General features: G+C 53.5%; 100 protein-coding genes, 3 tRNA genes and 1 riboswitch (1 of these 104 running past the window's edge). Of the genes, 60 read left to right on the top strand and 43 right to left on the bottom strand.

The annotated features are described in order from the left end of the window. The 3 genes from B5D23_RS14925 to B5D23_RS10035 form a co-directional block, all read left to right on the top strand. On the top strand, positions 1-121 hold the 3' portion of the coding sequence (locus B5D23_RS14925) for a hypothetical protein (protein ID WP_144012603.1). Its footprint begins 80 nt before the window's first position; the window shows 121 of its 201 coding nt (coding positions 81-201); its start codon lies off the left edge, out of view; it ends in the stop codon at positions 119-121. A gap of 83 nt (positions 122-204) precedes the next feature. Further along, positions 205-699: a septal ring lytic transglycosylase RlpA family protein gene (locus B5D23_RS10040; RefSeq protein ID WP_078685305.1), complete on the top strand. Its 495-nt coding sequence runs from the start codon at positions 205-207 to the stop codon at positions 697-699. A gap of 134 nt (positions 700-833) precedes the next feature. After that, the gene (locus B5D23_RS10035) at positions 834-1,616 is read left to right on the top strand and encodes a septal ring lytic transglycosylase RlpA family protein (protein ID WP_078685304.1); all 783 of its coding nucleotides are present in this window, start codon (positions 834-836) and stop codon (positions 1,614-1,616) included. Positions 1,617-1,721: 105 nt separating this feature from the next. On the opposite strand, the gene B5D23_RS10030 is transcribed toward B5D23_RS10035, so the two are convergent. Continuing rightward, positions 1,722-2,009, bottom strand: coding sequence for an integration host factor subunit alpha (locus B5D23_RS10030; protein ID WP_078685303.1), 288 nt, complete (start codon positions 2,007-2,009; stop codon positions 1,722-1,724). 407 nt (positions 2,010-2,416) lie between these two features. Between B5D23_RS10030 and B5D23_RS10025 the strand changes: the two genes are divergently transcribed. Together B5D23_RS10025 and B5D23_RS10020 are read left to right on the top strand one after the other, a co-directional pair. Continuing rightward, the gene (locus B5D23_RS10025) at positions 2,417-3,460 is read left to right on the top strand and encodes an elongator complex protein 3 (RefSeq protein WP_078685302.1); all 1,044 of its coding nucleotides are present in this window, start codon (positions 2,417-2,419) and stop codon (positions 3,458-3,460) included. Positions 3,461-3,783: 323 nt separating this feature from the next. Continuing rightward, positions 3,784-4,164, top strand: a complete 381-nt coding sequence (locus tag B5D23_RS10020) for a rhodanese-like domain-containing protein (protein WP_078685301.1) — start codon at positions 3,784-3,786, stop codon at positions 4,162-4,164. Here the strand turns inward: B5D23_RS10020 and B5D23_RS15065 are convergent. After that, the gene (locus B5D23_RS15065) at positions 4,161-4,331 is read right to left on the bottom strand and encodes a hypothetical protein (protein ID WP_159445975.1); all 171 of its coding nucleotides are present in this window, start codon (positions 4,329-4,331) and stop codon (positions 4,161-4,163) included. The genes B5D23_RS10020 and B5D23_RS15065 overlap by 4 nt on opposite strands. A 304-nt stretch (positions 4,332-4,635) precedes the next feature. Between B5D23_RS15065 and B5D23_RS10015 the strand changes: the two genes are divergently transcribed. The 15 genes from B5D23_RS10015 (at position 4,636) to B5D23_RS09940 (ending at position 21,847) form a co-directional block, all read left to right on the top strand. Then, positions 4,636-4,923, top strand: coding sequence for an FmdB family zinc ribbon protein (locus tag B5D23_RS10015; RefSeq protein ID WP_078685300.1), 288 nt, complete (start codon positions 4,636-4,638; stop codon positions 4,921-4,923). 92 nt (positions 4,924-5,015) lie between these two features. Continuing rightward, positions 5,016-6,311 (top strand): adenylosuccinate lyase, encoded by a 1,296-nt coding sequence (gene purB, locus B5D23_RS10010; RefSeq protein WP_078685299.1) that lies wholly within the window; start codon positions 5,016-5,018, stop codon positions 6,309-6,311. Between the two features lie 2 nt (positions 6,312-6,313). After that, positions 6,314-6,874, top strand: a complete 561-nt coding sequence (pyrE, locus tag B5D23_RS10005) for an orotate phosphoribosyltransferase (RefSeq protein ID WP_078685298.1) — start codon at positions 6,314-6,316, stop codon at positions 6,872-6,874. Further along, positions 6,855-7,469, top strand: coding sequence for a hypothetical protein (locus tag B5D23_RS10000; RefSeq protein ID WP_078685297.1), 615 nt, complete (start codon positions 6,855-6,857; stop codon positions 7,467-7,469). The genes pyrE and B5D23_RS10000 overlap by 20 nt, the downstream gene beginning before the upstream one ends. Positions 7,470-7,476: 7 nt before the next feature. Further along, complete coding sequence (locus B5D23_RS09995; RefSeq protein ID WP_159445974.1) at positions 7,477-8,748, top strand: L,D-transpeptidase family protein; 1,272 nt, start codon at positions 7,477-7,479, stop codon at positions 8,746-8,748. Further along, a complete protein-coding gene (locus B5D23_RS09990; RefSeq protein ID WP_078685295.1) occupies positions 8,748-9,458 on the top strand; it encodes a hypothetical protein in 711 nt (236 codons plus the stop codon). The genes B5D23_RS09995 and B5D23_RS09990 overlap by 1 nt, the downstream gene beginning before the upstream one ends. After that, positions 9,424-11,181, top strand: a complete 1,758-nt coding sequence (locus tag B5D23_RS09985) for a M99 family carboxypeptidase catalytic domain-containing protein (RefSeq protein WP_078685294.1) — start codon at positions 9,424-9,426, stop codon at positions 11,179-11,181. The genes B5D23_RS09990 and B5D23_RS09985 overlap by 35 nt, the downstream gene beginning before the upstream one ends. Before the next feature lie 598 nt (positions 11,182-11,779). After that, positions 11,780-13,441 (top strand): dihydroxy-acid dehydratase, encoded by a 1,662-nt coding sequence (gene ilvD, locus B5D23_RS09980; RefSeq protein ID WP_078685293.1) that lies wholly within the window; start codon positions 11,780-11,782, stop codon positions 13,439-13,441. A 227-nt stretch (positions 13,442-13,668) separates the two neighbouring features. Continuing rightward, on the top strand, positions 13,669-14,412 hold the full coding sequence (locus B5D23_RS09975) for a class I SAM-dependent methyltransferase (RefSeq protein ID WP_078685292.1): 744 nt from the start codon (positions 13,669-13,671) through the stop codon (positions 14,410-14,412). A gap of 447 nt (positions 14,413-14,859) precedes the next feature. Beyond that, a complete protein-coding gene (gene hisS / locus B5D23_RS09965) occupies positions 14,860-16,110 on the top strand; it encodes a histidine--tRNA ligase (protein WP_078685290.1) in 1,251 nt (416 codons plus the stop codon). Positions 16,111-16,194: 84 nt separating this feature from the next. Then, on the top strand, positions 16,195-18,015 hold the full coding sequence (gene aspS, locus B5D23_RS09960) for an aspartate--tRNA ligase (RefSeq protein ID WP_078685289.1): 1,821 nt from the start codon (positions 16,195-16,197) through the stop codon (positions 18,013-18,015). Between the two features lie 75 nt (positions 18,016-18,090). Then, a complete protein-coding gene (gene def / locus B5D23_RS09955) occupies positions 18,091-18,609 on the top strand; it encodes a peptide deformylase (protein WP_078685288.1) in 519 nt (172 codons plus the stop codon). Beyond that, entirely contained in the window at positions 18,576-19,553 is a 978-nt protein-coding gene (gene fmt / locus B5D23_RS09950) for a methionyl-tRNA formyltransferase (protein ID WP_078685287.1), read from the top strand. The genes def and fmt overlap by 34 nt, the downstream gene beginning before the upstream one ends. Positions 19,554-19,649: 96 nt before the next feature. Then, positions 19,650-20,519 carry a DUF116 domain-containing protein gene (locus B5D23_RS09945; protein WP_078685286.1) on the top strand — a complete coding sequence of 290 codons (870 nt, stop codon included), beginning with the start codon at positions 19,650-19,652 and terminating at the stop codon, positions 20,517-20,519. Then, a complete protein-coding gene (locus B5D23_RS09940) occupies positions 20,516-21,847 on the top strand; it encodes an RsmB/NOP family class I SAM-dependent RNA methyltransferase (RefSeq protein WP_078685285.1) in 1,332 nt (443 codons plus the stop codon). Before B5D23_RS09945 ends, B5D23_RS09940 begins: the two co-directional genes overlap by 4 nt. Before the next feature lie 129 nt (positions 21,848-21,976). Here B5D23_RS09940 and B5D23_RS09935 read toward each other — a convergent pair whose 3' ends face one another. From B5D23_RS09935 to treS, 4 genes are all read right to left on the bottom strand, one after another. Continuing rightward, positions 21,977-23,347 carry a response regulator gene (locus B5D23_RS09935; protein ID WP_144012602.1) on the bottom strand — a complete coding sequence of 457 codons (1,371 nt, stop codon included), beginning with the start codon at positions 23,345-23,347 and terminating at the stop codon, positions 21,977-21,979. Between the two features lie 80 nt (positions 23,348-23,427). Then, positions 23,428-23,931, bottom strand: a complete 504-nt coding sequence (gene tpx / locus B5D23_RS09930; protein ID WP_078685283.1) for a thiol peroxidase — start codon at positions 23,929-23,931, stop codon at positions 23,428-23,430. A gap of 19 nt (positions 23,932-23,950) precedes the next feature. After that, positions 23,951-25,495 carry a 4-alpha-glucanotransferase gene (gene malQ, locus B5D23_RS09925; protein ID WP_078685282.1) on the bottom strand — a complete coding sequence of 515 codons (1,545 nt, stop codon included), beginning with the start codon at positions 25,493-25,495 and terminating at the stop codon, positions 23,951-23,953. 9 nt (positions 25,496-25,504) lie between these two features. Further along, complete coding sequence (gene treS / locus B5D23_RS09920) at positions 25,505-28,876, bottom strand: maltose alpha-D-glucosyltransferase (protein WP_078685281.1); 3,372 nt, start codon at positions 28,874-28,876, stop codon at positions 25,505-25,507. Between the two features lie 244 nt (positions 28,877-29,120). On the opposite strand from treS, the gene B5D23_RS09910 reads away from it, so the two are divergent. Continuing rightward, positions 29,121-29,381 (top strand): hypothetical protein, encoded by a 261-nt coding sequence (locus tag B5D23_RS09910; protein ID WP_078685279.1) that lies wholly within the window; start codon positions 29,121-29,123, stop codon positions 29,379-29,381. A gap of 56 nt (positions 29,382-29,437) precedes the next feature. Next, complete coding sequence (locus tag B5D23_RS09905) at positions 29,438-31,951, top strand: heavy metal translocating P-type ATPase (RefSeq protein ID WP_078685278.1); 2,514 nt, start codon at positions 29,438-29,440, stop codon at positions 31,949-31,951. Positions 31,952-32,022: 71 nt separating this feature from the next. On the opposite strand, the gene B5D23_RS09900 is transcribed toward B5D23_RS09905, so the two are convergent. Genes B5D23_RS09900 through B5D23_RS09890 form a run of 3 tightly spaced genes read right to left on the bottom strand, consistent with a single transcriptional unit; the run spans position 32,023 to position 35,983 of the window. Further along, on the bottom strand, positions 32,023-33,396 hold the full coding sequence (locus B5D23_RS09900) for a deoxyribodipyrimidine photo-lyase (RefSeq protein WP_078685277.1): 1,374 nt from the start codon (positions 33,394-33,396) through the stop codon (positions 32,023-32,025). Further along, positions 33,397-34,995, bottom strand: a complete 1,599-nt coding sequence (locus B5D23_RS09895) for an SDR family oxidoreductase (RefSeq protein WP_078685276.1) — start codon at positions 34,993-34,995, stop codon at positions 33,397-33,399. Then, on the bottom strand, positions 34,988-35,983 hold the full coding sequence (locus B5D23_RS09890) for a YbgA family protein (RefSeq protein WP_078685275.1): 996 nt from the start codon (positions 35,981-35,983) through the stop codon (positions 34,988-34,990). The genes B5D23_RS09895 and B5D23_RS09890 overlap by 8 nt, the downstream gene beginning before the upstream one ends. A gap of 94 nt (positions 35,984-36,077) precedes the next feature. Here B5D23_RS09890 and B5D23_RS09885 point away from each other — a divergent pair, with 94 nt between their 5' ends. After that, a complete protein-coding gene (locus B5D23_RS09885) occupies positions 36,078-37,202 on the top strand; it encodes an NAD(P)/FAD-dependent oxidoreductase (protein ID WP_159445973.1) in 1,125 nt (374 codons plus the stop codon). Between the two features lie 877 nt (positions 37,203-38,079). Continuing rightward, complete coding sequence (locus tag B5D23_RS15230; RefSeq protein WP_234985086.1) at positions 38,080-41,106, top strand: DEAD/DEAH box helicase; 3,027 nt, start codon at positions 38,080-38,082, stop codon at positions 41,104-41,106. 82 nt (positions 41,107-41,188) lie between these two features. Here B5D23_RS15230 and B5D23_RS09870 read toward each other — a convergent pair whose 3' ends face one another. Beyond that, entirely contained in the window at positions 41,189-42,076 is an 888-nt protein-coding gene (locus tag B5D23_RS09870; protein ID WP_078685272.1) for a LysR family transcriptional regulator, read from the bottom strand. Between the two features lie 106 nt (positions 42,077-42,182). Between B5D23_RS09870 and B5D23_RS09865 the strand changes: the two genes are divergently transcribed. The 4 genes from B5D23_RS09865 to B5D23_RS09850 all read left to right on the top strand — a co-directional run bounded on the left by B5D23_RS09865 (position 42,183) and on the right by B5D23_RS09850 (position 46,826). Further along, the gene (locus B5D23_RS09865) at positions 42,183-42,587 is read left to right on the top strand and encodes a CidA/LrgA family protein (protein ID WP_078685271.1); all 405 of its coding nucleotides are present in this window, start codon (positions 42,183-42,185) and stop codon (positions 42,585-42,587) included. Further along, on the top strand, positions 42,577-43,287 hold the full coding sequence (locus B5D23_RS09860; protein WP_078685270.1) for an LrgB family protein: 711 nt from the start codon (positions 42,577-42,579) through the stop codon (positions 43,285-43,287). Before B5D23_RS09865 ends, B5D23_RS09860 begins: the two co-directional genes overlap by 11 nt. Positions 43,288-43,748: 461 nt before the next feature. Beyond that, complete coding sequence (locus tag B5D23_RS09855) at positions 43,749-45,896, top strand: methyl-accepting chemotaxis protein (RefSeq protein WP_078685269.1); 2,148 nt, start codon at positions 43,749-43,751, stop codon at positions 45,894-45,896. Positions 45,897-46,277: 381 nt separating this feature from the next. Continuing rightward, positions 46,278-46,826 (top strand): nitroreductase family protein, encoded by a 549-nt coding sequence (locus B5D23_RS09850; RefSeq protein WP_078685268.1) that lies wholly within the window; start codon positions 46,278-46,280, stop codon positions 46,824-46,826. Positions 46,827-47,132: 306 nt separating this feature from the next. Here B5D23_RS09850 and B5D23_RS09845 read toward each other — a convergent pair whose 3' ends face one another. Continuing rightward, positions 47,133-47,813: a Crp/Fnr family transcriptional regulator gene (locus tag B5D23_RS09845; RefSeq protein ID WP_078685267.1), complete on the bottom strand. Its 681-nt coding sequence runs from the start codon at positions 47,811-47,813 to the stop codon at positions 47,133-47,135. A 132-nt stretch (positions 47,814-47,945) separates the two neighbouring features. On the opposite strand from B5D23_RS09845, the gene B5D23_RS09840 reads away from it, so the two are divergent. The 7 genes from B5D23_RS09840 to sigZ all read left to right on the top strand — a co-directional run bounded on the left by B5D23_RS09840 (position 47,946) and on the right by sigZ (position 55,186). Next, positions 47,946-49,484 carry a hypothetical protein gene (locus tag B5D23_RS09840; protein WP_078685266.1) on the top strand — a complete coding sequence of 513 codons (1,539 nt, stop codon included), beginning with the start codon at positions 47,946-47,948 and terminating at the stop codon, positions 49,482-49,484. A gap of 9 nt (positions 49,485-49,493) precedes the next feature. Beyond that, positions 49,494-50,420: an NAD(P)/FAD-dependent oxidoreductase gene (locus B5D23_RS09835; protein ID WP_144012601.1), complete on the top strand. Its 927-nt coding sequence runs from the start codon at positions 49,494-49,496 to the stop codon at positions 50,418-50,420. A 15-nt stretch (positions 50,421-50,435) separates the two neighbouring features. Further along, entirely contained in the window at positions 50,436-50,747 is a 312-nt protein-coding gene (locus B5D23_RS09830) for a thioredoxin family protein (protein WP_078685264.1), read from the top strand. Between the two features lie 11 nt (positions 50,748-50,758). Then, on the top strand, positions 50,759-52,633 hold the full coding sequence (locus tag B5D23_RS09825) for an aryl-sulfate sulfotransferase (RefSeq protein WP_200803652.1): 1,875 nt from the start codon (positions 50,759-50,761) through the stop codon (positions 52,631-52,633). Between the two features lie 61 nt (positions 52,634-52,694). Further along, positions 52,695-53,447 (top strand): SDR family NAD(P)-dependent oxidoreductase, encoded by a 753-nt coding sequence (locus tag B5D23_RS09820; protein ID WP_078685263.1) that lies wholly within the window; start codon positions 52,695-52,697, stop codon positions 53,445-53,447. Between the two features lie 759 nt (positions 53,448-54,206). Beyond that, positions 54,207-54,551: a 2Fe-2S iron-sulfur cluster-binding protein gene (locus B5D23_RS15355; RefSeq protein ID WP_078685261.1), complete on the top strand. Its 345-nt coding sequence runs from the start codon at positions 54,207-54,209 to the stop codon at positions 54,549-54,551. Positions 54,552-54,571: 20 nt separating this feature from the next. Further along, positions 54,572-55,186, top strand: a complete 615-nt coding sequence (gene sigZ, locus B5D23_RS09805; RefSeq protein WP_078685260.1) for an RNA polymerase sigma factor SigZ — start codon at positions 54,572-54,574, stop codon at positions 55,184-55,186. A gap of 68 nt (positions 55,187-55,254) precedes the next feature. On the opposite strand, the gene B5D23_RS09800 is transcribed toward sigZ, so the two are convergent. The 4 genes from B5D23_RS09800 to B5D23_RS09785 form a co-directional block, all read right to left on the bottom strand. After that, a tRNA-Glu gene (locus B5D23_RS09800) sits at positions 55,255-55,332 on the bottom strand. Between the two features lie 23 nt (positions 55,333-55,355). After that, a tRNA-Gln gene (locus B5D23_RS09795) sits at positions 55,356-55,430 on the bottom strand. A gap of 72 nt (positions 55,431-55,502) precedes the next feature. Next, positions 55,503-55,832, bottom strand: a complete 330-nt coding sequence (locus B5D23_RS09790; protein WP_078685259.1) for a guided entry of tail-anchored proteins factor 1 — start codon at positions 55,830-55,832, stop codon at positions 55,503-55,505. Continuing rightward, a complete protein-coding gene (locus tag B5D23_RS09785; RefSeq protein ID WP_078685258.1) occupies positions 55,829-56,338 on the bottom strand; it encodes a DciA family protein in 510 nt (169 codons plus the stop codon). The genes B5D23_RS09790 and B5D23_RS09785 overlap by 4 nt, the downstream gene beginning before the upstream one ends. 229 nt (positions 56,339-56,567) lie before the next feature. Here B5D23_RS09785 and fliJ point away from each other — a divergent pair, with 229 nt between their 5' ends. The 9 genes from fliJ (at position 56,568) to B5D23_RS09740 (ending at position 66,102) form a co-directional block, all read left to right on the top strand. Next, positions 56,568-57,011, top strand: coding sequence for a flagellar export protein FliJ (fliJ, locus tag B5D23_RS09780; protein ID WP_078685257.1), 444 nt, complete (start codon positions 56,568-56,570; stop codon positions 57,009-57,011). Continuing rightward, a complete protein-coding gene (locus B5D23_RS09775) occupies positions 56,971-57,627 on the top strand; it encodes a MotE family protein (protein ID WP_144012600.1) in 657 nt (218 codons plus the stop codon). Before fliJ ends, B5D23_RS09775 begins: the two co-directional genes overlap by 41 nt. Before the next feature lie 3 nt (positions 57,628-57,630). Beyond that, complete coding sequence (gene truA / locus B5D23_RS09770) at positions 57,631-58,401, top strand: tRNA pseudouridine(38-40) synthase TruA (protein WP_078685255.1); 771 nt, start codon at positions 57,631-57,633, stop codon at positions 58,399-58,401. 142 nt (positions 58,402-58,543) lie between these two features. Continuing rightward, entirely contained in the window at positions 58,544-60,946 is a 2,403-nt protein-coding gene (locus tag B5D23_RS09765; RefSeq protein ID WP_078685254.1) for a Lon protease family protein, read from the top strand. A 154-nt stretch (positions 60,947-61,100) separates the two neighbouring features. Further along, complete coding sequence (locus B5D23_RS09760; protein ID WP_078685253.1) at positions 61,101-62,024, top strand: ArsR/SmtB family transcription factor; 924 nt, start codon at positions 61,101-61,103, stop codon at positions 62,022-62,024. A 17-nt stretch (positions 62,025-62,041) separates the two neighbouring features. Then, positions 62,042-63,469, top strand: a complete 1,428-nt coding sequence (gene ahcY / locus B5D23_RS09755; RefSeq protein ID WP_078685252.1) for an adenosylhomocysteinase — start codon at positions 62,042-62,044, stop codon at positions 63,467-63,469. A gap of 215 nt (positions 63,470-63,684) precedes the next feature. Continuing rightward, complete coding sequence (locus B5D23_RS09750) at positions 63,685-64,536, top strand: YitT family protein (protein ID WP_233813404.1); 852 nt, start codon at positions 63,685-63,687, stop codon at positions 64,534-64,536. A gap of 1 nt (position 64,537) precedes the next feature. Further along, a complete protein-coding gene (locus tag B5D23_RS09745; RefSeq protein ID WP_234985085.1) occupies positions 64,538-65,341 on the top strand; it encodes an SAM hydrolase/SAM-dependent halogenase family protein in 804 nt (267 codons plus the stop codon). Further along, positions 65,338-66,102 (top strand): adenosylcobinamide-GDP ribazoletransferase, encoded by a 765-nt coding sequence (locus B5D23_RS09740; RefSeq protein WP_078685250.1) that lies wholly within the window; start codon positions 65,338-65,340, stop codon positions 66,100-66,102. The genes B5D23_RS09745 and B5D23_RS09740 overlap by 4 nt, the downstream gene beginning before the upstream one ends. A gap of 490 nt (positions 66,103-66,592) precedes the next feature. Here B5D23_RS09740 and B5D23_RS09730 read toward each other — a convergent pair whose 3' ends face one another. The 9 genes from B5D23_RS09730 to B5D23_RS09695 form a co-directional block, all read right to left on the bottom strand. After that, on the bottom strand, positions 66,593-67,390 hold the full coding sequence (locus B5D23_RS09730) for a sulfite exporter TauE/SafE family protein (protein ID WP_078685248.1): 798 nt from the start codon (positions 67,388-67,390) through the stop codon (positions 66,593-66,595). 60 nt (positions 67,391-67,450) lie between these two features. Then, a complete protein-coding gene (locus tag B5D23_RS09725; RefSeq protein ID WP_078685392.1) occupies positions 67,451-68,479 on the bottom strand; it encodes an alpha-hydroxy-acid oxidizing protein in 1,029 nt (342 codons plus the stop codon). A gap of 34 nt (positions 68,480-68,513) precedes the next feature. Beyond that, positions 68,514-69,248, bottom strand: coding sequence for a FadR/GntR family transcriptional regulator (locus B5D23_RS09720; protein ID WP_078685247.1), 735 nt, complete (start codon positions 69,246-69,248; stop codon positions 68,514-68,516). A 405-nt stretch (positions 69,249-69,653) separates the two neighbouring features. Continuing rightward, a complete protein-coding gene (locus B5D23_RS15055; RefSeq protein ID WP_159445971.1) occupies positions 69,654-69,830 on the bottom strand; it encodes a hypothetical protein in 177 nt (58 codons plus the stop codon). Between the two features lie 233 nt (positions 69,831-70,063). Beyond that, entirely contained in the window at positions 70,064-70,912 is an 849-nt protein-coding gene (locus tag B5D23_RS09715; RefSeq protein WP_234985084.1) for a HesA/MoeB/ThiF family protein, read from the bottom strand. A 1-nt stretch (position 70,913) separates the two neighbouring features. Beyond that, positions 70,914-71,141 (bottom strand): MoaD/ThiS family protein, encoded by a 228-nt coding sequence (locus B5D23_RS09710; RefSeq protein ID WP_078685246.1) that lies wholly within the window; start codon positions 71,139-71,141, stop codon positions 70,914-70,916. Between the two features lie 77 nt (positions 71,142-71,218). Then, positions 71,219-73,165 carry a molybdopterin biosynthesis protein gene (locus B5D23_RS09705; protein ID WP_078685245.1) on the bottom strand — a complete coding sequence of 649 codons (1,947 nt, stop codon included), beginning with the start codon at positions 73,163-73,165 and terminating at the stop codon, positions 71,219-71,221. A gap of 54 nt (positions 73,166-73,219) precedes the next feature. Continuing rightward, positions 73,220-74,464, bottom strand: a complete 1,245-nt coding sequence (locus B5D23_RS09700; protein WP_078685244.1) for a molybdopterin molybdotransferase MoeA — start codon at positions 74,462-74,464, stop codon at positions 73,220-73,222. A 117-nt stretch (positions 74,465-74,581) separates the two neighbouring features. Then, positions 74,582-75,214 (bottom strand): hypothetical protein, encoded by a 633-nt coding sequence (locus tag B5D23_RS09695; RefSeq protein WP_078685243.1) that lies wholly within the window; start codon positions 75,212-75,214, stop codon positions 74,582-74,584. A 216-nt stretch (positions 75,215-75,430) separates the two neighbouring features. Here B5D23_RS09695 and B5D23_RS09690 point away from each other — a divergent pair, with 216 nt between their 5' ends. The 4 genes from B5D23_RS09690 to B5D23_RS09675 all read left to right on the top strand — a co-directional run bounded on the left by B5D23_RS09690 (position 75,431) and on the right by B5D23_RS09675 (position 80,704). Further along, positions 75,431-77,155 (top strand): aldehyde ferredoxin oxidoreductase family protein, encoded by a 1,725-nt coding sequence (locus B5D23_RS09690; protein ID WP_078685242.1) that lies wholly within the window; start codon positions 75,431-75,433, stop codon positions 77,153-77,155. Positions 77,156-77,299: 144 nt separating this feature from the next. Then, positions 77,300-77,842: a MarR family winged helix-turn-helix transcriptional regulator gene (locus B5D23_RS09685; protein WP_078685241.1), complete on the top strand. Its 543-nt coding sequence runs from the start codon at positions 77,300-77,302 to the stop codon at positions 77,840-77,842. Continuing rightward, positions 77,843-79,255 carry an MFS transporter gene (locus tag B5D23_RS09680; protein ID WP_078685240.1) on the top strand — a complete coding sequence of 471 codons (1,413 nt, stop codon included), beginning with the start codon at positions 77,843-77,845 and terminating at the stop codon, positions 79,253-79,255. 54 nt (positions 79,256-79,309) lie between these two features. Continuing rightward, positions 79,310-80,704: an MFS transporter gene (locus B5D23_RS09675; protein WP_144012599.1), complete on the top strand. Its 1,395-nt coding sequence runs from the start codon at positions 79,310-79,312 to the stop codon at positions 80,702-80,704. Positions 80,705-80,768: 64 nt separating this feature from the next. Here the strand turns inward: B5D23_RS09675 and B5D23_RS09670 are convergent, their stop codons facing one another. The 15 genes from B5D23_RS09670 to B5D23_RS09600 all read right to left on the bottom strand — a co-directional run bounded on the left by B5D23_RS09670 (position 80,769) and on the right by B5D23_RS09600 (position 101,508). Continuing rightward, the gene (locus tag B5D23_RS09670) at positions 80,769-81,932 is read right to left on the bottom strand and encodes a glycosyltransferase family 4 protein (protein WP_078685239.1); all 1,164 of its coding nucleotides are present in this window, start codon (positions 81,930-81,932) and stop codon (positions 80,769-80,771) included. Positions 81,933-82,183: 251 nt separating this feature from the next. Then, positions 82,184-83,356: a methionine adenosyltransferase gene (gene metK / locus B5D23_RS09665; RefSeq protein WP_078685238.1), complete on the bottom strand. Its 1,173-nt coding sequence runs from the start codon at positions 83,354-83,356 to the stop codon at positions 82,184-82,186. After that, positions 83,353-84,009, bottom strand: coding sequence for a DUF502 domain-containing protein (locus B5D23_RS09660; protein ID WP_200803651.1), 657 nt, complete (start codon positions 84,007-84,009; stop codon positions 83,353-83,355). The genes metK and B5D23_RS09660 overlap by 4 nt, the downstream gene beginning before the upstream one ends. 20 nt (positions 84,010-84,029) lie before the next feature. Continuing rightward, entirely contained in the window at positions 84,030-84,884 is an 855-nt protein-coding gene (gene panC, locus B5D23_RS09655; protein ID WP_078685388.1) for a pantoate--beta-alanine ligase, read from the bottom strand. An 83-nt stretch (positions 84,885-84,967) separates the two neighbouring features. Beyond that, positions 84,968-85,072: riboswitch (SAM riboswitch) on the bottom strand. 775 nt (positions 85,073-85,847) lie between these two features. Next, on the bottom strand, positions 85,848-86,357 hold the full coding sequence (locus tag B5D23_RS09650; RefSeq protein WP_348980890.1) for a 3'-5' exonuclease: 510 nt from the start codon (positions 86,355-86,357) through the stop codon (positions 85,848-85,850). 158 nt (positions 86,358-86,515) lie between these two features. After that, positions 86,516-88,114 carry a peptide chain release factor 3 gene (locus tag B5D23_RS09645; RefSeq protein WP_078685236.1) on the bottom strand — a complete coding sequence of 533 codons (1,599 nt, stop codon included), beginning with the start codon at positions 88,112-88,114 and terminating at the stop codon, positions 86,516-86,518. A gap of 411 nt (positions 88,115-88,525) precedes the next feature. Continuing rightward, positions 88,526-89,551 carry an ABC transporter ATP-binding protein gene (locus B5D23_RS09640; RefSeq protein WP_078685235.1) on the bottom strand — a complete coding sequence of 342 codons (1,026 nt, stop codon included), beginning with the start codon at positions 89,549-89,551 and terminating at the stop codon, positions 88,526-88,528. 15 nt (positions 89,552-89,566) lie between these two features. Continuing rightward, on the bottom strand, positions 89,567-90,550 hold the full coding sequence (locus B5D23_RS09635) for an ABC transporter ATP-binding protein (protein WP_431830568.1): 984 nt from the start codon (positions 90,548-90,550) through the stop codon (positions 89,567-89,569). A 14-nt stretch (positions 90,551-90,564) separates the two neighbouring features. Next, positions 90,565-91,482, bottom strand: a complete 918-nt coding sequence (locus B5D23_RS09630) for an ABC transporter permease (RefSeq protein WP_078685233.1) — start codon at positions 91,480-91,482, stop codon at positions 90,565-90,567. Then, positions 91,483-92,463, bottom strand: coding sequence for an ABC transporter permease (locus tag B5D23_RS09625; RefSeq protein ID WP_078685232.1), 981 nt, complete (start codon positions 92,461-92,463; stop codon positions 91,483-91,485). Between the two features lie 188 nt (positions 92,464-92,651). Next, a complete protein-coding gene (locus B5D23_RS09620; protein ID WP_078685231.1) occupies positions 92,652-94,208 on the bottom strand; it encodes an ABC transporter substrate-binding protein in 1,557 nt (518 codons plus the stop codon). 331 nt (positions 94,209-94,539) lie between these two features. Next, positions 94,540-98,124, bottom strand: a complete 3,585-nt coding sequence (locus B5D23_RS09615) for an EAL domain-containing protein (protein ID WP_159445970.1) — start codon at positions 98,122-98,124, stop codon at positions 94,540-94,542. A 615-nt stretch (positions 98,125-98,739) separates the two neighbouring features. After that, positions 98,740-99,021: a hypothetical protein gene (locus B5D23_RS09610; protein WP_200803650.1), complete on the bottom strand. Its 282-nt coding sequence runs from the start codon at positions 99,019-99,021 to the stop codon at positions 98,740-98,742. 106 nt (positions 99,022-99,127) lie between these two features. Further along, positions 99,128-100,318 (bottom strand): hypothetical protein, encoded by a 1,191-nt coding sequence (locus B5D23_RS09605; RefSeq protein ID WP_078685229.1) that lies wholly within the window; start codon positions 100,316-100,318, stop codon positions 99,128-99,130. Positions 100,319-100,326: 8 nt separating this feature from the next. Continuing rightward, positions 100,327-101,508 (bottom strand): MBOAT family O-acyltransferase, encoded by a 1,182-nt coding sequence (locus B5D23_RS09600; protein WP_348980889.1) that lies wholly within the window; start codon positions 101,506-101,508, stop codon positions 100,327-100,329. Between the two features lie 656 nt (positions 101,509-102,164). Between B5D23_RS09600 and B5D23_RS09595 the strand changes: the two genes are divergently transcribed. The 6 genes from B5D23_RS09595 to pheS all read left to right on the top strand — a co-directional run bounded on the left by B5D23_RS09595 (position 102,165) and on the right by pheS (position 106,659). Beyond that, a tRNA-Val gene (locus tag B5D23_RS09595) sits at positions 102,165-102,239 on the top strand. 144 nt (positions 102,240-102,383) lie between these two features. After that, on the top strand, positions 102,384-104,333 hold the full coding sequence (thrS, locus tag B5D23_RS09590) for a threonine--tRNA ligase (RefSeq protein ID WP_078685227.1): 1,950 nt from the start codon (positions 102,384-102,386) through the stop codon (positions 104,331-104,333). Next, complete coding sequence (gene infC, locus B5D23_RS09585) at positions 104,302-104,829, top strand: translation initiation factor IF-3 (protein WP_078685226.1); 528 nt, start codon at positions 104,302-104,304, stop codon at positions 104,827-104,829. The genes thrS and infC overlap by 32 nt, the downstream gene beginning before the upstream one ends. A 133-nt stretch (positions 104,830-104,962) precedes the next feature. Next, positions 104,963-105,166 (top strand): 50S ribosomal protein L35, encoded by a 204-nt coding sequence (gene rpmI, locus B5D23_RS09580; protein ID WP_078685225.1) that lies wholly within the window; start codon positions 104,963-104,965, stop codon positions 105,164-105,166. A gap of 80 nt (positions 105,167-105,246) precedes the next feature. Beyond that, positions 105,247-105,600 carry a 50S ribosomal protein L20 gene (rplT, locus tag B5D23_RS09575; RefSeq protein ID WP_078685224.1) on the top strand — a complete coding sequence of 118 codons (354 nt, stop codon included), beginning with the start codon at positions 105,247-105,249 and terminating at the stop codon, positions 105,598-105,600. 6 nt (positions 105,601-105,606) lie between these two features. Beyond that, positions 105,607-106,659: a phenylalanine--tRNA ligase subunit alpha gene (gene pheS, locus B5D23_RS09570; RefSeq protein WP_078685223.1), complete on the top strand. Its 1,053-nt coding sequence runs from the start codon at positions 105,607-105,609 to the stop codon at positions 106,657-106,659. A gap of 510 nt (positions 106,660-107,169) precedes the next feature. Here pheS and arfB read toward each other — a convergent pair. Then, entirely contained in the window at positions 107,170-107,589 is a 420-nt protein-coding gene (gene arfB, locus B5D23_RS09560) for an alternative ribosome rescue aminoacyl-tRNA hydrolase ArfB (RefSeq protein ID WP_078685221.1), read from the bottom strand. Between the two features lie 64 nt (positions 107,590-107,653). On the opposite strand from arfB, the gene B5D23_RS09555 reads away from it, so the two are divergent. From B5D23_RS09555 to B5D23_RS09540, 4 genes are all read left to right on the top strand, one after another. Next, the gene (locus B5D23_RS09555) at positions 107,654-108,070 is read left to right on the top strand and encodes a NifB/NifX family molybdenum-iron cluster-binding protein (protein ID WP_078685220.1); all 417 of its coding nucleotides are present in this window, start codon (positions 107,654-107,656) and stop codon (positions 108,068-108,070) included. Between the two features lie 3 nt (positions 108,071-108,073). Next, positions 108,074-108,367 carry a hypothetical protein gene (locus tag B5D23_RS09550; protein ID WP_078685219.1) on the top strand — a complete coding sequence of 98 codons (294 nt, stop codon included), beginning with the start codon at positions 108,074-108,076 and terminating at the stop codon, positions 108,365-108,367. 15 nt (positions 108,368-108,382) lie between these two features. Continuing rightward, positions 108,383-108,874: a YchJ family protein gene (locus tag B5D23_RS09545; RefSeq protein WP_078685218.1), complete on the top strand. Its 492-nt coding sequence runs from the start codon at positions 108,383-108,385 to the stop codon at positions 108,872-108,874. Between the two features lie 152 nt (positions 108,875-109,026). After that, entirely contained in the window at positions 109,027-109,758 is a 732-nt protein-coding gene (locus tag B5D23_RS09540) for an MgtC/SapB family protein (protein WP_078685217.1), read from the top strand. Between the two features lie 116 nt (positions 109,759-109,874). Here B5D23_RS09540 and B5D23_RS15050 read toward each other — a convergent pair whose 3' ends face one another. Both B5D23_RS15050 and B5D23_RS09535 read right to left on the bottom strand, forming a co-directional pair. After that, a complete protein-coding gene (locus B5D23_RS15050; protein WP_159445969.1) occupies positions 109,875-110,048 on the bottom strand; it encodes a hypothetical protein in 174 nt (57 codons plus the stop codon). Between the two features lie 234 nt (positions 110,049-110,282). After that, complete coding sequence (locus B5D23_RS09535) at positions 110,283-110,789, bottom strand: chemotaxis protein CheX (RefSeq protein ID WP_078685216.1); 507 nt, start codon at positions 110,787-110,789, stop codon at positions 110,283-110,285. 355 nt (positions 110,790-111,144) lie between these two features. On the opposite strand from B5D23_RS09535, the gene B5D23_RS09530 reads away from it, so the two are divergent. Beyond that, a complete protein-coding gene (locus B5D23_RS09530; RefSeq protein ID WP_078685215.1) occupies positions 111,145-112,560 on the top strand; it encodes a sensor histidine kinase in 1,416 nt (471 codons plus the stop codon). Positions 112,561-112,574: 14 nt separating this feature from the next. Further along, positions 112,575-113,999 carry a response regulator gene (locus tag B5D23_RS09525; RefSeq protein ID WP_078685214.1) on the top strand — a complete coding sequence of 475 codons (1,425 nt, stop codon included), beginning with the start codon at positions 112,575-112,577 and terminating at the stop codon, positions 113,997-113,999. Positions 114,000-114,035: 36 nt separating this feature from the next. Here the strand turns inward: B5D23_RS09525 and ftsY are convergent. Continuing rightward, on the bottom strand, positions 114,036-115,343 hold a 1,308-nt coding region (ftsY, locus tag B5D23_RS09520), incomplete at its 5' end, for a signal recognition particle-docking protein FtsY (RefSeq protein WP_234985083.1).

Below are 115,343 nucleotides of genomic sequence, written 5' to 3'. Positions count from 1 at the left end.
TCGGTATGTGTACGATAACCAGCCTCATTATGAAAAGGGACACCGTCACCACAAGTATAAAAAGCACCATCACCACCGGCGGCATCACCATCCGCCGAGAGGGTCCGTGTACATCTACTAGCGCTATGCTGTGCAGAAGGGCAGGGGAGCCTGTCCTTCTGTGCTTTTTTTTATTCTGCCTGAAATGACATCTTCGGAGACCTGATGCCTCGCCGATACTCATCGTGTGTTTTGCTCTGTCTGGCCTTTGCGACGCTTTTGCTGCTTTCTGCCTGTGGCAGGCCGCATGTGCCCCCCTCTCCTTTTTCCAAGAAAAAAACAGCTGTGTCCTCCCGTGCGTCCAAAGGCACGCAGCGGCCGTATACCGTGCGGGGTGTGCGCTATTATCCGCTGCGAAGTGCTGCGGGCTTTTCCCAAAAGGGAAGGGCGTCGTGGTACGGGCGGCGTTTTCATGGACGTCGTACGGCCTGTGGCGAGCGATTTAACATGTACGCCATGACCTGCGCGCACAAGCGGCTTCCCATGAACAGCCGGGTTCGGGTTACGAACCTTCGCAACGGGAAGAGCGTTGTGGTTCGGGTGAACGACCGGGGACCCTTTGCGCGTGGCCGTGTCATTGACCTGTCCTATGCAGCAGCCAAAAAGCTTGGCTTTGTCCGGGCTGGCACGGCGCGGGTACGCATAACGGGACTTCGCTAGGCGCCACGCTTTTGAAAAAAACCGTGTCGTGATGCGAGTCTTGTTTCGACGAAACGCCTTTCTTTCGCTATAAAGAAAGACGGGTCACAGCGTTGAGACCTGCCTTTTGCTGAACTCTAATCCCCGGAGATCGGATGGCCCATCGATACCCGAGAACAGTCCTGACATGTCTGGCCCTTGTGGCTGTGATGCTGCTTGCTGCCTGCGGCAAAGAGCGTGTTCCAAGCTCGCCGCTGCCCAAAAGCGGAGGCTCGTACCATTCGCACAAAGCTGGGCCATCACCCAAGGCGACATTCCGCCCCTACACCGTGAACGGGGTCCGCTATTATCCGCTCAAAAGCGCGGATGGCTTTACCCAGAAGGGACGTGCGTCGTGGTATGGCAAGCCGTTCCATGGTCGCAAGACCTCGAATGGCGAGGTCTACAACATGTACAACATGACCTGCGCCCACAAAATTTTGCCCATGAACACCGTAGTTCGGGTCACGAACAGGAGTAATGGGAAAAGTGCGGTGCTCCGGGTAAATGACCGTGGTCCGTTTGTGGGGACCCGGGTGATTGACCTGTCCTATGCAGCGGCCAAGTCTCTTGGCGTGATTGGCCCGGGGACTGCGCCTGTCAAGGTCGAAGCCATTGGCATGGCCGGGCATCCGCCGTCACGAAGCATTGCGCGTGAAGTGGCAGGTGCGCCGTATTATATTCAGGTGGGAGCCTTTACTGAATGGGGGAATGCAGAACACGCCCGCGAAGCGCTTGTTCGGCAGGGATTCCGGCAGAGCCGGGTACGCCGTGCCGAAGTGGACGGACGGAGTTTTTACCGTGTTCAGGCGGGGCGTTTTGATGGTATGGACCGTGCCAGACGGGCACATGCCCTGCTCAAGTCCCGCTACCCGCAAAGCTTTGTGCTCCGCGACTAGCAAAAGAAACGCCCGGTGGTGTTGCCACTGGGCGGAGAAAACTTGAGGGCATGAAGCGGTGTTTTGCCTCATGCCCTCAGAAAGATCGGTATCCCGAAAAGCGGCTTAGGAATTAAGCTCGGAACGGAACTTCCGGGAAAGTCGAAACACGACGACCTTTCTTGGCGGAAGGATGATGGTTTCATCCGTCTGCGGATTGCGGCCCTTGCGAGCCTTTTTATCGTACGCCTCAAATTTTCCGAATCCGCTGATAAGCAGAGAATTGTCACGCTTGACAGCCTGCTTCATGATATCCAGCAGGGATTCGACATGGCCTTTGACTTCGGCGCGGTTTTTGTCGACTTTTTCATAAATGCTGTCGACAATGTCGGCTTTGGTCAGTGTTTTACTCATGTGGTCCTCCTCGTTCCCCCAGTAATAGGTTGCTACGTTCTGGGCCACGGCAACCAGCCGTTCCCTTCTTCCCGTTCTCTGAATGTGGTCCTGCTCTCGTTCACTCTGCCGGTCCTACTCCGGTCTTGACCGTTCAGATTGCACTCCATCTGGCTGCGCAGTATGCCCTTTGGGGTGGCAAAATCGCGTTGGGGGATTCAAATGGAGCAGGGTGTATACATCAATTCTGCACAATGCAGAGACCTGATTTCAGTACACAAGTGGAAGGCTGGCGCATAACAGACTGAAAAAAGAACCTTTTTGCCGGTATGATGAAGCTCTGTTGCAACTCGTGGAGACGAGGGTCAATCCTAGTTCATAAGAATACCTAAGTTTCATCAACCGTTCAAGCACATTTCAGAATAAACATGCATTCGCAAAAAAGAGACACTCTTGTATTTCAACATCCGGCACCGCCAGTCGAGCATAAGCGCGTCTGGCCTGTTTTCCTTCCCTTTGCCGGGTGTCCCTTTCGCTGTGTGTACTGTTCTCAGCCTGAGCTTACCGGACAAAATCCGAAGCCACTGCGTGCAGTATACTCTAATCTTGAACAAAGTCTCAACCTTGCAGTGAAAAAAAGCGTTCACTCACTTGGTCTTGCATTTTATGGCGGAACCTTTACGGCATTGCCCAATGCATGGCCTGAGCGCTTTCTTGAGTGCGTACAAGCGTTTAAGCAGTCGGGCTTTTTGACCCATATTCGCTGCTCCACGCGTCCGGACGCAATCACTGTTCCCATGCTCAAGCGGCTCAAAGCCCTTGGTCTGGACATGGTTGAGCTTGGCATTCAGAGTTTTGACGAGCATGCGCTGACCATTTCCGGTCGGGGCTACACCCGTCAGCAGGCCCTTGACGCCTGCGCTATGGTTCATGACGCAGGGCTGGAGCTTGGCATTCAGCTTATGCCGGGACTGCCGGGGCAGACTCCGGAGGCCTTTGCACAGGACATTCAGGCCGCGTGCGCTCAGCAGGCCAAGGTTGCCAGACTGTATCCGTGTGTTGTGTTGCGGGGCACTCCACTTGCCCGCATTCATGAACGTGGCGGATACACCCCGTGGGCACAGGACAGTGTTGTCCGTGAACTGGGGCAGGGCCTTTTGCAGCTGTGGAAGGCTGGCACGACGGTCATCCGGATTGGTCTGGCTCCTGAGCAGGATTTGCAGAACGCCATCATTGCGGGGCCGTGGCATCCGGCAATGGGGCAGCTTGTCCGCTCGCGGGCACTCTTCCTTGCCATCGCAGAAAAATGTCGCGAACTTGGCTCGACTCCACGAGAGCTGCATTGTCCTGAACGGTACCACAGTGATGTGCTGGGGCATAAAAAGACAATGCTGAGTGAGTACGAAAGCCTTGGCCTGTCTGCAAAACAACTCCGGTTCCATTCGTCATCCGATTTTGTTCTCTTACGTTAAGCTCAGAACTTTTGTAGCAGAATCTTCAAACAATTCATAGCATTGTACAACGAAACGCAATTTTGCCTCTGTGCGGAACTGCGTTTTTTTGTGTCTGACATCTTTTTTTCTCCCATGCAGCGCCCCGGATTTGAGTCCCTTGGTGTTCCATATGTTCGTAACTGCATTATCTGTTTGTTTATACAGTTCCTTTTATGAACATTTTGTGTTCCTTGTTGTGTGTGGCGCAGGAAAACTGTGTGGAAGTTTTTGACTCGGATTCTTGCCTAAATCTTGGAACAGTCGCATCTTTCCTGCAGATGAAAAACCGAGGAGGAATACACATGGATACGTTCGCTTCTGAACTTGAGAAAATGGATTTTGAATTTTTTGCAACAGGCCAGTACTCTTTTCATGTCGATGAGGCGGTGAATCTCATCACGAATCCGCACTTTCTGTTTTTGGACGTGCGCGCCCCGGAAGAGGTGAAATACGTTGAGTTTCCTTTTGCAAAGCACATCCCGCTGGATGAGCTGCCAAAGCGCCTCGACGAACTGCCGCGTGACAAGTTCATCGTTCCATTTTGTGCCAGCTCGTTCCGCGCTGCCTTGGCCTTTGGGTACCTGCTGAGTCAGGGCTATGATGAAGTCAAAGCTCTTGCAGAAGGCTCCGATGCCTTGGCCGGTGTGCTGAAACCCGGTCCGCTGTATTCTCTGGAAGGCTAGTACAGGCCAATTTCTGCCTGTTGCAAGAAGTGGAAAAAGACGTAAAGTACACTCTTGCCGTCGGAATACTGCACAATCGCAGATTCTTCCGGTGTGGCGGACTCGTGATGCTGCTGGTTCTGGCCCTGGCGGGGCTTTACAAACTGGCTGCTTTGCGGGTAAAGCATGCCACCTGTTTATACTGATTATAAAATGGAGGAATCCACAATGGCTCATAAAAAGCACGAGCGTAAAAAAGAACTGGATCGTCGCCGCAAGCGTAAAAAAGAGAGCATGAAGGCTCGCATCAAAGAAGCAAAGGCTGCTAAATAGCGAGTTTTTGCTGAGTGGTTGCCGGGTGGGGTTTCCACGGCCCGGACGCCCTGCCCCGCGCAACGCTCGCCAGAAGTTTTCCGACGGGCGCTTCTTGACAACCTTGGAATGCATGCCTAACTGGCGCACATAATCCAGAAGGATGCATGAGGTGAATCAATGCCTATCTATGAATATCGCTGTACAGAGTGCAATCAAGTTTTTGAAGAATGGCAAAAGAATTTTGACGAGAAGGACATGCCCTGTCCGAATTGTGGCGCTCCTTCCAAGCGTCTTATTTCTAATACCAGTTTTGTCCTGAAAGGCTCTGGCTGGTACGTGACGGATTACTGCAAGGGCGGAAGCCATGGCAGTGCAAAGTCTGACGTGGAAAATCGTACGCAGACAGCAAATCCTCCGAAGAAAGAGACCGCCAAGCCCGCGAAGACTTCTTCGCCGCAGGCCTAAGGTGCGGCGCAAGGCAGCAGTTGCTGCCTTTTTTTTTGCCGCAATCCCGGATTATCCGGGCTGACACTTTCACCTCCAAAACGGATTATACCATGATTGAACGCTACACCCGTCCCGAAATGGGGAGCCTTTGGTCCCTGGAAAACAAGTACAGGGTTTGGCTTGAAGTTGAATTGGCGGTTTGTGAAGCCTGGCTGAAGCTGGGTGTCATTCCCGAAGAGGACATGAAGACCATCAGAGAGAAGGCAGATTTCGAGCTGGAGCGAATTCTCGAAATCGAGACGAAGACAAAGCATGACGTCATCGCCTTCCTCACCGCAGTTGAAGAAAAAGTTGGCCCTTCGAGCCGCTTTATCCACCTCGGCTGCACCTCTTCTGATATTGTTGATACAGCTAACGGCGTCCTGCTTTCCCGTGCTGGCGCTCTCATTGCCAAAGACATTGAGAAGCTGCTCGATACCCTGAAGACCCTTGCACACACCCACAAGGGCCGCATCGTTATCGGCCGTACTCACGGAGTTCATGCTGAACCCACAAGCTTTGGCCTCAAGATGGCTGGCTTCTACGCTGAATTTAAGCGCCACCAGGAACGTTTCCTCCATGCATGGAAGAACGTGAGCGTTGGCAAAATTTCCGGCGCCGTTGGTACCTACGCACACCTGAATCCGGAAGTGGAAAAGACCACCTGCGAGATCCTCGGTCTCTCGGTTGATCCTATCTCCACCCAGATCATCCAGCGCGACCGCCATGCAGAGTTCTTTACCTCTCTGGCACTGCTCGCTGGCGGCATTGAGCGCCTTTGCGTTGAGCTGCGTCACCTCCAGCGCACCGAAGTGCTGGAAGTCGAAGAAGGCTTCTCCAAGGGCCAGAAGGGGTCTTCTGCCATGCCGCACAAAAAGAACCCCATCTCTGCCGAGAACATGACTGGCCTGTCCCGCCTGCTGCGGACCAATGCTATGGCCAGCCTTGAGAACATGGCGCTCTGGCATGAGCGTGACATCTCCCACTCTTCTGTGGAGCGTGTTATCATGCCTGACTGCACCATCATTGCGAACTACGTGCTGAACCGCCTTGCTGGTCTTCTGGCAAACCTGAAGATCAACCCCGAGAACATGGAGCGGAATCTGAACCTCTCCTACGGGTTGTTCTTCTCCCAGCGTGTGCTTTTGGCCCTGATTGAAACCGGTCTCCCGCGCCAGAAGGCATACGAGATGGTTCAGGCTGTGGCTATGCGCTGCTGGAACGAGCGCCTGCACTTCCCGGAAGAGGCACGCAAGGACGACGAAATTTCTTCCCGTCTTTCCGCTGAGAAGCTCGATGAACTCTTTGATTACGGATACTACCTTTCTCAGGAAGACTTCATCTTTAACCGTGTTTTTGGTGAGTAAGCATGACTGATCTCAGAAAGCGTCTTGCCCGCATCCTGCTGGACAAGTCCTACATGGAAGGCGAAGTCACCCTGACTTCTGGTAAAAAGAGCGACTATTACTTCGACTGCAAGCAGACTGCTCTGCATGCCGAAGGCTCATATCTCATCGGAAAGCTCTTTTTGGAATTGCTGAAAGATTATGATATTGACGGTGTTGGTGGTATGACTCTCGGCGCAGACCCCCTGGTCAGCTCCGTGACTGTTACGTCCTTCGCAGAAGGTCGGCCACTGCCCGGTTTTATCGTTCGTAAGAAGCCAAAAGGCCACGGCACCAACCAGTACCTCGAAGGTATGGCCAACTTTGAGCAGGGCGCAAAAGTTGTGCTGCTCGAAGACGTCGTGACCACTGGTGGAACCCTCATCAAGGCCTGTGAGCGCGTGCGCGACGCTGGTCTCGAAATCGCTGGTGTAGTCTGCGTGCTGGACCGCGAAGAGGGTGGTCGTGAGAACCTCAAGAATGCCGGGCTGGAACTTACATCCATCTTCACCCGGAGAGAACTTCTTGAAGAAGGTAAGGCGTAACGCCCTCATCCTCGCATGTTTTGCCTGTCTGGCTCTGGCTTCTTGTGCAAACCAGAGCCAGCAGGCTCTTGAGTTCATTTGGCCCGGTCTCATGGACCAGTATGTGGAAACAAGTGACGAGTGGACCCGGACCGAAACGCTGTATAACGGCATCGACCGGGAAGCCGAAGTGCGTGTTCTACTCAAAAGCGACGCATGGCGGCGCAGCTTCACGGACCACTGGGCTGATGTGTATGCTCTGGAGCCTGCGGCAAAGCAGAAATTCCTCGACGACCAGCTTGCTGCACACAAGGTCGGAACCGACTTTGTGGTCGCTGTGGAAAGCTCAAAAAAAGACCTGCGCAGTCTCGATACAAGAATGAGAAACTGGCGCGTGGTCGCCATCCAGAACGGAAAGGTCTTCCTGCCGGTTGACTTACGCCGCGTAAACTATGATGCTTGGCCCCCTGAAAAGCTTGCAGCTTTTTACCCGCACTACAACAGGTGGCAAAAGTATTTCCTTATCCGCTTCCAGCCCCTGAGCGAGGGGCCGGTACGCCTCCTTGTTTCAGGTCCAGCCGGGCGCTTGGCGTTCGACTGGGAGCATTACAAGTAGAGACCCCGTGAACGGACGCATATTTTTACACGCACTGGCGCTTGTGCTGCTCTTTGCACAGGCGTCTCTGGCAACAGAGTGGGACACGACTCTGTATAGTCATCCACGCCTGCCCTCTAAATTCCTTGCTGTAGACAAAGCTGCACAGGAATTCTCTATTCTTACCCAAAAAAGCCCGCTCAAAAGCGTTCGGGACATCCCGTGCACCACTGGCCAGCGTCTTGGTGACAAGCTGGTTCAGGGCGACAAAAAGACTCCCGAAGGTGTGTACTTTGTACAGCGCCATCTTCAGGGTGGCCTGAATTACACCTTATATGGGGATCAGGCCTTTACGCTGGATTTTCCCAATCCCATTGATCGTATCAAGGGCAAGACGGGCTACGGCATCTGGCTTCATGGTCGGGGCAAGCCGCTTGTTCCTCGCGATACGCAGGGCTGTGTCGCGCTCACTGCTGCGGATCTGAATTCCATCGAAACAGAAGTGTCTCCGGGCCTGCCCGTGGTCATTACGCACAGCATGGAGATTGGCGAAAAGCCTGCTTCCGGTGAGTATGCGTCGGATTTTGATGCTCTCGCTCTTGCCGTTGAGAACTGGGCGCAGCGTTGGGAAACCCGGTCCGGCAGTTTTTTTGACTGTTACGATCCCGTGAAGTTTTCCCTCTCGGATTCCGTTTCCTTTGAGGCGTTTAAGGCCCACAAAGAACGGCTCTTTCATCGCTATGACTGGATTCAGGTGCTTGTGGACGACATCCGCGTCCTTCCCGGTCCTGATTATTACGTGACGTATTTTACGCAGTACTATCGTGCTCCAAACTACGTGACACAGGGCATTAAGCGTCTATATTGGCAGAAAGATGCCTCTGGTGAATTTCGCATTGTTGGTCGTGGCTGGGAAAACTCACCCGTGACGCTTGATGCGCTCTATCTTGAGCGGTCTCAGGCAGAAATTGCCCCTGTTCTGGATGCATGGCGAAAGGCGTGGCTGGCACAGGACCTTGACGGATACGCAAGTTTTTACCAGAAAAAAGCTAAGCAAGACGGACGGATTGGCCGATATGCCATTCTGGACCACAAACGAAACTTGTGGAAACGTTCTGCACCACAGCGCGTTGGATTGGAAAAGGTTCACTACCGCATCGCATCAGATGGCATTGAGGTGTCCTTTATCCAGAACTACGAGGCCCGTAATGGCTATGCTGACCGAGGTAAAAAGAAGCTTGTATTTATTCCAGACCGTGATGGCTGGAAAATCCTAAGAGAGACCTGGAGCCGTATCTGATGAAAGAAACCAAATACACTGTGCTGATGATGAGGGATAACAGCCCGGTTCGACGCTTTCGGATGGGCGTGGGCTGGGTGCGTGGTGCGGTGTTACTTGGTCTGCTTCTCTGTCTTCTTGCTGGAGTTGGTTCGTGGTGGGGCGTCCGCTCGCAGCTTAAAATTTCTTCGCTTTCTGAGCAGCTTCGCGTTGAGCAGCGGCAGCTCCAAAACTCCAAGATGGAACTGGAGCGTTTGCACAACGTTGACAGAATTTTGAAATCCAACGATCCAGAAGAGCTTCAGACTCTGCTGAGTTCCGTGACTCCGGTTGTCCCCGAAGAAAAAAAGGAGCCAGAACCGGAGTTCGATCTGCGGGCACTCTTTACGCACGTGGATCTTGAGCAGGTGAAGATCTCCAACCTGCGCGCCAAAGAAAAAGGCGGCAATCTTGTCTGTCGTTTCAATCTGAACAACCTGCGCACGTCCAGCGGTATTGCTGGCAAGGTGAGTCTGGACCTGATTAACGCCAAAGCCGAGCTTGTGCCTCTTGGCCTTCCCACTGACGAAACCGACTTTAGCATCCAGCGTTTCAAAACCTTTTCGCTCAGTATTACGCTTCCAAAGGATTTGCCATTTGATTCCATTTTTGGCCTGCGGCTGAGCATCACCAATAGCTCTGGGCAGATTCTTTTCCGTGAAACGTATCCTTTGTCGAATATTTTGTCTTAGTCTCGCGCTTGGCTGTTTATGCGCCTCCACTGCGAGTGCCGCCGCCAGTGCCCCCGCTTCTTCTGCCTTCACCTTTTTTAAGGGAACGCAGTATCCTCTCACTGTTCACGTCCTCAAAGGTGAGAAACCCGGTCCCACGGTGATGGTGCAGGGTGGTATTCAGGGAGACGAGTCTTCCGGATTCATCACTGCGCAGATTCTCACTCGCGCAAAAGTCAAAAACGGCACGCTGTTCATTGTCCCCCGCGCCAACGTGCCTACGGTGAACGTGCGGCGGCGCCAGATTAACGTCGATCTGAACCGGCGTTTCGATCAGGACTACAGCAATTATTTTGAGGACAGCCTTGCCCGCGCCATTCGTTTTCTCCTCGACCGCTGTGACGGGCTGATTCATTTGCATGAAGGCTCTGGCTTTTATCGTCCTACCTACGAGGACGTGCTTCGCAATCCCAAGAAATATGGCCAGTCTATCATCATCGATACCCCTGTCTTCGAGAACAAGATTCACCTTGCCGACAAGGCAAATGCCGTTCTCAAGGATCTCAACAAGGGAATCCCTCACTCCTACCGGTTCACTCTGTTCAATACGAATACCTTTAAGCATGCCACGCATCACAAGGAGCAGCGCAAGTCGTTGACCTATTATGCGCTGACGCATCGCGGCATTCCGGCTCTCGCCATCGAAGTCAGCAAGGACATCATTCAGCTGGGCTGGAAGGTGAAGCAGCAGCTTCGCGCGACCAAGCTCATGCTTCATCAGTATGGCGTTGAGGTTGAGCTGCCCCGGGTGACAGAAAAAGAGATTGAGAGCTACGCCCGCAGTGGCAAGCTCGTCTCCATCAACGGGCAGGAATTCCCAACCACAGGCACAGCCACGCTTCGCGTTTCCTCCAACGGCCAGCTCCGTATTGAACCCGCAGGCATCAATCCCGACTGGGGAACGGTTCCCGCTGTCTTTGCCTCGGACCGGCCCGGTGTGAACATGCTCAGTATGCCGCGTCTCGCCCTGTCTGGCTTTCAGACTCTCGACCTTCGCGGTGACGGTCGGCGCATTGGAAAGGTTCGGCTGCACTGGGATGGCAAGAACAGCAGTATCCCAGAGCCAACCAAGCTTCCTCTTTTTGTCTGCTGGCTCAACAAGAAGCTCCATTTTATTCCCGTCAATGGTGTTCTCGATGCGGTCGAAGGTGACCAGCTCGTCATTGAAGGCATTTGGGGTGGTGGCGCCCGCGCTGGGCGTGAGGAAATTTTGAATCTCAAAGGCATTGTGTCTCAGGTCGGCGCGAACAGTGGGCAGGATGCCGGGTATGAGATCGTTCTCGACTCCAAGGCTTTCCTCCCCCGGTATGTCGACAAGGCTAACGGGCTTTGTGAGGCTCGCCTCGTTCGCGAGACCCCCGGATTTATTCGCCGCTCCTGTCTCGTTCGCATTCACCCCCGCGAAGTGAAAGCCCTTCAGCTCGCCTCTGTCGGTTCCGCCTCTTCTGTGAGTCCGCTTATTCAGTGGGAAGCAGGGGAGACCTCCTCCCTCCGCGCCGGGCAGTATCGCGTCTCAAGCGTCTGGAGCAACGGCGACACCAACAAGCTTATCTTTACCCTCGATGACTCGCTCATCCCGTGGGAAGGCGCTTTCTCCCTGACCAAAGGATCCCCCATTCGCCTCACCCTCCGCCAAGCAACGACCTTTCGCCCTCTCGGTACGATGAAGTTCATTGCCGAGTAGTTGAAAGGGCTCTGCTTTTGGTGGGTGGGAGAAAACTGGGGGCCTGCCCCAGCACGTTAGTGCTGGATGGGTGGGTGGGGGAAGATGGGGGCCAGCCCCCAAACCCCCGCGTAAGGGAATGATTCCCTTACGTATCCTCATCGAGTTTAAAAGCCGTTCAAGCTTCGCTTGGACGGTTTTTAAACTTGTTGGGGCTGCCTAAAGCGGCTTCTTTCTCTTTCCCGTGCGTTGCCACCATTTTCTTTCTGAACGCTTGCGTTCAGAAAGAAAATAAGTGCGGTTTGGAAAAGGCAAAAGAACACGCGTTAGGGAAACGCCCACTAGGCCAAAATTAAAGGGCCGGATGTAAGGGAAAGCCAACGGCTTTCACACATCCGGCCCTTTAATTTTGGGCGAAAGCGGGATTTCCAAGGGCCTCGTCCTTGGGCGGGGTCAAGGGGCGGCGCCCCTTGCAGAGGTGCGGGGACAGAGTCCCCGCCCACCCTCGCGCCCCTTGCAGGGTTTGGACAGCACCCCAATAAAACCACTTGAAGACGAAGGGGGGAGGGGGCTAGGGTAGAAATTCGCAACATACAACTTGATAGGAGTAGGGAACGCTATGCGTAGTAAGTCTATGACAGGGGGCCTTGGGAAGGCTCCACACCGGTCGCTTTTGTCGGCGATAGGTTTAACTCGCGAAGAGATGAATCGGCCACTGATTGGCATTGCAAATACCGCGAACGAGATTGTTCCGGGTCACATCCACCTCGACAAAGTTGCTGAGGCGGTGAAGGCAGGAGTCCGGATGGCGGGGGGTACGCCGCTGGAGTTCAACACAATTGCGGTGTGCGACGGGCTGGCGATGAATCATGAGGGGATGCGTTTTTCATTGCCGTCGCGTGAGCTTATTGCTGATTCAGTGGAAATCATGGCGCGAGCGCATCCGTTTGATGCACTGGTACTGATCCCGAACTGCGATAAGACGGTTCCGGCCATGCTGATGGCGGCACTTCGGTTGAATATTCCGGCGATAGTTGTTTCTGGTGGCCCGATGATGGCTGGCCCGGACTCGACGGACCTGATTACGGTCTTTGAGGGCGTGGGCAAACGACTTCGCGGCGAGATTTCGGAAGAAGAGCTGCTGCACCTGGAAGAGACGGCGTGCCCGGGCTGTGGCTCGTGCGCGGGCATGTTCACGGCGAATTCCATGAACTGCCTGTCTGAGGCCATTGGCCTTGCACTTCCGGGGAACGGAACGATTCCGGCTGTTTCTGGCGCACGAATGCGGCTTGCAAAGCAGGCAGGCATGCGTGTGATGGATTTGCTGGAGAAAAATATTTGCCCAAGAGACATTGTGACAGAGGCTGCGGTGGAAAACGCAGTGGCTTCCGACATGGCTCTGGGCTGCTCGTCAAACACTGTGCTGCACCTGCCTGCGGTATTCCGTGAGGCGGGGCTGAACCTTGATCTGGATATTTTTGATCGGGTGAGCCGCAAGACGCCTAACCTGTGCCGCCTCTCACCTGCTGGCGCAGACCATATTCAGGATCTGCATAGGGCTGGTGGCATTGCAGCGGTGCTGAGTGAGCTGAAAAAACGTGATTTGCTGAACCTTGATGTTTTGACCGTGACCGGAAAGACGCTGGGTGAAAATCTTGATGCGCTGAACGCGCGGGTGCTTGATGAGAGCGTCATCCACCCGGAGAGTGCTCCATACGCTGAACAGGGCGGCATTGCTATTCTGCGCGGAAACATTGCTCCTGACGGGGCAGTGGTGAAACAGTCTGCTGTTGCGCCTGAGATGATGCAGCGGACCGGTACTGCTCGCGTGTTTGAAAGCGAGACCGACGCAAATGACGCTATCCTTGGTGGCAAGATCACAAAGGGTGATGTCGTTGTGATTCGCTACGAAGGCCCGCGTGGTGGTCCGGGAATGCAGGAAATGCTGTCTCCGACCGCAAACATTACTGGCATGGGCCTTGGTGCTGATGTCGCACTGATTACAGACGGCAGATTCTCTGGCGGAACGCGTGGCGCAGCAATTGGTCATGTCTCGCCGGAGGCGGCAGATGGTGGCCCGATTGCGCTTGTGCGCGATGGTGACAAAATCCGCCTGGACATTCCGGCGCGTGAGCTGGAGCTTTTGGTCGATGAAGATGAGCTTTCGCGGCGACGTGCAGAGCTGAAGCCTTTTGAGAAGCGCTCTGATTCGCCGGTGCTTCGCCGATATTCGCGGCAGGTCTCTTCTGCTGCGTCGGGCGCTGTCTACGAAGACAAGTAACGTGAACCTGTATCCCCCTGTGCCTTGGTGCAGGGGGATTTTTGCTGGAATCGCGGATTGAAAGGCGTGGCCTCATCGTGGACGAGTGTGCTATATCCGAAAGAAGCACGTAGGAAAATTGGCACTGGCACGCAGTTTGGGGATGCTTTCTCCTGTGCTCCGGCGAGTGGGAGAATCTCTGGAACGCTCGCTTGAACGAATTCTGATTTTGGCCGAGGAGATTTCATATGTCCGCACGATTGAGCAGAGTACAGATGGAACGGTTGGAACGGTGGTTCAGTGGACAGCCAGGGGCTTTTGCTTTTTCACAGCAGCGAAGGCTTGTTGGCCGTCTGAGCATGATTTGGTCCCGTCGAGAGGGGCGGCTTCTTGATATAGGCTGCCGCAATGGACATTTTTTAGAGGCCTTTTGGGAGAGCGGCTTTGACGTTGATGGAGTTGATGCGGAACCCGAACTGCTGGCGCGTGCCCGCACCTGCATAGGTGAGCGCGCGGATTGTAACGTCGGAAGCCCGGAACATCTGGGTTTTGCTGATGGTGAATATGAATATACGACGGTGCTTCAGGTTCTTGATTTGTGCGAGAATCCGGAGGCGGTCATCAAGGAAGCGCTTCGGGTGGCAAAGCTGGGTGTGATTATTGGTTTCTGGAACAAGTGGAGCCTGACCCAGACCCTGCGCCGCTGCCGGGGGGCTGAAGCTGAATACCTGTCTGATATTCAGTGGCATAACCCGCTGGAAATGACGCGAATGGTGGAAAAGCTGGCAAACCGCAAGATTTCTCGCAAGGCTTCGGTACTTCCGGGGCCAGCATGCACATGGCGTCGGGACCGGCCTCTTGGTCGGGTGAACCGGCGGGTGTATCCATTTCCACTTGGAGCGTATTGCGCCATTCGGGTTGATTTTTTGGACGACAAGCTCGTCACACCGCTTATGTCGTTTTCGACGAGTCCGTGCGGAGGCAGTGTGTAGCCACCGCAGGACCGGGAGTCTTTGGGACCATATCCGTCCTGCTTCTCCTTCATAACGAGAATTCAAAAGATGCGCGCGGCACTGAGCTGCGCGTTTCTGACTGTTTTTTGAGCAGAAATGCTGCCGCAGATGCGTACAAAGCAGAGGACAGAAAAACCGGGTCGCGCAGTGTGCTCTGCATGATGCCTGTTTGTGTTTCTCCTGCATGGACTGTTTTGTGCGATGAATGGAAAAAAGACCTTGGGGCAAAAGTTGTGGACGTTTTTTTTACAAAAGAGACGCAGTGCACATTGCGAAAGGTCAAAAAGAGGCTGTACAAGCATTCTTGACAAGCCGTGACTTTTGACATTTGACGCCGTATGGACTAACTCCATTCGGCTTGGCCCGCGCACTTCTTGGGGGATGCGTGGACGTCGTAGAAATCCTGAACGTAGTGACCAGTATACAATGAGCAAAATTCAGAAAATAAAGGGTGTTGCGGATCTTTTCCCACCCGAGAGCAACAAGTTTAACTTCATGGAACGCACTGCCCGCGAGGTTTTCTCTCGCTATGGCTTTAAGAATGTGCGCATTCCGATCATGGAAAAAACAGAACTCTTTGCCCGCTCCATTGGCGAAGAGACTGACGTGGTTCAGAAAGAAATGTACACCTTTCCGGACCGAAAGGGTCGTTCTCTGACCCTGCGCCCAGAGGCAACTGCCGGACTGATGCGCGCATACATTGAAAACAAGCTGTATGCCGCAGAAAGCGTGTCCAAGCTGTTCACCTTTGGCCCCATGTTCCGGTACGAACGCCCGCAGAAGGGCCGCATGCGCCAGTTCCATCAGCTCGACGTTGAGGTGATTGGTGCCAAGGACGCACAGACTGATGCAGAGCTACTGCTGATGCTGTACTCCTTCCTGCGTGAGCTTGGTCTGAAAAAGCTTGCTTTTGAGATCAACTCCCTTGGCTGCCGCGAGTGTCGCCCCAAGCATCGTCAGGCTCTGAAAGAATTTTTTGAGTCCATCAACAAGGATGAACTCTGTGAAGACTGTCGCCGCCGTGTCGACAGCAATCCTTTGCGCGTGCTCGACTGCAAGCAGGAACGCTGCCGCGAGCTGACCAAGGATGCCCCCAAAATCACCGATTATCTGTGTGAAGACTGCCATAATTCTTTTGAAGAAATTAAGCGCATTCTCACAGAGATGAATGTTGAGTTTGTCCATAATCCGCGTCTGGTCCGCGGACTGGACTACTACGTGGGTCTGACCTTTGAGGTCACATCCTCCGACATCGGTGCTCAGACTGCTGTTGCTGGTGGTGGCCGTTATGATGGCCTCATCAAGCAGCTTGGCGGCCCGGACCTGCCTGCCATTGGCTTTGCCCTTGGCATGGAGCGCCTTGCTCTGCTTTTGCAGGATCTGGATAACGACGGCATTGATTTTTATGTGGCCGTGCTGGACGAGAAGGGTTCCACTCCGGCCCTTATGCTGGCGCAGGAGCTGCGTGCTGCTGGACTGTGTGGCGAAGCAGGCTACACCAAGGGCAGCATGAAGAGCCGTCTGCGTGCCGCAAACAAGGCCAAGGCAAGCTGGTGCCTCATGCTTGGCACTGACGAGCTGGAAGCTGGCGAAGTGACCGTGAAGAACCTCGAAAGCGGCGAGCAGGAACGCATGAAGTCCTCTGCCGTGTGCGAGTATCTGATCGCAAACCGCTAGACACCACATATTTAACGTCCATGACGTGGAAAAAGCTGCCGGCTCGTCCGGCAGCTCCATTTTTTCGATAAGAAGGGAAGTTCGATGGAAGAAACAACTGTAGATATTCAGCTTGAGCATCAGAAGTACATCCAGCCGCTTGGCGACTGGGTTCGCACTCACTCCTGCCAGGAGCTGACTGCACAGAATGTTGGCGAAGAGGTCGTGCTCATGGGTTGGGCACAGTTCCGCCGTGACCACGGTGGCCTGATTTTTATTGACCTTCGTGACCGCAATGGTCTGACTCAGGTCGTTTTCTCTCCTGATGAAAACGCCGAAGCTCACTCCACTGCACACATTCTGCGTACCGAGTACGTTCTGGCCATTAAGGGCCGCGTTCGCCCCCGTCCTGAGGGTATGGCAAACTCCAATCTCGTCACCGGTGAGATTGAAGTTGTTGTGACAGACTGGAAGCTGCTGAACACCAGCCGCACCACTCCGTTTGCCATTGAAGACCGTCTGGAAGCGACAGAGAACCTGCGCCTCAAGTATCGTTATCTCGATCTTCGCCGTCCCCGTCTCGCTCAGAACATGATCATCCGTCACCGCGCTGCACAGAGCGTGCGCCGCTTCCTTGACGAGAATGGTTTCCTCGAGATTGAGACGCCTTTCCTGACCAAGAGCACCCCTGAAGGCGCCCGTGACTTTCTGGTCCCGAGCCGCGTGAATCAGGGCCAGTTCTATGCACTGCCCCAGTCTCCCCAGCTCTTTAAGCAGCTGCTGATGGTTGCAGGCATGGACAGATATTTCCAGCTTGCCCGTTGCTTCCGCGACGAAGACCTCCGCGCTGACCGCCAGCCCGAATTCACGCAGATTGACTGCGAGATGAGCTTTGTGGATCAGGAGCAGGTCATGGCAGTGGGTGAAGGTCTTGCCCGGAAAATGTTCAAGGAAGTTATCGACAAGGAACTTCCCCAGCCCTTCCCTCGCATGACCTGGGACGAGGCAATGGACAAGTACGGCGTGGACAAGCCTGACACCCGTTTCGAAATGCTTCTGACCGACGTTTCTGACGTTGTGAAAGATTCCGAATTCCGCCTCTTTGCTACCGCAGAGCTGATTAAGGCTCTCCCGGTCAAGGGTGGAGCAGGCATGAGCCGCAAGGAAATTGACAACCTTACTGAGTTCGTCAAGATCTACGGCGCCAAGGGCCTTGCATGGATCAAGATCAAGGAAAACGAATGGCAGTCCCCGATTGCCAAGTTCCTCTCCGAGAAAGAGCGCGCTGGCCTGACCGAGCGCCTTGGTCTCGAAGTGGGCGACATCGTCTTCTTCCAGGCTGGTCCTGCAGACATGGTCAACGCTGCTCTTGGTAACCTGCGCCTGCGCATTGGTGAGAACATGGGCCTTATTGATCACAAGCAGATCAACGCCCTGTGGGTGACCGACTTCCCGCTGCTCGAGTGGGACGCCGAAGAAAAGCGCTTCAATGCGCTGCATCACCCCTTCACCGCTCCGCATCCGGAAGACGTTGAGCTGCTCAAGACCGATCCCGGCAAAGTGCGCTCCAACGCATACGACATGGTCATCAATGGCTATGAAGTGGGTGGCGGTTCCATCCGTATCCACAACAGCGAAGTGCAGAAAGACATGTTCAAGGCACTGAACATCGGCGAAGAAGAAGCCCGCGAGAAGTTTGGCTTCCTGCTCGACGCTCTCGAGTTTGGTGCTCCGCCGCACGGTGGTATTGCTTTTGGTCTGGACAGACTTATTATGATTCTCACGGGTGCAAAGTCTATCCGTGACGTCATTGCCTTCCCGAAGACGCAGCGGGCAACCTGTCTGATGACAGAAGCCCCAAGCACTGTGGCCAATACGCAGCTTCGAGAACTTGGCATCAAGCTTCGCGAAAAAACTACAAAATAACGGTGAACATGCTCCCGCTGCCGCTCATGGTGGCGGGAGTTTTCCCATGTAGCACCGAAATCAGGTATTGCGGCAATGAAAAGAGAAATTGTTACGTATCCCGATCCGGTTCTGGCTCAGACCGCAGAGGAAATTACCGAGCTGACTCCTGAGCTGAAACAGCTTGCCGAAGACATGGTCGAAACCATGTATGAAGGCGACGGCATTGGCCTTGCTGCTCCGCAGGTTGGCGAAAGCTGCCGTCTGGTCGTGATTGACATCACAGGCCCAGAAAAGCGCGAAGAGCTGCGCATTCTGGTTAACCCCTGCATTACGTCCAAAGAGGGCGAGGTGGACTCCGAAGAGGGCTGCCTGAGTGTTGTGGGCTACCGCGGCAAGGTGAAGCGTGCCGAGAAGGTGACAGTGGATGCCACTGACCTTGAAGGAAAGCCTGTGCATATTGAGGCTGACGGCCTGCTGGCTATCTGCCTTCAGCACGAGCTGGATCACCTCGATGGTGTGCTGTTCATCGACCATCTGAGCCGTCTGAAAAGAAATCTTTATGACAAGAAAGTGAGCAAATGGCTGCGCAGGACAAAAAAGCATTCAAAGTAGTGTTCATGGGCACGCCGGAGTTTTCCCGCGTGATTCTTGAAGCGCTCATTGCCCATGATGGCTGTGAGGTCATTGCTGCGTACTCCCAGCCCGACCGCCCTTGTGGTCGCGGTCAGGTCTGCAAGCCCACCGAGGTCAAAAAGTGCGCACTTGAGCACGGCATCCCGGTGCATCAGCCGCTGAATTTCAAGGAGCAGTCCGCCATTGATGAACTGGCTGCTCTTGAGCCTGACCTTTTGGTCGTTGCAGCCTATGGCCTGATTCTGCCGCAGGCTGTGCTGGACATTGCGCCCAGTGGGGCCATGAATGTCCACACATCGCTTTTGCCCAAATATCGTGGCGCAGCGCCTATTCAGCGTGCCATTCTGAATGGTGACGACTTTACGGGCGTGACCATCATGCAGATGGACAAGGGAATGGACACAGGAGACATCCTGCTTGCCCGTGCCCTGGCTATTGGCATGAATGACACCGCAGAGACGCTCCATGATGAACTTGCGGCTCTTGGTGGCCGGATGATTACCGAAGCCATTGAGCGCCTCAAGGAAGGCCGTCTGGCGCACATTGCTCAGGATGATGCTGAGGCAACGTACGCTGACAAGCTCAAGAAGAGCGAGGGCGAGCTGGACTGGAGCTGTTCCGCACAGGACGTGCACAATCGTGCCCGCGCCATGTTCCCGTGGCCCGGAGCCTATTTCTTCTGGCAGGGCGAAGGCCGAAGCAAAGCGCTTCGCATTTCCATTGTGCCGGGAGAGCTGGGACCAGCATGCAGTGAGTATGGCTCTCCTGAGCCGGGGACCATTGTGGGCGAAGTGGACGGAAAGCTGGCCATTGCCTGTGCTGACCGCCTGTACCTTGTTCCTTCGGTAAAACCCGCTGGCAAGAAAAGCATGGAGCCTCAGGCCTTTTTGTGTGGCTACATGCAGCGCTGTGCAACGAAATAGTACGTGGAAGGCAATGCCTTGACTTGAAGCCCGTCTGTGGTCAGAGTAAAGGCATTGAAATCCATCTCTTATAGACATTTTGATTTGTGGAAAAGCATGAAAGAGCATCAGGAAACCCTTTCCCAATTTGACGCGGCAGACCGGGAGGTCGTTTCAGAACGTAAACGCCTGTTTATCGGGCTGATTTCTGTTGCGTCCTTGCTGCTTTGTGCTTTTCTGGCGCTCTTGTGGTACGTGCCCTACATTGGACTGGAGTCTATTCACGCACTCGCTCCGTGGGTTCTGGGTGCGTTGATTCTTGTTGCAATGGGCGCCGTGTGCTGGGCTGCGCTGGGGTTGGTTCTCAACATTATTGTTGGGCATAGCCTGCCGTATACCCGACGGCTCAGAGGGCTGACCATCAAGCTCTTTTTGCCCCTGATGGTTATTCTGGGGCGTGTTCTTGGGATTTCGAAGCGCCGGGTCCGTGCCTCGTTCATCAAGGTGAACAATGAGCTGGTCCTCAATGAGGCTGGCCGCTATGACGCTTCTTCCATTCTGCTGCTTTTGCCCCACTGCCTGCAAAATTCGCACTGCAAGGTGCGCTTGACCTACGACATCAACAACTGCAAGCGCTGTGGCAAGTGCCCCATTAAAAAGCTTCTTGAAATTTCTGAACACTACGGCGTGAAAATGGCCATTGCCACGGGCGGGACCATTGCCCGGCGTATTGTTGTTCAGACTCGCCCGCGCCTGATTTTGGCTGTTGCGTGCGAACGTGATCTTTCCAGTGGTATTCAGGACACCTATCCAATCTCTGTGTATGGCGTGATGAATGAACGCCCGCATGGTCCGTGTCTGGATACGCAGGTCTCCACCGTTATGGTGGAAAAGGCCTTGCAGCGTTTTATGCAAAACCCTCCTGAACCCTTATCCGCCACAGAAGCCGGGTCCATAAAATCCGGTCCGGCGCACCCCCCATCATGAACAAGAAAAAGAAATATCGATCAGAATTGCCGCCAGCACGTCTGGCGGCCATAGACGCACTTTCTGCCTGCCTTTTCAAGGGGCAGGACATTCAGGCCGCTCTTGATGCGGCACTCACTTCCATCGCTTCCGGGCGTACTCCAGACCCGCGCGACGCAGGCCTTGCCACTGAGCTGGTCTATGGATACCTGCGGCTCAGGCTTCGGCTTGATTTTGTGCTGGATTCACAGCTCAAGGCTCCAAAGAAAACGCCAAAGCTTATGCGTTTGGCGCTGGGACTTGCTGCTTTTGAAATCCTGAATCTGGACCGGGTTCCCTCCTATGCCTCTGTTGACTGGTGCGTGGACTTTGTCAAACGTGACATCAATCCACGGCTGGCTGGCGTGAGCAACGCTGTTCTTCGCGGTGTTGACCGCCTTGGCGCAGAGGCCAATTCTCATGATTTTTACCGACAGGATGACGCGGACCGCGATACGTTCCTGAGCCGCTATTATGCCTGCCCTGCATGGCTCGTGAAGCTGTGGAGAAAGGCGTATGGCGAGCGTAAGACCGTTGCACTGCTTCGGGCTTCGACAAAGGCTCCGGCCCTTGGCCTGCGCTTTGATTTCCGCAAGGACGGTGCTCGCGAAAGCTATGATGCCCTGCGCGAGAATGAGTTGTGCAAAGAGTCTACACCCGTTGGACTGGCGTTTCAGGCGCCGTGTCCTGAGTGCCTTGAGGCCGAAGCCGCGGGCTTTGCCGTGCGCCAGAGTCTGGCCGGGCAGCAGGCTCTGTTTGAGCTTGGGGCAGAAGACTGGGCACGTCCGGTCTGGGATGCCTGTTCTGGTCGGGGTGGCAAAACGCTTTTGCTGCATGCCATTGGCGGAGGTCCCATCTATGCGAGTGACCCAAGCGAAAAGCGTTTGAGTGGTTTGCGTGCCCTGCTCGAAGCAAAAGGTATTTCTGACATCACAACGGCCGTTGCCTCAGCAGACGAGGGACAGGTCTTTGACCAGCGTTTCCCTTGTGTGCTTGTGGATGCGCCGTGCTCTGGGCTGGGTGTTTTGTCCCGCCGTCCAGATGCCAAAGCCCGCCGCAGCAAAAAAGACATCACAGAGTTGGCCAAACTTCAGGCCAAAATTCTGGATAATGCCTGGAATGCTCTGGAGCCGGGTGGTTCCCTGATTTACGTGACCTGCACCATTACGCCGCAGGAAAACGAAATGCAGGTTGACACCTTCCTGCGCCGCACCCCCGGTGCAAAGCTGCTGAGCCGTTTTCGGACTCCGGAAGACACACCGCTTGGTGAGTTCTTCTTTGGAGCGCGCTTTGAAAAAAGCGCCGGGTAGTGGAAAAATACGACAGAAGAGCATTGATCTGACGGGGAAAATACCCCGTCTGCGCAATTCGATACAACAGGCTCCGGAGCTGATTGCTCTGGAGCTTTTTTTTATGGCAAAACGATGAATCTGGAGCTGCTAGGACTGGGAGCGCCACGCCTTGAGAAAGGCGTCCACACACTCAGGACAGAGGTGGCTTCCCTTTTCTTCGAGAATGATGGCGATGGCTTTTTCGCGGGGCATTCCCTTTCTGTAGGGCCGGTCTGAGGTCAGGGCGTGATACACGTCGGCAACGGCGATGATGCGGCCAAAAAGCGGGATTTCCTGCCCCTTGAGTCCTTGCGGGTAGCCGGTGCCGTCCATGTGCTCGTGGTGGCTCAGGACTGCCGGAATCAGGTCGCTCATGGAGGGGATGGGCCGGAGAATGTCTGCACCAATGGTGGGGTGCTGTTTGATGATGGAAAATTCTTCGTCTGTGAGTTTGCCGGGCTTGAGCAGAATATGGTCAGGAATACCAATTTTCCCCAGATCATGCAGGCTTGCAGCGATGTTGAGTTTTTCTCTGGTATCGGCATCCAGTCCGAGCTCGTTGGCCATTTTACTCACGATTCTGGCAACTTCCGTGGAGTGACCCCGTGTGTAGTGATCCCGCGCTTCAAGCGCCTGAATCAGGCTGGTAATGGACCCAAGCAAAAGGTTTCGTTCGCCTTCGAGGCGCTCTTTTTCGCGCAGGAGCTGGAGAAACTGGTCAGACAGGAGCTTCTTGATGGTGTGAATGAGATGCGTGGAATTGAAGGGCTTGGCCAGATAGCTTGCGGCACCAGCCTGAAAAATGCGGTGAATCACGCGTTCTTCGGAGTTGGAGGTCATCACCAGAAAGGGGATGTTTTTGAGAAGTGCGCTGTGCTTTATGGCAATGAGGAAATCCAGCCCGTTCATGACTGGCATTTCAATATCACTCACAATGATATGAATCCGGGGCGCGTCTTTGCCGTGCAAAAATTCAAGTGCTTCCTGTCCGTTGGACGCGGTATACACTTCAAATCCTTCTGCCCGAAGCTCATCCTTGAGGGAATTTCGAATAAACAGGGCATCGTCAACAACCAGCACACGCTTGTTTTTGACGATGTTGGTGCGCTCCAGAATGTGCTGAACCTGCTGCAAAAAATCCGTGCGGCCATTGGTCTTGGGAATATAGCCGTCGGCTCCCGCCTTAAAGCCCATTTCGATGGCCTGTTCTGAGTCTCTGGAACTACAGATAACAATGGGAAGAGAGCTGGTGTCTGCTGATTCTTTGAGCTTTCTGCACAGGGTGAAGCCATCCATATGAGGCATGTCCACGTCGCTAATGACAAGATCAAGCGAGTGGGCGTGCTGGCAGGCATAGACAAAGCCTTGTTCACCGTCTTCGGCAAGGGCAACTTTGGCTCCTAGCCGTTCGAGTTCTCTCTGCATGGCTTTGCGCAGAAATTTAGAATCATCAACAACAAGGATGTGCGGCTGGTTCATCTGTCCGGTTTTATTGCGTTTTGTGCGCGTTGGCAATGCGCCAAAAAAGAAAAGGGAGGGAAAATCCCTCCCTGAGCGTGCTAGAGCGCGTTTTTTGCTGCTTTGAGCACGGCGTCATAGTCGGGTTCATCAGCAATTTCAGGGATAAGTTCTCGGTATCGCAGAGTCCCCTGGCGGTCAACAACCATGACGCACCGGGCAAGAAGACGTAACTCCGTGATGACCAGACCGTAATGTTCTCCAAAAGACAGGTCGCGGTGGTCCGAGAGGGTTTTGACCTGCTCCACGCCAGAGGCCCCGCACCAGCGCTTTTGGGCAAAGGGAAGGTCAACGGAAATAGTCAGAATGACGATGTCTTCACTCAGGCTTGCGGCTTCGGTATTGAAATGGCGGGTTTCCATGTCGCAGACTGGCGTGTCCAGAGAAGGAACGCTGCTGAGAATGACAACCTTGCCTGCATAGTCAGACAGGTGCACGGGCTGGAGTTCGGTGTCCAGCACTGTGAAGTCTGGGGCGTTGTCGCCGGGTTTGGGCTGCTGCCCGGAAAGCGTCAGGGGATTCCCCTGTAATGTGACCTGCGTCATTGTGTTCTCCTTGTGCTCGTTATGGCGTTGTGCCCTGCGAACTGGCCGGGCTGTGTGTTGTCGGACGTTCTGGACCGTGGCGCCCAGAGAGGACAGTCAGCTGGTGCAGGCGGGCTTCCAGCTCTGGAGTGAGAGCGGCAGGAAGCATGCGCCATGTCCAGTTACCACTGAGTGTCCCCGGACTGTTCATGCGGCGTGCCCCGTCCAGACTCAGGAGGTCCTGCATGGGGCTGATTGCCGTGTTGGCGTGGGAGAGCATGGCCAGACGAATCATCTCCCATGAGATGCTCTCTGCACTGGCCTCGTGCCCCAGATACGCTGCGAGACGTGTTTTGGTCTCGCTATCGGCTTCGTCTTCGAACCAGCCCCGTGTTGGGAGATTGTCGTGCGTCCCGGTGTACACAAGGGCATGGCGCGGGATGTTGTGGGGGGCGTAGAGGTTCTGCGGCAGGTCTGGCCCAAAGGCAAACTGGAGAATTTTCATGCCGGGAAGATCGTAGCGCTGCATGGCTTCGCGAACGTCTGGCGTGATGACTCCAAGGTCTTCGGCAACCAGAGGAAGCGAGCTTTGCCGGGAGTACAGACTGTCAAAAAGATCCTGAAATGGCGCTTCAACCCATTTGCCGTTGAGGGCAGTTTTTTCGCCTGCCGGAACGTCCCAGTAGGCAATAAGCCCCCGGAAGTGGTCAATGCGCAGGATGTCAAAAAGGTCCAGATTGCGGAAAATGCGCTTTTGCCACCACGCAAACCCGGTGTCTTTCATGGCGTCCCAGTCATAGAGAGGACTCTCCCAGAGCTGCCCTGTTTCACTAAAATAATCCGGCGGAACGCCTGCCATACCTGTTGGCTGGCGCTTTTCATCAAGTTGCCATTCGTCAGGCCTGCACCAGAGGTCCGCGCTGTTGTGGTCGACGTAGATAGGCATGTCCCCAAAAATCTGAATATTCCGCTCGTTGCAGAAACGTTTGAGCGCCCGCCACTGCTGGTCAAAAAGCCACTGGAGGAATTTCTCATAGGTAATGTTCTGCGCGAGTTCCTCGCGGGCATGTTCACATGCTGTGACATTTCGGTCCCGCAGGCCAGACGGCCACTCATACCACGGCGCCTTGAGTTCTTTTCCCAGAGCCGCGAAGAGCGCGAAATCATTTAGCCAGCCTGCATTGCGCGAGCAGAACAGGGCGTAGTCGGGATGTTCACGAGCTGTGAACCGGGAAAAGGCAGTGCGGAACAGTTCGCCTTTCCATGCGGTGACCGCCTCAAAGTCGACATGCTCTTTGGGAAAGTCGGGCATGGAGCTGAATTCTTCGCTGCTGAGCCAGCCGGAATTTTTGAGGCGTTCCGGGCTGATAAGCAGAGGATTGCCCGCAAAGGCACTGATGCTGTGGTATGGGTCATTCCACGAGTCTGTGGAGGTTGGCGTCAGGGGAAGCATCTGCCAGATGCGTTGCCCTGTTCGCTCCAGAAAACGGGCAAAGGCATAGGCTTCTGGGCCAAGGTCGCCAATGCCGCAGTCTGACGGGAGCGAGCTGATGTGAAGAAGTATTCCGCTGCTGCGAAGCTGCATATGCTCTCCTTATTCTTTGCTCATGGGGCAGGGGGTGCCGGTGATGATGCTGCGGATGGCAGCAAGGGGCACAAGCGCCCAGTCTGGGCGGCTGTCCAGATCTTCGGCCAGTTCCATAACCGCATGATCCAGCAGCAGAACGTCCAGCAGCATGAGGAAATTGTTGTGAGAACTGGGCACGGCTGGGTTGCCTTTCATGCCTTCTATGTAGGAGGCAAGGAAGGCTGAGCTACTCCAGTAGCGCCACTGCCGACCAAGGCAGAGCAGGGATTCGCGTTTGCTTTCGGGGCAGAGTCCCTGATCCATGTAGGTTTTGAGCGCGGCAAAGGCTGCGTAGTCCATTGAGCGGAGCAGGCTGGCAATGTCCCGAAGCGGCGAGCGTAGAATGCGGCGTTCGCCATAGGTCTTTCTGGGATCGCCCTCAAAGTCGATGATGGTAAAGCTTTGGTCCTGAAGCAGGATGTGCCCAAGGTGATAGTCCCCGTGGCAGCGAATGCGCTGTCCGTCTAGCCGGGTTTGGGTGAGCTGTTTGTAGAAGTTTTGGACATCGCTTTTGTGTGCAAGCACCCAGTCGGCCGTCTCCTGAGCCTGTGGACTCAGTTCGCTGTACTGTTTTTTGAGCCGTGGCCAGACGCGGCCCACCCGGCTTCTGGTGCCCTGATACAGGGAACGCTGGTAGAGGCGGGTAAAGTTTTCTGGCTGGAATGCGTTTTCGTCTGTTCGCTCCGGGTCAGGAGAAGAAAGCGCACTGTGGAGCTGTGCCGTGAGGCTGCCAAGTGTGGAAAAGCGCTCAATGGCTGGTCCAAACAGTTCCTGCACCAGTTCTGGCACGTGCGTGGTGAATTCGTGGCGGGACTGGGGCTGCTCTAGCTCGTCCAGTTCGCGCATTGTTCGGGCCTGATCAAAGGCCGAGCGCAGCATGTCCAGAATGTAGTGCCAGACTGTTCCCTGATTTGGGACATAGTGAAGCAGTACCGCCAGTGTTGCCGGGGACTGGTGGCGGTTTCTGCGGTACTCAATGGCTCCGGCAATGTCTGGAGACTGGGCAAAGTTTTTGCGTTTGAGATAGCGGCCGATTTCCAGCTCCAGACTTGTACCGCTGTCTATGCGGCGAAAGACCTTGAGTATAAAGGTATCGCTGAACTGCACCACTGTATTGTTCTGGTCCACGCGGGCAGATGGGGCGTGCAGGTTAAAGCTGCGGTCCTGCACCAGCGTGCGCAGGGCACGGGTGCTGCTGATGGTGATGGGACCGCGCCCCCGGCCAGAGCTGCTGCGGGGGACGTTTTCGAGCATGGCAAGGCAGAAGGTCCGGGACTCAAGGGCATCAAAGAGGAATCCCTTTTCGCCGCTTTTTTGGATGTGCAGGCTACTGACAAGAGCTTCTGGTTTTTCGCGCTTGAGTCGCTGGGCGCGGCTTCCTGTGGCAAAGCAGAGAGGCAGGGAATAGTTCTCCTCGTCGCCGTTGTTATATTCCAGATGGACAAGACAGATATACGCCTGCGGGCTCATGTTGGAGACGGTGAGCTGTTCCTGAATGCTCGCTTTGGCAATGCGCCCCTTTTGGCGGCAGAACCATGACTGCTTGCGGATGTGGCGCGGCAAAAGCTGCTCCAGTTCCGGCTTGAGCTTTGCCCCAAACACATCCTCCCAGCGCTCAGGACAAAGGAGCTGCGGGAGTGTGTCCTTGGCGCTGTGCTGCATTTCGTCGCTTTGGGCAGAAGCGAGGCTAAACCAGTAAAAGGCGTGCCCGCTCACTGTAATGGGATAGGGGCGGGAGCCAATCTGTGGGAATTCCGTGTTGCCAAAGAGTTCGACAGGCGTGAGCCCGGGATAGGCAGAAAGGTCCAGCTCCACGTACTGCACGTGCTTGGACAAATTGGCAATGACCAGAATGCTTTCCCCGTCATATTCGCGCACAAAGCAGAGCACCTTGCGGTTTTCCGGGGTCAGGAATTCGATGCTGCCCCGACCAAAAGCCTTGTGCCTGCGGCGCAGGGCAATGATGCGTCTGGTCCACCAGAGCAGGGAATGCGGGTTGGCAGACTGGGCTTCCACGTTCACGGTTTCATAGTGATAGCCGGGGTCAATGTTGACGGGCAGATAGAGCTGCTGCGGATTGGCTCGGCTGAATCCCGCGTTGCGGTCCGCACTCCACTGCATGGGCGTGCGCACGGCGTTGCGGTCGCCAAGGTAAATATTGTCTCCCATGCCTATTTCGTCGCCATAATAGAGCACCGGGGTTCCAGGGAGCGAGAGCAACAGGGCGTTCAGGAGTTCAATCATGCGCCGGTTATTGCTCATGAGTGGCGCAAGGCGGCGGCGAATACCCAGATTGACGCGCATCTGCGGGTCGCGGGCATAGACGCGGTACATCATGTCACGCTCTTCGTCGGTGACCATTTCGAGCGTCAGTTCGTCGTGGTTGCGCAGGAACAGTGCCCACTGGCTTTTGTCCGGGATGTCTGGGGTCTGTTCCAGAATGTCCAGAATGGGATAGCGGTCTTCCATGTAAACGGCCATGAAAAGTCGCGGCATGATTGGAAAATGAAAGGCCATGTGGCACATGTCGTCATCGCCAAAGTAGGCAACGGCGTCCTCGGGCCACTGGTTGGCCTCGGCCAGAAGCATTCTGTCGTCGAATTTTTCGTCAATGTGCGCCCGAAGCTGGCGCAGGTAGTCATAGGTTTCAGGAAGATTTTCGCAGTTGGTGCCGCTCCGTTCATAGAGGTAGGGCACGGCATCAAGGCGCAGACCGTCCACGCCCTGCCGGAACCAGTAATCCACGGTTTGCATCATGACTCGCCGTACCTGCGGATTGTCATAGTTCAGGTCTGGCTGGTGTGAGTAAAAGCGATGCCAGTAATAGGCCTCTGCGGTGTCGTCCCATGTCCAGTTGGAGTTTTCAAAGTCCTGAAAAATAATGCGCGCTTCTTCATAGAGCTTGTGGGTGTTGCTCCAGACATAGAAGTCTCTGGCGCTGCTGCCGGGTTTGGCGTGGCGGGCGCGCTGGAACCAGGGGTGCTGGTCCGAGGTGTGGTTGAGCACCAGCTCGGTGATGACCCGTAGCCCCCGGGCATGTGCTGCGCGCAAAAAGGCCCGAAAGTCTCGCATGGTTCCGTAGTGGGGGTGAATGTCGCGATAATCCGAGGTGTCATAGCCGTCATCTTTGAGTGGAGAAGGGAAAAATGGCAAAAGCCAGATAGCTGTGACTCCAAGCTCCTGCAAATATTCCAGCTTTTCCGTGAGTCCCCGAAAGTCTCCAATGCCGTCTCCATCGCTGTCATGAAAGGCACGGACATGCACCTCGTAAATGATGGCGTCCTTGTACCACTGCGGGTCGTCCTTCTGGGCTGCTGGAAGCGTTTTTTTGCGCGACATGCGTTCTCCTTGGCGTCTGGGGGGCTGGGCAAAGCAAAGAGTTCTTTTTAACATACAGGAGAACGAAGGGTGCGCCAAGTGGGGCGAGCCGAGTGCTGTGGGAAAAAATGAAAAAAAGAGTCAGGAATTTCCGGGTGTTTTTTTCTGTTCTATGCACGCCCCCTTGACCTGCTGGAGAACGCTCGTTAGTTATTGAAAACGAATTTCAGTTTCATAAATAACAAATAAGGCCTGAGGAGGGTCTATGACAAACTTTTGGGATATTGGAGCAGTTGTTTTTATTCTGCTCTTGGCTGTTATATATTTGTTCCGTCGCTACACGAAAAAAGGAGTAGCAGGCGGTTGTGGTTGTGGCTGCGACAGTGCTGGTGGATGCAGCGGGTGCAGTGGCGGATGCGGCATTGCCTCCAGCCCTGAGGACGAGTTGTCTGTGTATGATCCCGCAAGCAAGGAAACGACGCAGTCTTCCTGCGCCTGCGGCCAGTCTGGAGAGAAAAAACGTTAACCGCCCTGCGTGGCAGAGCCACGAAGTACGGAGTACGGCAAAAGGAATGAAAACTGATGTCGGATGAACAGTCGAAGAATCGCGAATTGACTCATCTTGTTGCTGGCGTGCAGGGCATGCACTGCGCAGCATGTTCTGCTCGTGTTGAAAAGGTTCTGAACAAGGTCGATGGCGTTGGACAGGCCGACGTAAGTCTTGCCGCGGAAACTGTGGACCTGCGTTTTGACCCCAAAGAGGTTTCGTTTGAAGACCTTGCCGGGCGGGTCAAAAAGCTTGGTTTTACCCTTGTGGAACCGGAAGACAGCGAGCACCGTACCATTCATTTGTCCATTACGGGCATGCACTGCGCTGCCTGCTCTGGGCGTATCGAAAAGGTCGTGGGCAAAATGGACGGCGTGGAAAAGGCCGAAGTGAGCCTTGCCGCCGAGTCCGGAACTTTTATTTTTGATTCGGAAAAGACCTCGCAGCGTCAGATTCGCGAGGCCATTAGCAAACTTGGCTTCAGTTCCGAGCCAGAAAGCGCTGGCGATGACCTGTTTGAACAAAACAGGCAGCGGGCACTTGGTGAGTTGAAAAAAGCCGGGCAGCAGCTTGTTCCGGCTTTTGCCTTTGCTTTGCCCCTGCTCATTTTGTCGATGGGCCACATGGCAGGCATGCCGCTTCCCGAATGGCTGGATCCAGCGACCTCTCCCAAGGCGTTTACTCTTGCCCAGCTTTTGCTGACGCTTCCTGTCGTCTGGTCAGGCCGACATTTTTACATCCGGGGCATTCCAAATCTTGTGCGCCGCAGTCCAGACATGGACTCGCTGGTGGCAATGGGAACAGGCGCAGCCCTGATCTACAGCCTGTGGAATACCTTTGAAATTTTTCTTGGCATAGACGTTCAGGCGCGGGTCATGGATCTGTATTTTGAGTCTGCGGCTGTGCTGATTGCCATGATTTCCCTTGGCAAATACTTTGAAGCCCGCTCCAGAATCAGAACCTCTGACGCGATTCGTTCGCTCATGCAGCTGACGCCAGACATGGCAACGCTGGTGGAGGCAGACGGAACGCAGCGACAGGTTCCTTCTTCCGAGCTTGAGCCGGGGGATGTGATTCTTGTGCGTCCGGGCGAGCGTGTGCCTGTGGACGGCGAAGTCGTTTCTGGCCGCTCTGGTGTGGATGAATCCATGCTGACTGGCGAGTCTTTGCCTGTGACCAAAGAGGAAGGCGATTCGCTTACTGGCGGCACCATGAATGGAACCGGCGCCCTGACCATGAAGGCCACCCGCGTTGGCAGTGACACAACACTCTCGCGCATCATTTCTCTGGTTCGCGAGGCGCAGGGGTCCAAGGCGCCTATTGCCAGTCTTGCGGATAAAATTAGCGCGATTTTTGTTCCAACCGTGATGAGCATTGCCATTGTTTCTGGCCTGCTCTGGTATTTTGCAGGCGCGGATTTTTCGTTTAGCCTGCGTATTTTTGTTGCCGTTATGGTGATTGCCTGTCCCTGCGCAATGGGCCTTGCAACGCCGACCTCCATCATGGTCGGGACGGGGCGTGGCGCACAGCTTGGCGTGTTGGTCAAAAACGGCACGGCGCTCCAGACTGTGGAAGGCATTCAGACCATTATTTTTGACAAGACAGGCACCCTGACCCACGGCACGCCAAAGCTTACAGACTGCGAGCTGATGCCAGAGGCTGGAGTTGATGCCGACACGCTCCTTGCAGCGGTCGCGGCAGCAGAATCCCAGTCCGAGCATCCGCTTGCTTTGGCAATGGTGGACGCAGCCAAGGAAAAGGGGCTGACTTTGCCCACTGTTGACGCCTTTACCGCGCATACAGGCCGAGGTCTGGAGGCGCAGGTTCTGGGTGAAACGCTGTTTGTGGGCAACCGTCTGCTTATGGAAGAGCACGCAGTGACCGGGCTTGAGACTGAAGAGGCACAGCGTACGATCAATGCGCTTGCCGAAGAAGCCCGAACAGTGCTTTTTGTGGCGAGCGGCGGGGCGCTTCGCGCCCTTTTGGGGGTTGCGGATACGCTGCGGGAAGAGGCTCCGGCAGTTGTTCAGGAGCTGACGCAGCGCGGTGTGCAGGTCGTTATGCTTACGGGTGACGCTGAGGCCACAGCCAAGGCTGTGGCTCGTCGTGCAGTCATTACAGAACTGCGGGCGCGCGTTTTGCCCGAAGACAAGGCCAAGGTGGTCAAAGAGTTTCAGGCGCAGGGAAAGAAAGTCGCAATGGTTGGCGATGGCGTAAATGACGCCCCGGCCCTTGCGCAGGCTGACTGCGGTATTGCTATGGGTTCAGGTATCGACGTTGCCGTCGAGTCTGGCGATGTGGTGCTGGTCCGCAGCTCGCTCCAGTCCGTGCTGACAGCGCTCAAGCTTTCGCATGCCGTGATGCAAAATATCCGGCAGAACCTGTTCTGGGCCTTTGCATTTAACTCCTTGGGTATTCCGGTTGCCGCTGGTGTCTTGCACATCTTTGGCGGCCCGACCCTGAACCCCATGATTGCGGGAACAGCAATGGCCTGCTCTTCGGTGACTGTCGTGAGTAATGCCTTGCGGCTGAGATTTTTCAAAGGATAAACTGGGATCAATGAGAGCCTTGTGGTCCTCAAAAAAAGCCCCCCGGCGCTGTGCTGGGGGGCTTTGCTTTTTTAGAGCAGGCTACATTGCTCCGGGCGGTTTCCATACTGCTTAATGTAGGTGTCCACCTTGAACTTGCGGCGGCAGCCGTTGGAATTCATGTAGCGGATGGAGCCATAAATATCGCGTTCGCGCCACGGTCTGTCGTGTACGCCTGTGATGGCCCAGAGCACGCCCACATAGCCGTTCGGGTCTCGTCCATCCAGTTCATAGCGATTATTCAGGTACAGGGCGATTTTCACGGCTTCCTCAGGGGAACTGGTCCATTCCAGAATTTTTTTGGCCCAGTACATACGCATGTAGTTGTGCATGTATCCGGTGTTGACCATCTGGAGCTGAGCCGCATTCCAGAGCGGAGAATGGGTCTTGGCCTGCTCCAGTTCCTCGCGGGAGTAGCTGTATTCCCGGTGGTCATCCTCATGCTTGAGCAGCGTCTCAAGGCCCCATTCCGGGCCACCATCAATGCTGTCGTACTGCGGGTTATGCAGGCAGAAGTTGTCAGTGAGTTCACGCCGGACAATGAGCTGTTCCAGAAAGGCTTCTTTCCCGGCTGCATTGCCGGGGTGCTCTGCGGTGTCCAGTGTCACCCGCTGCGGAGCTATTTGCCCAAAATGCAGATAGGGAGAAAGTCGGGATACGCCTTCCAGTGTTGGGTTGTTGCGCTCTGGCTCATAGACCGGAAGAGTTGCCGCCAGAAAATCATCGAGTCGTTCCTGGGCCGCAGCGCTTCCTGGGATGACGTCACAGACTGGAGCAACGCTCTCATCAACATCCACCCAGCGATGGAGTGCGGCAAAGTCGGGCGTGGGGAGAACCAGCCCACTGTGTGATGGCGGGACCAGTTTGGGAAATGGTTCCAGAAATTCATCCAGTTTTTTGTGGATTTTGGGGCGAATGGTGTACGCCGCATATTCCTGTTTGTCCGAGACGTTTCGACAGGGCACCACGTTGTGCCCATCCACTTCAAAAATGGGAATGCTGACTGCCGAGGCAATCTGCTTTTGCCATTCCTGCTTGATGCGCAGCGGGTCAAAGTCTGTCACCAGTGTGCAGACATCCAGTTCATTCAGGAATCCGGGGAGCACAGACGGCGCGTCCCCTTTGAGCACGGTAAAGGGAATGGACAGATTGTCTAGCTCCTGCGCTGTTTCTTCCAGACCGCGCAGCATGAAGTCATACTGACGGCGTGTTGCTTCCAGAAAACCCTTGGCAAGGCAGAAGACAACCCCAAGAGGTCGCTTGTGCTGTGCTGCAAGGCTGTGGGCATGAAACAGTGCCCAGTTGTCGTGAGCGCGCTGCTCGCGGCTCATCCAGTATATAACGGGACCTTTCCCGGTTTCGCCCTCGCGTATTGTCTCTACGCGGGCGTGGTGAACGTCGTACATTCAGCGTTCTCCTTTGAGAGGCTGGGTTTGAGGCTGTTCGTGTTGCTGGGTTTCTGGAACAAAAGGCAAAGTGCACATAGAGGCACTCTGGGTAAAGCTCTCGGGGCCGGACAGAATTTCGCAGCCTGTGAGTTCAGCAATTTTGCCAAGCATTCCGCTAAAAAGCCAGCCGTGAAGGGGATAGAGAGAATACCAGTAAATCATGCCCCAAAGTCCGCGCGGAAGAAAACGGGCAATCTGGGACAGCTCTGTATTGCCGTCAATCTGGGGAGTGATGGAAAACTGTAGCATGGCCTCGCCCGGAAGTTTCATTTCGGCAAGGAGCTGGAGCCGGGAATTTTCTTCCACCACCGTGACCCGCCAAAAGTCGAGGACATCGCCGGGAAGGAGATCTTCCGGGTCCCGGCGTCCACGCCTTAGCCCAACCCCACCTATGAGCCTGTCTGCAATTCCCCGGAGCTTCCAGAGAAATTCTCCGTAGTACCAGCCGCGCTCTCCGCCAATGCTCTTGACGGTTTTCCAGACGTTTTCTGGAGCACAGGCCAGCCGCACCCGGTGGTTACTCTCAAGGATAGTGCCGCCAGCATAGTGGGCATCACCGCAGGAAATCCATTCCGGGGGCTGGAGTTCTCCGGCATCCATCCAGCAGCTTTCGACTCGGTGCTGCCGGATGCGTTCCAGCGCAAAGTGGATGGCCTGCTGTACCGTCAAAAGCTGGCGCGGGAGCAGCTCGCGGATACGGTTATCCTCGCAGACAACAGTGGAGCGAAGCCCCTTGGCAAGGGGGCGGGCTAGGCTTGCCGGAACAGGCGTAATGATATGAATCCAGAGTGAGGAGAGCGTGGGTGAGAAAAAGGGGACAGGAATGATGAGCCGTTTGTGCAGGCCAGCTTCTTTGGCATAAATATGGAAAATTTCTTCGTAGCTCAGGACGTCAGGCCCGCCAATGTCATACGTCTGCCCTGTTGTTTCCGGACATTCCAGCGCGCCTTCGAGGTAGCCCAGAACGTCCCGGACCGCGATGGGCTGGCTGAGGGTTCGCACCCAGCTTGGAGTCAGCATGATGGGCAAACGGTCCACGAGGTAGCGCATGATTTCAAAGGACGCGCTTCCTGAACCAAGGATCATGGCAGCGCGGAAGCAGGTGACCGGAACCCGGCCCCGCTTGAGGATGTGTCCGGTTTCTATGCGCGAGCGCAGGTGGTGCGAAAGCTCTGGATCTGTTTCGTTGCCAAGACCGCCAAGATAGAGAATGCGCTCTAGTCCAAGCTCTTCGGCAAGTTCTGCCATGTTCTGCGCTGCACTTCGGTCTGCCTCGGCAAAGTCACTCTGGTCGGGCTGCATGGAGTGCACAAGATAATAGGCAACCCGGACGCCAGTCAGGGCTTTTTTGAGAGAGCTGCGGTCCAGAACATCTGCGGCCGCGATTTCCAGATTTTTGTGCTGGCCCCATGGGCGGCACTGGAGCTTGTAGGCAGAGCGGGCAATGGCCCGGACCCGGTAGCCTCGCTCCAGCAGGCGGGGGACAAGCCGTCCGCCAATGTATCCGGTCGCTCCCAGCACAGCCACGGTATAGGGATGATCTGCGTGTTCAGGCATGGAAAAGCAGCCTCAGTTCCAAAGGGTGAGGATGCAGGTAAAACTGCTCCATGAGGTAGTCGTTTTTATACTTGCGAACGTAGTGGTTTATGAGGGTCAGCGGAGCAACCCACGGAAGCATGCCACTGGAATACTGTTCAATCAGTTCCTTGAGTTCCTGCTTTTCTTCTGCGGAAAGCTCATCCTTGAAATGTCCCATCATGTGGAAGAGGACATTCACATGATTTTTGACGCTGGCCCGTTTGGAGAGCGCGGCCGTGAGCTGCTGGAGGTAGGTGCAAAAGAGTTCTTCGGGGTCCATCTCTTTGCCCTGCGCTACAAGTTGCCCCATTTCACGGTAGATTTCCTGATTATGGGACAGAATGAGCAGCTTGTGCTGGCTGTGAAACTTTACAAGATTTCCAAGGGTCTTGCCGTTAGCGAGCATGTCTCGCCAGCGCTTGAGGATAAAAATGCGTTTAATGAAGTTTTCCCGAAGGCCCATGTCATGCAGGCGGCCGTCGTCTTCAAAGGGCAGGAGCGGGAAATGTTTCATGACCATGTCGGCCCACATGCCAACGCCGGTATAGAGCGGCTGGCCATTGGCCTGAAAGACCTTGATGCGTTCCATGCCGCTTGATGGGGAGCGGGATTTGAAAATATAGCCACACAGCCCCTCTTTTTCCATTTCCCTGAGTCGCTCTTTGCCCCAGTTTTGCATTTGCTCGGTCCAGTCTTCACCGGAGTCGCGACCTACGAGATGCGGCTTTTGCGGGTCGCCAACAAGGCGGACAGCTTCGCGCGGGATGGGCATGCCGCATTCAACTTCTGGACAGACCGGGACGAATTCAACGAATTTTCCCAGAACATCGCGGAGGTAGCGGTCGAGCTTGTGCCCGCCGTCATAGCGCACAGGCTCACCAAGCAAACATTTGGCAATGCCGAGGCGAATGGTTTCTGTCTGTGTGTCGTCATAAAGGCCAGCATTATTGGCACATGCTTGTTGCATGAGGCGCTCCTTCTTTCACGTTGAACTCCCCTTTTTTGCAGGGTATATGTATAAGAGGATACACGCTTCTCTATTTTGTGGAAAGGAAAGGACCATGAGCAAACGCCTGATTCTTGCCGGAGCAGGGCACGCACATGTGGCTGTGCTGGCAAAACTGAAAATGTTTTTGTCGCACGATATTTCGGTCACAGTCGTCAGCCCGGATGAGCTGCACCCCTATTCTGGAATGGGACCGGGGGTGCTGAGCGGGCAGTATTCTCCAGCAGAGATAAGTTTTCCTGTGGCGCAGATGACACGGGATGCCGGGGCGGAGTTTATTGCAGACAAGGTCATTCGCATTGACCCTACGGCCCGTTCTGTTCACCTCTCGTCTGGTTCTATTTTGGGCTATGACGTGCTGAGCCTGAACGTGGGGAGTGAAATCCCCTGGCCCGGTGAAACTCCACCAGAAAAGATTCCAGATTTGTATCCGGTGAAACCGATCTCCAACCTGTATCGGGTTCGTGAGAGGCTGGAGCAGCTCATGCAGCGGGGCAAGGCAGAGGTGCTTGTGCTTGGCGGTGGCCCGGCTTCGCTCGAAATTGCGGGCAATCTGCATGGAGCTGCGCAGGAGATTTTTGCGCGAAAAGGCGGAAGCCTGCCGTGTATTCGGATTCTTGCCGGGCGGCGCTTTTTGTCTGAACTGTCGGGGCGGGCTCGCAAAAAAGCGCGGCATTCACTCAACAGGCGAGGAATCAAGGTTCATGAGTCCGGCTATGTGGCCGAGCTTGGACAGGGTGGCGTGACTCTGGAAAATGGGCGGGTTGTCTCTGGGCAGCTCATGGTGATGGCCCTTGGCGTACGTCCGCCAAAGCTCATGGAGTATTCTGGCCTTGCGGTTGGGCCGGATGGTGGTTTGCGGGTGAACAGATTTTTGCAAAGCGTTTCGAATCCAGATATTTTTGCAGGCGGTGACTGTCTGTATTTTGAACCGTTCCCGCTCAACAAAGTTGGGGTCTATGCGGTGCGTCAGCATGCGGTGCTTGTCAAAAATCTGTACGCTGCCCTGACGGGGGGAGAACTGGAAGAGTTCCGGCCGGGAGGAGACTATCTTTTGGTGTTTAATCTGGGAGATGGAACAGGCATTCTGCAAAAAGCTGGTCTTGTCCTTGGTGGAAAACTTGCGTTTCGCGTCAAAGATTTTATCGACCATCGTTTTATGCATCGCTTTGGGCGATAGATGCAGTGAGGCGGGGGCTTTTTTACGTGCGCCCCCTCATGTAGTAGCAGAAAAACGGAAAAGAAATGGTGACAAATTTCATTCAGTATGAGCTTGGAACTTGACAATATGCCCCGGAATGTATTCCTTCACCAGAGCCGTGCCGAGCAAGCCTCTCTGATTTTCTCTTTGGGCCTCTGAGCCTATGCTGTAGAGAACGTGTATTCTTGCCTTTGCCTGTGTCTTGGCCTCAAGTGCCTTTTTTTCGGTATGGCGTTCCAGCTTGCCAAACAAAGCTGGTCTATCAGTCTGAAAAAACTCAACAAGAGTCTCCTTTTCAGGTACACAGGCCCTCTGCTTTTTGAGAATTTATGACAAGCCAGCACCGTGCAGCACATTTTTGTGCGCGTTTTTTTGTGCCTTTTGCACCGGGAACGCAGGAAAAAATGTTTTGCCCAGTATTCCTGATTTCTGGAATGTGCTAGGCTTGCACCTTGCGGGAGGGAATTTTTTTCATTCGACCGCAAAAAAAGCACAGCAAAACAGCTCCCCGCAAACCAACCGGGATACCTTGCGGGTTTGGAAAGCCGGGTACAGGGCTTGGACGCTCCTATACCGCTCCTGAGCGTTTTGCTCCCGGGCTGCTGGCACATACTGAGATGCCGCAGGCCCGAAGACTGTCAACTGCCGGCATTGTGTGCGGGCAGGGTAGTAGAATAAGTTGACAGTCTGGACATCGCCCCTGTCCGTAACGACGTCCAGTAACAAGAGCTGCGGCCCCCGCGAAAAGAACGTGAGAGCAGGCCGTAATGCAGAAGCCCAGTCCCTGACAGACTGCTTCCTGAAGCCCGGCGGCGTACTGACCCGCCCGGCCCGAACATCCTGACCCGGAAATAGCGTGGGAAACGTTCGGTCAAACAATATTTCGCAGGAAGACCACAGAAGTGTACTGTCTGGTGCTCCACGGCTTCGCGATGACGACAACGTCTACGAGGAAACGTGTTTCATGAGTGAGACCTCAAGCATTTTTGGAATTGGCCCGGTAAAGCGCGGCGCTTCCAAAAAAAACGACAAGAAAAAAGAATCTCCCAAGAAGAAAGAGGAGCGATCCTCTTCCAAGAATGAGCAGAAGGAACAGGCCGAAAAGGTAGAGCAGAAGAAAAAGACTTCTGCAAAGCGCCGCCGTCCATCTCGCCCCGCCGCAGAAGCTGCTGACTCCGCAGATGCCGAGTCCCGCCCCCAGCGCCGTCGCCCCCAGCGTCGCCGCCGCAAAAATGTGAAAGATCCTGAAACCATTCAGGCCCAGACAGCAGAAAAGCGGAAAAAAGCGCAGGAAAAGGCTGAGGCTGAGGAAAAGTCCGAGGCATCGCGTCCTGCAAAGGCCGCCAAGAAGGACGGCGAAAGCGCCAAGACCCGAGGCCGGGCCAAGACGAACCGCCGGACTGCAAAAAGCAGCTCTCCTTCTCCGCAGAAGCCAAGCCAGCCCAAGAAGAGCCTGAGCAAAGGACCGCATGCAGGCGAAGGCCTTGATGAAGGCGTTGCCCATTATGATCCTGCTGCTCTTGGTTTAAATTTTGATGATGACACGCAGGATGAGCAGGAAGAGCGCGAATCCAAAACGCGTCGCCCGCGTCGTCGCCGTTCTCGCAAGACTGCTCCCGCCGCAGAAGGCGCCCAGTCCGCAGAACAGCGCGAAGCCGCTCAGCAGACTGACGAAGAAAAGCCTAAGAAAAAGCGCACCCGCCGTTCTCCGCGCAGGAGTAAAAAAGAGCAGGAGCGCCGCGCTGAAGCTCGCGTAGCACAGGACGCAGACGTTCAGGATGCTCCTGAATCGCAGTCTGAAGATTCCCGGGAAAGCTCTGAGCCAGTTTTGAATGAGCAGAAGAGTCTTGCTGCTGGTGAACGTGAAGAGCAGGCCGTTCTGGAAAGCCAGCCCGTGCCCGCACTCGAAGAGGAAAGCACCGCTTCTGAAGAAGCTGCTCCTTTTGAGACGAGCCTTGAGCGGAGTTTTGACCAGATGGCTGAAGCTGCTGAGACTGTGGGTGCTGAGCCGAAAGCTGAGGCTCCGGTTGAGCCAGAAGTTTCGACAGGTGAAGATTCTCAGGACGCAGCAGCTGAGTCTGCTCCAGAAGAGCACGCAGAAGCACCGCAGAGCGACGCTGTTTCAGAAGAAGAGGCAGCTCCAGAGGCTCCGGCCGCTGAGAACGCTCCCGCTCCAGAAAAAGAGCATTCGCACGAAGTCAAGGAAGTGCCCGAAGATGAAGCTCTGCCTGAGCTGAGTTTTGAAGAGCTTCCCGAAGACCTGCGCGAAGCCTGCCTGCGTGCTGGCTGGACAACCCTGATGCCCGTTCAGGCCAAGGCTATTCCGTATCTTTTGGCTGGTCGTGACCTGATGATTCAGTCTCGAACAGGAAGCGGCAAGACTGGCTGCTTTGCCCTGCCGATCATGCAGCGTATCGAGATTGAACGCGCTGAGTGCCAGGCTCTGGTGCTGGTTCCTACGCGTGAACTTGCCCAGCAGGTTGCCGAGCAGTTTGAACAGCTTTTTGGCGAGACTGGTGCTCGTGTTGTGGCCGTCTTTGGTGGCTCCAGCTACAAGGCGCAGATTGATTCTTTCCGCAAAGGCGCACACGTTGTGGTGGGAACACCCGGCCGTGTCCTCGATCACCTGCTGCGTGGCTCTCTGAACCTCAAGGGCATTGATACGCTGGTCTTTGATGAAGCTGACCGGATGCTGTCCATTGGCTTCTACCCAGACATGAAGGAAGTGCAGAGTTTCCTGCCCCGTCGGGACATCAGCATGCTCATGACGTCCGCCACCTATCCGCCGCATGTGCTGCGTCTGGCTGGTGAGTTCATGGACCGTCCGCAGATTCTGTCGCTGTCCAGCGAGCAGGTTCACCTGACGGAAACGCCACATGTCTATTACAGCTGCCCGGCCATGCAAAAAGATCGTGCCCTTGTGCGCATCATTGAGCTGGAGAATCCGGCAACTGGTTTTATTTTCTGTAACACCAAGCAGCACGTCCACTACCTGACTACGGTGCTCCAGCGCTTTGGTTACGATGCGGACGAACTCTCTGGTGACCTGACGCAGTCCAAGCGCGAGCGGGTGCTGACCCGTATGCGCAGTGGCAATCTTCGTTTCCTCGTGACCACAGACGTGGCCGCACGAGGCATCGACATTCCCGACATCTCGCACGTGTTTATGTACGAGCCGCCGGAAGACCATGAAGTCTATATTCACCGCGCAGGCCGCACTGGCCGAGCTGGTGCATCTGGCATGGTCATTTCTCTGGTCGACGTCATGGAGCGTCTGGCCCTTGGCCGCATTGCCAAAACCTATGGCATCAACCTTGAGCAGCACGAGCTGCCCACGGATGAAGATCTGGCTCTTGAGGTTGGCAACCGTGTGACAGCCATGCTGGAAGCCCGTTTCCGCGAGCTGGATAACGTGAAGCAGGAACGCCTGCGCCGCTTTGAGCCGCTTGTGGATTCCCTGAGCAAGCACGAAGACCTCGTGCCGCTTATGGCCATGCTTTTGGACGAGCTGTATCAGGAATCCCTGCACGGTACTCCGGCCCTGCCGCAGGTCGAGCAGGAAGAGGCTACGCCTCAGCCTGAGTCCCGCCGCTCCTCACAGGGCGGACAGCAGAAGCGCCGTTCTTCTGGAAATTCTCGCCGCCGCAAGCGCCGTCCTGAGTCCTCTGGTCAGGACCAGCGTCAGCGCCATGATGGTCGCCGCAAGCCGCAGGGTGAAAAGTCCTCTGATGATCGTTCAGATCAGCGGAAGGATCAGCGCTCTGATTCGCGGAAAGACCAGCGTCGGGAGCGTTCCGGTGATCGCCGCCAGAATGCGGACGGCGCAAAGCGCCGCCGTCCTCGCCGCCGTCGCAAAAAGAAGCCTGAGACTCCTCAGAACTAAGTTTGAATAACGACAAAAGGCCCTCCATATGGAGGGCCTTTTTTTATGTATTCCTCAGAAGAATAAACGCGAAAACAGGCGCTTACTCGTCCTCTGTGTGGATTGTCTGCACCAGTTCAAGCCATGCGCGGGCCGCATGTGGCAAATATCCGCCTTTTCGCCAGATAAGCCCAATGTGCCAGCTCAGCCCCGGTTCATTCAGCGGAACATAGGTCAGGCCGGAGCGCATTCTCTGGTCAGCCATGAGCTTTGGCAAAATTGCCAGCCCAAGTCCTGCCCTTGCCAGCCCCAGTATGAAATCAATTTGCCCGCTTCGGGCCGCAACTTTGGGCTTGAACCCGCGTCGTGCGCAACTCCGCATGATGACCTGATTGAGCGCAAAGTCTTCGGCAAAGAAAATAAATGGCTCATCATGTAAATCCAGAAGCTGAACCGCGTCATACCGGGCAAAAGGATGTGTCTCCTGCAAGAGCACAACAAGCTGTTCATTTCGAACATCCTGCCATTCAAATTCCGGTGACACCGGCATGAGTGATGCTGCGAGGTCAATTTCACCACGCATCAGCAGTTCCTCAAGGCGTTTGCTTCCATGCTCCACCAGCGTAATTTTGATACCCGGGTACAGGGTCCGAAACTGCGCAAAGGCAGGCGCAAAAAGCACACTACTCCCAAAGAGTGGCAGGCCGAGCCGCAGTATTCCTCGGCGCAGACCTCGAAGCTCGTCCAGTTCGCCCATCATATCCTCGCTGGAAGCAAGAATGTGCTGAGCACGGCGAAAAACAATTTCTCCAGCATCAGTCAGAGTGCTGGAGTGTCCGTTCCGGTCCAAAAGCGTGACCCCAAGCTCATCTTCGAGCTGGCGGACGGCCTTGCTCACATTGGACTGAGATGTGAACAAAACGCTGGCAGCAGCGGAAAAACCACCTTGCTGCACCACTTCCACAAGGGCGAGGAGATTACGAAATTCCATAACTATTCTTTTGAGGAATAGTTTAGATTCTGTCAATTCATTTTACACATCATCGAGAGGTGCATACAAGGATTGCTCACGCGCACATCAGCGCGAAGGAGTTATTATGCCATTTCGTAAAGAATCAGTCCTCGTCAGAAAGTTTACTCATCAGAGCCGCCTTGTGCAGGGTGCTCTTCTTATGGCTTTTTGGGGCTTGGGAGAAATTATGAGCAGCTCAGCTCAGCTCCCGGTTCCCGGCGGCGTTATTGGTCTGATTATTGTGCTCGCTCTGCTGGCAAGTGGCAGACTGAGCACCCTCTCGGTACGTCGTGGCGCCAACTGGCTCCTTGGGGACATGCTCCTCTTTTTTGTTCCGGCCGTGCTTGCCGTTCTCGACCATCAGGAGTTTTTGGGCATTATGGGCCTCAAACTCCTTGCCGCCGTGCTTGTCGGTACAATGATGGTTATGGCTGGAACCGCTCTCACCGTTGACCTGTGTTGCAGAATGAGTCGTCGTCATGCTGAATAGTTTCTTTTCACTGTCTCCCTTGCTCAAGGGAGCCTTCTGGTCCGTGGCGACGATTGTTTTGTACTGGTGTGCCCGCTGTGTATATCGCAGAAAGCCACGCTGGTGGACCTCTCCGCTAGCATCGGCCCCCTTTATGCTCATTGCGCTTGCCCTGGCGCTGGGCGTTGGCTATCGCGAATACATTGCAGGGACGCACTGGCTGGTCACCATGCTTGGCCCTGTGACCGTGGCATTTGCTCTGCCCATTTTTGAGCAGCGCAGCCTGATTCGTCGCTACTGGCTCATTTTGCTGGTTGGTGTTGTTATCGGTGATGCCATTGCCCTGGCCTCTGCATGGGGCCTCTCTCAGCTCCTTGGCCTTTCAGATGTTTTGAAACTGAGTTTGATGCCTCGGTCCATTAGTACGCCATTCGCCATGTCCGTGTCGGGCGATATTGGCGGCGCTCCAGATTTGACAGCCGTTTTTGTTGTGCTGACAGGTGTGTTTGGAGCAGCTCTTGGACAAATTATGCTGGCAGTCCTCCCTCTTCACTCCAGCCTTGCAAAAGGCGCACTCTTTGGAATGGGTGCGCATGGCGCAGGAGTGGCGCAGGCTCAGACCATTGGACATCAGGAAGGCGCCATTGCCAGCCTTGTGATGATTTTGGCCGGCCTGAGTAATGTACTTTTTGCCCCCGTACTTGCTCAGTGCCTTAGCTAGGTCCTCACACAGGATGGAATAAAAAAGCCCCCAAAATGGGGGCTTTTTTTGTGCAGTTGGACCAAAATAATTTTCTTGAGAAACATAAAAAATGTGAATACCCCCAAGGGTTAGACAAAAAAACTTCAATAAAAACACAAGGACCGCTAAGAAAATATTTTTTTCTGTCGATGAATATCGCCTAAACGAATGTGGGAAACGACATGCGTAAGACATATGCCCTAGAGCGGACCAGAAGAATGCTCGTGGGCATTTTTCATACTTTGTCGATTCGTTGAGGCAAAAGCCCGGTGTGTTTTCTGTAAAGGAGGGTAACTCGTATGAAACGTGCATAGTTCTGCGGCGGCAACCGCAGAAAGGACAGAGTGGTGAGTGATTTTGAAAGGCTTAATGGACATAGAAGATTTGCGTCAGTGAAGAGGGCCTCGGCTTGTGAGGTATGCTGATGCTGGAAGTATACGATGAGATTAGATTCAATAAAGGTGAGGATTACGGCGTTTTCTGGCCTGATTTTTCTCATTACAGTGGGAGCGTTAATTTTTCTTGCTGGCCGAAACCTTTGGAAAACGACTTCCGAGGCAACCATGCACAACGCGACGGCAATCGCGACGAATTTTTCGACCAGAGTGCAGGGTAATATGAACGAGGCAATGGCCATTTCTCGAACAATGGCCATTTCTCTTTCTGGTTTGAGGGATACTGGGAATCTGGACCGTACCGAAGTGAACACCATGCTCAAGAATGTTTTGAAAAATCATTCTTTTGTTTTTGCATGTTACTCCCTCTGGGAGACCAACGCTTTTGACGGCAAAGACTACGTATATGCCAACACAAAAGGCCATGATGAAACAGGTCGCTTCCTTCCATACTGGTTTCAGACCTCAGATGGAAGCATCCATGTAGAGCCTCTGGCCGGGTATGACACCGCAGAGTTTTATCAGCGCCCAAAGCGCACTGGCCGGGAAACCATGACCGAACCATATTATTATATGGCATCAGGTCAGCGCTATTACATTTCGTCAATGGTTGCCCCGATCCATGTTCACGGTGAATTTGTGGGTATGGCTGGTACCGACCTTGATATGACTTCCCTGCAAACTTTGGTCGAAGGCAAGCACACCGTTGATGGCTGTGGTGAGATGTACATTGTTTCCAACGGAGGAGAGGTTGTTGCCGCCTCCGAGGGAAAAAGCAGGACTGCGGTTTCTCTGGACACGATTTTCCCAGAGGATGCGGGGAAAATTGCGAATGCGATTAATCAGGGGCAGCGCGTGGCGCTCTTTGATGAAAGGACAGGGGCCCATCAAATCGTTGTTCCGTTTCGTGTAGGAAAGACAAGCCGTCCGTGGAGTGTCGTCGTTACCCTTCCGCAGAGCTACATCAACGAGCAGGCCTGGAGTGCCGTCACCATGATGAGTGGTGTTGCCCTGATTCTTTTGCTCCTTGGTTTGCTGGGCATGTGGTTTGTCGCTGCTCGTATTTCTAATCCCCTTATCGTCATGGCCAGAGCCGCCAGACGTATTGCAGATACCTCATTTGCAGACACCAGCACTCTGCCGTCCGACTCTGGTTATGCTGGTGAGGTCCTCGACATGCTGCACAGTTTGTCGAGCATGACAGATCAGGCCGTCGAAGCGTTGTCACAGGCCGAAAAAAATGCAGAGCAGGCCAAGGAAAAAGCTCGCATTGCCGAGGATGCTGTTCGTGAAAGTGAAGAGGCCAAGCGTGAGGGTGAGCGTGCTCTCAAGCGTGGCATTCTGGAAGCTGCTGGACGCATTGAAGGTGTTGCCGACCGCATTGCTGAGGACACTGAGCGTCTTTCTGCTCAAGTGAAGCAGTCTAGCACAGGTGCGACCGTGCAGCAGGGCCGCATGAGTGAGATTGTGACCGCCATGGAAGAGATGAACGCCACGGTTTTGGAAGTTGCGCGGAATGCCGCAGAAGCCGCGAAGAATGCCAACGATTCAAAGGATCGTGCATCTGAAGGTTCTGGTGTCGTCAACGATGCAATTTCTTCCATTGAAGAGATCAACACTCGTGTTAACGAGATGAAGCAGGGGCTGAATGAGCTTGGTGAGCAGGCCGAAGGCATTGGCCGCATCATGGACGTTATTTCTGACGTTGCAGATCAGACCAATCTTTTGGCTCTGAACGCTGCCATTGAAGCCGCTCGTGCCGGTGAAGCGGGGCGCGGTTTTGCCGTTGTTGCCGATGAGGTCCGCAAGCTTGCTGAGAAGACCATGGACGCCACCAGTGAAGTCGGCACTGCCATTTCTGCTATTCAGTCTGGCACTCGTCGGAACATCAAGAAGATGGAGGCCGTTGTCGACGTTGTTGAGCAGAGTACGGAGCAGGCCGAGCGTTCTGGAAAGTCGCTTTCAAACATCGTCAACATTGCCGACTCAACCGCAGATCAGGTTCGGGCCATTGCCACTGCCTCAGAGCAGCAGGCCACGACCTCGGACGAGATCAATCGGGCGACCGAAGAGGTGAGCCGGATTTCCATTGAAACAAACGAGTCCATGAACGAAGCCGCCAATGCACTCAGGGAGTTGTCATTGCAGGCCGAGGAACTCATGGATGTTCTTCACGAGATGCAGCGCCAGTAAGGCGTTTCTCGTCGTTGTTTTTGTGCCCCTCAGTGTTCTGGGGGGCTTTTTTTATGCTTTTGGGGCGGGGGGGATGAGATATGAGTGTTAGGGCGGTTGGCTGGTTTAGATGTGTGTTGTGCGGTTTGGTGTGGTGGATCGGCGCTTTTTTTACCTCCGGTGGGCAAGGGGATTGCCTCCCCCTGCACCCCGCAATGGGGGCGGTGGGCGGGATGAGATATGTATATTTTGAGGTAACTTTTAAGCGACTTCGTATGGAAAAGCTGCCTACGTGTTTTTCTTTTCCGCTCGTGGTATAAAGGGGATTCATGGAATTATGGCAGACTGCGGGAGCTTTTGGACGCAGGTCCCTGTAAAATCATAGCGTTGCAAGGAGTCATCATGGATGCAGTTGAGATGATCAAAGAACGGCGCAGTGTTCGCAAGTTTAAGGATCAGAAAGTAAGTCGAGATCTTATGCGTGAGATTATCGACATTGCCCGTTGGGCGCCCTCATGGGCGAATTATCAAGTCGCCCGGTATACTCTTGTGGATGATCCAAATCTCATCAAGAAGCTCGCCACGGATGGTGTGAATGATTTTGTTTACAACATCAACACGCTCAAGAATGCCAAGGGCGTGGCTGTGTTGAGTTTCGTCAAAGGCAAGAGCGGCAAGCTTGATGGCGGGGATTACGTCACGTCAAAGGCCAGTGTTTGGGAAGTTTTTGATGCTGGCATTGCCTGTCAGACTTTTTGTCTTGCCGCTCATGAGAAAGGCGTTGGCACCTGTATCATGGGTGTGATTAACGATAAATCCATTTCCGAGATTGTTCATCTTCCAGAGGATGAGACGGTCGCCGCCCTCATCGTGTATGGCCACGAAGAAGGTAAAGCCGCCGCGACTCCTCGCAAGGGCATTGATGAAATTATGCGTTTCGCCGACGCGTAGCTCTCGGAGCCTCTCAGCGTGTGCCCCTCAGTGTTCTGGGGGGCTTTTTTTATGCTTTTGGGCGGCGGGCGGGATGGGGTGTGCTGTTGGGACTGTTGGAGGGAAAAGAGATGTGTTTTTTAGGGCGGTTGGCTGGTTTAGATATGTGTGTTGTGCGGTTCGGTGTGGTGGATCGGCGCTTTTTTTACCTCCGGTGGGCAAGGGGATTGCATCCCCCTGCACCCCGCAATGGGGGCGGTGGGCGGGAAAAGATGTGCAGTTATGAATGTGGGTGGGATGAGGTGTGTTGTTAGGACTGTGGTGGAATTAGTAAACGAGTTCTTCCTCTTCGTGGGCAATAGCTCGCAGCCGTTCGGGGTTCAGGATTGTCCCCCCCTGTCCTCGTTTTGAGATGATGTGCTGGTCTTTCAGAGCTTTAAAGATTTTGGTCACGGTGATGACGTGCATAGAGAGGTGGAAGGCTATTTCGTTGTAGGTCAGGTAGCGAGGGAACTGGGGCGGGGTATCGTCGGACATGAAGTCGAGCAGCAGCTGGCACACTCGGCTTCCTGCGGGGCGAGAGACGATGCCTGTTGAAAGTGCGAGCAGGTTGATAAGGTTTTCCGTCACGGAGCGCAGCAGCAGTTTGTTCAGCTCTGGGTATTCTTCGGTGCATTTCATGAATTTTTCACCATCAATTCCGAGCAGAGTGCATTCCGTTTTGGTGCGAATGCAGTGATTGACGTTCAGGATTCGTTTGGTGGTGATTTCTGTACCGATTCCAACAGAGTGCACAATCGAGCGCAAAAAGTTCATCAGCGTCCCAGACTTGAAATACAAATAGGAACTCTCGTCCCCCTTTTCCGTGTGATATGTCAGCGCGCAGACGCCTCTTTTGAGATAATAGACGTTTTTCTGCGAAAGCTGTTTTCCCTTCGGAACAGTTATCTCTGTTCCCATATCTCTCAGAATTAATTCATATTCTTTGGCGTTTATCCCTACTGTCATGGGCTTTTTCCGTGCTTTTTTCTAATTATTTTTTTCACAACCTAGTCTGAGCTACTTTTTTTGCCCAGAACTCGCGGCATATATCCGAGAGTTGTGGCGCCGTTGTTTTACCTTTTTGGGCAAGGAATTCTCATGCAAGATAGACTTCGAAATGTCGATATGATGCGAGTCATCCATATTCTTATTGGATGCAGTATAATGTTCTTTGGACGTTTTCTGTCCGCTCCAACAATGGTTGTGCCTGCATCCGACAAGCTCATTTCGATGGGTTTCCCTCAGGTTGACGGTGGGGTGCTGCTTTCCATCTCTCCCATCGGTGTCACGGTCGTAACGCTTTTTATCGGCGTTATCTACCTTTGGACCTTTGTAGATACTTTATGGCCCGGATTTCTGGGCGTCATCATGCTTGGCATGAGTGACTACGCTGCAATGCCAAAGGTTTTGAGCATGTTCATGGGAAATCCCATGACTGTTATGATTTTCTTCTTATTTGCATTCGCAGCTATAATTATTGAAAGCAATCTTTCGGTTTACCTAGCACGATGGTTTATGACCCGTAAACTCATTCAGGGCAGGCCGTGGCTGTTTACTGCAACCATTCTTTTCGGCACCTATATTGTTGCCTTTCTGGAACAAACCACATCCTGCTTCCTGATGTGGCCCGCGCTGTACATCATCTTTAATTACGTAGGCTTTAAGAAAGGCGACTCCTATGTGTCCCTTATGATTGTCTATACCATGATGATGGCGCTGCTTTCTTTCGCGACCGATCCCATCAAAGGCGGTGCGTTTTATCTGCTGAGTAATATGCAGAACCTCGCCCATTCCGCACCAGAGCTGAATATCCAGCCTTTGAATCTCTCAATATATCTCCTCTTTGGATTTATTATTTCTCTCCTCTGCATTGGAGCGATGCTCTTCGCCATGCGTTTCATTTTCCGGGTGGATGTCTCCCCACTGAAAACGCTTGATGTCGAAATCTTGAAAAAAGACAAGCTTCCTCCTCTGACACTGAGGCACAAAATAATTGTTGGACTCTTTTTCTTCTATGCCCTGTGGCTGCTGCTGCCCGGCATTATTGGAAAAGATAATATGCTCGGAGCATTCCTGAGCGCAAATGCACTGTGCGGCACGCTGATCATTGTCTTCCTTGCGACGGCTATTCACCTGAAGGGTAAGCCCGTTGCAGACCTGACAAAGACCAACGCTGTGTTTCCATGGAAAACGTACTTCCTTGTGGCTGTAGCTTTCCTTCTGGGCGGAGCAATGACCTCAAAGGTGACCAACGTTTCGATTTTCATGGAGTATCTGCTGAGAGATTCTCTCTATGGCATGAGTTACACAACTCTGGGGATTGCAGTCATTGTGATTGGCATCGTTCTGACCAACTTCTTCAACTCTGTTGTGGCTGGCTTGGTCCTGTCTCCGGTTCTCCTCGCAATCTGTGATGCTTTTGGCTTTAGCTCTGGCCCCATTATGGCCTGCTTCTTCTACGTCGTGCTCATTGCAGCCGCGACGCCAGCTGCATCCCCATTTGCCGCAATTCTTTATGACAACAGTGAGTGGATTTCGACCAAGGACGTGGCAAAACACACCGTTATTGCCTCAGGAATCGTTGTTGCGGTCCTGATACTCGTCGGTCTTCCTCTCTCACAAATATTATTCAGCTAGGAGGATATCGTGAATTCATACGACGTAATTATCATCGGCGCTGGCCCTGCTGGCATGACCGCGGCAATTTACGCAGTTCGTGCAAACATGAAAGTTCTTATGCTGGACCGCCTCGCTCCCGGTGGTGCGATCATCAATACCAATGAGATCGAAAACTACACAGGACAGGGCGTCATTAGCGGTGCAGAACTCAGCATCAAGATGTTTGAGCACACCCAGCTTCTGGGCGTTGAGTTTGATTACAAGACTGTTCTTGAGATCGAAGATCGTGGCGAAAAGAAGATCGTGAAGTGCGAAGAGGACGGCACGGAATACGAAGCTTCTGCTGTGATTCTGGCAACCGGTACAGTTCCCCGCAAGCTCGGCGTTCCCGGCGAAGACCAGTTCACTGGTGCAGGCATTAGCTGGTGCGCAATTTGTGACGGCGCACAGTTCCGCGGCAAGGACGTTGTGGTTATCGGTGGCGGCAACTCCGCTGTTGAAGAGTCCATTTACCTCGCGGGTATCGTGAACAAGCTGACTGTTGTGACACTTTTTGATCTCACCGCAGATCCCAAGGCCTGTGACAAGCTCCGCGCTATGGAAAACGTCACGGTATATCCCTACCAGGATATCCTTGAATTTACTGGCGACACCAGCCTGAGTGGTGTGAAATTTAAGTCGACCAAGGAAGACGGCACAGAACGCTTTGTCGAGTGCGACGGTGTCTTCGAATACATTGGTCTCAAGCCATCTTCAGAGTCCTTTAGCGAGCTTGGTGTTTTGGACAAGTTCGGCTGCATCACCGTTGACGGTGAGATGAAGACCTCTGTGACCGGCGTGTTTGGTGCTGGCGACATTACGGCAAAACGCCTTCGCCAGGTCATTACCGCATGCTCTGATGGTGCTATCGCTGCAAACACCGCAGCTAAATATGTTGAAAGTCTCCGTGGATAGGAAGGGAAAAGAATCATGATTAAAGAACTGAACACCGCTGAATTTGATGCTCTGGACAAGACCGGCACCATGCTCGTGGAATTTTATTCCAAGACCTGTGGACCCTGTAAGATGCTTGCCTTTGTTCTGAAAGACATCGACAAGAACAATCCCGATTTTCCTATCTACACAATTGATTTTGATGAAAATCAGGAACTTAAAGAACGCTGTGGCGTCAAGGGCTTCCCGACTTTGCTGTTCATGAAGAATGGTGAAGAAGTCAGCCGCCTCGAAGGACTGAAGCAGAAACCCGCTATTGTTAAAGAAATCGAAAAGCTGAACGCATAGGGAGAAGTGAAATGACCAGAATGAACTATGTTTACGATGAGCATTTGGTAACCAAGCAGAACCGTGCAGAAAAGGCATTCCTTGCCGCTTTTGAAGCAGAAAAGCCTTGTTTGGCAAAAGCACACGTTATTGCCAATCCGTACCTGATTAACCCCCTGTGCGCTCTGATTCTCTTCAAGACTGAAGAAGAAGTCGAAGTGACCATGACCGTCCACGGCAAGCGCTACGAGCGTGAGAACCTGACTCACAGCTTCCCCAAGGGAACCAGCCACGCTATCCCGGTCATCGGCCTCTACGAAGATTTTGAAAACAAGGTGACTGTGGCGCTGTCCAACGGTGAGTCTCAGACCTTCTCCATCACCACTGGCGTGCTTCCCGAAGAAGTCTGCCGTTGCCTGAATGTCCACACTTCTCTGGACTACCTTGGCGACAACTTCATGTTCCTGTCTCCGGCTGGCAAAAATCTGCCTACCGCATACGACTACAAGGGCGACCTCCGCTGGATGCTGACCGTCAACACCATGTTTGACATCAAGCGCATTGCAAACGGCAACCTCCTGACTGGTTCTCACCGTTTCAGCAGAATGCCTTACAACTCTACAGGTCTGGTCGAGATCAACATGCTCGGCAAGATTCATAAAGAGTACCGTATGCCCGGCAACTATCACCACGATCAGTGGGAGATGGAAGACGGCAACATTCTGGCTCTCTCTCAGGACTTCACCACCGACACCGTCGAAGACATGCTGGTGCTTCTGGACAAGAACACCGGTGAAATCCTCAAGAGCTGGGATTACAAGAACTTCCTGCCTCAGGACGTTGCAGGCTCCGGTTCTCAGGACGCTCATGACTGGTTCCACAACAACGCAGTCTGCTACGACAAAAAGACCAACAGTCTTACGATTTCTGGCCGCCACCAGGACGCAATCGTTAACTTCGACTTTGATACCAGCGAACTGAACTGGATCATTGGCGATCCCGAAGGCTGGCCTCAGGAGATGGTCGACAAGTATTTCTTCACCCCGGTAGGCGATCTGGACAACTTTGACTGGCAGTACGAGCAGCACGCATGTGTTGTTTGCCCCAACGGTGACATCATGGCCTTTGATAATGGCCAGTACCGGTCCAAGAACAAAGAGAACTACATCGAAAACAGGGACAACTTCTCCCGGGGCGTCCGCTACCGCATTGATACTGACAAGATGGAGATCGAACAGATCTGGCAGTACGGCAAGGAACGCGGACAGGAGTTCTTCTCCCCATACATCAGTAATGTCGAATTCTATGAAGAAGGACATTACCTGATCCACTCTGGCGGTATCGGCTTTGAAGATGGCTATGCTGCAAAGGGTCTCGGCGCATTCCTTGATATGAAGGATCCTCGCGTTGAACTTCGTTCTGTAACCGTCGAAGAAAAAGATGGCGTTGTCCTGTACGAGCTGGAAGTTGAAGGGAACTTCTACCGTGCAGAAAAGCTGACTCCGTATCACGAAGGTGAAAACCTTGTGTTCGGCGAAGGCAAGCTGCTTGGCAACCTTGACGTTACTCCGACCTTTGACACGATTCCCGAACTTGACGAAGTCGCAGAGCTGCCCGCAGCAGAGCACGAGATTGAGCTGGAAGAAGACGAAGACCGTATGGTTTTCCACGGCAAGTTTGAAAAGGGCACTCTTGTCATGGTTCTTCTCGAAGGACCGGAAACCCACGGCTACTTTGTCAACACTGCTGCAGTGCACCACCTCGCAATGTGCTCCGGTGCCTTCCTCGAAGACGATAGCCGCGCTGTTAAGCTGAGCATCAGCAAAAATGGTCTTTGTGGAAAGTATGATGTCAAACTCATCATCAATGACCACAAGTACCCCACTGGTATTTCCATTTTCTGCTAGGTGATCAAACAAGAAGCACAGCAGGTCGCGTAGCCTGCTGTGCTCTATAAATGGAGTGAGTATGGAACTGAATTTATCTGGAAAAGTTGTCTTTGTGACTGGCGGCGGCAGAGGGATAGGTGAAGCTATTGCCCAGCAGTTCGTCAGGGAAGGCGCAACCGTTGTTATCGCGGACATTAATCCTGACCGCGCAAAGAGGACAATTGCAGCTCTTGGTCCCAACGCTTCATTTATAGAAATGGATGTGACCAGTGAAAGCTCTGTGACCTCTGCTGTAAACAAGGCTCTTCAGGATTTTGGAAAGATTGATGTGCTCGTTAACAACGCGGGCGTGAGCAATCGGGTCAAGCTGGAAGGCATGACATACGACGAGTTTGACCACGTGTTTAAGGTGAACATGTATGGCACCTTTTTGATGACCCGTGCAGTCATCAAGCACATGGCCGAGCGTAAGTCCGGCAAGATTGTGAACATTGCAGCCCAGTCTGGTGACAAGCCAATGCCCACGTATTCGCATTACAGCGCATCCAAGGCGGCAATCATCGCTTTTACCAGTGCTGTAGCGCAGGAGTACGCGGACTGCGATTTGAACATCAATTGCATTTGTCCTGGAGCCGTCGACACCAAGCTTTGGTCCAAGAACAATCTGGAGATCAATGGTGCCAAGGATGCGCTTTCGTTCCGCAAGGACATTGCGACTCGTTTCTCTCTTGGCCGTGCGCAGAAGCTTGAGGACATCGCCAACATGGCCTGTTATCTCGGCTCTGATCTCACCAAAAACATTTCTGGTCAGAAGTTTTTTGTAACAAGCTAGTCAGGTCTACGCGCCTTTAGTGCGTTTGGGCTGTGATTTTTTACCTCCGGTGAGCAAGGGGATTGCACTCCCCCCTGCACTCCGCATCGTGCGGGCGGGTATTTCTTGTTCACCATCCTGTCGTGCTCCATTCTGAGGAAGCTCCAACACCTTTAGAAAAAGCGCAGCAGTAAAGAAAAGAGGCAATGCAGAGTGATCTGTGTTGTCTCTTTTTTTGTGGGGTGCTGGGCGGGTCAAGATGTGTGTTTTCTGGGGCGGTGGGCGGGATAAGATGTCTGATTTTGAGGGCGGAGGGGAGGAAGAGAGGTATGTGTGATGTTGAGTGTGATGTGACGTGTGTCCCCTGGGGTGGTGGGGGGGATAAGATATATGGATGTGTGTTATGCGTCCCCGTGCGTTTGGCTGGGCTTTTTTACCTCCGGTGGGCAAGGGGATTGCATCCCCCTGCACCCTGCGTCGGGGGGAGAATTTGGGGTTGTGGGAAGAGGTGTGTGTCTACTGGGGGGGTGGGTGGGATAAGATGGATGTGTGTTATGCGTTCCCGTGCGTTTGGCTGGGCCTTTTTTACCTCCGGTGGGCAAGGGGATTGCATCCCCCTGCACCCTGCATCGGGGGAGGATTTGAGGGAGGAAGATGTGTGGGATAGGGAGGGTTATGTTTTTTGGGGGATCTTGCGTCTTTTTTTCTTTTTTTTCGTCTTAGAGGGAGAAACGTCTCTGTTCTCTACTGTCGTGGAGGACCAAAGAGGAGGAAAAAGAAATGTATGTTATGATTGATGGAAAGCGATTTGAGTTTATTGATTCTTCATTAAATATTGTGGAGGTTGCGAAGCAGGGAGGGCTTTCCTTGTTGGCCCCCTGTTACAGGGCCAAGAGGAAAAAAGGGTGTTGCAAGGCTTGTGTTGTCGAAATTAATGGTCAGCAGAGGTATGCCTGCGCCACCACTGCTGAGAATGGTATGGAGATTGTGGCAGACAGGCCTGATCTCCATGCTCTTCGACGAGAGCGTCTTGCTGAGTATAAAAAGAATCCTATGCAGGAGTGCACGGAGCATGGGGCGTGTAACTGTGTTTCGAGTGCGTGTTCAGATGGCTGCTGCTCATAGACGTGAGAAGGGAACCTGATATGCAAAAGAGGAAGAATATTTTCCCCTCAGTTCAAACAGAGGATGTCTGGGAGGAGTTTCGGGAGCGTCTTCTGATTTTTATCAAAAGACACGTGAGGGATGATGCCCTTGCTGAGGACATTTTGCACGATGTGTTCATAAAGATTCATAAGAATTTAGGCTCCGTGCGGGACGGCAAGGGGCTGAAAAGCTGGATGTATCAAATCACACGAAACACAATCATTGATTATTACCGGGGACGGGAGAAAGTCGCCGAACGACCACGTGAGTTTGTCGCAAAGGAATCTGGTTCTGATTCAGTGCTGGCGCTTCAGGATATTTCGCATTGTCTCCAGTCGCTTTTGGAGCATTTGCCTGAAAAGTATCGGGAAGCGGTTGTCGCGTGTGATGTCGAAGGCCGCTCCCAGAAAGCTTTTGCGGAACAGGCTGGCCTTTCTCTTTCTGGGGCAAAGTCGCGGGTTCAGCGTGGCCGGGCAATGCTCAAGGCATCACTTCAGCAGTGCTGTCAGTGCGAGAGCCTTGATCGAAAAGCGTTTTTGAGCTGTGCCTCGGATGTAGAGGAATGTGATTCCTGCTCCCCGAGCTGTGGAAAGCGTTTGCCTCGGTCTTCGTAGCGCGAAAGCAGGTAAAAAAAGCAACGAAAAAAGCCCTTACGACAGAGTCGTAAGGGCGTATTTTCTTATGGCGTCCCCAGGGGGATTTGAACCCCCGTCGCCTGCGTGAAAGGCAGGTGTCCTGGGCCGGGCTAGACGATGGGGACATCGTAAATGTCGTTGAGTCAATTGGCTGGCGAGCAAGGGATTGAACCTTGATTGCTGGGACCAGAATCCAGTGTCCTGCCAATTAGACGACTCGCCAACGCGGAAATGTGGATTTATGGTTTTCCCGCTTTCTTGTCAAGTCTCATAGAAAACTTTTTGAAATTTTTTTCTATGCAGAATGAGACAGTTTACGGGTGTTTTTCTTTAAGCGATTGATTTTACGACGGATTGTCTTTGCTTCGTGTGGAGAAACACTCAGCTTTTGTTCTCGCAGCTCCTGGATCTGTGCCTTAAGCTGGCGAATTTGTGGCTTATACGGATTAGCGTGTTCGCTTTCGGAGAGGCCCATCATGTCTTTGATTGTTCCAAGCAGAGTCTCTTTTTCCATTCCAGAGGCTCCGGTGATCTGAGGAAGCTCGTTAATTGCAAGCTCACGAAGTTCCTTCACGGTCATCTTTTCAAGTGGTTTCTTCAGCTGAATATTCAATTCTTCGCTCATTTTGAATCCTCCTTGTAATGATACCCTTGCGTCATAGAGCTGGCGCCACAGGATGAATCGTTTTCAGTTTTGAAGACGTTCACATATGCGTCGTAGCACTGGGCTATGGCCGACCCCGGCTCAAAGTTGGGGCGCTTGCTCCCCAGCGTCTGAGGCCGGACAGGCTTGATGCGCGGCGCAGGTGCGACCTTATTCTCAATTGTGTCTAAGGTCTTGCGATCTCTTATCAATTCGGCAATCACCTTGTCAAAAACAGGTTGACCAAGATACTCGTTGACTTGATAGAGAATAAGCGGACAGGAGTAGGTCACATTCTGCATGGCCATGGAGTCATCGACTCCAAGAATCAGAATGCGTTTCCGGTGACCTATGGGACGGGCAGTGAGCGCAATGTCTTCGTCGACAATGCGCGACCAGTTGCGCCAAAGCTTTCGAAATCGGCGCTGCATTCCGTCCGGGTCGTGTTTTTTTAGTAAGGCCCCGAGGGTTTGTCGCAAATCATGCATGGACCCTATACTCCTCTCGCAAAATTGCCGGTTTTCCAAAAAATACCGTATTTCTTTTTTTGGGGTGTAACTCGTGCGATACACCAGTCCGGCAACACTTCTTTCTCTAGCAGTTTTGCCCTGCTTTGCAAAACCTAAACCTCACCTGGGGATTTTCGGCCCGCTTATTGCTACTTTTCTGCTATCGTGAAAAAGTCTGTCGAAGCTTTGACAGATTCTGGAGGAAGCCATGCCGGGAAAATTCCGCTTTAAGCTTCAGCGGGTTCTGGACTACAGGCTTCAGCTCGAAGAGCAGGCCAAGATGGAGCTGGCAAAAGCGCTGGCTGCGCACAGGCAGAAATCAAGGCAGCTTGACGAGCTGCGAGACACGCTGTCCGCGCACTTGGCGTCTCTTGATGGCAAGGCACAGGTCGCCTCTGGTGAGCTGTGGCTCTGGAGGAACTACAAGCGTCGGCTGGAACAGGATATCTATCTGGCTGACCGAGAGCTGTTCCAGTGCGCAAAGCGGGTTAACCGCTGTCGTCAGGACCTTATTGGAAAGGCAAAAGAAAAGAAGTTGCTGGAACGTCTTCGCGAAACGCAAAAAAAGACCTTCCTGCACGAAGAAAATATGCGAGAACAGAGGGAATCTGATGAAATGGCCACGATTCGCTACACGTCTGGGACTTTGTAAAATACTCAAAGGCATCATGGCGCTTGCCTGCCTGAAAATCTGTTTGCTGGCTTTTTTAGGCTGGCAGGCGGTTCTCACTGGACCTGTGCATACAGATATGGCACCCAAGGCCACTCAGACGCTGGCACAACTGGCTGTTGATGGGCCTTCTGTTGCGCATGCTCAGGCCGAGAAGACTCCGGCTCAAGAGCCTGCCGCAGTTCCTGCCCCTGCCGCGCAAAAGAAAAAGGTGGAGAACACAACGCCTCTTGGGCGCGAAGCCCTCATGGACAAGCAGGAAGAGCTGAATCGCCGTGAGCGAGAGCTGAAAAAGCTGGAGCGAAAGATTTCCCGCGATATGGCCGAGCTTCAAAAGACTCGCCAGCAGCTTCAGCAGATGCTCAAAGACGCCAAGGCTGTGAAGTCTAAGAAAGAACGACATCTTGTTGAAGTGTTCTCCAACATGAAAGCAAAGCAGGCCGCTCAGGTGCTGCAAACCATGAACGAAGAACAGGCAGTCAATATTCTGTCAGGCATGCGTGGCCGTCAGGCTGGCGAGATTTTGACATTCGTCGAAGCTCAGAAAGCCGCCCGCTTGGCCGAAAAGCTGACTCGCCTCCAGGTTCCATTTGAATAAAAGATGAAACGACTTCAGCTTACCCTCGCCTATGACGGCACAGCATACTGCGGCTGGCAAATTCAGGCTGGCCGCAGCGATCAGCCTACCATTCAGGGAGAGCTGGAAAAGGTCTTGGCCCGCCTCTGTGGAGAAACAGTGCGGGCACATGGCTCTGGACGTACAGACGCTGGCGTGCATGCCCTTGAGCAGGTCGTGCACGTCGATATTCCAGACAGCAAGACCCAGATAACCTTTCGCCGGGCACTCAATGCCCTGCTTCCGGACGACATAGCCTGCATCTCCGCGCGCATTGTCCCCGACGCCTTCCATTCCCGCTATTCTGCACTGTCAAAGACCTATGCGTATACCCTGTGGCTCGAAAACGCGTTTCTCCTGCCGCAGCGCCGCGCCTTTGTCTGGAAGACTGGTCCGCTTAACATGCAGGCCATGCAGGCTGCCGCTGCATTCTTTTGTGGCGAGCATGATTTCTGTTCCTTCCAGAATGTGGGTACCCCGGTCAAAAGCACGGTTCGCAATCTGACAGCACTTCGCTTTGATCCGGGCCAGACTGCGCATGAGTGCGTGGTGCGCCTTTCTGCCAACGGCTTTCTTAAGCAGCAGGTCCGCAACATGCTTGGGCTGCTCGTTGCCATTGGGCGAGGGCAGTATGAACCAGAGGTTGTTGAACGTGCCCTGGCTGCTCAGGACCGCCGCGCCATTGCCTACCAGACCGCTCCAGCTCAGGGACTCTGTCTTGAGCACGTGGAGTATCCTGCTCTCGATACCCTGTAGAAAGACGGCTGTTCTCTGGCATGGATTCCGTGCTAAAAAGACAGGTGGGCTTTCGGCAAATGGTGACAAAGCCTAAAGGAGTCGATAGACCCTTGCGAGCGGGAGATGCCGCAAATATTTTTTAGGTGAAAGAAGGATACACATGGCCAAACCGAGACCGCTTTCCGTCAAAAGGCTCCGGGCGGAGCTTGCCCCGGAAAAAATTCCGTATGCAGACAGCAGGGAAATCCCCGATTCTGCCAAGATTCAGAGTTCGCAGCCGCGCGCATTTCGTGCTCTGGAGCTTGGGCTTGCCATCAAAGACACGGGCTATAATATTTTTGTCGCTGGTGAAGCGAATCTTGGCCGGACCTATCTGGTCCGCAGGTTTCTGGAACCACGTGCCAAGGCTCGACCTTGCCCTCGTGATTTGGCCTATGTGTTTAATTTTTCTGATCCAGACCGCCCGCGCATCCTGTCGCTTCCTCCCGGAGACGCGAATGCGCTGAGAAAAGGTCTGGATACCGCCCTTGCTGCTATCCGGAAGGAAATTCCTGAACGCCTTGAGCAGGAGTCCTTTGCCCGAAAAACAGAAAGCCTGCTCAGAACCTTTCAGAACAAGAAAGAAGATCATCTGCGCGACATGGAACAGAAAGCCAGCACGCAGGGCTTTGAGCTGGAAGTTGACGAACAGGGGCAGCTGACTCTGTATCCTCTGGTTGAAGGCAAGGTCGTGTCCGAACTGGATTACGACAAGCTCGATAGTGCGCTGCGTTCCAGCCTCAAGAAAAAAGGCGATGAAATTCAGACCGAGCTTGCTCAGGACCTGCGGCAGATTAGCCGGGAAGAAAAAGCGTATCAGTCTGAACTGGATGAGCTGACTCTGGGCATGATCCGTGGGGTTCTGGATACCCACCTGACGCCTATTGAAGAGAAGTACGCTGCCGAAGAAAGTATCGTGGAATTTCTCAAGGAAATTCGCGAAGACGTGGTGGAAAATCGCGACAAGTTTTTGCCGCAGCCTGCACAGGCCGCCTCTCCGCTCGCCTTTGCCGCAGATGCTGGGCAGGATGATTTTTTCTATCGCTATACCCTGAGCCGTTTTGTGGACAATTCCGAGACGGATGGTGCACCGGTGATTTTTGAAAATCACCCCACCATGACGAATCTCTTGGGATGCATTGAGCGCCAGTCTGAACTGGGTGCCCTGTACACAGATTTTACCCTGATTAAGGCCGGTGCCCTGCACCGTGCCAATGGCGGTTTCCTTGTGCTTCGGGTGGAAGACCTGATGCAGGAAGCTGATGCATGGGATGGCCTCCTGCGTGCCCTTCGTGCTGGCAAAAGCAAGATTGAAGACTCACAGGAGCCGGGAATTTCCCGGACCAAGGGCATTGAGCCTGAGCCTGTCCCGCTTGACGTCAAAGTACTGCTCATCGGGACTGATGAAATGTACGAGAGCCTGCTGACGCTGGACGACCGTTTTGGCAAGCTTTTCAAGCTCAAGGCACACATGCAGGATGCCGTGGACAGGACCGCAGCCAATATTAAAAATTATATTCTGACGCTGGGACGCATTATTTCTGATTCCGGTCTCCTGCCCTTTGATCGCGAGGCACTGGCCGGGCTGGTGGATTACTCCTCCCGAATGGTCGAGGACCAGAAGAAAATGTCTCTCCAGCTTCCGCTGGTGCGTGAGCTGATGATTGAAGCCTCTGCCCTGAGCGTTGTCGAGGGCAGAAAGCTTGTCACCCGCGAGACGCTGGACAAGGCTCGTGCTGACCGAAATTTCCGCTCCAATCTCTATGAAGAAGAGTTTATGGGCGACTATGACCGTCAGCTCATCAAGGTTGCCACCACGGGCGAAGCCGTGGGCCGGGTCAACGGTTTGGCCGTGACCATGTATGGCGACTATGAATTTGGTCTGCCGCATCAGATTGCCTGCACCGTTGGCGTTGGGCATGGCGGCATCATGGACCTTGAGCGTGAAGCTGAGCTGGGTGGTCCCATCCATACCAAGGGTATGATGATTCTCAAGAGCTACCTGCTTCGCCTTTTTGCGCAGGACAAGCCTCTGGTTCTGACCGGAAGCCTCTGCTTTGAGCAGTCCTATGTTGAAGTTGATGGAGACTCGGCTTCTGGTGCTGAACTCGCATCACTGCTTTCTGCTCTGTCTGGTGTGCCGATCAAGCACAGCCTCGCCTTTACTGGTGCTGTGAGCCAGTCTGGGGCTATTATGGCTGTTGGTGGCGTTAACCGGAAGATTGAAGGCTTTTTTCAGGTCTGCCGCCGTCGCGGACTGACCGGAGAGCAGGGCGTGCTTTTGCCCAAGGACAACGTGATTCATCTCATGCTGAGTGATGATGTTGTCGAAGCCGTGCGGCAGGGAATGTTCCATATTTACCCGGTCGAGAGCATAGATCAGGCTCTCGAAATCCTCACGGATATTCCAACCGGAACCCGGCGGGCTTCTGGGAAGTTCCCCTCATCTTCACTGTATCACCGGGTTGACCGTCGGCTTGCTGAGCTTGCGGAACTTGCTGCAAAACAGGCGGACGAAGAGTAACGAAGTTTTTTATGCGTGTGTTTCTGTAAATGAAATCAAACGCCTCTGTATGACAAATGCTTCCATTTTATGGGAAGTGCACGCCATGCAGAGGCGTTTTTCGTTGTACTGCGCTTGACCCGCCTGTCTGTATAGCATATTTGGTTATCTCAATATGCGAATATTACACTTCTCCAAAGCACTGTCTGACGAGACTCGTCTTCGTCTGCTTCGGGTCCTTTATGACTTCGAGCTGAGTGTGGGCGAGCTTGTGGAGGTTCTGCAACTCAAGCAGTCACGCATTTCCCGGCATCTCAAGATACTTTCTGAGGCTGGGCTACTTGTGTCACGGCGTGATGGTCAGTGGGTCTATTACCGGGCCACTGAGTCTGGCGCTGCGGGTGAGTACCTGAGTCTGCTTGATGAATTTATTACTGGCGAAGCTGCCTTGCAGGAGGACGCTGACGCTGCGGCCCAGTGTGTTGCCGCCCGTCGGCAGGAAACTGCGGAGTTTTTTGGAGCCATTGCCGAAGACTGGTCACAGCTGAGGCAAAAGACTCTAGGCGGCCTGCGAGTGGAAGAGCTGGTCTTGTCGCGGATGGAGAGTGTACGATGCGCCGTAGATCTCGGCTGCGGAACCGGAGAGCTGCTTGCCAGCCTCGCGCACAAAGCAGCCCGTGTGATTGGCGTTGATAATTCTCCCGAGATGCTGGCAGAAGCGCACCGTCTTTTTGGTGAGCACGCCGAAGCCAGTGGTCGGGTGAGTCTCCGGATTGGAGATCTGGAGCATTTGCCCCTTGCAGATGGCGAGGTGGATTTTGCAGTGATGTGTTTGTCTCTGCATCACCTTGCTGCCCCGCGAGAGGGCATTTCAGAAGCGTTCCGCGTGCTGTCGCATTCGGGGCGTTTTGTGCTTCTTGACTTCGAGAAGCACGAGGAAGAGTCCATGCGAACAGAGTCCGGCGACCGCTGGCTTGGTTTTGCGCCCGAGGTGGTGCAGGCATGGCTCAAAGGCATTGGGTTTGAGATTGCCCACGAGGACCGGCTGCCATTGCCCTCCGGCTTGGTGTTGCGGGTTTTTGAGGCGTTGAAACGATAATTCTGGAGGAAAGACAAATGGCAGACGTAAAGCCCCTTGAGCAGAATCTTCCCTACAAGGTGAAAGATATTCAGCTTGCTGATTTTGGTCACAAGGAAATGCAGCTCTCCGAGCGTGAAGTCCCCGGTCTTATGGCCCTCATCGAGCAGTACGGCGACGAAAAGCCCCTCAAGGGCTTCAAGGTCACAGGCTCTCTGCACATGACCATCCAGACCGCTATGCTCATCAAAACCCTGCACGCCCTTGGTGCAGACATCCGCTGGGCATCCTGCAATATTTTTTCAACTCAGGACCACGCTGCTGCTGCAATCGCAGAGTCCGGCATGGCCAAGGTTTTTGCCTGGAAGGGTGAGTCTCTGGAAGAGTACTGGTGGTGCACGGAAATGGCTCTGACCTGGCCTGACGGTTCCGGCCCGGATCTCATCGTTGATGACGGTGGTGATGCAACCCTCTTCATCCATCAGGGTGTTAAGGTTGAGCAGAACCCCTCTCTCGCCGAGAAAAGCTACGATGTGAAGGAATTCCAGATCATCATGGATCGCCTTGCTGCGAGCGTAAAAGCCAACCCCACCAAGTGGCAGAACATTGCCAAAAAAATTCGTGGCGTTTCCGAAGAAACCACCACGGGTGTGCATCGTCTCTACCAGATGCAGGAAAAGGGCGAGCTGCTTTTCCCCGCGTTCAACGTCAACGATGCTGTAACAAAGTCCAAGTTCGACAACCTGTATGGTTGCCGCGAGTCTCTGGCTGACGGCATCAAGCGGGCCACTGACATCATGATCGCAGGCAAGGTTGTTGTGGTCATCGGTTACGGCGACGTCGGCAAGGGCTGCGCCCAGTCCATGCGCGGCTTTGGTGCCCGTGTCATCGTTACCGAAGTTGACCCCATTTGTGCGCTTCAGGCCGCAATGGAAGGCTACGAAGTGACCACAATGGAAGAGGCCGCTTCTCAGGGCGACATCTTTGTGACCTGCACCGGCAACTACCACGTCATCACTGGCAAGCACATGGAGATGATGAAGAACGAGGCTATTGTCTGCAACATTGGTCACTTCGACAGCGAAATCGAGATGACCTACCTTGAAGACAATCCTGACTGCTCCTGCCTGAACATCAAGCCTCAGGTCGACAAGTGGACTCTCAAGAATGGCCGCAGCATTTTGGTGCTCGCCGAGGGCCGTCTTGTGAACCTTGGCTGCGCAACTGGTCATCCCTCTTTCGTGATGTCTGCAAGCTTCACCAATCAGGCTCTTGCTCAGCTTGACCTCGCCAAGAATGACTACGAGCCACAGGTTATGATTCTTCCCAAGAACCTTGACGAAGAAGTTGCACGCCTGCACCTCGGCCGTCTTGGTGTAAAGCTTGATACCCTGACGCAGGAACAGGCTGATTACATTGGTGTTCCCGTAGAAGGCCCCTACAAGCCCGATCATTATAAATATTAATATTCAGGAGCGTAAGCTCCTGATTGTCTTTGCATATTGCAGCCCTGACGCCCCGCTCACAGAGTGGGGCGTCTTGCGTTGTGTTGTGCTTTCATGTACACGGCGCTGGCATTTTGCATCACGCACCAGTCCAGACTATCTTTTGTCTGCAAAGACTGGCACAAAGAGCAAGACACACCTAACAAAATGCTCACGTCTTGTTTTTGGAGGAAACATTGCGGGATATTACGTATTCTGTGCCGTGGAATGTGGGTCTCATTACTTTTGGTACTGCATTGTTTGCTTTTGGCATCAAAAGCATTGCTGTACCACATGAGTTTATTTCTGGAGGCATTTCAGGCCTCGGACTCCTGATCTACTATTTTTCAGGCTGGCTTAGCCCTGGGCAGTGGATTCTTTTTTTGAATCTTCCCATTTTTGTTTTGGGCTGGTTTTTTGTCAGCCGCCGTTTCTTCATGTACAGCCTGTATGGCGCTGTCATGGTCAGTTTTTTTGTGGAGTTCATTCCGTGGACTCTCCCCATTCATGACTCATGGCTCGCGGCACTTGCCGCAGGCTCAGTGTATGGCGCTGGAGTTGGCATTACCTTTCGTTCTCTTGGTTCGACAGGCGGCACGGACATCGTTGCCGTGGTTCTGAATCAGAAGTATAACCTCCGCATTGGTTCGGTAAATTTTGCCTTTAATCTCGCGCTGTTTGCAGCCAGCATGATGTTCATGGAAATGGACCGTGTTCTGTATTCCCTCGCGACCGTGTACATCTCCGCGCAGGTTATGGAATACTTCATCGGTATGTTCAGCCAGCGGAAAATGGTGCTCATTATTTCCGAGCGGCCCGAAGATATTGCTGCTGCGGTGTTGAAAGATTTGCACCGGGGCGCGACTTATCTGTACGGGCGTGGAGCCTACTCTGGGAAGCGTAAGCGTATTCTGATGGTCGTCGTGAACAACATGCAGCTCAAGCGTCTTGAGGAAAAGGTGTACACCATTGACCCCTGCGCGTTCACCATTGTCGAGAATCCTTTGAATGTGTTGGGGCACAACTTTTCAAAACGAAAGGTCTACTAGCGTGCTCCCCCCACTTGCTCTCTTGACGGACTTTGGCCTAAGCGACCCCTATGTCGCTCAGATGAAAGCGGTTTTTCTTTCTCAGTGTCCCGATGCACGCATTGTGGACATCAGTCACGACATCACGCCTTTTCATTATGAACAGGCAGGTTTTTTTCTCGAAGCATCTCGAAAGCATTTTCCGCAGGGCACGGTGTTTGTCGCCGTTGTCGACCCCGGTGTCGGCTCGCCCCGCAGCATTGTTTTGCTCGAAAAAGCCGGGCAGTCCTTTCTCGCACCGGACAACGGGCTTTTGAGCCTCGTTCTCTCCGCCCCCGGTGTTGCGACTGCCTATTCGTGTCCTGTTGGTGCAGAAGCCAGTCACACCTTTCATGGGCGTGATGTGTTTGCTCCTCTCGCTATTCGTCGCCTTTTGGGAGAGCCGCCAGAGCATTTGGGCATCCCTGTGCCCCTTTCTTCTCTTATGCAGGAGGACTGGGCACGCGTGGAGCAGGATTCTCAGGCACAGACGCTCACAGCTCGGGTTCTGCACATTGACCGCTTTGGCAACACTGTTTTGAACCTGAGCGCTACGGACTGGAAGACCTCGCTTTTTCAGGCTGCAGCGGTACAGCTTCGCTCTCTTCAGGCGTCTGTCTCCTTACGTTGCGTCAGGGTATACTCTGAGCTTCAGGCGACCGAAATCGGTGTGCTCGAAGGAAGTCAGGGCTTTTTGGAACTCGCCGCAAATCAAATCTCCGCAGCCGAAATTTTGGGCCTCTCCTGTGGCGATACCGTAACTCTGGCCCTGTCTGAGCGCGCATGAAATTTCTGATTGATTCCTTTACCGCCTGTCTCGGTTTTTTGACCCGGCTTGCCCCCCCTCGCATGTATGAGAATCACGTTTTCGCTGCCGCGATGTGGTGGTTTGGCGTTGTCGGTCTTATTCTCGGAACGCTTTTGGTTACGCCTTTTGCCGTTGGCGTTTTACGCGGGCAACCGTGGATTCAGGCCTGGCTTCTCCTTGGCGGCTCTTTGACTCTGACTCGTGGGCTTCACTGGGATGGCTGGGCAGATTTGTTTGACGGCTGGGGCAGCAATGCCACTGGTGACCGTTTTTGGGAGATCGTTAAGGATAGCCGCAATGGAGCCTTTGGCGTTATTGCCCTCATTATGGGCCTTTCCGGTCAGCTGCTTCTCATGCATCAGCTCTTCGCCGCGCAGGCTTACGGCTTTATCTTTTTCGCCTTTATCTTTGGGCGCGCGATGTGTGTGTTCACCGCCTATCTTGGGCGGAAGATGACCCGCCCCGGCCAAGGCAAGCTTTCTATGGATGGCGCAACAACCCCTGTTGCTCTTTTTCATCTTTGCATGGTTCTTTTCTTTGCCTGGATCCTCGGTGGATGGCGCTATGTCCTCCCAGTTCTTTGTCTCGGCGCAATCGGCCTCACAGAACTTTACTCCCTCGGCCGGAAGCACGGCGCTATGAATGGCGACTTTCTCGGCGCTGCCGTTATCTGGGGCGAACTCTCCGCTATGCTCGCAGGTTGCATTGCCCTGAATTTCACCGGGTTGGTATTTTTTTAGTTTTTTATTGGGGCGCTGCCCCAAGCCCTGCAAGGGCTTTGGGGTGGGTGGGTTTACGAGACCCTGTCTCGTGCTCTGCAAGGGGCGCCGCCCCTTGACCCCGCCCAAGGACGAGGCCCTTGGGAATCCCGATTTCGCCCGAAATAAAAGGGGCCGGATGAGTGAAAGCCGTTGGCTTTCCCCTTCATCCGGCCCCTTTTTTTCGGCCTAATTAACTGGGCGTGTGTTCTTTTTCTTTGCGCTCTAACCCTTTCTTTTTGAACGCTCGCGTTCAAAAAAAAATGGTGGCAACGCACGGGGTAGAGAAAGAAGCTCTCGACGTTATGCCCAACAAGTTTAAAAGCCGTGCAAGCGAAGCTTGCACGGCTTTTAAACTCGATGAGGATACGTAAGGGAATCATTCCCTTACGCGGGGGTTTGGGGGCTGGCCCCCAATTCATCCCACCCACCCATCCATCCAGCGCTAACACGCTGGGGATGGCTCCCAATTCTAAAATAAGCTCCATAACATACGGGTGCCGACGATAAAGAGGAGGACGGCGAAGATTTTTTTCAAGGTACCGACGGGGAGTGAGTGAGCGAGTTTTGCACCGATGGGTGCGGTGACGACGCTCATGCAGACGATACCGAGGAGGGCGGGGATGTAGATGTATCCGATGGTCCAGTCTGGTCGACCTTCGACGCCGAGGCCATTGAGGAAGTATCCGAAGGAGCCAGCGAGGGCGATGGGGAGTCCGATGGCGGCAGCGGTTCCGATAGCCTTGTGGATAGCGACATTGCACCAGGTGAGGAAGGGGACGGAGAGGGTTCCGCCGCCGATACCGACGAGGCTGGAGATAATGCCGATACCGTTGCCAACGCCAAAGATGCCAGCGTTACCGGGCAGTTCGCGAGTAGCCTGGGTCTTTTTCCCTGTGAGCATTCGGTACGAGACGAAATAGAGGAAGATGCCGAAGAAGCCTTTGAGGAAATTGGTTGAGAGCTGGGCTGCGACCCAGGTGCCGATAAAGGTACCGAGCAGGATACCGGGGGTAATGCGCCAAAAGACGCGCCAGTCAACGGCGCCGTGGGCGTTGTGAGCGCGCATGCTGGAGATGGAGGTAAAGATAATTGTAGCGAGGGAGGTACCGAGAGCCATGTGCAGAATATGCTCGTGGGGGACGCCCTGCCATGTGAAGGAGAAGGTGAGAAGGGGGACGATAACGAGTCCACCGCCAATACCGAGCAGTCCTGCAAGGACGCCAGCAAAGGCACCGAGGACAAGGTACAAAAGCAAAGAGGTCAGCATCGCAAACTCCTCATGGGGGTAAAAAAAGGCAGACCAAGTGGTCTGCCCTGTAAAATCGTTTTATTTTGTCATCCCATACAGGATGTGGCGACCTACCGAATCGATAGTTTGGCAACCCGTGAGCACCATTGCCTGGGTGAGTTGTGCCGTGAGCTGGTCAATAAAGGCTTCGACACCTTCCTGCTCACCGCCAACGGCAGCCTGCGAGAAGGGGCGGCCAATCATGACGAGCTCGGCACCGAGGGCAATCATTTTGAGCACGTCGACGCCATCACGAACTCCGCCGTCGACGATGATACAGATTTTGCCTTTGACTGCGTCGGCAATGGCGGGGAGGACTGTAGCAGTTCCGGGTGCGTGGTCCAGAACGCGGCCACCGTGGTTGGAGACGACAATAGCGTCTGCGCCGATTTCAATGGCTTTTTCTGCCTCGTCGACAGTCATGACGCCTTTGAGAATAAATTTTGCGCCCTTTTCGTGAACCATATCAATGATCTTTTTCAGTTCAACAGGGGGCTTTGGCGAGACCGGGCGGCCCATCTTGCGCAGGGTGATAAGCCCTGCCGCGTCGACGTCCATGCCGTAGATCTTTGCGCCAGTGGAGAATGCCAGATCGAACTTTTCTTTGAGTTCGGCGCCATCCCAGGGCTTAATGAATGGGATGCCGTGACCGTCGAGCTTTTTGACTCCTCCCATTGCAGCATCAACAATAAACGGGGGAACACCATCGCCCGTGGCACCAATGATGCCGCGAGATTTGCAGCCACCAAGGACTGCGTCGATGTATGCGTCTTCGCTGATTGCTCCGCCCATGTTGAAGCTGACGCCACCAATGGGTGCAGCCATCACCGGCAGGGAAAGATCAAGCCCGAGTGCCTTTGTGGAGGTATCGGGTTCCGTTGCGTCGTGTAGCAGTCGCATGTTGAGCTGTACTGCCTTGAGCGCGGTCACATTGTTGCGAAATGCGACTCCCGTACCAAGACCACCCATGCCCGGAACTTCTCCTGAGCATGCTCGACCGTCGCAGATGGGGCACATACGGCAGTACCCTTTCATCCGTTCCTTTGCGGTCTTCCGAACGTCCTTCATGTCCATTCTGGATCTCCAATGCGTTTAATGAAAACTAGCCGAGATTCTCTCCCGGGAAGAGGAGACGGGCAATAAGCCTCAGGTGATTGCGCATGGCCTTTTTGGCCCCTGTCGCATCACCAGATGCAATGGCCCGCAAAACGTCTTTGTGTGCCTGCATGGAAGAGGAACGGCGCTCAACAGAGTTCAGCGTCTCGTCGCGGCTCTCACGCAGGGCATCTCGTATGCGCTCAATGACATCGTCCAAGAGCTTGTTGCCGCTCAGGCGTGCCAAGATTGCATGGAATTCTTCGTCAAGAGAAATGCCTGTTCCGCCACCATAAATGTCTTCTTCCTGGCGCCGAATCAGGTCCTCAAGTTTGACCAGATCTTGCTGGCGTGCATTCTGCGCTGCAAGTGCCGCAATAGATGGCTCCAGTATGAGCCGGAGTTCCAGCACGTCTCGCAACTGCTGGCGACCCTGCGCCATGCGAGAGGCTAACCCCTCCAGAAAATCACGGCCCTTATGCGCCTTTACAAAGGTTCCGCAGCCAGGGCGACTCTCAAGTATGCCCTGCTCTGACAGTACACGAATTGCCTCGCGTACCGAGTTTCGCGATACTCCAAATGCCTCCGCAAGACGACGCTCAGGTGGAATTTTGTCTCCAGCTTCAAGCTCGCCCGATTCCAGCATCTCATTGATGCGGCGGACTATGTGCTCGTACACAGTTGCACGCGGTATCGTTACATCTGTCTTAAATGCCGAGAGTGGTATGCGTTTTCCTGCCATAGCTAATCCTCGCTATAATTGGTTGGACCAAAGTACCAAGAAATTCGCAGGTGTCAAGCGCTGCGTATGCAGTTTTTTTCGTAAATAAAATAAGCATGATACAGGCTTTCTCTTTTATAAACACCTTGGTATTATTGAGCTTTTTTTCTGGTGATTTGGTCGACAATTATAAAAAAATTGGTCCTGTAGCTGCTTCCTTTTCCCCTTGGTCCGCGCTTTGAGTAGCTCGAACAGTGGCAGCCTTCCCTTACTCTTTTGTATTTTTTTACTTTGTATTGCGCCTATTTGCTAGGCAAAAATCCCTTTGACCGCCACATACCCCTGAAGTCGGGTTGTGTAGGGTAGGGTGTTGGGGGGGGAAGTTGGGGGCCTGCCCCCAAACCCCCGCGTAAGGGAATGATTCCCTTACGTATCCTCATCGAGTTTGAATTCCATCCACGCTTCGCGTGAATGGAATTCAAACTTGTTGGGCATAACGTCGAGAGTCTCTTTCTCTTCTGCGAGTTCGCCACCATTTTCTTTTTGAACGCGAGCGTTCAAAAAGAAAATAAGTGCGGCAGAAAAAGGCAAAAGAACACGCATTCGGGAAACGCCACTAGGCCGAAAAAAAGGGGACCGAAATGGAGAGGAGAGCGTAGCTCTCATCACATTTCGGTCCCCTTTTATTTCGGGCGAAAGCGGGATTCCCAAGGGCCTCGTCCTTGGGCGGGGTCAAGGGGCAGCGCCCCTTGCAGGGCTTGGGACAGCGTCCCAATAAAATACCCACCCGCCCGGCGCCCCTTGCAGAGCACGAGACAGAGTCTCGTAACTTTCGTTTATGCAATCTGAATTTTTTCAAAACTCATGTCGTTGAGGTCGAACAGGAGCATGCGGTTGTCGAGGGCTGGAGCCTGCCCTGCGAGGATGCGCATGACTTCGGCAGCCTGAAGACTGGCGGCGGTGTAGACCGCTGGTACGGGCGTGCCGAGCGAGTCCTCTGCGGCGGAGCCGGAGCCAAAAAAGCTGGCTGGCCCGGGCTGCCCGGGGAGCACAGTTGCGACGTAGCCAGAGAAGCCCGCCATTCCGGCAGTCACGAGGGGGATGTTGAACTCAGTGGCGACGTCCTGCAAAAGCTGCCGGTTGTCGAGGCCGCCGAGGGCGTCGACAAGGACAGAGGCGCCGTGACACATGGCGCGTAGCGAGTCCTCTGTGACAAACTCAGCATGCGCGGCACAGTCAATGGCGGGATTGATGGTTACGACGCGCAGACTGGCAGAACGGGCCTTTGAGAGGCGCACCCGCTGCGAGGAAGAGAGAAGCTGCCGGTTGAGGTTGCTTTCCTCAAAACTGTCCCCGTCCGCGGCCTCAATGTGGCCGACACCCATGCGGGCAAAAGCCTCGATGAGGAGACCGCCGAGACCACCGAGACCAACAAGCGCGAGCTTGGAGGAGAGCAGATTAATTTGTCCCTGAATGTCGATGCTGTTGAAATTGCGAACATAGTGCTCTGGGATGACACCAGCGGCGAGAGCGGCAAGCTCGACTTCGCGAAGCGGGGCATTTTCGCGGCTTGAGATCTCCTCGGCGATAAACATGCTGAGGCTGAGATACTCCGTGCCGTCTGCCATCTTTGAGGGGACGCCAAGCTGCCGTGCCTGCGTCCCGAGTAGATCAATGCTGCCCATATCAACCTCCACCAACGGCGGGGAAAAGGCCGACGCGGTCGCCATCCTGAATGGTCGCAGAGTCTTTGACGTGCGTGCTGTTGATGAACATGATTTTGACCTCTTCGCGCTCAATGCCGAGGAGTTCAATGAGCTGGGCGACAGTGATGCCGTCGGGAACCTCAAAGTTTTCTGGTTCCTTGGGGTCAAAAGTGCTGAGGGTGGCAAAACATTTGACGTTGATCTTCATAGGCTCTCCGTGAGTCCTGAAGGGTTGGCGAAAAAGGGAGAAAAGGCGCGCTGGCAAAAGCTGGCGCGCCTGCTGCTTTATTCGGGAAGGCCCATACCGGGCTGCATTTCCTGCCCGGTGAGGTCTGTTTCGTAGCCACCAAGAGACTGAATGCGCTCTTTGAATGCGTCTGTCCTGATGGTCTCCAGAACGGCTTGCACGCGCGGGTCGCTGAGATGCTGACGCGGGATCAAGAGATCATAGCGCTCGCGGGCGAGGGGCACAAAGCCAAGATTGAGAGCCTTGGCTGCGGCCATGATGCCGAGACCGCAGTCCGCTGCACCACTCAGGACGTTAACGGCTACGGCCATGTGGGTGAATTCTTCCTTGTCATAGCCTTTGACCTGCGAGGGAACGATGTCGTTCTGGGAAAGATGCCAGTCGAGAAGGATGCGGGTGCCTGCTCCACGCTGCCGGTTGATGAACTGCACATCGTCACGGACGAGATCCGTTACGCCCTGAATGTTTTTGGGGTTGGACGCGGCAACAATGAGACCCTGATGCCGAATGGCAAGGTTGATGAGCACAACGTCGGCGTCGGGAAGATACTTGCTGATGAAGGGCGCATTGTAATCGTTGGTGTCGGGATCAAACAGATGAGTCCCTGCCATGTGACAGGCGCCATTCTTGACGGCCATGAGGCCGCCCATGCTGCCAACGTGGGTGGAGGCAAGATGAATGGGGGTGTCGCGTCCCATGAGGGCATCTGCAAGCAGATCGACAGTGTTGTCATGGCTGCCAACAACGACGAGGGTCTGCTCAAGACTCTCGCGGGGGACGAGAAGAGAGGCAGGAAGCGTCTGGCCCTGATTAATGCCCTCAGAGTTGGCGGGGATGCGGCAAATGCCCTGCGCCTTGGTCATGGTGGTAATCATGCCAGCGCCACGAGAGAGGGGCGTCGCAACGTAGCTGTCGCCAACGCGGCCAATGGAGACGCGAAGAAATTCTTCCATGCCGAGCTTGGATGGCATGCTGCGGGTCATGGTGACGTCAACCTGCGGACGGGCAGGGAGAACCTTGCGGCTCATCCATGCGGCGAGCGGGGCAAGAAGCTCTTCAAAACAGATGACGGCACTAACGGGGTAGCCGGGAGCGCCGACCATAAGCTTGCTGCCAAATTCTTCGGACGCAATGCCGAGAAGGGAAGGCTTGCCGGGCATGGCCTTGATGCCGTGGACAAGGACTTCGCCAAGCTCGGAAAGAACGCTCCGGGTGTAATCTTTGGCACCTGCGGAAGAGCCTGCACCCATGACCACAATGTGCGCGTCAGAAAGAAGGGCATTCTTGAGCGCCTCGGTCAGCGCTTCGGGACGGTCCGGGACAGGCTCGTGACGGATGACCTCAATGCCCCATTTGCTGGCAAGGGCACTAAAGACCTGCGTGTTGCTCTCGACAACCTGACCGGGCTTTGGAGTTGGGCGGTCCCGAAAATCAAGGACTTCGTCACCGGTGGGGATGATGACGGCCTTGAGCTTTTCGTAGACAGAAAGCTCCCAGATGCCAGCAGAGAGAAGGGCGCCAATGTCGTAGGCGCTGAGTTCGTGATTGCTGGGAATAAGCAGCTCTGTTGCAACAATGTCTTCGCCAATGCGGCGGACGTGCTGCCAGGGAAAAGCCGGGGCCTCAATGCGGGCCGTTCCATCGTCCTGCATCAGAACGTTTTCAATCATAATGACCGCATTGACGCCATCGGGGAGCGCGTTGCCCGTGTTTACGGGGGTGAATTTGTCGGGACTGAGGCTCAGCGGGGCATCTTCGCGGGCGGAAAACGTGTCTTCTGCGAGGACGGCAATGCCGTCCATTGCTGCGCTGTGATAGGTCGGCGAGGACAGGTCGGCATAGACCGGGCGTGCTGTGACACGGCCGAGCGCTTCGTGCGTGGGAACCATTTCGGTTTTGACGAGAGCGGTTCTGTCGAGGCGGGCCTGAACCGTGCTGAGCGCTTCGGAAATGGGAACAGTCTCAAGATAAATATTGCGTTTCATGGTCTCTCCGGGTGGAGCGCTCCCGGGGGAGCGGCACAAAAGATGTTGAGGGGCTTAGACCTGAAGCCAGACGTCCACGGGGCGTCCGGCAAAAAAACCTTCGGTATCTGCGGGAATACGAATGAAGCCATCCGCCAGAAGCATGGTTCGCAGGAGTCCTGATTTGCCCAAGACCGGGGTTGCTTCGAGCGAGCCATCTTCGGCAGTGCTGAGACGGACGCGGACATAATCTTCGCGGCCCTGCTTGGAGGCAATGTTTCTGGTGAGTGTTGCCTGACGCAGGGGGCGGCGCATGGGATCAAAGGCCCGGGTGTCACCAGCAAGATGCCGAAGGAAGGGGACGCCAAAAATCATGACCACAACCTGCGACGAAGTGACCTGACCGGGAAGCCCCATGATGGCCTTGTTGCCAACGCGGGCAAGCATGGTGGGCTTGCCAGGGCTGACGGCGACGCCGTGAGCCAGAAGCTTGGCATCTGGCAGGTCCTCAATAGCGGCCTGCGTGAGGTCGCGGACACCGATGGAGCTGCCGCCAGAGATGAAGACAACGTCGTTTTCGGCAAGGGCGCGGTGAATGGCTGCGGAGAGTTCTTCCTGACGGTCTGCAATGATGCCGTAGCGGGTGGGAATGGCTCCTGCACTGCTAACGAGCGCGCTCAGGGAAAAGGAATTGACGTCGCGAATCTGGCCGGGCGTAGGGGTGTCGCCAACAGGAATGAGTTCGTCACCTGTCGAGATGATGCCAACGCGTGGGCGGCGGTGTACGGCGACGCGTTCTGCTCCCACAGCAGCGAGCATGCCGATTTCCTGCGGACGGAGATGTGTTCCGGCGCTGAGCGCAGCTTTTCCGGCTGTGGCGTCCTCGCCCCGAAGCATGACGTGCTCGGAGGGGGCAACAGATTTGCGAATTTCGAGTGTGCCAGCACCAAGCTCCTGCGTGTGTTCAACCATGACCACGGCATCCGCGCCTTCGGGAAGGGTGCCACCCGTCACAATGCCCATACAGTGGCCGGGGCGGAGGGCTTCTGTTGGCTGCTGGTCGATGGACAGACTGCCCATGCTTTCCAGATAGGCCGGGTTTGATTCTGTAGCGCCAAAGACTTCGCGGGCGGAGACGGCAAAACCGTCCATGCAGGAACGGTTGGTCATGGGCAGATCTTCGCGGGCGATGATGTCCTGCGCAAGGTAACGGAATTCAGCCTGTTCAAGCGGAATTTCTTCCTGCTCAAGCGTCGGGAATTCTTGAAGAAGGGCTATATATTCTTCAGGGCTGACGACCTGAAAAAATGCTTTTTTCACGATGCCTCCAGGTACTAGGGAAAACGTGGATAGAAAGTCATGGCATACCGCAAGACAGGGCGAATGCAAACAGGGGCCAGCACGGGGCAGGCAGAAAAAACGCTCATTTTGTGTGCGCTAGGGCTGTTCTGTAATTTTCAGAAAGCAGGGGCGCTCTCCATGCTGGGGCAGCTGCTCCAGAAAATCATGAAGTGGCAGGCTTTTTCCTTCGTGCGACAACTCGGAAATGGCGTCTGGGTCTTCGGCGATGGTGTCGACAAGGATTCTGGTGAGTCGGTCCGCGCTGATGCCAATCCCCGCGGCAAAGGCTCGGGGGCCAAGGTCTCGGGCAATGAAATTGAAAAGCTTGAGCTTGAAAAGAGGGAACTGTTCTTCGGTATGTTCCTTTGTCTCTGTGTAGGCAATACCACAGCGCATTTTGGCTATGGGACTGTTCTTTCCCATAGTTATGCCACAGATCCCAGGGAGTGCCCCGGACAGTGCAAGCTCGCAGCCCGGAGTGAGAGTTGCTGTATCAATGTTGTCGACGGGATGCCCATCAATGAAAATTGTATTTATGTTTTTTTCAACATAAGAAGTTTCGACTTTAAAAGTCTCTTCGAGGAGCGCTCGGAGGCATGTTGAACCCTGTAAGCCTATAAAAACACCATGTTGTAGGGCAAGACGGAACAGTCCTGCTGCGGAGCGGCGAAGAGTGAGGGAAAATGGGTTTTCTGGTGAATTTGAGGAAAAGTTTCTGCTAAGCGACACTTTTTTCTGCCTCCAACTTTGTCGGATAATTGGATTTTGAGTAAGAATTTTCCAGCTATTTGTGCAGAAAAGCTGAAAAATGACGAAAAAATACTCAAAATGACAAACCGGTTCTCCGTTAATTATTTTGACAATGTAAGCTGTACGACATAGAGAGTAAGAAGTTTAATGCGTTGAAGCAACAGTAATTATGGCTGCATATGGAGGAATGAAACAATGAAAATTTTGCGCATCAACACCCGGGAACGGACCTACGCCTACGAGGACATGGGCGAATATGCTGGTCTTGGTGGTCGTGCCCTGACATCTCACCTCGTTCGCAAGGAAGTGCCTGCAAACGCACATCCGCTGTCGAAAGAGAATAAGCTCGTTTTCGCTCCGGGCCTTCTGTCCGGCACGATGGCTGCCAACTCTGGCCGTCTCTCTGTTGGTGCAAAATCCCCTCTGACAGGTGGCATCAAGGAATCCAACTCCGGTGGCATGCTCTCCCAGAAGATCGCCAAGCTTGGCCTTGCTGCAATCGTTCTGGAAGACAAGCCCGAACGTGACACTCCCTTTGCCTCTATCCGCATTAGTAAGGACGGCGTTGAATTTACTGATGCCCCTGACCGTGAAGGCAAGGACAACTACGAGTACCAGCAGGTTCTCAACGATTTTTATGGAAGCAAGGTTTCCATTGGCCTGATCGGTACCGCTGGTGAGCAGTGCCTCAAGGCATCCACCATTCAGTTCACTGACCCCTACGGCAATCCGGCCCGCTCCGCCGGTCGTGGTGGACTCGGTGCTGTTATGGGTTCCAAGCGCGTCCGCTGCATCGCCGTGGACAATAAGGGCGCAAACAGCGTTGAGTACGCTGACAAGGAAGCATTCAAGGATGCTAACCGCCGCTGGACCAAGATGCTCAAGGAACACCCTGTTACTGGTCAGGGCCTCAAGAACTTTGGTACCGCTATTCTCGTGAACATCATCAACGAAGCTGGTGCCCTGCCCACCAAGAACTTCCGCATGGGTCAGTACGAGCATGTTGCAGACGTTTCTGGCGAACGTATGTCTGAGCTGATCGAACAGCGCGGCGGTAAGGTTGCTGAAGGCTGCCACCCCGGCTGCGTTATGCAGTGTTCACAGCGCTATGTGGACAAAGACGGCAACTATGTGACTTCTGGTTTTGAGTACGAAACCCTGTGGGGCTTTGGTCCGAACGGTCTGGTTCATGACCTCGACCTTATTGCTTCCATGGACCGTCTCTGTGACGAAAAGGGTATCGACACCATTGAGATGGCAAACACCGTCACGATGGCAATGGAAGGCGGCCTGATTGAGTGGGGCGACGGTCCTGCTTCCAAGGCCCTTCTGGAAAAGGTTGGCACTGATGACCCGATGGGTCGCATCATTGGTAACGGTACCGGCTTTACCGCTGCCGCTCTTGGCGTGGACCGCGTTCCTACCGTCAAGAATCAGGCTCTGCCTGCATATGATCCCCGCGCTGTCCGTGGCGTCGGTGTCACCTATGCAACCAACCCGATGGGCGGCGACCACACTACTGGTTACGCTGTCTGCCAGAACATTCTGAAAGTCGGCGGTGACGTGAACCCGCTGAAGGACGAGGGCAACGTTGAGCTGTCCAAGAACCTCCAGATCGCAACCGCTGCTGTTGACGCTTCCGGCATGTGCCTGTTTACGGCATTCGCCATTCTGGATAATGACGACGCAATGGACATCATTTGCGACCTGCTGAACGCCCGCTACGGCGGTTCCATCACTCCTGACGACGTGCTGGCACTCGGTGTCTCCACCCTGAAGGACGAGCATGGATTCAATGCTGATGCTGGCTTTACCAAGCATGATGACCAGCTGCCTCGCTGGTTCAAGGAAGCTCTGCCTCCGCACAACGTGACGTGGGACTTCACTGAAGAGCAGCTCCAGGAAGCCAAGAAGTTCTAAGCAGCTTCTCCTCTTCAGAATCAGCACGATTCTCCTGCCCCCGGTCTTGCCTGCCAAGACCGGGGGCTTTTTTGTGGGGCAAAGTGGTACGACTCTTGACATGTCAACAGTGTGGTCATATCTCATCGGGAAAGCATTCATGACATGTCAACAATGGAACTGGTTATGCAGAAAAAAATCAAAAAATGTTCAGGTTGTCGCCCGTCCCGCAGGGATCTTCTGGAGAAACGGGACCAGTGGCATAAAGATATTCACCGGGGAATTACTCCTGGTTACAGGCTGGCGTGGCTCGCCCGCCTTGATGCGCTCTATCTCCAGAAACTGATGTCTGAGTTTGATCTTGGTCCGGGAATGATTCCGTATGTGAATGAGCTGTACAGGCGTGAGGGGCAGACACAGGAAGAACTGGCCCGCTGTCTGGATGTGAATTCTTCGGCCGCGGCCCGCAGCCTTGCTGCGCTGGAACAGCGGGGGTTGGTGGAGCGTCGGGTCAATCCAAAGAACAGGCGCCAGAAGTTGGTGTATCCTACGGAAAAAAACTTTGCCATGCGTGAAAAGTTTTTTGCCGCGCTGGAAATGAACAACGAGATGCTGTTGCGAGGCTTTGAGCCTGAGGAACGCGAGCAGCTTATGTCGTTTATGTCCCGGATGTTGCAAAATGCCATTGGAGCCTTGGAGGAGGACTAGGTGTCAGCTCTTGGAGAAAAGCCCGTTGTGAAGCGGACACCGCACTGGACTGATGCCGGTGCCGTGGCTTTTGCCCGTTTTGCCATGTCGATCATGATGGCTGCCGACGCTGTGCTTGCGCCGTCTATTTTGACGGACTTTTCAGGCAATGCCTCGGATGCAACCCTGCTTTCGTCTATGACCTACGCCACGGTTGCCGCACTTGCGCTGCCGTTTGCCCAGCTTTCGGACCGCCTTGGGCGAAGTTTTGTCTTTGTCATGGGATGTCTCGTCTTTATTCTGGGGCAGCTTGGGATTGGATTTGCCCCGAATTTTGAAACCTTTTTGTTCATGCGGGTTGTGCAGGGCATTGGAGCTGCGGCTCAGATGATTACAGTGCTCTCTATTCTGACAGAGCTGTATCCAGCCTCGAGCTGGGGGCGGGTTCTGGGCTTGAATACAGCCTTTATGTACATGGGCACTTTGCTTGGGCCGTATCTTGCCGGACTGCTTTCCGAGCATGCGGGCTGGCGCATGGTGTATTTTGTTGGCGCAGGCATTAGCACGCTTTCTGCGCTTTGTGCGGCGAGCCGCTTTGGGTTCCGGCCGCAAAAGCGTGACCGGACTGTGGGATTTGATGGCATTGGCACTGTGCTGGTGATTTTGTCTATGGCCGGACTGGTGCATGGTGGTGCGCACTGGGCCGAGGCATGGGGCCGGGGGCTCTTGGCCTTTGGTGCTGTTATGCTTGTGGTTTACGTCATTTGGGAGAAGCGGGCACGCTTTGCTCAGACAGATATTTCTCTGTTCGTAGAGAACAGGGTTTTCCGGTATGGCTGCGCCGTGCAGGTTTTGGACAATGTGGCAGGTTTTGCCACCACGATGCTGTTGAGTTTTTATCTCCAGTTTGTCCTGCTGCGCTCTGCTCCAGATACCGGAATGATTTTGATGATTATGCCTCTTTTGATGGCTACGCTGTCACCTGTCTATGGGCGGCTTGCAGACCGTTTTGATCCACGCTGTGTGTCGGCCTGCGGAATGCTTGGGGTCTGCCTTGGACTGGTGGGAGGCATATGCATCCCGTGGATAAGCTCGCTGTGGCTTGTCGTAGGAATGGCAGCCTGTGTTGGTGCCGGGACTGCCTGTTTTAATACAGCGAACATGAAACTGATTTTCCGGAGCGTGCCGCCAGAAAAGAACGGCATGGCTGCGGGTATGGTGGGTGGACTTCGCATTCTTGGAATGGTGGGAAGTCTGCTCCTTGCTGGTATGTCAATGGTGACCTTTATGGGTGGGCAGGAAGTGTCCACAGAAACCGCGCACGAGCTTGTGACAAGTATGCAGGTTTCATTTTGTGCCTTTACGGTTCTTGGCCTGTTTGCGGTATTTTTGACTCTGCGGGCCAAGCCCCGGAGTGGGAAGACTGCGCAGTAAAAAAGCACAGAACGACATACACAGGCAGCAGTTTGTGGAAGGAGAAAGGAGAATATGGATAAAGATGTGAGAGCACAGCGGAGGGGGGCCTTGTACGCTGTGACGGCAACCCAGTTTGCTGTACCGTTTATGGTGTCAGCTGTGGCGGTTGCACTTCCGGCGGTGGGCCGGGAGTTTGCGGCAAAGGCAACGCAGATTAGTCTTGTTGAGTCTGCCTACCTGTGCGCAGTGTCTATGCTGATGCTGCCCTTTGCCCGATTTTCAGATATTTTTGGTCGAAAGTTTACCTTTGCCAGTGGCGTTGGGCTGTTCATGCTTGCGTCTCTGGTGCTTGGTTTTGTTCCTAATATGGGCACGTTTATTCTTGTTCGTATTATTCAGGGAATTGGTGCTGCGGCCCAGATTTCAACGGGTCTTGCCATTATTTCGGACGTGTTTCCGCGAGAAGAACGAGGGCGTGCATTTGGTATTGGTGTTGCCGGTGTGTACCTTGGCCTGTCAATGGGACCTTTTCTTGGCGGCGAGATTGCGACGCACTTTGGCTGGCGCTGGATTTTTTTTGTTGGAGTGCCGATTTGCGGTATAGCCCTGTTCCAGATTCTTTATCATCTGGACGTGCGTCCACGCTTTGAGCGGGGGCTGTATTTTGACTGGGCGGGCTGCATCCTTTCTGCTCTTGGAACTGGCCTTATCGTGTTTGGTGGGGCTGAGTGGAACAATACCTTTGGCAAAGTGCTCTTTGGTATTGGCCTTCTGAGTGTGATTGGTTTTATCCTGTGGGAAAAGCGGGCCAAGGCGCCACTCCTGGACATTGAGCTTTTTGCCAGAAACAGAGTGTTTTCCTTTGGCTGCGCTGTGCAGTTTATCAACTACGCAGCGACGTTTGGCGTCACTTTTCTTATGAGTCTGTACCTCCAGTATGCGCAGGGCATGACTCCGGGGCAGGCAGGCCGTATCCTGATGGTTCAGCCTGTTTTGCAGGCGATTATTTCTCCGCTGAGCGGGCGCTGGGCAGACAGGTACCCGCCACACAAGATTGCAACGTATGGAATGTGCTGCGGGACCGCAGGGCTTGTTCTTGCCGAATTCCTTGGGATGCAGAGTTCTGTGTGGATGGTCGTGGGAGTTCTGCTGCTTTTTGGCCTTGGCACGGCGCTGTTCTCTTCTCCGAACGTGAGTGTCATTATGGGAAGCGTTGGACCAGAGGATTACGCTGTGGCGTCGGCAATGACGGGCGGGATGCGGACCACTGGCATGACCATGAGTATGGTTGCTATCGGGATGATTCTGTCCATGTACATCGGAAATCATCCCGTGACCGCGGCGAATGTTTCGCACTACATTCAGGCAATGAAGGCCAGCTTTTTGGGCTTCACCGCTGTGAGTGTTTTTGGCATCTGGCTGTCTATTAAGGGAATCCCTCGGAATGAGGCTCCCAAGGCCGCGTAGGACGTCTTTTCTGACACAATAAAAAAAGGCACTGACCAAAGGCAGTGCCTTTTTTTATTGCATGTTAGGCGTGCGTGTCGTTAAGCACGTCATCCATAAAGTGGAGGCATTGTTTTGCCCTGTTTTTCCAAGTGAGATTTGGGGCAACAGCGCGGCAGCGCTGCTGGAGTTTGTGCGCCAGTTCCTCGTGTTCCGCCAGATAGAGCAGTGCCTCTTGCAGTGCTTCTGGAGTCGTGTCTTTGGCGATGATTGCATCGTCATGGGAACAGAGGGATTCAGTTATCTCAGGTACTGGCGTTGTCACAATGGGAAGGCCCTGGCCATAGGCTTCCCGCAGTTTAATTGGGCAAAAATATTCTTTTCGTGCAGTTGCCGGAATGACGAGCGTCTGGATTTTGGGGAGCACAGAGGTGATCTCGTTGGGGGTGAGCTGGCCCATGAAGGTCAGCCGTTTTTCCGCGATGAGTGGTGCGTAGCGTTTTTTGAGTTTGGTGAGTTCTTTTGAGGGGTTTCCACCAATAATCACTGCCTTGAAGCGCTTGGGCAGCTTTTCAAGTGTTTCCAGCAAAAGGCCAACACCTTTTCCGGGATGCAGGCTTCCGATGTATCCAAGCGTAATGCTGTCGTGGAAATCCACATCAGGGCATGGCGAAAAGGTCTGGGGATTAAAGCCTGCCGGGAGAACGATGCTGGGCTTTGTGTACCCGTATGTTTCCTTGATGTTTTCAACGAGAAGGGGGCTGACTGTAATTACGCCAGAGACGGCATCAAGCACAGCACGCTCTTTTTGGAAGTAGCGGTCCGAGTGTGGATCTCCCTGCTCTTTATGCTGTGAATAGAGCACTTCATGGAGTTCATAAAAGATGTGATGCTTTTTGAATGGGAAAAATTTTTTGAAGGAGCTCAGCAGTAGGGATTCCTTAATGTCTCGGGCTAAAAAAGCTGTTCCATTTGGACTGTTGAGCCACGCCTGACAGAGTCTTGCTCGAAAATTTAAACCGTAAATCCCTTTATGCCCACCGTAGAGTGGCGAGATGTGACTCAGATCCTCTGCAGGGAGGTTGTAGGATTGAAAAAGCTCTGCAAGGGAGACCTTGGGAGCGACACCGGGCCAAAACGACAGCATGACGTCATTTTGCAGAAAGGCGTCGACCATGTGAAAGGACTGGAGAACATTCGCTGCGGATGATGGTGCAATGAGTTTTTTGGCAAAAACAAGTGAATTCATGATGTCTGATTTATGTAAAAGGGAATGAGTCGTTTGGTGGTGCTTAGTTTGAGCTTGGCTAGCCGTATGAGGGACGTGGAGGTTGTCCTGAGGGCGAAGTGCTAGCGCTAATTCGCTGGAAAGCAGGTTGTGTGTTTCTCTTTTTCTTTTTCTACTCAATACTCCTACGGATATAGTCGCTCCCTGAAAATTTCAATAAAAAAAGGCACTGACCAAAGTCAGTGCCTTCGTTTTTTCAAGAGAAAAAAAGACTAGAGCTTGCAGGCTGTCTTGAGGTCAGCAACTGCGTCGGTCTTTTCCCATGTGAACTCAGGAAGTTCGCGGCCAAAGTGACCGTAGCACGCGCTCTTGGAGTAGATCGGGCGCTTGAGGTCGAGGCGGCTCAGGATGTGGTACGGGCGGAGGTCAAAGACTTCGTTCACGGCCTTGGTCAGAACTTCGTCAGGAACAACGCCGGTGCCCTGTGTGGTTACCAGTGTGCTCACAGGCTCTGCAACGCCGATCACGTAAGCAATCTGCACTTCGCAGGTCTTGGCGAGGCCAGCTGCAACGATGTTTTTGGCAATGTAACGGCCCATGTATGCGCCGGAACGGTCAACCTTGGACGGGTCCTTGCCGGAGAATGCGCCGCCACCGTGTGCGCCCATTCCACCGTAGGTGTCCTGGATGATCTTACGGCCGGTCAGGCCTGCGTCACCCATTGGTCCGCCAATAACAAAACGGCCAGTGGTGTTGATGAATACGCGGGTCTTGGCCGGGTCAACGTACTCCTGAGGAAGGGTCTTGAAGATGACTTCTTCACGGATGGCGTCGCACAGGTCCTGGTGAGACACTTCTTCGTTGTGCTGAGCGGCTACAACAACGGTGTCAATGAACTTGGGCTTGCCGTCTTCGTACTGGAAGCTCACTTCGGTCTTGCCGTCAGGACGCAGGAAGTCCAGAACGTTGGTCTTGCGGACTTCGGTCAGGCGTTCGGAAAGCTTATGTGCCCAGTAAATAGGAGCAGGCATCAGAGTAGAGGTTTCATCACAAGCAAAACCAAACATCATGCCCTGGTCGCCAGCGCCCTGTTCTTCCGGTGCGGTGCGGTCAACACCCTGTGCAATGTCAGGGGACTGCTTGTCGATGGAAGAAATAACGGCGCAGGTCTCAGAGTCAAAACCCATGTCAGAGCTGGTATAGCCAATCTCGTGGATGGTGTTACGCACGATGTGCGGAAGGTCTGCGTAACCACGTGTGCTGATCTCACCAGCAATGAAGGCCATGCCAGTGGTAACCATGGTTTCGCAGGCAACACGGGATTCGGGGTCCTGCGCAAGCAGGGCGTCCAGTACGGCGTCAGAAATTTTGTCAGCGACTTTATCGGGGTGACCTTCGGTCACGGACTCGGACGTAAAGTTGTAGTGTCCGCTGCAATGAATCATCGTTTCTCCTCGATGCGTTGTTCCTGAGTCGACTCAGGATTAATTATGCCTCCGGATATCAGTACCTTAAAAGAATCTTCTACACTCATGTCCAGTGGAATAACTTCCTCTTCCGGAACCATGAGGTAAAAGCCTGATGTCGGATTCGGGGTGGTGGGAACGAATAAATTCACCACCCTTTTCTCTGTTCGGCGCTGGATCTCACCAACCGCCGTGCCTGTTACATACGCCAGCGCCCAAACTCCCTTGCGCGGGTATTCAATGAGCACAACGCGTTTGAAATCTTTGTTTCCGCCACTGACAATTGTCGAAACAAGCTGCTTCACCGCTGAATAAAACTTGTTCACCAGTGGAATGGTATTCACTATTCGCTCGCCAAGTCGGACCAGAAAGCGTCCAAAAACATTGCGAACCAGTACCCCCGTGCAGAACAGCAGCGCGAGTAAGAAAATGATCCCAAGCCCTGGAATGTCAAACGGCAGGTAATGTGCGGGGCGATATGCCTTCGGTATCAGCAGAAGTGCCTTGTCTCCCCATCGAAGGAGAAAACTGAGGAAAAACGCCGTTGCCGCCAGTGGAGTCACCACCAAAAGTCCTGCAATCAGGTTGCGTTTGATGGTGTTCTTTATGTGGCGAAAAAAACCTTTGAGCACCGTATCCCTCCTGAGGAAGTCTAGTCTTCCCCAAGCAAAAGTTGATTATCTATGAGGCGAGCCTTGCCAAGCGCTACCGCTATGGCAACCAGTGTCGGGCCTTCCAGCCTCGTCACAGGCTGGATTTCTTCCGGGTTCACAAACTCAATATAATCAATTTTACCCGCTGGAACATGTTCTGCGAAATACTTTTCCAGCTCCTTTCGCAGCTCTGCAACGTCACGCTCGCCGTTCTTCGCCTTTTTCGCGAGGTGCAGCAGCCCGGCATGCAGTCCCGGAGCCTGTTTTCTTTCGCTTTCTGTTAGGTACAGATTGCGAGAGCTTTTTGCCAGACCATCAGCTTCTCGGACTATTGGCCGTGCAACAATTTCGGTTGGTATCCATAAGTCCCGAACCATTCTTCGCAGTATCGCCTGCTGCTGCCAGTCCTTTTCACCAAAGATGGCAATGCTCGGCATCGCCAGGTGCAGGAGAATGCTCACCACTGTGGCTACTCCCCTAAAGTGGATTGGCCGGCTTTGGCCGCACAGGTGCTCTGCAAGCTGTGGGACTTCTACCCATGCTGCGTGATTTGCAGCATAAATTTTTCGGGCTTCTGGAACAAACAGGATATCTACACCAGCGGACTCCGCTAACTGTGCATCGTGTTCCAGATCGCGCGGGTAGTCTTCAAGATCTTCGGTCGGCCCAAACTGGGTCGGATTCACAAAGACACTCGCGTAAACCCTGTCTGCGTTTTGGCGCGCGTACTCCATCAGGCTTTTATGCCCCTCATGGAGGAACCCCATAGTCGGAACAAGCGCCGTCTTGAGGCCCGCTGCCCGGTCTGCAAAAGCTCGCTTTTGGAACTCTTGTGGGTCTGTGACAATCTCCATCTTCTTCTCGTCCTCTTTTCTTTTGGACTTCAGCAAAAAAAAAGACCCTCCATGAAGGAGGGTCCATTGAATCCGTGAAGAGTTCTTCATGGGCTCCCCTCTCGGGGCTGGCGTTAGCACCTTGCCTCTCGCAGGCAGGTTGCCGGGTGGTCGTAGGGCCAGATCCCTCGCACCTCTCGTCATGATGTGTTGTCAAATCGCTCCCGAAGAAGCACATCGACCGTATACACTGTTCCCATAAAGCACAAGCCATTTCTCACCCCCCTCTCATTCTCGCCAGCATCACCACCTGAGGATAGTATATTTTTGCATCTAAAAAATTGAGAATACCTCGGTAAAATCAAGATATTCACGTTTTGGGCTGTGTAAATTTTTTTCGAAATTGGGCGCTACCCAGCACGTTAGTGCTGGATGGGGGGGGAGAGAACCGGGGCCAGCCCCGGACCCCGCGTAAGGGAATGATTCCCTTACGTATCCTCATCGAGTTTGAATTCCATCCACGCTTCGCGTGAATGAAATTCAAACTTGGGTGAGAAAACGAAAAGAAAGTCTTTCTCTTTCCCGTGAGTTGCCACCATTTTCTTTTTTGAACGCGAGCGTTCAAAAAGAAAGGGTTGGAGCGCAAAGAAAAAGAACACACGGGACGCCCACTAGGCCAAAATTACAGGGCCGGATGTAAGGGAAAGCCAACGGCTTTCACACATCCGGCCCTGTAATTTTGGGCGAAAGCGGGATTCCCAAGGGCCTCGTCCTTGGGCGGGGTCAAGGGGCCGCGCCCCTTGCAGGGCTTGGGGCAGCGCCCCAATAAAACTGTGCCCCTTGCAGAGCACGAGACGGAGTCTCGTAACCCACCCGCCCATCCGAGCGTTTGCTAAGCACAAAAAAACGAGCCTTCCAGAGTGGATCTGAAAGGCTCGTTTTTTTGAGTCGCGTGATAGGGACTCGAATGGTGGAGCAGGGGTTTTAGTTAATGAGGCCTGCGCTGTGCATAGCGATGTAGATTTCGCGAGAGACCCAGGCGTCGGTTGCGGCGTAGATAAGTTGCTGCCGGGAGAGTCTGAGGTTTGCCCAGTTGGTGCACCGAGCGCTTTTTGAGATGCGGAAGCCGAGGAATTTTGCTGCGAGGTTTCTGAGGCCGTGGGTTTCGAGCTTGAGTTCCTGGGCGACGATGCCGAGGTCGAGGAATCCGGCATCTGGGAAGTCTTTAATTTTCTGAAGGTCTTTGACGTCGTCACGGACAGCGACGCCGGTTTTCAGAATGTTTGGGTCGGAGAAGATGTCGCAGAGTTCGTTAGGGAACTCGAGTTTTGAGAGCTGGAAAAGGAAGACTTTGTTTGCGGTGCCGAGCTGGATAAGGGAGGGCAGGTAGTAGCTGCCTTTCCGAAAAGCGGGGCGGGATTCGGTATCAAAGCCGAGAACTTTTTCTGCGCGCAGTTCTGCGATAGCTTCTGGAACCTGTTCAGGCCTATTCACGAGGCACGTTTCTCCATCCCAGGCCCGAAGGGGGAGCGCCATGATTTCATCTTTGCTGATCTTTCCCTGATATTTCGTAATGTCGGTCATATGTACGGTGTTGTGGGTGAAGGAAGCCCGGCCACATGACCGGGCAGTATCAAGTTCAAGCGCTCAGCTTAATTGTGCTCACGGGTTTTTGTAAAGGTAATCTCTGGGCTTCTTTCGATGGTCGATTCAAGTCTCCACATGCTGTTGGGCATAAAGACGAGGTCGCCGGTCGCGTCGAGAGCGAGGTCACCTTTGTATTTATCGCGGAAGGAATCCAGAGCCTTGGGGTCGTCTGCGCTCACCCAGCGGGCAGTGTGCAGTGCGACAGGCTCATAAAGGGCGTCAACATTGTACTCATTCTTGAGACGGGCGACGATGACTTCGAACTGAAGCACGCCGACGGCGCCGAGGATGTAGTCAGAGTTGATAAGGGGTCGGAAGAGCTGCACAGCGCCTTCTTCTGCAAGCTGGACAAGGCCTTTGTGAAGCTGTTTGGACTTCATGGGGTCCTTGAGTCGAACGCGTCGGAAGTGCTCTGGGGCGAAGTCCGGGATACCCGTAAACTTGAGGGGTTCCTTGTCGGTGAATGAATCACCGATGCGAATAGTTCCGTGGTTGTGAACGCCGATGATGTCGCCGGGGAAGGCGGTGTCGACGTTAGCACGGTCCTGAGCCATAAAAATGGTAGCGTCTTTGATCTGGATGTCTTTGCCGATGCGATGATGGCGAACTTTCATACCACGGACAAAGCGGCCGGAGTTGATGCGCATGAATGCGATGCGGTCGCGGTGCCGGGGGTCCATGTTTGCCTGAATCTTAAAGACAACGCCGGAGAAAGAGCTTTCTGTGGGGGCCACGTCGCGCGTTGTTGTGGGGCGCGGGAACGGTGCCGGGGCGAGTTCGACAAAGTTTTCGAGGAGTTCCTGAACGCCAAAGTTGTTGATGGCGCTGCCGAAGAAGACGGGAGTCTGCTTTCCTGCGAGGTATTTTTCTTTGTCAAAGGGGTTGGCAGCGCCCTGGATGAGTTCAACGTCATCGCGAATCTGGGCGGCCTGTTCGCCGAGGATTTCGTCCAGACGCGGGTCATCAAGAGAGATGGTCGTCCCTTCCTGAATGCGGTCGCCGCGGTTGGAGTCAAAAAGGTGAAGTGTTTTGGTGGCGATGTTGTAGGTGCCGCGGAAGTCGAGACCCATGCCGATGGGCCAGGTCATGGGGGCGCATTCGATGTTCAGATGCTCTTCGATGTCGTTAATGAGATCAAAGGGGTCGCGACCATCGCGGTCGAGCTTGTTGATAAAACTAATGATAGGTGTGTCGCGAAGGCGGCAGACTTCCATGAGTTTTCTGGTCTGGGTCTCAACGCCTTTTGCACAGTCGATGACCATGAGGGCGGAGTCCACAGCGGTAAGAACGCGGTAGGTATCTTCGGAAAAGTCGGCGTGACCGGGGGTATCGAGCAGGTTGATCTCATAATCCTTGTACTCGAATTTCATGACGGAAGAGGTGACGGAGATGCCGCGTTCCTTTTCCATTGCCATCCAGTCAGAGACGGCATGGCGGGAGGCTTTTCTGGATTTGACCGTACCAGCCATCTGAATGGCGCCACCAAAAAGCAGCAGCTTTTCGGTGAGGGTCGTTTTACCGGCGTCCGGGTGGCTGATGATGCCGAAAGTTCGCCGTCTGGCGACTTCACGTTCTATAGTTTTTGCGAGTGCAGTTTCAGACACAGTGAGCTCCGATGGACCGCCCGCCCGGAAGCCGGATAGCGCCCGGCCGCTCCGGTGTGGGCTGGCAGGTTTTCGGTTTTTTGCGGGTTTGTGTTTGTCCCTTGGAGAAGAACGTTTTTCCTGTACAGGACTGTCTTCGTCACAAAACAGCACAAAAGACCCACGGCGAAAGGCCGGGGCTTCTGGTGGGCCTCGTCAGGGGACAAAGGCTAACGGGCCATGTGCTCTGGCCGGGTTCCCATGTGGGAACGAAAGCGAGAAGCAGGGCGGGGGAACTTTTGCGCATGTTTTGACTTGTGGCAAGACATTTTCTTGCTGGCAAGAGCGCTGCTGTTTCCCGAAAGAAGAAAAAACTCCCCGTCCAGAGGAAGCCAGACGGGGAGAGAGTGACACAATGTATTGAAAGACGGACTAGATGCGTCCTTCTTCAACGCCGTGGCAGGCCACAAAGTGGCCGGGTTTGTGTTCCCGGATAGCCGGGATCTCGCGCATACACCGTTCATTGGCGTGCGGACAGCGGCCGTGGAAAACACAGCCAGTGGGCAGGTCAATGGGGGTCGGGACGTCACCAGACAGCTTGGTGTGGTTCATGTCCTTCTGACCGAGGCGCGGAATAGCGGAAAGCAGAATCTGCGTGTACGGATGCAGCGGGTCGCTAAAGAGCGGCTCGGATTCGGTCAGTTCGCAGAGACTGCCCAGATACATGACGGCCACGCGGGTGGAGATATGCTCAACCACGGACAGGTCATGAGAAATGAACATGTAGGTGAGACCACGGTCTTCCTGCGCATCCATAAGCAGGTTCAGAATCTGAGCCTGAATGGAGACGTCGAGAGCGGAAATGGGTTCGTCAGCGACGATGAATTCCGGGTCGACCATCAGAGCGCGGGCAATGGAGATACGCTGACGCTGACCGCCAGAGAATTCGTGTGGGTAGTTGCCAGCCCAGCCAGAGCGGACACCAACGTGGTCCATAACCTCAGCAACCTTGTCCTGAACCTCGGAATCGCTCAGGCCGGGATTATGAAAGCGCAGAGGCTCTTCCAGAATCTGGCGAACGGTCATACGGGGGTTCAGGGATGCATACGGGTCCTGAAAGACCATCTGCATCCGGGAGCGGAAAGGAAGAAGCTGGTCGGCAGACAGATTATCGTAGCGCTTGCCGTCGTAATACAGCTCGCCAGCGGTGGGGGTATAGAGTCCCATGACCGTTCGGGCGAGGGTCGACTTGCCACAACCTGATTCACCAACAACAGAAAGCGTTTCGCCAGCGTGGATGTCGAAAGAGACATTGTTGACGGCCTTAACCAGTGTTTTCTCACGGCGGATGCCGCTTGTGGAGAATTTGATCTGGTCAAGGAAGCTTCCCGAAATATCAAAATGCTTCACAACATTTTTGATGCTGAGAAGAGTTTTTTTCGAAGATGATGTATTCACTTGTTCCCTTCCTTCCTACGCACAGTGGCAGGCTACAAAACTACCGGATTCGCGTTCGGTGAGAAGCGGAATCTCAGAGGTACAGCGGGACGTACACATCTCACAGCGGGGGTGGAATGCGCAGCCTGCCGGAATGGCGTGCAGGCTCGGCATAACGCCGGGGATCTGCGCCAGACGGGCACCCTTGCTTTCGCCGGTCTGCGGGAGTGCCCGCAGGAGGCCCTGTGTGTATGGGTGCAGCGGCTTGGTGATGATCTGGTCCGTGGGACCCATTTCGATCATGCGGCCTGCATACATAACGGCGATTTTTTCTGTCACCTGCGACACAACGGCGAGGTCGTGCGTGATGAGGATGAGGCTCATGTTTTCTGTCTCGCAGAGTTCCTTGAGCAGAGACATGATTTCGGCCTGAATGGTTACGTCCAGAGCCGTGGTTGGCTCGTCAGCAATGATCAGGCTGGGGTCGGTGAGCAGGGCCGTTGCAATAACGATACGCTGACGCATGCCGCCAGAGAATTCGTGAGGGTACTGGTTCAGGCGTTTTTCCGGGGAAGGAATGTAGACCTTTCGCAGCTTGTCGATAGCAATGGCTTCGGCTTCCTGAGTGGAAATATTCCGATGTGCTTTCAGGGTTTCGACCATCTGTGTCCCAACGGTCAGAACCGGGTTCAGGGTCATCATGGGGTCCTGAAAGATCATGCTGATGCGGTTACCGCGAATGTGGCGCATTTCTTCGTTGGACATAGCGGCGATGTCTTTGCCCTCAAAGAGGACGCGGCCGGAGTCCACAAAGCCGGGTTTGCTGATCAGGTTGAGCAGAGCAAAACCTGTTACGGATTTACCTGCACCAGATTCGCCTACAAGCCCCATGCGTTCACCGGGCTTCAGGGAGAAGCTGACACCATTCACGGCAGGGAGGGTGCCCTTGCGCATTGCGAATTTGACGGTAAGGTCCTGAACATCCAAAAGATGTGCGGACTCACTCGTTTGTGTATTCATCTGGGTCATCTCGGCTAGTTCTTGTAAAGTTTGGGGTTGAGGAAGTCACGCATCCAGTCGCCCAGGAGGTTGATGGACAGGATGAGTCCAACAAGCACAATACCGGGGAAGATGGTAATCCACCATGAGCCACTAAAGAAGTAGTCAAAGCCAATCTTGATAAGCGAACCAAGAGAGGGCTGGGTAGCGGGCATGCCAAGGCCGATGAAGGACAGGGCTGCTTCACTCATGATGGCGTTAGCAACCTGAACTGTAGAGATAACCAGAACAGGAGTCAGGGTGTTGGGGAGGATGTGCCTCCACATGATGCGCCAGGAAGGCAGACCAATAACCCGTGCGGCTTCGACGTATTCCTTTTTCTTTTCGGCGAGGACAGAGGCGCGGACAGTACGGGCGTATTGTGGCCACTCTGCAAATCCGATGACGATAATCAGGAAGGGGATGGCAATCTGCTCATATTTGGCGATGCCAAAAGCCGCCTGAAAAATCGCGCCGAGGAAGATAGCAACCATATAGGTTGAAAAGGAGAGCTGAACGTCTGCCACTCGCATGAGGATGGAGTCGAGCTTTCCGCCTTTGTAGCCAGCCATCAGGCCGATCATGATGCCGAGCATGGCCTGGAGGGCCACGGCACCAAGGCCGATGCACACGGAAACGCGGGTTCCGTAAAGGATGGTAGAGAGCAGGTCGCGACCCTGGGAGTCAGTCCCAAGCGGGAAGCGTGCATCAGAATCTGCCATCCAGACCGGCGGAAGTTCGGAGTCCATAACGTCGATCTGTGCAGTATCATAGGGGTTCGTGGGGGCCGTAAACGGCGCGGAGAACCCGGCAATGACAAAGAATGCCAGCAGGACAAAGCTTCCAAGAGCGAGGGGATCTCGCAGGAAGCTGTACAGAAAATATGACTTTCTAAAACGTTTCCACATACTCATTTATTTCTTACCTGCCACTCTGACCATCGGGTTAACCAGGCCGTAGATGATGTCGACAACGGTATTCACGGTAACAAAAACAGCACCAACAAATACCAGATAGGCTACCAGGAGGGAGGAGTCTGCGCGTTCAACAGCTTCGAGGAAGATGAAGCCCATGCCCTGCCACTGGAAAACAGTTTCGGTCAGGACGGTAAAGGCGATCATGGTACCAAGCTGCACACCGCCGACGGTAATGACCGGGAGCAGGGTGTTTTTGAAACCGTGAACCAGCAGGATACGCCAGGGCTTGAGACCCTTTGCTCGAGCGAATTTCATGTATTCGGCTTCGAGAACCTCTTTCATCTCTGCACGAATGAGGCGGATGAACAGAGGGAGCATGACAGAACAGAGGGAAATACCGGGGAGGATGATGTGCAGCCATCCGTCAACGGTCAGGAAGTTGGTGTCCCATGCGCCGCCAAAAAGACGTACTGTTTCTCCTCGCCCGTAGGATGGGAGCCAGTTGAGCTGCACGGAAAAGACGTAAATGAGCATGATTGCTGTCAAAAAGACAGGAATAGAAACACCAAGAATTGAGCCGCCCATCGCGAATCGCGAGATGAGCGATCGCGGTTTAACCGCGGCGTAGATGCCGAATGGAATGGAGAGAAATAAGATAAGGAAGGAAGCCACAAACACCAGTTCGAGCGTTGCAGGAGCTTTCTTTAAGATTACTTCCATTGCTGGCTGTTTGAAGAAATAGGACTGCCCCAGGTCTCCATGCAAGGCGTCTTTGACAAAACGGACCCACTGCACTGCAAGGGGGTCATTGAGTCCCAGCTCTTCGGTCAGCTTGGCCCTTTCTTCCACGGACACGGAGATGCCCACGATGTCGCGGATGGGGTTACCAATGGCCTTCTTGATGCCGAATCCAATGACGCTGATGACCAGCATCACGATGAGTGCCTGCGCAATGCGGCGAACGGTGAATGCGAACATGGCCTATACTTTTCTTGTTGTGTCACCTTAATCGTGTAAAATTTATGAATTTTTTGCGGTAAGGCGAGGGTTATCAGAGATGCTAATGACAGGATTGTCACAGAATCCCTGTCAACTTTACCAGAATGGGGGGAATTACACTTTTGTTGAAAAAAGTGCAAGTCCCCCCTTGGAAGTCCTTTCAGACCTTAGTCCATATTCAGGTCGCCGAAGTAGGGGAAGTTCATAACGTTAACGATCTCGTCAACATTCTGGAGCTTGGGAGAACAAGCCCAGGAGAGGTCTTCCCAGTGCAGCGGGATGAAAGCACCGTCGTTGTAGATGATGCGCTCAACGTCTTTGAGGATAGCTTCACGCTTGGCCAGGTCAGTCTCGTTCTGAGCCGACTTGATCATGCTGTCCACTTTCTCGTTGCAGTAGTTACCGCTGTTGTACTGGCCGTAACCGCTCTTGACGTCGCGGCACATCAGCAGGAACTCAGTGTAGTTGCTGGAGTCCTCGGTGTCGGGGTGCCAGCCAACCATCTGAATGTCAGCCTGCTGAGCATCATATGCATCCCAGTACTGAGCTTTAGGCATGGTCTTGAGATCAACGCGGATCTTCAGCTTTGCCATCATGGAAACAAACGCCTGAGCGATTTTTTCGTCGTTCACGTAGCGGTTGTTCGGGGAAATCATGGTGCAGGTGAAGCCGTTCTCGTAGCCAGCTTCTTTCATGAGCTGCTTTGCCTTGTTCAGGTCGTAGCGAGGCTTGAGGTCAGCCTGGTAGCTGACGTAGCCTTCGGGAGCCTGCTGGCCAGCAGCAACAGCGCGACCCTTCATGATCTTCTTGGCGATACCTGCGTTGTTGCAGGCGTAGATCATGGCGAGACGGACACGGGGGTCCTTGAACTCGGGGCGTCTTTTCTGGTTCAGCTGCAGGCTGATGATGCGGGAACCAGGCATGGTAACCAGGTTGACCTTTTCGCTCTTGTCGATGCGGTCGTAGTCCTGGGGAGGAACAGGCATGATGAAGTCAACGTCGCCAGAGAAGAGAGCTGCAACACGGGTTGCATTTTCCTTAATAGGAGTCAGGATGATCTTGTCGACGTTACCGGACTTCTTGTCCCAGTAGTTTTCGAAAGCGGTGAACTCCATGCGCACGCCGTGCTCACGGAAGGTGACCTTGTACTTACCGGTGCCGGACTCGTGGTTCAGAGCGAAGGATTTGCCAGTCTTGATGATGGCGTCCTTGGGCTGACCAGACTCTTCGTCCATGCCAGTGTAGAACTTGCTGTCCATGGGGAAGATGTAGGTCGCCATGTTGAGCAGCAGCGGGTAAGGCTTGGAGGTCTTGATGTCGATGGTGTAGTCATCAATGATTTTGATGTCTTCAAAAGGCTCAAACAGTGCCTTGTAGTCCTGAGATTTTTTCAGGCGGTCAAAGGTCCATTTGACGTCTTTTGCAGTGAAGTCGTTGCCGGAGTGGAACTTGACACCCTTACGCAGGTAGAAGCGCTCGGTCAGCGGATCGATACGTTCCCACTTAGTAGCCAGGCGAGGTTCGAAGTTCATGTCTTTGGTCCAGCGGATGAGCGGATCAAAAACGAGGTGGGAATACTGGAGCATGCCACCGGAAAGCTGGACATGCGGGTCAAGGGAAACAGGGTCGGCTGCGAATGCGACCTTCAGCGTCTTTGCAGACGCGACTGAGCTGTTGCCCAGCAGCATCAGGGCGCAGATGCAGGCGAGGAGTACACGTTTCATCAGGTACCTCCGATAAAGAAGTTTTGAAGAAATCAAAAAGAAATTTGCGACGAACAGCCCCTGTCCGAAGCCATTTTTTTACGCATTTTGTCAAATGCGCATCTTTTTGGGTAGTACCGGATTAGTGTTCCAAAAGCAATACGCCTCTTGCGACAGAGGCTGTGGTTTTGGGAATAAACCCCTTGTTCTTATGGATTTTGAGACAGCTAATGCAGGTACCCCTTTGAATGTTGCTTTTCATTCGTCTTACAGTGAGTTCCTAAAATTGACAATGTCAAACTTTTACAGGCCTGAAACAAACAAAAAACAACGCAAATAGTTGCTCATGCACCTAATGGGAAAATGCGAGAGCAGAAAAGAATGTAATAAATTCTAAAATCGGCTGTGGTTTTCCAAAAAGAAAACCCTGCATGTATGGGCAGCCGAGTTTTTGAAACATTTCATACTGTTCCTGCGTCTCTATCCCCTGTGCGATGGCCGGAATATGGAGAAAATCTCCAATACCTGCCATTATTTGTAAATTCTTTTCTTCCATTGAAGACAAAAAGGCTCCAGTGCTAATTGTCCTGGAATACTTGATAAAGTCGAAGTTTCTGCGCAGGAGAGCGCGAGGCGTAAGCTTGCGGTAACTTACATTATCGAGGGCAAGTCGCACACCAAGTTCATGAAGTCGCTCGAAAAGGAAGTCCTGTTTTCTTGATGTTTCTGCGAGGATGTTTTCTGAAATCTCAAGCTGGATGTTTTGTGGTTCGAGTCCATGTCTGTCGAGTTCGTCTTGCACCTGCTGTGGGAACTTATGGTTGATAAGCTGACTTTTTGAAAGATTTACACTTATGGAAAAATCTGGGGATGTCATTTTCGATTCCAAAAGTTCAGAACACGCAAGGCATGCTTTCGCTAAAACCTGACTTCCTAACTCTGGCCCATACCCGTGCTCATCAAGCGTGTGGAGAAAGCTCCCAGGAAGAAGTATTCCGCGTTCTGGGTGCTTCCAGCGCACAAGGGCTTCCGCCGAATGTATTTGCTGCGTCTCTGTGTGGATGATGGGCTGGAGATAAATTTCAAATTCATTCCTGCTCAGTCCCTGCTGGATTTCATTGTCGCGTATGGCTTCGCGAATCGGACTGCCGTTGTCCCGAAGCTCTTCGTAGATAGAGAACTGTCCCTTACCCGTGTTTTTGGAGCTGTACATGGCGACATCCGCAGCGTTTCGGATTTCTTCCGGCGTTTTTGATGTCCCGGGGTTCAGCACGATGCCGATACTCAGCCCGCCAAAAATTTGTGAGTCCTTATATTGATATGGATGGAAAAAAGCTTCCTGCACCCTGTTTACGATTTGTATGACGTTTTGTGTACTTTCAAAGCCCTCCAGCAAAATGCTGAATTCATCGCCGCTCGTGCGAGACAGGGTATCCGATTCTCTGAGTATAGGCGAAATCCGCTTGCCAACTTCGCGGAGGAAGGCGTCCCCGGCTGCGTGGCCGTAATTGTCGTTAATGAGCTTGAAATCATCGATATCAAAAGCAATGAATGCAAACTGATTGGTCTTGCTCCGCTGTTGGCGTTTGATGGCCTGAGACAGGCGCTCATCCATCAGGCGGCGGTTCGGCAGGCCGGTGAGTGTATCGTGCAGGGCAAGCTGCTCCAGCTTGTCTTCGTTGGTCTTGCGCTGGATTGCCAGTGCGATCTGGTCAGAGATTGAGGCCATGAGTGACACATCAAGTTCGCTAAAGGCATTGGGATTTTCATAATCCTGTGTTGAAACAATGCCGATGGTCTTTTTGTTGATTCGGAGCGGAACCCCCAGCCATGTCTGCGATGGCGTGCCGATGACTTCATAGCGAAGCTGCTCTTCCTGATTCAGCAGCAGAGGTTCTCCCTGCCGCAGGACCTGCGCGTTCAGTCCCTTGGCTCCCTCTTTTGAGATATTGGGCATCGGGACCAGGTTCCTTTCGTGCTCATCATCAGAATATTCAAAATACAGCTCATCGGTTTTTTCATTCCATTTTGCGATAATGAGATTTTTGGCTCCAATGCTGTTTCGCAGCACTTTATGAATTTCTAGGAAAAGCTCTGGAAGGTCTTTTGTCAGGGCTACGGCATTGGAAATGGCAAAGAGAGCCGAGGTGACGTTTTGCATATGCACGCGCTGGGTAATATCGGTGTGTGCTCCGGCAATTCGGTAGACGTCGCCATGCTTATCTCGCAGGCAGGAACCTCGCCCAAGAACCCAGCGATACGATCCATCGTCGTGACGGATTCGGTAGTCAATTTCAAATCGATCTGCGTTTTCACTAAACACCGAATGGTTGGCTTTCATTGTTCTGTGCAGGTCGTCAGGGTGGATGCGTTTGGTCCACTCTTCAACATCAAGAACTTGGCCCCTGTTGCTCTCCATCCCAACAATTTCGAGCCAGCGTGGGGAAAAATAGACTTTGTCTGTCCGCAGGTCCCAGTCCCATATCCCATCGTTTGAGCCTTCAACCGCAAGAGCAAAGCGCTCTTCACTCGCTTTGAGTTTCTCTTCCGCCTCTCGCAGTTCGGTAATGTCTCTGATGGACTGGATTGCTCCCTTGGGGGTGTTGGTGCCCTCTTCAAAGAGCAGGGTCGCCTGTATCCATAATGTGGCTCCTTTTCCCGCTCGCAAGTGAGAAACATCCAGCTCGCAGTACGTCACATCCCCATGCTGTTGTACATTTCGGTAGTGAGGCGGGTATGGCTTCCCATCAAGAAGGTAGTCGAGCAGCGTTTTATGCGGTTCGCCGTAAAATGGTATCCCATAGGATCGCATTCCCCGGCCGAGCATCGCGTCTTTTTTTTCGCCACTCAGCGTTTCCAGCGCTTTGTTCCACGCAATTATTTTTCGTTCAGAATTCACAACAAAAGTTGCGTCTGGAAGATTTTCCAGGATTCGGGACAGGTTTGTGTAGGAGGTGTTGAGCTGTTTGGTGGTGTTGCGGTGGAGCACCGCAGCAAAAATAAGGCAGAGAGCAAGCAGCAGCAGGAACCAGGCCAGCTGTTGCTGATTGTGAAGGTCCGCGAGCAGGGCTGAAGCTGCATCCTGTGGGGCGGCGATACACAGCACCAGAGTACGTTGGCCAAGCGGCAGTGACTGCCATGCAATAAGTTTACTGACGCTTTCAGATCCGCGTTCCTGAGGAAAATGGTATTCATCTTTTCCCTGAATTTCAGAAACAATGCGTTTATCAACGCGTTCAAGCTCAGGGAACCCCGTATGCAGGCCTTCAAAAATATTTTTTCCGATGATTTCAGCTTCGTGGTCGTAGAGAATTTGGCCACTGGAATCGAGCAGGTATGCCGTTCCGTAGTGCCCAACTCGGATGGGGTGAACGAATGCAGACAGCAATGGTGAGAAGTTGCCTACAGCGACGAGGATGCCATGGACGTGCTCGCCTTTGCGCACAGGGAGCATATATCCGAAGAACTGGTGGTGGGAATTCGCTGCAAATGGCGGGACAAAGCCTTCCTGACGGGCACTGACTTTTTTCCAGAATATTGCGTTCCATTTGTCGCTCAGCTGGTTTGCCTGTTCACTGAGTGGACTTTTGGAACTCGTCCCCAGCTTCCTTTTCTTTGGCGCGGTGTAGTAGTGGAGTGAAACAAGTGGCTGCATTGCCTCCATCGTTGAGGCGAGCAAATATTCCATGTCGGCGGAAGTGCGTTTTCCGTCAATGTATTCGCTAAATGCAATTCGTGAGAGGATATCAAGATTTTTTTGCAGAGTTTGCACTCGCAGCTCAAGGCCCTGTGCTGCAACGGTCGCCTGGATAAGCTGGGTGTCATTAAACGCCTCATTTTGCTTCGTAATGGCGCTTTTCTCTGTGTGCAGTGTGAACTGGTAAAAGCCCAAAAGTATCAGGACTCCAGCTAACAGAATAAGAAAAAATGTCCGCACTGGAATGGTTTCAAAAAAAGAAGCGTCGGATCGTTGCAGTTTCATTTGGTGCGGATACTACATAACGCAAAACTAAATAACAATAAGTTTTATCAATATCGCCTGTCCGTTTGTCAAAAACTTGAGTCTTTTTGTCGGTGCGTTGGGGGAAGATTGGGGGCCTGCCCCAGCACGTTAGTGCTGGATGGGCGGGTGGGGGAAATTGGGGGCGCTGCCCCCAAACCCCCGCGTAAGGGAATGATTCCCTTACGTATCCTCATCGAGTTTGAATTCCCTCCACGCTTCGCGTGAATGAAATTCAAACTTGGGTGAGAATGGCGTAAAGAGCTTCTTTCTCTTTCCCGTGCGTTGCCACCATTTTCTTTTTGAACGCGAGCGTTCAAAAAGAAAGGGGTGGAGCGCAAAGAAAAAGAACACACGCCCAGTTAATTAGGCCGAAAAAAAGGGGACCGAAATGGAGAGGAGAGCGTAGCTCTCATCACATTTCGGTTCCCTTTTATTTCGGGCGAAAGCGGGATTCCCAAGGGCCTCGTCCTTGGGCGGGGTCAAGGGGCAGCGCCCCTTGCAGAGTTTGGGACAGCGTCCCAATAAACTGTAGCCCTTTAGGGAATGCGGCTATTTTTTGTCAGAGCCTTCTTTGCAGGCGTCGATAAAGCTTTCGCCGCAGTAGGCCGCGAGGCAAAAGTCCTGATACCCGTTGTCTGGGTTCTCGGCATAGCGGAAGCCGATAGCGGATTCTGGGTTGAATTCGTGGACGGTATCGTTGGAACCGAGGAAATAGGGGCACTGGTTGTTGTCACAGACAAGGATGATGCCCCAGCCTGTTTCTGGCGGTCCTTCCATAGGCTGGAGAGTGCTCCCGCAGTGAGGGCATTTGCGATCTTTTTCGATTTCCATCTATTTTCTCTCCTTTCGAGGTTTGTGACTCTTTTCACGTAAGGGGTACTTCCAGTGGGCAAGCTTGTCCAGTACCGAGACGAAAAAAGAGGCCTGATGGACGCCGCTAGGGATGCGCTGCCGGGGGCGAATATATCCCGCGAAGGGGAGACTGCGGGCCGAGAGGCGGGAATGCGCAATCTGTAAAGAGATCAGTGTTGAAAGGTCCTTCAAAAGCTACTGTGCTGCTTTTGTCCTGATAAATGGGATACGTATTGAAGAGGTTGAGACTTGAGCGAACGTACTGCGCAATGTTCTTGGCTGTGAGTAGATGCTGTTTGCGGGCAATTGAGGCGAGAATGTACCGGTTAACGCCAATTCCGTAATGCTCGGGGTCGCGATAGTTTGCCATGTTTGCGACAATGGCGGAGACGTCATCAAAGCCATAAACCTCAAGATTGGGGTACAGAGAGAGCTTGGAAACTATGTACTGAACCATCTGTAAAGTTCGAATTCGATAGCGTGGAGATTTGGCATAAAAATAGAGAGAGCTGGGCGGGAAAAAGATGGTGAAGCGAGTCTCGGGATGCTCTCGAACCGTTGTAAAAAGGACTTTGTCGATAGCGGGAAAAGAGGAGCTGCTGAGAAGCTCTGTAATTGGCTTAGGCGCAGCGGATCGCTGCTCTGCAAATGCGGCAGGGCTGACGAATTCGTGAAATTTGAGAAGACGCTCAGGACTGCCCATCCAGACAGAATGAAGAGATACGGGGCGCGGGGTGGGAGCTTTGCCCTGAAGGAGTTCCTGACTGAGCAGTAACATTTTGTAATCAAGAAGGTAGGGCGCTTTGTCCCAAAGGTGTCCTGTGTAAAGCCAGTTTGGGAAGGCGTAGTGAGGATGCGTTTCCCAGTCATGCTGCTGCGAAAAATAATAATGCAGTCCCCAGAGAACATTGGTGACATTTTTTGAGCCGAGGGCAAAATCAATGATAGTGCGCTGCTCACCCGGACGTCCGCCGCTGACCCCAAGCGAATAGGGCGCTGGCCAGTGGAGCACGGCGGAAAGCTCTTCGGGGACAAAATTCTGAGTCATAGAGGTTCCCATGATGATGGAGATGGGAGCCTCTGCGTGCCGTACATAGCGCTGAATGATGCCTGCATCCATGTAGCGCTGATTGGAGACAAGGCAACCTTCCTCACCGTTTCTGCTACGGAATATTTCCAGAGGGTCGGCAATGTAGGTGCAAAGTATGGAAAAGAGCACTGGGAGAAGTGCAGCGCCAAGGATGATGCAGAACCGTTTTTTGAACTTTTTATGCATTGGTAAAATTAGAACTGAAAATAAATGAATTCAGCAGCGTAGTTGTGCTGAAGAATGAAGATAATGGCACAGGTGAGCGCGCCAGTGGCAAAAGCTGTTGCTGCGCGTGTTTTGCCGATTTTGTCCACAAGCCAGAGCGAGGAGCCAGTGAGGAAACAGAGGGCAGTAGCGTATCCAAGGTACTTGATCTCGGCGGATGGGTTGGCCTTCATCGCATCGTCGTAATACGTCAGCATTTCATGGGACCACGCCCCAAAGCCAGAAGCGCCAAGCATTGCTGTGTAGATTTTTAGTGCATCATGAATGCTCTGTGCACGGAATATGACCCAGGCGAAATTGATAAAAAGAAAGGTGCAAAGCCAGGCAAGTGGTTTACTCAGTGTTAAGCCTGCAGCTCTCCAAAGGCGGTGGATAATAAGCGCTAGACCGTGCATGGCTCCCCAGATGATGAAGGTCCAGCCTGCGCCATGCCAGATCCCTCCAATGAAAAATGTGAGGAAAAGATTGAGAAGCAGACGGTGCGAGCCTTTTCTGTTTCCGCCAAGCGGAATGTAAATATAGTCACGAAGCCAGCGCGATAGCGTCATGTGCCAGCGCCGCCAAAAGTCCTGAATGCTGAGTGCCTTGTACGGTGAATTGAAATTGGCGGGGAGCGAAATGTTGAAGAGGAGTCCTAAGCCGATAGCCATGTCTGAATAGCCTGAGAAATCGAAGTAGAGCTGCATTGTGTAGCAGAGGCTCCCGGCCCAGGCGTCGAGAAAACTGGGGTGCTGGACGACTTCAAAGCTTGCGTGGACAAAGGGGGCCAGAGGGTCGGCGATGACAACTTTTTTAAAGAGCCCGATGCCAAAGAGGAAGATGCCATAATAGAGGTTTTTCCAGTTTAGAACCCGGGACCGTAGTTTAGAGAACTGGGGCATCATTTCTTTATGATGGACGATTGGGCCAGCAATGAGCTGAGGGAAGAAGCAAACAAAGAGGACGTATTCTGTGAGCTTGTAGAGTTTTCCCTCGCCACGATAGCAGTCGACCAGGAAAGATATCTGCTGGAATGTAAAGAAGCTGATGCCAAGTGGAAGTATGATGTGCTCAATCGTTAGTGGTTGAGCAAGGACGCTGTTGAGATTGAGGACAATGAAGTTCGTGTATTTGAAGTAGCCAAGAAGAGCGAGATTGGAGGCTATCCCCATAGTAAGCAGGGGACGTTGCTGTGCGCTTGTTTGAAGAAGTATCTTGGCAAAAAAGAAATTTAGAAGAATAGAAAAACCTAATAAAAGAAGATAGTGTGGGTTCCACCAGCCGTAAAAAAAGATCGAGGCACCAGTCAGCCAGTACGTTGCAAGCTTTGGTGCTCGTTTGATACAGAAAGAATAGTATCCAATCAGTGTAATCGGTAGGAATAAGAAAAGAAATTCGAGAGAGCTAAATAGCATATAAACCTCTTTAAAAGATTTTAGTTACCTAGTGAAAAAGGAAGAGAATATCAATCGATATATTCTTGGCTGGCGGGGGCTGTGTCTGATTGGAGCGACACAGAGTACGTGCTGGGGGGATGTGATTTTCTCGTGCGATATTTTATTAATGTAATGGAAGAAATATTGGAAAAAGTTGTGGAAAGTGGGGCGTCTTGAAACGGTGCGATTTGTGCGGGAAAAGTGATTTTTTTGAAAAAATGTGGAAAATGAAGCTGTTATGATGTTTGCACATAAATACAATAAAAACAGTATATTAAGAGTGAAAATCCTAGATTTCCGCCAAAAAAAGATGAAAAAATGACAACAAAAATTTAAAAACTGCTTGACGGGGGTAGGCGGTTTACGTAGAGAGGTTCTCGCAACGACGGAATAGGCCCGTAGCTCAGGGGGAGAGCACTTGCTTGACGCGCAAGGGGTCAGCAGTTCAAATCTGCTCGGGCCTACCATCTTGATTATCCAGGGAGGCATTTTTGCCTCCCTTTTTTTATTCTATATACTTCTTTGGAGGTCGTCCGCAGAGTAGGCGGGAACCTCTAAACGAGGGGTGGTCTGCAGAGTAGGCAGGAACCCCAAAAAGAAAGGAGATTAACGTGCAGGTTACGGTAGCCGATCAGTCCGTAGAGGCACAGGCTGGAATGTCCTGTGGTGAGCTTCTCAAAGAGGCTCTTTCCGGGAAGAAGTTTAAGAAATCTGTTGCCGCTCTGTGTGGTGACACTGTGCTGGATCTCAGCGCAATTCTGCCCGAGACGTGTACTGAACTCGTCCCTGTGTACGAAGACACGCCCGAAGGTCTGGATATCATCAGACACAGCGCCGCTCATATTATGGCCGAAGCCGTAAAGCGCCTGTTCCCTTCCGCAAAGGTCACTATTGGCCCCGCCATTGAAAATGGCTTCTACTACGACTTCGATTTCGAACGTCCCTTTACTCCAGAAGACCTTGAATCCATTGAAGCTGAGATGCACAAGATTGTTAGTGCAGATCAGTCCTTCACCTGTCAGCTTATGTCCAAGGCAGACGCAAAAGCGCTGTTTGATGGCATGGGTGAGACCTACAAGGGTGAAATCATGGATGACCTTGGTGGCGAAGAATTTTCCGTTTACACTCAGGGTGACTTTGTTGACCTGTGTCGTGGACCGCATATTCCTTCCACTCGCTATCTGAAAGCTTTTAAGCTGACGAGCAATGCAGGCGCCTACTGGCGCGGCGACGAAAAGAACAAAATGCTGCAGCGTATCTACGGTGTTGCCTTCTCGTCCGAAAAAGAGCTGAAAGCTCATCTGCGTATGCTCGAAGAAGCCAAGCGTCGCGATCATCGCCGTCTTGGCCCTCAGCTTGATCTTTTTAGCTTCCAGGAGCGTGGTGGTGCTGGTATGGTATACTGGCATCCAAAGGGCGCACTTCTGCGTACCATTTTGGAAGACTTTGTGAATCGCGAAATGCTGCGCCGTGATTACGACATTGTTCGTACCCCGCAGATTCTCAAGCGTGAGCTTTGGGAAGCTTCTGGTCACTACCAGAACTATCGCGAAAACATGTACTTTACTGAGATCGACGGCCAGCCTTACGGTGTAAAGCCGATGAACTGTGTTGCGCACATGCTTATTTACAATACGCATCTGCGCAGCTACCGTGATCTCCCCAAGCGCTACTTTGAGCTTGGTGTTGTACATCGTCACGAAAAGTCCGGCGTGCTGCATGGACTGCTTCGTGTTCGCCAGTTCACCCAGGATGATGCACACATCATCTGCCGTCCTGACCAGCTTCAGGATGAAATTAAGGGTGTTATGGAATGGATTCAGGACCTCATGGGCCTGTTTGGCTTCGAGTACTCCATGGAGATTAGCACTCGTCCAGAAAAATCCATTGGTTCTGACGAAGATTGGGAGCGTGCAACCAATGCACTGAAAGATTCTATGGATTCCATGGGACTGCCTTACGAAATTAACGAAGGCGACGGTGCATTCTACGGTCCTAAAATTGATGTCAAATTGCGTGATTGCCTCGGCCGCGAATGGCAGTGCTCCACAATTCAGGTGGATTTCACCTTGCCAGAACGATTTGACATGGTATACATCGGCGAGGATGGTGAACGACACAGACCAGTCATGGTCCATCGTGCCATCATGGGTTCCGTGGAACGCTTCATCGGTATTTTGACCGAGCATTATGCAGGCGCGTTCCCAACCTGGCTTGCCCCGGTTCAGGCTCGTATCCTGACCGTAACAGACGCTCAGCGCGACTTTGCTGAAAAAGCAAAGAAGATTCTCAAAGCACGGGGAGTTCGCGTTGAAGCTGATCTGAGAAATGAAAAGCTGGGATACAAGGTGCGCGAAGCGCAGCTTGAAAAAGTGCCTTATATCCTTGTCATTGGTGACAAGGAAGTTGAATCCGAGGGCGTTAATGTACGCCTGAGGGGGGAAAATCTGGGGCTTAAGTCCCTGGATGAGGCTGTAACGATGGTCCAGGCAGATTGCTTGGAACCATTCAAACGCGGAGGAATGAGCTATAGCTTCAGCAGCTGTTCGGGCCCGGTGTAACAGACAAATTCGTGCACGTGAAGTTCGGGTCATCGGAGACGACGGTAATCAGGTAGGGGTGATCCCCACAGCGGAAGCCCTGAGGATGGCCCGTGAGCATGATCTTGATCTGGTGGAAGTGGCACCTAATGCCAAACCACCGGTCTGCAAAATCATGGACTTCGGCAAGTTTAAATACGAGGAGCAGAAGAAACTTCAGGCTGCTCGTAAAAAACAGTCTGTTGTTCAGATTAAGGAAGTGAAAGTTCGCCCCAAAACGGACGAACATGACTTCCAGACGAAGCTCAGACATGCACGGCGTTTTTTGGAAGCCGGTGACCGATGCAAGGTGACTGTGTTTTTCCGTGGTCGTGAAATTGTGCATAAGGATCGTGGACTCATGATTCTTCAGCGCATGGTCGACTCCGTGTCTGATCTGGCCAGAGTCGAACAGCAGCCGCGCAGCGAAGGCCGTACTATGAGCCTTTTGCTGTCTCCGCTGACGAAGAAGCAGTAATCCTTCGCGATCAGGACGCCAACAGCCGTCTTTGACGGCTTTCGCTATATGTCCAGAATTAGGAATGATCTGGCGGTTCTGACCCCTCGCGGTCAGAACCGCTGTTTGCGCATTCCACACTAAGGAGACTTACATGCCCAAGATCAAGACCAACCGCAGCGCTGCAAAGCGTTTTCGCGTGACTGGTAGCGGCAAAATCCGTCGCCGCAAGCAGGGTCTGCGTCACATCCTGACCAAGAAGAATGCGAAGCGTAAAGCTCGCCTCGGTCAGGGCGCTTTGGTCGATAAGACCAACGAGCGCGCTGTGAAGCGTATGGTTCCTGCACTGGTTAAGTAACTCAGTTATTAACTTTTTTAGTCGTTCTCCCTGCCGTACCGGGGTGACCTTGGAGGGTGGGGCTAAGGAGGAAATGAACGATGCGTGTCAAAAGAGGCGTTAACGCTAAGCGTCGCCATAAAAAATATTTGAAGATGGCCAAGGGCTACCGTGGTGCTCGCAGTGTCCTGTACACCATTGCCCGTGAGACCGTCGAACGTGCTCTCGTCTACGCTTACCGTGACCGTAAGGTCCGCAAGCGTGAGTTCCGTAAGCTCTGGATCATGCGTATCAACGCTGCTGCTCGTCAGCACGGCATGTCCTACAGCAAGTTCATGCACGGCCTGAAGCTCGCCGAAGTTCAGCTGAACCGTAAGGTCCTCGCTGATATGGCTGTCCGTGAAAAGGCTGCCTTTGCTAAGGTTGCTGAACTCGCTAAATCCAAGCTCGCTTAAGTAGTTATGTCTGACGCAGGAAAGAATCTCATCAACGAACTTCAGGCTCTGGTCCCCAACTTCAAAGAAGAACTGGATCAGGCTGGTTCTGCAGAGGCCCTCGAAGAACTTCGCGTAAAGTTCTTGGGCCGCAAAGGTCAGCTTGCTGAATTGCTTGCTAACCTGCGCGACCTTTCCGCAGAAGACCGCCCCGAAGCAGGCAAAAAAGGCAATGCAGTTAAGAATGAGCTGAACCAGCTCTTCGCTGCCCGAGAGCTTGCCCTTGCGCAGGAAAAAGAAGACAAAGCACTCGCTAACTTCGATCCTGCCATGCCCGGCCGCACTCCAGAATCTGGGTCTCTGCACCCAATCTCTCTGGTTATGGACGAGATTTGCTCCGTCCTCGGTGGTCTGGGTTTCGAGGTTGTCTCCGGTCCCGAAGTCGAGACCGATTTCTACAACTTCGAGGCATTAAACTTGCCTCCGGAACACCCCGCTCGCGATATGCAGGATACCCTGTATGTTACCGATAAGGTGCTCCTTCGGACCCATACCTCGCCTATGCAGGTTCGGTCCATGCTGAAGCGGAAACCGCCTGTCGCGGTTATCGCTCCGGGCAAGGTGTATCGCCGTGATTCCGACATCACTCACACCCCTATGTTTCATCAGATCGAAGGTCTGTATGTGGACAAGAATGTGAGTATGGCGGACCTCCGCGGTACCCTCACGTCCTTTGTGCAGCAGATCTTCGGCAAAGATACCAAAGTCCGCTTCCGTCCTAGCTTCTTTCCGTTTACGGAACCAAGCGCGGAAGTCGACATCAGCTGCGTTATGTGCGGCGGTAAAGGGGAAGTCAATGGCGAACCCTGCCGCGTCTGCAAACAAACCGGCTGGGTCGAAATCCTCGGCTGCGGTATGGTCGACCCGCAGGTCTTTAAATCCGTGGGCTATGATTCGGAAGAATACACCGGATTCGCCTTCGGACTCGGAATCGAACGCGTCGCTATGCTTAAATACGGCATCGGTGACCTCCGTATGTTCTTCGAGAACGATTCCAGATTCCTGCGTCAGTTCTGCTAGCGCATTACAATCGGACATATATCTGACGGCTATAAAGCCCCAGCTGCTCGCAGCTGGGGCTTTTTTATGCCCAGTTCATGGGCCAGCCCCAGCACGTTAGCGCTGGATGGGGGGGTGGGGAAATTGGGGGCCAGCCCCCAAACCCCCGCGTAAGGGAATGATTCCCTTACGTATCCTCAGCGAGTTTGAATTCCATCCACGCTTCGCGTGAATGGAATTCAAACTTGATGAAAATAACGTCGAGAGCTTCTTTCTCTTTCCCGTGCGTCGCGTTCAAAAAGAAAATACGTACGGCAGAAAAAGGCAGAAGAACACGCGCTAGGGAAACGCCCACTAGCTCAAAAAATGAGGCTGATGGAGAGGAAAGCGAAGCTTTCATCCCATTCAGCCTTATTTTTTGAGCGATAGCGGGATTCCCAGGGGCCTCGTCCTTGGGCGGGGTCAAGGGGCAGCGCCCCTTGCAGAGCACGAGACGGAGTCTCGTAACCCCCTCTCCTACTTCGTGTAATCTTAATCATCATAGACTTTTCCCCTGAGCTTTTTGACCTGACTGCGCCGCCGCTTGGAGTCGAGACGCTTCCGCTTGGCGGAGAGCGAGGGGCGGGTGGGCTTGCGTTTTTTTATAGGCTTGAGAGCCTGCTGCAGGAGCGCGACGAAACGCTCTTCTGCGAGCCGCTTGTTTGTGAGCTGACTCCGATGCTCCTCGACACTGACGCGAAGGTTGCCGCGCGAGTCGATGCGGGTGCTGAGCCTGTCCATGATGCGGGCTTTTTGCGCGGGGCGAAGACTTTCGGAGTCTGGGACATTGAAGACGAGAGAGACACGGCTTTCGGTTTTGTTGACGTGCTGCCCGCCGGGGCCACTGGCCCGTGAGGTTTCAAATCCTATTTCCCGATAGGAAATAGAGCAATTGTCATTGACTTTGAGCATTGCGTTCCTACCTATAGCGATACGGTTGAGGTTTATGAGTTAAGAATTTTTCTGGAGAAAATGAATGAAATTAGCCCTTCCCACAAAGACTGTTGACGGCAAAGCCGTTGTGGACAGCCATTTTGGCCACTGTGAATACTTCACTGTCGTCTGCGTAGACGATGCAACCCGAACAGAGACGTCTCGTGTCCGCGTTGAAGCCCCAGAGGGCTGCGGCTGCAAGTCCAATGTTGCCGAGCTGCTCGCTGCTGATGGCGTGACCGTCATGCTGGCTGGAAACATGGGCCAGGGCGCAGTAGATCGCCTCGCAGGTGTAGGCATTGAAGTGCTTCGTGGCTGCGAAGGTGAGCTGGACCAGATTATTTCTGACTGGCTTGCTGGCAAGGTTGTGGATAACGCAGAAATTTGTGACCATCATGATGAAGATGGCCATTCCTGTCACCATGAGCACGAGGCTCCTGGCCTCAAGCCTCTTTCCTAACGTATGAACACACCGTCTGCTCACATACGCGTTGGGATTTATCCCCTTGATCCACGGCTTGCTTTTTTTCGTCTCGAAGTGACGGATAGCCAGCGTGTTGACCTGCTTGCTCTGTTCGCCGAGCAGGTCGAGCAGGCTGTGTCGGCCTATACGTCGCAGACAAAAGTCACATTGACCAGCGACGGCGGGACTTTTATTATCGCATTCCTGAATGACAAGGCCCCGGTAACCAAAGAAGAACTTCAGCGCCACATGGATACGCTCGCTGACGAGCACAACTCCAGCGCTTCACGATAAAAGGATAACTCCACAATGAGCACCCCCTGCTACTGCGGTTCTGGCAAAGATTACGCCGAGTGCTGCGAACCTATTATTACCGGTAAAATTTCTGCGCCAACAGCAGAAAGTCTGATGCGTGCCCGCTACAGCGCCTACTGTGTCAAAGACCTCGACTTTTTGCGCCGCTCTGTCTCTGAGCAGGATGGCTACGACGAAGACGCTGTCCGCGACTGGGCTGACTCCAGCGTCTGGAATGGCTTGACGATTCACTCCGTAAAAGATGGACAGGAATCTGACAAGTCCGGTGAAGTCGAATTTTCTGCTGAGTATGAATACAAAGGCCAGAAACTTACCCATCGTGAGCTGAGCTATTTTTCCCGCCAGGACGGCAACTGGATTTACACCCACGGGCGCGTGCGTCGCGGTAATGAAACCGTTCGTCGTGAATCCCCAAAAGTCGGCCGCAATGATCCGTGCCCATGCGGAAGCGGTAAGAAGTTTAAAAAATGTTGCGGACGCGCATAATTCATCCGTAACTTTTTTAGAAAAGCACAAAGGCAGTTGTTTCAGGCAGCTGCCTTTTTCTTTTCCCTTCTTTTGATTCGCAAAACTTGCGTGGAAGTGGGAGGTAGCATAGGACTATAAATAGATAATGAAAAGAATGGAGTAACTCATCTATGATGATAGACATATTTGGCGGCATTACCCTCCCTCTCGACAGGTGGGGTTTGATTCTTGGCAAGCTCGTCCTTGCCGGTGCACTCGGTGCACTCATTGGCTATGAGAGAGAAGCTCATGGGCAGGCCGCAGGTTTTCGAACAAATATTCTCGTTGCCCTCGGGGCCTGCCTCATGATGATGCTTTCTGTCGAAATGGAAGTAAAATATCGCCACCTTACGCAGCTCAGCGTCGTTCGACTCGATCCCTCCCGTATCGCGTCTTACGCCATTGCAAGTATGGGTTTTCTCGGCGCAGGTGCCATTATCAAAGGGCGCGGAACTGTACGCGGCCTCACCACTGCGGCAAGCCTCTGGATGGTTACTGGTCTCGGCCTTTGCGTCGGAGCTGGGTATTATGCCCCCGCTGTTATCGTGACTTTTTTGAGCCTCGCGCTCCTCTCCACTCTCGGGCACAAGTTTGCCCGCACTATTTGCAAGGACTTACATTCCGTTCTCGAAATTAAGTGTCACTGCCCGTTGACCACCCTTCGGAATATTCGCAACGTCCTCGAAATGTATGGCGTTCGCATTCTGACCGTTAATTGCAGTCGGAACATGGAAGATGGCCTTGCAACCTACAGGCTCCGCCTTCTCTCAAAGGACGACATCCCCCGTGCTCAGATCATGGGCGACCTCCTTCAGCTCGAAGGCCTTGAATCCCTCTCTTGGGGTGAGGCTGATGTCCCATAATTGGGCATAGGCGGTGGAAAAAGTTGGGGGCCAGCCCCAGCACGTGAGTGCTGGATGGGAGGGTGGGGGAAGATTGGGGGCCTGCCCCCAAACCCCCGCGTAAGGGAATGATTCCCTTACGTATCCTCATCGAGTTTGAATTCCCTCCACGCTTCGCGTGAATGAAATTCAAACTTGTTGGGCATAACGTCGAGAGCTTCTTTCTCTTCTGCGAGTTCGCCACCTTTTTCTTTTTGAACGCGAGCGTTCAAAAAGAAAATAAGTGCGGTCTGGAAAAGGCAAAAGAACACGCGTTAGGGAAACGCCACTAGGCCGAAAAAAAGGGGACCGAAATGGAGAGGAGAGCGTAGCTCTCATCACATTTCGGTCCCCTTTTATTTCGGGCGAAAGCGGGATTCCCAAGGGCCTCGTCCTTGGGCGGGGTCAAGGGGCAGCGCCCCTTGCAGGGTTTGGGGCAGCGCCCCAATAAACCTGCGCCTCTTGCAGAGCACGAGACGGAGTCTCGCACCCCACCCAAACGCTTCTTAAGCGCTTGGGTTTGAGATGCAGGTTTCTTCACGTTCGCCGAAGCAGACTTCGACGGTAATTTCTCCAAACATAGTGGTGAAGACGAGTCCGAGGACGGGTGAATCTGGGTCACAGTGAGGGACGGAGTGATTTGGTCCGTGGATAATTTTGGGGATACCGGCTTTGTATGAGCTACCGGCCTGAGCGAGGCCCTGTCGGGCCTGACCAGAGATCATGTTTGTCAATTCACCGACTGCGTCGCAGACGTCGTCGTTAATGGAGGAAATTTCTTCATTAAGGAGCCTGCTGGTAATTTCGAGTGCAGCGCGTTCGGCAAAGGTTACGGCGATGGTACCGGGTCGAGGACCGGAGAGGGCGATAAGCCCGGTGATGCTTCCTCTGGCGGCGGCGTTTTCTTTGAGGAAGGGTTTTCCTGGTCGAGCCTGAACGCGGGCCATAGTTCCCAAAACGTCGATGACCCCGCGCAGAAAGGGGTTTACTACGTTTACGTCTATCCGTTGCATTCTGAATAGTCCTTTTAGTCAATCGCTCCCAGAGCGATTGTCCGATGTAGGTCACGCAGCTCTTGGGATGTGGACGAGCAGTCCAGAGAAAGAGTGTAGAAGTCGAAAAGTGTTGCACAGAGGGTGTTTTCATGTGCGTGTAATGGAAAGGAAGGTATGCAGTTTCGGTGGCTTGCGTCAACATCTTTGTTTTGTGAATTGCGTAAGCTGTAGTAAGCAGGGTAAAGAGAATGAAAGAGTAAATGTGAGAGGCGTATAAAAACATGCCCAATGCATTCGGCTCGTGGTATAACGTTAGAGAAGGCGCTGATGCACTGGCAGTAAAGGAAAAATGCAGTAGAGGAGGTCTCCTCCAATGAAGAAGGAAAAAGGGAAAGACGAGACAGCCTGTTCACCGAAGGCCGCGGAGAAGGTCTATATGTGCCCTTTGCCGGGAGGTGAAGATGCTGTTCGAATGTCGGGTCGAGTTGAGCAGAAAATTGAAGATTATCAAAGATATGAATTTACGCCGCAGCAAAAAAGTGCGCTGAATATTTTTTTTGATCTCGTGCAGGAGTACGAGGACGAAGAGGATTTCCATGCGGTGTGCGTGATGATTCCCAAGGTTATTTTTGGCCTGGAGTCATCACTTTTTTTATTGTCACCTCAATCTGTACTGACCTGCCGACGAAGCTCGATGGATGCTGCGGCGCCTCCCTTTGATGATCCACAAAGCCTGCCTTCGGTGCCGGTGCTGATTCACGAGAGCTTCTGCTGCCCAATTCGGGGAAATCATAAAATTATAGATCAACTTCCGTTTGTTCCAGAGGAAGATGTGATTGGATACCTGGAGGTGCAGGGGGCTGGAGATTTCTCTGAGCATGACCGTCTGTTCTGGGAAAAATACGCAAACCGGATTGGTTTTCAGCAACATTTGCGCATGATTCATGAAGAAAATAAGGGACACCTGAGTTTCATTCAAAATTTGGTGCGAGATATTGGTCATAACGTGATCGTGCCGAATATGTACTTTAAGCTGTTTTTTAATCGACTCAAACGCCAAATTGATGGCGTGGGAAATATCTGTGAGACGGGGGCGGGGGAAAGCGCAGAGGCTGCTTTGTCACAAATGATGAAGGAGCTTCGAAATGTGCATGGGAAGCTGGAAGAACAGTTTTTGGAAATTTCGAGACATTATGAACAGACGAGCCTGTACCTCGAAACCTTGCTGCGGCAGAGTCACTTTGAAAAAGGGCGCTATGTTCTGGAGCGGCGCGAGGCTAATGTCATTTCAGGAATACTCCGGCCACAACTCCTGCAGTTTGCTCCGCGTTTTAGAGATGCAAAAATAACGCTGGTCCAGAAAGGGGAGATGGAGCCGAAAAATCCAGAATTGGTGCAGCCTGTGGACGTTGGACTTATGGCACAGGTGATTTCAAACCTGCTGTCCAATGCGCTGAAATATACAACGGCGAGCGATTCTGGAGAGTACGCCGGGAAAAAAGCAGTGTACGCAGACTGGAAAATTTTGGATGCCGGGCAGGGCGTGGGGCGCCGTTCGCTCAAGGTTGAGATTGCTTCGACAGGCCCGGAGCTGGCTGTGCAGGATGTGCCGCAGCTCTTTATGCAGGGCTATCGGGGCGGAAATGTTGGCTCTGCTGGAGGAACGGGGCAGGGGCTGTTCTTTGTGCGACAAATTGTAGAGCTGCACGAGGGGCGGATGAGTTACGAACGGGTCGGTGAGTGGAACATATTCTATATGATATTGCCGTTGCATGATTCTGAATCCTGAGGGGGAGCGGGGCTGTGAATTTTGATAAGGCAAAGATTCTCAGCATTGAGGACGAGCCGCTGGTGCGGATGTCGATACTCAATTGGCTTGAGGATAGCGGATATACAGTTTTTGGGGCAGAGACCGGGGAAGAAGGGCTGAAACTTTTTGCGCAGAAAAAGCCTGATATCGTGCTCCTGGATATGGGGTTGCCGGATAAACACGGGCTGGATGTGCTGCGGGCAATACTCAGGATGGAGGCGACGACACCTGTCATTGTTGTTTCTGGCCGCGCGGAAATCTTTGATGCTATTGCTGCGTTCAAGGCGGGGGCATGGGATTATCTGACCAAGCCCATAGACCATATGGATATGCTGGAACGAACGGTTGTGAACTGCCTTGAGCGAAAAAATTTGCGGCGAGAGGTGGCGCAGGCCAACCAGCGTTACCAGCGACTTGTACAAAATGTACCCGTTATTATTTTTTCATTGCGCCCAGATCTGAGTGTGGACTTCATCAATGACGTGTGCCTTGATCGGCTTGGATACCAGCCCGCGGATGTGCTGCGGGATAAGGACTGGATGATCCAGAACGTTTTGCGAGATGATCGGGAAAGGATGCGACAGGCATTTCTCAAGGCTTTTGAGACCGGAAAGCTGGAGGAGAATTTTAAGTTCCGACATAAGAACGGTTACATTATGTATATGTCGGGGCGCTGTATCCACCTCGCGTATTCAGGAAGTGATGGGGGAAAGCGGATTCAGGGAACCCTGAATGATATTACTGACCGTCTTTTCCTTGATAAGCTGCTGATGCAAAGGGAAAAGCTGAATACGATTGGGGCGATTTCCAATCAGCTTGCGCATGAGATTCGAAATCCTCTGATGGCGCTGGGCGGTTTTGCCCGGATGCTGGAGAAGAAACATCCAGAGATGGAGGAGGCTCGCGTCATTTTGACGGAGGCCCGGCGGATTGAAAAGCTCATGAAGCGAATCAGCGATTACCTCGCCCCGCTGCCTGTAGAGCCTGAGCCGTGCCAGATAAACGAGCTACTCCGAAAAGTGCTGGATGATTTGAAAGGGGAAATTCAGCTTGAGCTGGTCACGCGTTTTGACAAGGCGTTGCCAGATATTGTTTCGGACCGGGCAATGCTGGAAGACATTTTTGTGGCGACGCTTCGCGGTGTGCTCAAAAGCGTGAGGGGCCGGGGGCTGCTGGGGGTCAATACCCGAGAAATTGCAGGACATGTGGTCTGTGTTTTTGATGCGCAGTCGCAGGACGGGACGCCAATTGAAGATTATGGCGACGATATGATGATGCCGTTTGATGAGGAAACCGAGGCAATTACGGCGAGTTTTAAGAAACTGAAAGATTTGGGCGGGAATTTTTCGCATGAGCGCTCTTCGGAGCGGGTGACCTTTGCAATCTCCCTGCCCGGAGCACGGACGCACGATGGATAAAAGAAGCCCCCACCGAAGTGGGGGCTTTGTTTTGTGCTAGGAGAGAAGGGCGGTGGCGAAGTCCTTGCCGTTGAAGGGGCGAAGGTCTTCCATTTTTTCCCCGAGTCCTATGTAGGTAATGGGGATGCCATACTGGAGGGCGATGGCGACAACCACGCCACCCTTTGCGGTTCCGTCGAGTTTGGTCAGGATGATTTCGTCGATGCCAGAGGCTTCGGAGAAAAGTTTGACCTGAGACAGAGCGTTCTGTCCGGTGGTGGCGTCGAGCACGAGGATGCTGCGATGCGGAGCACCGGGATGCTTTTTGCCAAGGACGCGGCGGATTTTATTCAGCTCATCCATGAGGTCGACCTTGGTGTGCAGGCGACCTGCGGTATCGACAAACACCATGTCATATCCATCGCGCACGGCGATGTCGACAGCTTCGTAGGCAACGGCTGCGGGGTCGACGCCTTCGCCTTTGCCGAAGAAACCAGCGCCAACGCGGTTGGCCCAGACTTCGAGCTGTTCCATTGCAGCGGCTCGGAAGGTGTCGCCAGCCGCGACGAGCACTTTTTTGCCCTGCATCTGTGCACGGTGGGCGAGTTTGGCAATGGTTGTTGTTTTGCCTGCGCCGTTTACGCCGATCATCAGCACGACTTCCGGCGGATTGACTGCTGTGATGCGTCGTTCTGTCTTAAAGACTTCTTCGAGTTCCTCACGCATGAGGTCCTTAAAGATTGCGGGGTCGGTGCTACCGGACTTGCGGACGCGCTCGCGGAGATTTTCAATAAGCATTGAAGTTGCTTCAAAGCCTACGTCAGCCATGATAAGGATTTCTTCCAGTTCATCCCAAAAGGCGTCGTCCATGCTCTCGTGAGCGGTAAGGAGACCTTCGATCTGGCGAGAAATTTTTTCTTTTGTTTTTTCGAGACCTTCGGAGAGTTTGAGGAAGAGGCGATTTCGTTCGTCTTCTTCGTCTTCGAGGTCAAGGGCGAGGGCCAGACGGTACTGGAGTTCTGAGCGGAAGTCGTCGACAGAGTCGTACTCCATCATCTCCAGCCAGTCGTCAAATTTAGTAATGAAGGCCTGAGCTTCGTCTGCGGGGGCGCCAAGGGCCTGGAAGAGAAATTCCAGTCGGGTCCAGAGCTTTGGTCCTTTTTCCTCAATGTTTTCGAGGATGAGGTTCAGCCATTCAGACAGGCGTGGTTCTGCTTCGCGAAGCTTGAGGGTCAGTTCCTGCTGCCAGGGTTCCTGAGCACGGAGGGCTTCGCTGTCTGGAGTTTCTGCCACGGGCTGCTGGACAGGAGCTGCGGAAACAGGGGATTCCTGCTCGGCAGGCTCGGCAGGCTCGGCAGGCTCGGC

The sequence above is a fragment of the Desulfobaculum bizertense DSM 18034 genome, from assembly GCF_900167065.1.
Classification (GTDB): Bacteria; Desulfobacterota; Desulfovibrionia; order Desulfovibrionales; family Desulfovibrionaceae; genus Desulfobaculum; species Desulfobaculum bizertense.
This window is presented reverse-complemented; position numbering and strand designations above follow the sequence as displayed.

Bases quoted from the DNA above. Each gene is read 5' to 3' on its own strand.
- B5D23_RS09990 (WP_078685295.1), top strand. From the start codon at position 8,748: ATGAAAGAAACCAAATACACTGTGCTGATGATGAGGGATAACAGCCCG.
- B5D23_RS09635 (WP_431830568.1), bottom strand. From the start codon at position 90,550: ATGAATACACAAACGAGTGAGTCCGCACATCTTTTGGATGTTCAGGAC.
- tpx (WP_078685283.1), bottom strand. From the start codon at position 23,931: ATGACGCAGGTCACATTACAGGGGAATCCCCTGACGCTTTCCGGGCAG.
- rpmI (WP_078685225.1), top strand. From the start codon at position 104,963: ATGCCCAAGATCAAGACCAACCGCAGCGCTGCAAAGCGTTTTCGCGTG.
- B5D23_RS09715 (WP_234985084.1), bottom strand. From the start codon at position 70,912: ATGGGCAGCATTGATCTACTCGGGACGCAGGCACGGCAGCTTGGCGTC.
- B5D23_RS10015 (WP_078685300.1), top strand. From the start codon at position 4,636: ATGCCTATCTATGAATATCGCTGTACAGAGTGCAATCAAGTTTTTGAA.
- B5D23_RS10025 (WP_078685302.1), top strand. From the start codon at position 2,417: ATGCATTCGCAAAAAAGAGACACTCTTGTATTTCAACATCCGGCACCG.
- B5D23_RS09975 (WP_078685292.1), top strand. From the start codon at position 13,669: ATGTCCGCACGATTGAGCAGAGTACAGATGGAACGGTTGGAACGGTGG.
- B5D23_RS09535 (WP_078685216.1), bottom strand. From the start codon at position 110,789: ATGCAACGGATAGACGTAAACGTAGTAAACCCCTTTCTGCGCGGGGTC.
- B5D23_RS09860 (WP_078685270.1), top strand. From the start codon at position 42,577: ATGCTGAATAGTTTCTTTTCACTGTCTCCCTTGCTCAAGGGAGCCTTC.
- B5D23_RS09885 (WP_159445973.1), top strand. From the start codon at position 36,078: ATGAGCAAACGCCTGATTCTTGCCGGAGCAGGGCACGCACATGTGGCT.
- B5D23_RS09685 (WP_078685241.1), top strand. From the start codon at position 77,300: ATGTCAACAATGGAACTGGTTATGCAGAAAAAAATCAAAAAATGTTCA.
- B5D23_RS09790 (WP_078685259.1), bottom strand. From the start codon at position 55,832: ATGAGCGAAGAATTGAATATTCAGCTGAAGAAACCACTTGAAAAGATG.
- ahcY (WP_078685252.1), top strand. From the start codon at position 62,042: ATGGCAGACGTAAAGCCCCTTGAGCAGAATCTTCCCTACAAGGTGAAA.
- B5D23_RS09620 (WP_078685231.1), bottom strand. From the start codon at position 94,208: ATGAAACGTGTACTCCTCGCCTGCATCTGCGCCCTGATGCTGCTGGGC.
- sigZ (WP_078685260.1), top strand. From the start codon at position 54,572: ATGCAAAAGAGGAAGAATATTTTCCCCTCAGTTCAAACAGAGGATGTC.
- B5D23_RS09740 (WP_078685250.1), top strand. From the start codon at position 65,338: ATGAAATTTCTGATTGATTCCTTTACCGCCTGTCTCGGTTTTTTGACC.
- B5D23_RS09530 (WP_078685215.1), top strand. From the start codon at position 111,145: ATGAAGAAGGAAAAAGGGAAAGACGAGACAGCCTGTTCACCGAAGGCC.
- B5D23_RS09630 (WP_078685233.1), bottom strand. From the start codon at position 91,482: ATGAGTATGTGGAAACGTTTTAGAAAGTCATATTTTCTGTACAGCTTC.
- B5D23_RS09765 (WP_078685254.1), top strand. From the start codon at position 58,544: ATGGCCAAACCGAGACCGCTTTCCGTCAAAAGGCTCCGGGCGGAGCTT.
- B5D23_RS09855 (WP_078685269.1), top strand. From the start codon at position 43,749: ATGAGATTAGATTCAATAAAGGTGAGGATTACGGCGTTTTCTGGCCTG.
- B5D23_RS09870 (WP_078685272.1), bottom strand. From the start codon at position 42,076: ATGGAATTTCGTAATCTCCTCGCCCTTGTGGAAGTGGTGCAGCAAGGT.
- B5D23_RS09900 (WP_078685277.1), bottom strand. From the start codon at position 33,396: ATGTACGACGTTCACCACGCCCGCGTAGAGACAATACGCGAGGGCGAA.
- metK (WP_078685238.1), bottom strand. From the start codon at position 83,356: ATGATTCATTGCAGCGGACACTACAACTTTACGTCCGAGTCCGTGACC.
- B5D23_RS10020 (WP_078685301.1), top strand. From the start codon at position 3,784: ATGGATACGTTCGCTTCTGAACTTGAGAAAATGGATTTTGAATTTTTT.
- B5D23_RS09910 (WP_078685279.1), top strand. From the start codon at position 29,121: ATGACAAACTTTTGGGATATTGGAGCAGTTGTTTTTATTCTGCTCTTG.
- pheS (WP_078685223.1), top strand. From the start codon at position 105,607: ATGTCTGACGCAGGAAAGAATCTCATCAACGAACTTCAGGCTCTGGTC.
- B5D23_RS09905 (WP_078685278.1), top strand. From the start codon at position 29,438: ATGTCGGATGAACAGTCGAAGAATCGCGAATTGACTCATCTTGTTGCT.
- fmt (WP_078685287.1), top strand. From the start codon at position 18,576: ATGGCTGCGCAGGACAAAAAAGCATTCAAAGTAGTGTTCATGGGCACG.
- B5D23_RS09625 (WP_078685232.1), bottom strand. From the start codon at position 92,463: ATGTTCGCATTCACCGTTCGCCGCATTGCGCAGGCACTCATCGTGATG.
- B5D23_RS09675 (WP_144012599.1), top strand. From the start codon at position 79,310: ATGGATAAAGATGTGAGAGCACAGCGGAGGGGGGCCTTGTACGCTGTG.
- B5D23_RS15055 (WP_159445971.1), bottom strand. From the start codon at position 69,830: ATGCGTGTTCTTTTGCCTTTTTCTGCCGCACTTATTTTCTTTTTGAAC.
- B5D23_RS09775 (WP_144012600.1), top strand. From the start codon at position 56,971: ATGAAATGGCCACGATTCGCTACACGTCTGGGACTTTGTAAAATACTC.
- B5D23_RS09865 (WP_078685271.1), top strand. From the start codon at position 42,183: ATGCCATTTCGTAAAGAATCAGTCCTCGTCAGAAAGTTTACTCATCAG.
- B5D23_RS09670 (WP_078685239.1), bottom strand. From the start codon at position 81,932: ATGAATTCACTTGTTTTTGCCAAAAAACTCATTGCACCATCATCCGCA.
- B5D23_RS10030 (WP_078685303.1), bottom strand. From the start codon at position 2,009: ATGAGTAAAACACTGACCAAAGCCGACATTGTCGACAGCATTTATGAA.
- fliJ (WP_078685257.1), top strand. From the start codon at position 56,568: ATGCCGGGAAAATTCCGCTTTAAGCTTCAGCGGGTTCTGGACTACAGG.
- B5D23_RS09705 (WP_078685245.1), bottom strand. From the start codon at position 73,165: ATGAAACGCAATATTTATCTTGAGACTGTTCCCATTTCCGAAGCGCTC.
- B5D23_RS09690 (WP_078685242.1), top strand. From the start codon at position 75,431: ATGAAAATTTTGCGCATCAACACCCGGGAACGGACCTACGCCTACGAG.
- B5D23_RS09785 (WP_078685258.1), bottom strand. From the start codon at position 56,338: ATGCATGATTTGCGACAAACCCTCGGGGCCTTACTAAAAAAACACGAC.
- B5D23_RS15065 (WP_159445975.1), bottom strand. From the start codon at position 4,331: ATGCTTTACCCGCAAAGCAGCCAGTTTGTAAAGCCCCGCCAGGGCCAG.
- B5D23_RS09845 (WP_078685267.1), bottom strand. From the start codon at position 47,813: ATGACAGTAGGGATAAACGCCAAAGAATATGAATTAATTCTGAGAGAT.
- B5D23_RS09825 (WP_200803652.1), top strand. From the start codon at position 50,759: ATGACCAGAATGAACTATGTTTACGATGAGCATTTGGTAACCAAGCAG.
- B5D23_RS15355 (WP_078685261.1), top strand. From the start codon at position 54,207: ATGTATGTTATGATTGATGGAAAGCGATTTGAGTTTATTGATTCTTCA.
- aspS (WP_078685289.1), top strand. From the start codon at position 16,195: ATGGAAGAAACAACTGTAGATATTCAGCTTGAGCATCAGAAGTACATC.
- B5D23_RS09610 (WP_200803650.1), bottom strand. From the start codon at position 99,021: ATGGAAATCGAAAAAGATCGCAAATGCCCTCACTGCGGGAGCACTCTC.
- B5D23_RS09730 (WP_078685248.1), bottom strand. From the start codon at position 67,390: ATGCTGACCTCTTTGCTTTTGTACCTTGTCCTCGGTGCCTTTGCTGGC.
- panC (WP_078685388.1), bottom strand. From the start codon at position 84,884: ATGGAGATTGTCACAGACCCACAAGAGTTCCAAAAGCGAGCTTTTGCA.
- B5D23_RS09605 (WP_078685229.1), bottom strand. From the start codon at position 100,318: ATGCATAAAAAGTTCAAAAAACGGTTCTGCATCATCCTTGGCGCTGCA.
- B5D23_RS09760 (WP_078685253.1), top strand. From the start codon at position 61,101: ATGCGAATATTACACTTCTCCAAAGCACTGTCTGACGAGACTCGTCTT.
- B5D23_RS09600 (WP_348980889.1), bottom strand. From the start codon at position 101,508: ATGGGGATAGCCTCCAATCTCGCTCTTCTTGGCTACTTCAAATACACG.
- B5D23_RS10040 (WP_078685305.1), top strand. From the start codon at position 205: ATGCCTCGCCGATACTCATCGTGTGTTTTGCTCTGTCTGGCCTTTGCG.
- B5D23_RS09890 (WP_078685275.1), bottom strand. From the start codon at position 35,983: ATGCAACAAGCATGTGCCAATAATGCTGGCCTTTATGACGACACACAG.
- B5D23_RS09840 (WP_078685266.1), top strand. From the start codon at position 47,946: ATGCAAGATAGACTTCGAAATGTCGATATGATGCGAGTCATCCATATT.
- B5D23_RS09540 (WP_078685217.1), top strand. From the start codon at position 109,027: ATGATGATAGACATATTTGGCGGCATTACCCTCCCTCTCGACAGGTGG.
- def (WP_078685288.1), top strand. From the start codon at position 18,091: ATGAAAAGAGAAATTGTTACGTATCCCGATCCGGTTCTGGCTCAGACC.
- pyrE (WP_078685298.1), top strand. From the start codon at position 6,314: ATGACTGATCTCAGAAAGCGTCTTGCCCGCATCCTGCTGGACAAGTCC.
- arfB (WP_078685221.1), bottom strand. From the start codon at position 107,589: ATGCTCAAAGTCAATGACAATTGCTCTATTTCCTATCGGGAAATAGGA.
- B5D23_RS09555 (WP_078685220.1), top strand. From the start codon at position 107,654: ATGAAATTAGCCCTTCCCACAAAGACTGTTGACGGCAAAGCCGTTGTG.
- B5D23_RS09725 (WP_078685392.1), bottom strand. From the start codon at position 68,479: ATGAAGGACGTTCGGAAGACCGCAAAGGAACGGATGAAAGGGTACTGC.
- B5D23_RS09935 (WP_144012602.1), bottom strand. From the start codon at position 23,347: ATGAACCAGCCGCACATCCTTGTTGTTGATGATTCTAAATTTCTGCGC.
- B5D23_RS09720 (WP_078685247.1), bottom strand. From the start codon at position 69,248: ATGGCAGGAAAACGCATACCACTCTCGGCATTTAAGACAGATGTAACG.
- truA (WP_078685255.1), top strand. From the start codon at position 57,631: ATGAAACGACTTCAGCTTACCCTCGCCTATGACGGCACAGCATACTGC.
- purB (WP_078685299.1), top strand. From the start codon at position 5,016: ATGATTGAACGCTACACCCGTCCCGAAATGGGGAGCCTTTGGTCCCTG.
- B5D23_RS10035 (WP_078685304.1), top strand. From the start codon at position 834: ATGGCCCATCGATACCCGAGAACAGTCCTGACATGTCTGGCCCTTGTG.
- B5D23_RS09940 (WP_078685285.1), top strand. From the start codon at position 20,516: ATGAACAAGAAAAAGAAATATCGATCAGAATTGCCGCCAGCACGTCTG.
- B5D23_RS09850 (WP_078685268.1), top strand. From the start codon at position 46,278: ATGGATGCAGTTGAGATGATCAAAGAACGGCGCAGTGTTCGCAAGTTT.
- B5D23_RS09945 (WP_078685286.1), top strand. From the start codon at position 19,650: ATGAAAGAGCATCAGGAAACCCTTTCCCAATTTGACGCGGCAGACCGG.
- B5D23_RS09820 (WP_078685263.1), top strand. From the start codon at position 52,695: ATGGAACTGAATTTATCTGGAAAAGTTGTCTTTGTGACTGGCGGCGGC.
- hisS (WP_078685290.1), top strand. From the start codon at position 14,860: ATGAGCAAAATTCAGAAAATAAAGGGTGTTGCGGATCTTTTCCCACCC.
- ilvD (WP_078685293.1), top strand. From the start codon at position 11,780: ATGCGTAGTAAGTCTATGACAGGGGGCCTTGGGAAGGCTCCACACCGG.
- B5D23_RS09895 (WP_078685276.1), bottom strand. From the start codon at position 34,995: ATGCCTGAACACGCAGATCATCCCTATACCGTGGCTGTGCTGGGAGCG.
- treS (WP_078685281.1), bottom strand. From the start codon at position 28,876: ATGTCGCGCAAAAAAACGCTTCCAGCAGCCCAGAAGGACGACCCGCAG.
- B5D23_RS09710 (WP_078685246.1), bottom strand. From the start codon at position 71,141: ATGAAGATCAACGTCAAATGTTTTGCCACCCTCAGCACTTTTGACCCC.
- B5D23_RS09550 (WP_078685219.1), top strand. From the start codon at position 108,074: ATGAACACACCGTCTGCTCACATACGCGTTGGGATTTATCCCCTTGAT.
- rplT (WP_078685224.1), top strand. From the start codon at position 105,247: ATGCGTGTCAAAAGAGGCGTTAACGCTAAGCGTCGCCATAAAAAATAT.
- B5D23_RS09545 (WP_078685218.1), top strand. From the start codon at position 108,383: ATGAGCACCCCCTGCTACTGCGGTTCTGGCAAAGATTACGCCGAGTGC.
- B5D23_RS09830 (WP_078685264.1), top strand. From the start codon at position 50,436: ATGATTAAAGAACTGAACACCGCTGAATTTGATGCTCTGGACAAGACC.
- malQ (WP_078685282.1), bottom strand. From the start codon at position 25,495: ATGCAGCTTCGCAGCAGCGGAATACTTCTTCACATCAGCTCGCTCCCG.